This window comes from Dermatophilaceae bacterium Soc4.6 (assembly GCA_039889245.1).
In the GTDB taxonomy this organism is placed as follows: Bacteria; Actinomycetota; Actinomycetes; order Actinomycetales; family Dermatophilaceae; genus Lapillicoccus.
This window is the reverse complement of the sequence record JAZGVH010000002.1, coordinates 625827-739398: the sequence shown is the minus strand read 5'-3', so window position 1 is coordinate 739398 and position 113572 is coordinate 625827. Positions and strand designations below refer to the sequence as shown.

Here is a 113572-nt window from a genome sequence, read left to right as displayed (position 1 = left end):
GCCCCCCGGCATACGACAGGGGGCCGGTGGTGGTGGCGGGGTCGGGGTGCCCGGGCTGGAGCGTCGCGACGATGCTGTGGCCGTGGACGATGCGCTCGCCGCCGAGCTGGGCGAGCACCCGGGCCGCCGCGCGCTGCCCGCGTCGGCCGCTGAAGGCGTAGCGATCGGTGAGGTCGGCCCAGACGGCCCACACGTCGTCGACCCCGCCGGCGAGCGCGGCGGCGACGGCGGCGTTGACGTCGTCGACCGAGCCTCCCCAGGTGAGGTATCCCGTGGTGTCGGAGTGCAGGAGCAGCCAGCCGTCGACCACGGCGACGGCCGGCAGGGCGGCGATCCACGCGAGGTGGTCGTCGGTCAGGCGGTCCTGGTCGTGCGCCAGCCCGCCGTTGAGCACCCAGCTCGCGGCGAAGCTCGACCCGCTGTAGCGGCCGGCCGGCGTCTCGCCGAAGCGGTGGGTCCCGAGAGCCAGGACCTCGTGGTTGCCCAGCACCGCGCCGACGTGACCGCCGACCTCGGCGGCCTCGCGCTGCAGCCGCATGACCAGCTCGACCGCCCCGACGCCATCGGGCCCGCGGTCGAAGAAGTCACCCAGCACCCACAGCTGGTCGGTGCCGCCGGCCCAGCGCTCGTCGGCGTCGAGCAGCCACGCCTCTCGCAGGGCATGGGCGAGCTCGTCACGGTGACCGTGGGGGTCGCTGACGACGTGAAGAGCCATGGGACAGAGAGCTTGTCGCTCAGGCGAGCGCGCGCAGGCCGGGGAGCACCCGCTCGCCGAAGGTGCGCAGGAATCGCTCCTGGTCGTGCCCCGGGCCATGGAAGACGAGGTGGTCGAAGCCCCAGTCGACGTAGTCCTTGACCGCGGCGACGACCTCGTCGGGGTCGTCGGAGACGATCCAGCGGCTGGCCACCTGCTCATCGGACAGCTCGTCGCCGAGGCGCTCCATCTCGAGCGGGTCGCTCGTGCCGTGCTTCTGCTCCGCGGTCAGGGACAGGGCCGCCCAGAAGCGGCAGTTCTCCACCGCCTTCTCCTTGTCGGGGTCCCACGAGAGCTTGATCTCGATCATCTTGTCGATGTCGTCGCGGGTGCGGCCCGACTTCGTCAGGCCCTCGTCGACGGCCGGGAGGAGCTTGTCGGTGTAGAGCTCGGCGCCCTTGCCCGAGGTGCAGATGAAGCCGTCGCCGGCGCGACCGGCATACCGCGCCACCAGGGGCCCGCCGGCGGCGACGTAGACGGGCACCGGCTGCTCGGGCTTGTCGTAGACCGTCGCGTCCTTGGTCGAGTAGTAGTCGCCCTCGAAGGTGACTCGGTCCTGCGTCCACAGCTGCTTCATCAGCGCCACCGACTCGCGCAGCCGCGCGAACCGCTCCTTGAACTCCGGCCAGCCGTCCTCCTCGTCGACCGAGCCGACGACCACCTCGTTGAGCGCCTCGCCCGAGCCGACGCCGAGCATGACGCGCCCCGGGTAGAGCGACCCGAGGGTGCCGAAGGCCTGGGCGACGACGGCGGGGTTGTAGCGGAAGGTCGGGGTCATGACCGAGGTGCCGAGCTGCACCCGCTCGGTGCGCTCACCGACCGCCGCCAGCCAGGCGAGCGAGAACGGCGCGTGACCGCCGTGGTGGCGCCAGGGCTGGAAGTGGTCGGAGATCATCACGCTGTCGAGACCGACCTCCTCGGCGAGGACCGCGTAGTCGAGCAGCTGTCGGGGGGCGAACTGCTCCGCCGATGCCTTGTATCCGATCCTGAGCGCCATGGCGACGAGCCTATGCCTGCGGCCGTCCCGCCGGCGCACGCCCTTGACATTGGATAGTAAAACTATCCATTATTGGGGAGTTCCGCTATCCAGCAGTCAGGAGAAGGCCATGGTCCGCATCCAGGGCGGTCGCACGACCCACGACCACGACGGCGAGATCGCCGTCTTCCTCATCGGCGTGCGCGTCAACCGCCTCCACCGGGTCGACCAGTGGCTCCCGGTCTTCCTCGCGATGCCGCGGATGCTCACCGAGCTCTACCGGGCCAAGGCGACCGCAGCCAGCGGCGGGGGTGAGGACCTCGGCTTCCTCGAGGCGCGCACGCTCATCGGGGGCAAGGGCGTCACGACGGTGCAGTACTGGCGCAGCACCGCCGACATCTACGCGTACGCCGCGTCCACCAGCCACGCCCACCGCTCCGCCTGGACGGCCTTCAACACCCGCGCTCGTAGGGCGGCCGACGCCGTCGGCATCTGGCACGAGACGTATGCCGTGCCCGCCGGCGGGCACGAGAGCGTCTACGTCGGGATGCCGCTCACCGGGCTGGCCAGCGCCACGACCTCCGTGCCGATCGAGGGCAGCCGCCGGAAGCACGCCGCACTGACGCCCTAGCCCCGCCCCAGCCCCGCCCCTCCCGCAACAAGTGGGAGGGAAGCCGGTCGGTCAGGAGGACGGGGCGAGGGCGGGGGCAGCGCGGAAGGCACCGTCGGACAGGACGGGGACGGCGGTGCTCGTGCCGACCTCGACAGCCACCTCGACGTCGGCGGCGAACCCGGAGCTCATCAGCTCGACGCCGGACGCACAGCCGCGCACGGCCGCAGCCGGGTCCGCGGTCGCCTCGTGGAGACGACGGGCCGCCTCGGCTTCCGGCGAGGCGACCAGCCCTCGGGCCGCCGACAGCAGGGCCGAGATGACGGCACCAGCCCCGAGAAGGTCCTCGAGGGCCGGTCGCAGTGAGCCGTCGGGCCACCGCTCACCGGCGGCGACGACGCAGACGGGGCGAGGGTCGTGCGCCACGGCGCGGCCCAGCCATGCTCCGACGGCGGGCGCGTTGCGCAGCGAGGCGGCGACGACGGTGTCGATACCTGCCGCCGTCGCGGCGGCCGCGATGGTCGACCCGTTGGGCGACGGGAGGACCAGGCGGGTCACCGGCGGCGCGGCCCGCAGGCTCGCCGGGGAGAGGGACCACGGGTGCGCCCGGGAGACCGCGCGCCGACCGACAGCCAGCACCGCCTCCTCCCGAGCTGCCAGCTCACCCGCCAAGGCGTCCCGCCACGCGGCGGGGTACACGGCTGTGCCCCGCTCGACCGCCACCCCCACTGACGTCGTGAACGACAGCACGTCGACGACTACGAGGATCCCCCCGGGGACCGCCAGTCGCTGCGCCCCGGTCGGGCCCCAGTCGAAGCGCACCGACGCGCCGGACTGGCTCCATACGCTGGGCTCCACTGGCGTGCCCCTCGCGTGCCGCGGCTGCGTCAGCTGACGACCACGGTGTCGCCGACCTGCACGAGGTCGAAGAGGGTCGACAGACCGTTGTAGTCGCGCACGTTGACGCAGCCGTGGGAGGCGCCGGCATAGCCGCGGGCGGCGAAGTCGGACGAGTAGTGCACGGCCTCGCCCCCGCTGAAGAACATCGAGAAGGGCATCGAGCTGCCGTAGAGCGTGGAGGTCCACTCGCGGTTCTTGCGGAAGACGGAGAAGACGCCCTCACGGGTGGGGTTGTTCTCCGACCCGAAGCGCACGTCGAGCCGCAGCTGGGCCCTGCCGTCCACCACCCAGGTGAGCGAGCGCGAGGCCTTGCTGATGCACAGCACGCGTCCGGTCAGGCAGCGCGGGTCGAGGCCCACGGTGGTCCCGGTGGGCGGCTTCGGGACGTTGTTGGTGAGCTCGTCGCTCGTGGGGGTGCGGGTCATGCCGTGCAGCCGGTCGGCGGTGCACTGGTCGACCTCGCCGGTGACGGGGATGGCCCGCTTGGCCTGGAACTGACGGACCGCGTCGACGGTCTGCGGGCCGTAGGTGTCGGTCACTGCGCCCGACCACCAGCCGATCTGCTTGAGCCGTGACTGCAGGTCGCGGACGGCCGCTCCGGTCGCCCCCTGCTTCAGCAGCGCGGGCCCGGCCCGCAGCACGTTGTGCAGCTCGTCGGCGGTCGGGGTGCGGGTCCTGGCCACGAGCGCGGCCCACGTGGCCGGGTCGGTCGTCCCGGTGGCGGGCAGGGTCCGCTTGTCCTGGAAGCCGCGCACGGCGGCGACGGTGGTGGCGTCGTACGCACCCGTCGTGGGGCCGGTGAACCAGGCCAGCTGGACCAGGCGGGCCTGCAGCTCGCGCACCCGCTCACCACTGGCCCCGGAGGTGAGCGCCGCGGTGGTTGCCGTCGCGGTGGGGCGGGGCGGTGTCGTGGTTGGGGGCGTCGTCGAGGGTGTCGTCGAGGAGGCCGGGCTGGTCGGGGTCGACGACCCGGGCCCGCTCGAGCCGGTGGTCGGCGAGGTGGCCGAGGGGGTGGCCGCGGTGAGCGCTGCGGGGGCCGGCGCGCACGCTCCGAGCGCGAGGACGGCGACCGCCGTGACCGCGGACACGGCGAGCAGCATCGGTGTGCGGGGGCGGGACAGGGTCACGGGTCGTCTCCCTCGAGGGCGGGCGGAGCCGCTCGGTGGGCGGCCTCACCGAACACGACGCCATACTGCGCCCCGAGGTTGCCCCAGAGAGGTCGCGGAACACCGTGGTTACCGAATCGTGTCGTGCTTCGGCCCACCTGAGGTCAGCCGGGGAGGCCGCTGTGGGAGCGGCGCAGCACCTCGGTGAGCTTGTTGGCGCCGGCGACCACCGTGGCCGCGTGCAGTCGGCCGGGCTGGCGGGAGAGCCGCTCGATGGGACCGGAGATGGACACGGCGGCGACGACCCGGCCCGAGGGCCCGCGCACCGGCGCCGACACCGACGCGACGCCCGGCTCGCGCTCACCGACGCTCTGGGCCCACCCGCGGCGGCGCACGGCCGACAGGGCGGTCGCGTTGAACCGCGCGCCCTGCAGGCCGCGGTGCAGCCGGTCGGGCTCCTCCCAGGCGAGGAGCACCTGGGCGGCCGAGCCCGCCTGCATGGTCAGGCTCGCCCCGACCGGTATGGAGTCGCGTAGCCCGATGGGGCGCTCGGCCGCCGCGACGCAGATGCGCTGGTCACCCTGCCGGCGGAAGAGCTGGGCGCTCTCGTTGGTGTGGTCGCGCAGGGCGCCGAGCACCGGCCCGGCGGCGGCGAGCAGCCGGTCCTCGCCCGCCGCCGAGGCGAGCTCGCCGAGACGCGGTCCGAGCACGAAGCGGCCCTGCATGTCACGGGACACGAGGCGGTGGTGCTCGAGGGCCACGGCCAGCCGGTGGGCCGTCGGCCGGGCCAGGCCGGTGGCTCCGACGAGCTGGGCGAGGGTGGCAGGTCCGGCCTCGAGGGCTCCCAGGACGATGGCCGCCTTGTCGAGCACCCCGACCCCACTGGATGTGTCCATGCTCTGATACTGACGTCTCAGAGCCTGAGACGCAAGTTCCACGGCCAGCGAAGTGCGCCACCCTTGCTGGAGCAGTGCATCACCCCTCGAGGATGCCGCACGGGGCAGTGGGTGCCACCGAGGACCCGAGGGTCACTCGGAAAGGAGCACTCCAATGCCCGGAACGCTGGCCGAGAAGGTCTGGGACGCGCACGTCGTACGGCGCGCCGAGGGGGAGCCCGACCTCCTCTACATCGACCTCCACCTCCTGCACGAGGTGACGAGCCCGCAGGCCTTCGACGGCCTGCGGCTGGCGGGGCGCCCGGTGCGCCGGCCCGACCTCACCCTCGCGACGGAGGACCACAACGTCCCCACCACGCCGGGGCCGATCACCGACCTGGTCAGTCGCACGCAGGTCGAGACCCTGCGCCGCAACTGCGGCGAGTTCGGCGTGCGCCTCTACTCCATGGGCGACATCGAGCAGGGCATCGTGCACATCATCGGCCCGCAGCTGGGCCTGACCCAGCCGGGGATGACCATCGTCTGCGGCGACAGCCACACCTCCACTCACGGCGCCTTCGGGGCGCTGGCGTTCGGCATCGGCACCTCCGAGGTCGAGCACGTCCTCGCCACGCAGTCGCTCTCCCTCAAGCCCTTCCGCACCCTCGCGGTCAACGTCGATGGTCAGCTCCCCGCCGGGGTCACGGCCAAGGACATCGTCCTGGCCGTCATCGCCCAGATCGGCACCGGCGGTGGCCAGGGCTACGTCATCGAGTTCCGCGGCAGCGCGATCCGGGCGCTGTCGATGGAGGCCCGGATGACGGTGTGCAACATGTCGATCGAGGCCGGCGCCCGCGCCGGCATGATCGCCCCCGACGAGACGACCTTCGCCTATGTGCAGGGTCGGCCGCACGCGCCGACCGGGGCCGACTGGGACGCCGCCGTGGCCTCCTGGAGCCAGCTGCACTCCGACGACGACGCGGTCTTCGACGCCGAGGTCCACCTCGACGCCTCGGCGCTCACTCCGTTCGTGACGTGGGGGACGAACCCCGGCCAGGGTCTGCCGCTCAGCAGCTCGGTGCCCGACCCCGAGTCGTTCGCCGACGAGAGCGACAAGGTCGCCGCGCGCAACGCGCTGGAGTACATGGGTCTGGAGGCCGGCACGCCCCTGCGGGAGATCGCCGTCGACACCGTCTTCGTGGGGTCGTGCACCAACGGCCGCATCGAGGACCTGCGGGCGGCCGCCGAGGTCGTCAAGGGCCGCACGGTCGCCGACGGCGTGCGCATGCTCGTCGTGCCCGGCTCGGCCCGGGTGCGCCTCCAGGCCCAGGACGAGGGCCTCGACGCGGTCTTCACCGCCGCCGGCGCCGAGTGGCGCCTCGCCGGCTGCTCGATGTGCCTCGGCATGAACCCCGACCAGCTGGCGCCGGGGGAGCGCAGTGCCTCCACCTCGAACCGCAACTTCGAGGGCCGCCAGGGCAAGGGCGGTCGCACCCACCTCGTCAGCCCGCTCGTGGCCGCGGCCACGGCGGTGCGGGGCACGCTCTCGTCGCCGGCCGACCTGCCGCCGCTCCCCCCGGCCCCGGATGCGCCCGACGCGCCCGACCACTCCGATCTCGTGGAGGCCTGAGCCATGGAGAAGTTCACCACCCACACCGGCATCGGCGTGCCGTTGCGCCGGGGCAACGTCGACACCGATCAGATCATCCCGGCCGAGTACCTCAAGCGGGTCACCCGCGACGGCTTCGAGGACGGCCTGTTCGCGGCCTGGCGCAAGGACGAGTCGTTCGTCCTGAACAACCCCCGGTATGCCGGTGGCTCGGTGCTCGTCGCCGGCCCCGACTTCGGCACCGGCTCGAGCCGCGAGCACGCGGTCTGGGCGTTGATGAACTACGGCTTCGCGGCCGTGCTGTCGTCGCGGTTCGCCGACATCTTCCGTGGCAACAGCGGCAAGGCCGGCCTGCTCACGGCTGTCCTCGCCCAGGACGACATCGAGCTGATCTGGAAGTACCTCGACAACGACCCGGGCGCCCAGGTGACGGTCGACCTCGTCTCGCGCACGGTGACCGCCGGCGAGATCGTCGCGTCCTTCCAGGTCGACGAATACACGAGGTGGCGGCTGCTGGAGGGGCTCGACGACATCGGCCTGACCCTGCGCCACGAGGAGGACGTCACCGCGTTCGAGGCTGCGCGCCCGTCGTGGAAGCCGCTCGTCGGCTGACGGCCTGCTTCGACGACTCACCCCGAAACGCGAGATCCCCTGCGCGACACGCCGAGTCGGCGTGCTGTGCAGGGGATTTTTCTTGAGATCTTTGTCGGCCGTGGCCTCTCACGCTGTGACCGCCGCCGTCTGCGGCCGAGCGGGGGCAGCACCAGGAGTGGTGCGCGGTGCGCGATCTAGGGGGTGCCGCCCGAAAACGGTTGACCCACAACGGAAATCAGTCGCGTGAGGGGCATTCGTGCAGGTCAGCGTGCTCGGAGCAGGTGCCGGGCACAGGACCCCTCGGAGGGGCTCTGGGGGCTCGAGATCGTGCCGATGAGGGCCGAAACCTCTTGAGCGACAACGTCATCACCCCTTTCGGTGCTCGACTGGGGCGGCGAGTCGGCCTACGGTTTGTCGGAAGCCGGGTAACCGCCCGGGTCCACACCGTCGTCGGGCGCTCGCCCGGCGCCGCACCCGTCGGAGGATCCCCACCGTGAACAAGGCAGAGCTCATCACCGCCATCGAGGTCAAGCTCGGGAGCAAGAAGGCCGCGAGCGACGCTCTCGAAGCCGTCCTCGATGCCGTCATCCGCGAGGTTGCCAAGGGCGGGAAGGTCGGCATCACCGGCTTCGGCACCTTCCAGAAGGTCGTGCGCGAGGCCCGTACGGGCCGCAACCCCCGCACCGGGCAGACCGTGAAGATCAAGAAGACCACCGTGCCCCGCTTCCGCCCCGGCACCGGCTTCAAGGAGGTCGTCGCCGACCCGCGCAAGCTCCCCAAGGCCACCGCAGCCGGTGCGCGCGCCTCGGCGGGCACGGCCACGAAGGCCGCCCCGGCCAAGAAGGCCGTGGCCACCAAGGCTGCTCCCGCCAAGGCCGCCGCGACGAAGGCTGCGCCGGCCAGGAAGGCCGTGGCCACCAAGGCTGCTCCCGCCAAGGCCGCCGCGACGAAGGCTGCGCCGGCCAGGAAGGCCGTGGCCACCAAGGCTGCTCCGGCCAAGGCCGCTCCGGCAAAGGCTGCCGCGACGAAGGCCGCGGCCACGAAGGCTGCGCCGGCCAAGAAGGTCGTGGCCAGCAAGACCGCCACGAAGGCGGCTCCCGCCAAGAAGGTCGTCGCCAAGGCGGCACCGGTGAAGGCAACGGCCACGAAGGCGGCTCCCGCGAAGAAGGCCGTCGCCACCAAGGCCGCCCCGGTGAAGAAGGCTGTGGCCAAGAAGGCGGCGAGCCGCTGACCCCAGCTGCTCGACCGACTCACTGAAGGGCGTCACCCCACGACGGGCCGTTCACCTCACGGTGGCCGGCCCGTCGTCGTGCCGCTGGAGGGACGTACGAGGTCAGATCCCCGAACCCGAGGTCGGGACTGAGCTCACGAGCAGGGCGTCGACCTCCGACCGGGTCGGCGCCGTAGCCGGGCCCCTGCGCCTGACCTTGAGGGCGGCGGCGGCGTTGGCCCGCCTCGCTGCTGTGGTCAGGAGGGTGCCTCGAGCCAGCTCGGCCAGCAGGACGCCTGTGTGCGTGTCCCCGGCACCGTTGGTGTCGAGGGCCTTCTGCGGGAAGCCCGGGACGGCGAGCGTCCCCGTGCTGCTCTGCAGGTAGCAGCCCTCGGCCCCGTCACGCACCACCGCGACCGCCCCGGGGCGGAGCAGGGCGGTCAGGGCCGCGACCGACCGGGCCGGCTCGGGGCGACCGGTCAGGTCGGCGGCCTCCTGGGCGTTGCCGGTCCAGAGGTCCGTCCGGGCCAGCACCTGTGCCCGCAGCTGTGCCGGCAGCTCGGCGAAGGGCGCCCCGGGATCGAGGACGACCACGACGTCGTCGTCGAGCCCGTCGAGCAGGGCCAGGACCGGCTCGCACGTGGGCCCGACGAGGGAGTAGCCGCTCAGGCACAGCAGGTCGCCCGACGAGGGGACCGCCGAGGCCAGGCTCGCGGCGGTGACGTGGCGCTCGGCTCCCTGGGTCGTGACGAACGTGCGCTCACCGTCGGCGTCGATCATCACGAGGCACACACCGGTGTCGAGGCCGGATACCACGGGGCTGCTGATCGCGATCCCCTCGGCGCCGAGGGTGGTGCGCACGAGGTCGGCTTGCGGGCCGGTCCCGACCGAGCCCGAGTGCACCGCAACGGCGCCCGCGCGAGCGGCCGCGACGAGCACCGTGACGGCACCACCGGCATACCGACCGAAGCCGGTGGCCACGGCGTTGCCGCCGCGTGGGGGCAGCGCCTCGACGACCGCGATCTCGTCGACCAGGGCCTGGGCCGTGTGGATCACCCGGGGCTCGCTCACCGGGCGGCTCAGCCGATCGTCTCGCCCGGGCCGATGCCGACGACCCACAACCGGGTGACCGTCGAGGCGTCGCCGTCGATGCTCACTCGCTGCCCGGGGCGCAGGTGCCGCAGGGCGCTGCCGTCGAAGACCTCGGGGGAGAAGGCCCACTCGTGGCCGTCGTCGAGCAGCACGCTCCCTGCTCGGGTGGTCTCGTCGAAGCGGTGGACGGTGGCCTGCACGGGCACCACCCTAGGCACTCGGGGCAGGCCCGGGCACCACGAGGTGGGCCAGCAGGGTCGCCGTGTGGGTGCCGACGCCGAGGCACAGGGCCGCGCGCAGCGAGTCCTCGTCGTCGACGTCCCGACGCAGACGGGGCAGGTCGAGGTCGAGACGCCGGGCGCCCTGCCCCTCGTGGGCGTGTGCCGAGCCCCCGCCGAAACGCGGGCGCAGCCGGTGGCCCGCCGCCGACGTGAGCAGCACCGTGCCCACGCCGTCCGCATCAGGGACGAAGGCGGCCGCGTCGCCCTCGCACGCCACGAGGGCGGCCCTCAGGTCGTCGGCGTGGAGGCAGGGCAGATCGCCCAGCAGGGCCGCGACCCGGGCCGGCTCGGCCTGCGGGAGGGCTGCGGCGCGGGCACCTCCCGCCAGCACTGCCGCGTCGAGCCCGTCCCCGGGATCAGCCTGGGCGAGAGCCCCTAGCGACACGACGGCGGCAGCGATGCCGGGGTCGGAGGTGACGACGACGACGCGGGCAGGCCCCAGGGCGGCCACGGCCGCCGCCACGGTGTCGAGGGCCAGCGCCGTCGCGAGCCGGGCGTGGTCGACCCCGTCCGGGGCCCGGAGCCGGCTCTTGGCCAGCGGTCCACCCTTGACGGGGACCACGACGACCCAGCCCGGGTGGGCCTGCCCGGTGGGCTCGGAGGTGGGTTCGGGAGCGGAGAGGGACATCGGCCACCATTCTGCCGCCGCGCCGGTCGACGCGCCTGCTCGACACGACCGGGCCGGGGGGCGAGGATGGCGACACCATGCCGACCGGCGCCATCGGGGCGTCGTACGCCTCGGCGGTAGTGTACGGCCGAGAGACGAGGACGGGCACCGTGGAGCCAGCGCGTCGACGACAGCGTCTCAACGCCGGATACGTGGTCGCGCAGGCGATCGTGCGTCCTGTCATGTTCCTGTTCACCCGGAAGGTCTGGACGGGGTGGGAGCACCTGCCGCGCGAGGGCGGGTTCGTCGCCTCACCGAACCACCTGTCGAACTTCGACCCCTTCCCGGTGTCGTGGTACCTCTTCCACAGCGGCTGCGTGCCCTTCTTCCTGGGCAAGGAGTCGCTCTTCCGCCTGCCGCTGGTCGGGCGTCTGCTGCACGCAGCCGGGCAGGTGCCGGTCTACCGCCGCAGCAGCAAGGCCGGCGACGCCTACCGAGCGGCCGTGCAGGGTGTGCGCGACGGCAAGTGCATCGTCGTCTTCCCCGAGGGGACCCTCACCCGCGACCCGCAGCTGTGGCCGATGGTCGGCAAGTCGGGGGCCGCCCGCATCGCCCTCGAGACGCGGTGCCCGCTGGTGCCCATGGCGCACTGGGGGTCGCAGGACGTGATCCCGCACTACGGCAGGGGCCTGCACCTGCTGCCCCGCAAGACCCTGCGGGTCACGGCCGGCGCACCGGTCGACCTCAGCGACCTCTATGGTCGGGCGGTCGACGCCGCGACGCTGCGCGAGGCCACCGAGCGGTTGATGGCCGCGGTCGCCGACCTCGTCGGGGGCCTGCGCAACGAGACCCCACCGACCCGGCTGTGGGACCCGCGCGAGCACGGACAGAGCGACACCGGCAACTACCTCAAGGAGCAGGAGTGACACGCGCCGCCGTCATCGGCAGTGGCAGCTGGGGGACGGCGTTCGCAGCCACCATGGCTCACGCCGGCACCGAGGTCGTCATGTGGGCCCGCAGGGCCGAGCTCGCCGAGCAGATCACCCTCGGGCGCAACGACCAGTACCTCCCCGGCATCGACCTGCCCCCCGGCCTCCGCGCCACCAGCGACATCGCCGAGGCCATCGACCACGCCGACGTCGTCGTCTTCGCGGTGCCGTCGCAGACCCTGCGGGCGGGACTGGAGCAGTGGGCCGGCCTGCTGCCGGAGGACGCGGCGGTCGTCTCGTTGATGAAGGGGGTCGAGCTCGGCACGACCATGCGCATGAGTCAGGTCATCGCCGAGGTCGGGCGGGTCGAGGACGACCGCATCGTCGTCGTGTCGGGCCCGAACCTCGCCCGCGAGATCGCCTCGCGCCAGCCGGCGGCGAGCGTGGTCGCGTGCACCGACGAGCTGATGGCCGAGCGCGTCGCCGACGCGTGCGTCACCGCGTGGTTCCGGCCCTACACCAACGACGACGTGGTGGGCGTCGAGCTCGGCGGGGCGGTGAAGAACGTCGTGGCGCTCGCCGTCGGCATGGCCGAGGGGATGGGCCTGGGTGACAACACGAAGGCGTCGCTCATCACCCGCGGCCTCGCCGAGACCGCGCGGCTGGGCTCTGCGCTCGGTGCCGCTCCGACCACGCTCATGGGTCTCGCCGGGGTCGGCGACCTCATCGCCACCTGCATGTCACCCCTGTCGCGCAACCACACCTTCGGGGTGGAGCTGGCCCGGGGCCGCACGGTCGCCGAGGTCTCGGCGGGCCTGCAGCAGGTCGCCGAGGGCGTGAAGTCGTGCGAGTCCATCCTCCAGCTGGGCCACGACCACGGGGTCGAGCTGCCGATCGTGGGGGCCGTCGCCGCGGTCGTCCAGGGGCGGGTCACCCCGGGTGAGATGGTCGGGGCGCTGATGGGCCGCAGCCTGAAGTCCGAGGCCGACTGACCGCCAGACGTCACCTGGTTTCTCCGGATCGCCCCGTTGAGGCGCCTCCCGGGGCCAGAACGGGCACATCCCCAGCACCAAGCGGAGTGTGTCCGGGGCCGTGCTGCGGTCAGTCTCCGCGAGGGATGGCGGCGCGCAGGGCCCGGTCGAGGTCACGCCAGAGGTCGTCGACGTCCTCGATGCCGACCGAGAGGCGCAGCTGGTGCTCGGGCACGGTGGGAGCCTCGGCGGCGTACTTGCGGCGGCGCTCGATGAGCGACTCGACCCCACCGAGGCTGGTGGCGTTGAGCCACAGCTCGCAGCCGGCAGCGACCGCCTCGGCTGCGGCGGCGTCGCCGGTGACCTCGAAGGCGACCATGCCGCCGAAGCCGGGGTAGCGCACCTGCTCGACGCAGGGGTGGGCGGCGAGGCGGCTGGCCAGCTCGACCGCGTTGGCGCTGGACCGCTCGACGCGCACGTGCAGGGTGCGCAGGCCGCGCAGCGCGAGCCAGACCTCCATGGGGCCCGCGATCGCGCCGTGCAGGGTGCGGTGGCCGGTCAGGCGCTCGAGCAGCTCGGGGCCGCGACCGTCGGTCGCGGTCACGGTGGCCCCGAGCACGACGTCGGAGTGGCCGGACAGGTACTTCGTCACCGAGTGCACGACGACGTCGCCCCCGAGCTCGAGCGGGCGCTGGAGGATGGGGGTCGCCATCGTGTTGTCGCACACCGAGATCGCCCCCACGGCGCGGGCGGCGGCAAAGATCGCGGAGAGGTCGGCGACCTCCATCATGGGGTTGGACGGCGACTCGGTCCACACCATGTCGGCGCCGTCGAGAGCGGCCACGACCGCGCCGGTGTCGGTGAGGTCGACGGTGCGGATGTCGTAGCCCTCCTCGGCGTAGCTCGCGAAGAGCGACAGCGACAGGCTGTAGGCGTGCCGCGGCACCACGACCACCCCGCCGCGGGGCACCAGGGAGGCAGTAGCCGAGATCGCGGCCATCCCCGAGCCGAAGACGCGGGCGGTGCCCCCCTCGAGCGCCCCGAGGGCGTCCTCGAAGGCCGTCCACGTCGGGTTACCGTTGCGGCCGTAGCCGACTCCCGCCTCGGGGGCGGCATACGTCGAGGTGAGCTCGATGGGCGGGTTGACGCTGGCGCCGGGCACACGCTCGGGCCGACCGGCGGCGACGACGAGGCTGGCGGGGGAGAGGTCGTCGAGGTGGCTCACGCCGCTAGCGTAGGTCGTGCCGCCGCGCGGTGACGAGTTGCTTGTAGGGTCGGCGTCGATGAGCGAGCACCCCCACCCCAGTCCGTCTGCCCGTCCCCGGGTCGCCGTCGTCTTCGGCGGCCGGTCGTCGGAGCACGCGGTGTCGTGCGCCACCGCCGGTGGCGTGCTCCGAGCGATCGACCGCGAGAAGTGGGACGTCGTGCCGGTCGGCATCGCCAAGGACGGGCGGTGGGTGCTGGCCGCCGACGACCCCGAGCCCCTGCGCATCGCGCCCGGCCACCTGCCCGAGGTCGACGGCTCGGCCCCGGCGGTCGTGGTGCCGCTCGGCACGACTGACCATGCCCTCACCGTGCTCGAGCCCGGGGTCCCACCTCGCGCGCTGGGCGACGTCGATGTCGTGTTTCCGTTGCTGCACGGCCCTTTCGGGGAGGACGGCACGCTGCAGGGATACCTCGAGCTGTCCGACATCCGCTATGTCGGCTCCGGCGTCCTCGCCTCAGCGGCCGGCATGGACAAGCACTACATGAAGGTCGTCTTCGCCGCCGCAGGCATCCCCATCGGCCCGTATGCCGTGATCACCGACCGTGCCTGGGTCGCCGACCGCGAGGCGGCGATCGCGTCGGTCGCCGGGTTGGGGTACCCCCTCTTCGTCAAGCCGGCCCGTGCCGGGTCGAGCATGGGCATCACCCGGGTGACCGGCCCCGACGGGCTCGAGGCCGCGGTCGAGATCGCGCGCGAGCACGACCCGAAGGTCGTCGTCGAGCAGGGGATCCTGGGGCGCGAGATCGAGTGCGCCGTGCTCCAGGGCCACGGCACGGACGCCCCGCGCACCTCACAGGTGGGTGAGGTCGCGGTGCACGGCGAGCACGACTTCTACGACTTCGAGGCGAAGTACCTCGCCGAGGCCGACGTCGACCTGGCCTGCCCCGCCGACCTGCCCGACGCGCAGTCCGACGAGGTGCGCCGGCTGGCCGCAGCGGCTTTCGAGGCTCTCGGGTGCGAGGGTCTGGCCCGGGTCGACTGCTTCGTGACGCCTGACGGTCGTGTCCTGGTCAACGAGATCAACACGATGCCCGGCTTCACGCCGTTCTCGATGTATCCGCAGATGTGGGCGGCCAGTGGCCTGGCCTACCCGCAGCTGATCGACGAGCTGCTCAACCTGGCCCTCGAGCGCCGCACCGGACTGCGCTGAGCCAACGCTGTTTTCGCCAGAGCTCGGTGAACGAGCCCAGGCCCGCCAGCCGCAGGATCTCGGTGCGCACCTCGGGGCAGGCGGTGGCTGCAGCCGCCGAGACCGATCAGCACGACGGGGCTCGCCGCCGGCACCGGCACGAGGAGGAGGGCCGGGGCCTCGCCAGATACCGTCCGGCCGGGTGGTGGGCCAGGCCCTCGCCGGACACAGTGGGGTGATGACGACCCCGACGAGCCCGATGAGCCCGATGAGCCCGGCCCGGGCGGCCCACCTGCGGGCCGAGGACCCGACGTATGACGTCTCGCTCTCGCCCGATGACCCGGCACCGTGCGGTTTCACCGCCTTCGCCCGCAGCCGGGCCCTGCCGCCCGACGTCGACCTCGACACCGCCCGCAACCGGCTGCTGCACTGGCGCGTCCAGCGTGGAGCCGGGCTGCGGGTGACGGCGTCGAGCGAGCGGGTGACCGAGGGCGTGGTGGTCGACCTCCGCGTCGGGGTCGGCCCGCTGGCCGTCACGGCGCCGTGCCGCGTCGTGGACGTGGTCGACGAGCCGGACTGGTGCGGGTTCACCTACGTCACGCTGCCCGGTCATCCGGAGGCCGGCGTGGAGTCGTTCACCGTCACTCTCGACGCCCAGGGCCGGACCGTGCTGCGGGTCGCCGCCGTCTCTCGACCGGCCACGCTGGTCACGCGCGTCGGTGGCCCGCTGGGCCGTCTGGCCCAGCAGCTGATCACGGTCCGCTACCTGCGGGCGCTCGACCAGCCCGGCTGAGCGGGGGTGGCCTCAGCCGCTGCAGGCGCGTCCGGTGGCCGGCAGTGCTCGGGCCGCAGCGCTGAAGACGGGCAGGAGCGAGCCCTCGTTGCCCGGGGCCGCGTGCACGGAAGGCACCAGCACCTCCAGTGCGGGGGACCGGCCGAAGGTCACGAACCGCGCGCCGTCGCTGAGCTGCGTGACCACCCAGTCGACGTCGTCGACGGTCAGGCAGTCGGTCGAGGGGCCCGGCTCGGCGACGCCGCAGCGGGCGATGACGGACGGGTCACCCCAGGCGCGCACCGCGGGAGAGCTCGGAGAGGTCGTGACGACAGCGAGGCCCGAGACGTCGGACGGCCACTCGCGGGCTGCTGCCGCACAGGCTGCCGAGCCGGCCGCGGAGGGCACCGTGACGTCGACCGCGGAGCTGCAGCCAGCGAGGGCGCCCGTGACCGCGATGAGCCCGAGGACCCCCCTGATCATGAGGACCCCCCTGATCATGAGGACCCCCTGATCATGAGGACCCCGGCGTGCGACGTCTTCACCCGGCGAGGCTCAGACGTGGACGACCGTGCAGGTGAGGGTGCGGGTGATGCCGGGGACGTCCTGGATCCGGGCGATGACCAGCTTGCCCAGCTCGTCGACGGTGGTGGCCTCGACGCGGGCGATGCAGTCATAGGGGCCGGTGACGTCTTCGGCGACGACCACCCCGGGGATCGCGCCGACCGACTCGGCCACGGTCGCAGCCTTGCCGACCTCCGTCTGAATCAGGATGTAGGCCTGGACCACTGGGGGCTCCTCGTGACGTCAGTGCCGGTCGGGGCCGCCGGGGGGCGGCACCTCGTGGCCGGTGCGCGTCGTCGCGCAGGAGTGACGCTACCGTGCGGGGTGCCCGCTCGTGACTCGGGGGACAGAAGGAGACCGATCGTGCCGGACCCCGGCAATCCCGGCGCCACCCTGGCCGACGTGTCGGAGGAGCAGCTGCTGGCCCTCATCTTCCCGCTGGTGGCGCCCCTTGGCCCTGCAGCCGAGGCAGCCTCCTCAGCCGACCCGGCGGGCTTCGGGCCGATGGTGCTCGGGCCCGGCGACGACGCCGCCGTGCTGGCCACCGCCTCGGGCTCCGTCGTCGCGACCACCGACACCATGGTGCGCGACCGTGACTGGCGTGACGCGTGGTCGACGGGCGCCGACGTCGGGCACAAGGTGGTGGCCCAGAACCTCGCCGACGTCGCCGCGATGGGGGCGGTCCCGACCGGGCTGCTGCTCACGCTCGTGGCCGACCCGGCCACACCGGTGGCCTGGGTGCTCGACCTCGCCCGCGGCATCGGGGAGGCGGCCCGCGGCGCCGAGGTGGTGGTCCTCGGCGGCGACCTGTCGTCGGCGCCGGGCGGCACGCTCATGGTGTCGGTGACGGCGCTCGGCGACCTGCAGGGACGCGACCCCGTACGACGGTCCGGCGCCTGCCCCGGCGACCTCGTCGCCCTCGCCGGCAGCCTCGGGCTGGCGGGCGCGGGATGGCGGCTGCTCGAGGCCGGCTCGGTGGTCGAGTCGGGCGGCGCGTCACCGATGGGGGCCCCGCCCCCGGACACGGTGGCGACACGGGCCGTCGCGCGACAGCGGCGGCCGCAGCCACCGCTGCCGGCCGGCCCGCAGGCCTCCGACGCGGGCGCGACCTCGATGCTCGACCTGTCGGACGGCCTGCTGCGTGACGCCGGCCGCGTCGCCCGCGCGAGCGGTGTCGTGCTGGCGCTCGACGAGGCGGCCCTCGCGGCCGACATCGCGCTGCTCACGCCCGTGCTGGGCCAGGACCTGGCCCGCGAGTGCGTGCTCGGCGGCGGGGAGGAGCACTCACTGCTCGCGACCTTCCCACCCGGCACCCGCCTGCCGTCGGGCTGGCGCGTGCTCGGGCGGGTCGAGGCTCTCGGAGCCTCAGGGGCGGCAGGGGTGACCGTCGGCGGTCGGGTGGAGGCACCACTCGGCTGGGACCACTTCGCGGGCTAGGTGTGCGCTCGGTCGGGGCTGGGTGTGGGCTGGGTGTGGGCTACGTCAGGGTCCGGTCCTGGGGCGGGCACGAAGATGGCTCGTTCCACGAAAAACTTTTGTGGCGAAAACGCTTTGGTGCATCGCCCGGGTGCCGATGAGCAGGGTGTCGACGACGAACACAGCAGGTCCGTGGGGATCTGTGGCGCATGGGCTGTGAGGGCCCGAAGACGCCGCGTTGGGGTCGTCGTGGAGCGATAGTGGGTGGGACCCGGTCATGTGAGGTGACCACGGGTCCCACCCCTACGCCGCGCTCTCGCACTGGTGGTGCACCCGAACGAGGCCGGCGCCCCCAGTGGGGCGCCGGCCTCGTGTCAGGTCGGGTGACGGCCCGGCAGGGCCGACAGCTCAGCGAGTGACCTTGCCTGCCTTGAGGCAGGAGGTGCAGACGTTGAGGTGGGTCGGCGTCGACTTCACGATCGCCTTGACGCGCTGGATGTTGGGGTTCCAACGGCGCTTCGTCCGACGGTGCGAGTGCGAGATGTTGTGTCCGAAGGACGGTCGCTTGCCGCAGACGTCGCAGGTGGCAGCCACGGTGGATCTCCTGAAAATCGAGGTGAAGGGAATGGGCGGACTCGCCCGCCGAGCGCACACTCACGACCGGGGTCGCGGCGCAGTCAAGGCAACCGTGCAAGGGTAGCCGACGGGGGCGGGCGCACCAAAACCGGCGAGCCCGACGGGGTGGACCGAGCCGAGGTGCACCCGTGACGGGTAGCCTGCCACGCAAGCCGGTCGCCCGCCCGGTCACGCCGCCACCGAAGGAGCCGTGTGGGGACGCAGTCGGCCACCAGCGATGGGGCCCTCACGCTCCTCGACGCTGCCGCCGCGCGACGCTGGGTGCTCCTGGCCCGTAGTGACTTCGCGGCGCGACGGGCCGAGATCGACGACCTCAACGTCTACCCGGTCCCCGACGGTGACACGGGGACCAACCTCTTCCTGACGATCGACGGGGCCCTGGCTGCCGGGGCGGCGCCGGCCGCCAACCCCCGGCCCGACGAGCTGGCCCGCCGCTCCCGCGGCTTCGCGCGGGCCATGCTGCTCTCGGCGCGGGGCAACTCCGGGGTCATCCTGAGCCAGATCTTCTGCGGGCTGGCCGACGAGATCGAGAGCAGCGGGGCTACCGCCCTGGGGGGCGACGGGGTGGCGCGGGGTCTCGTGCGGGCCGACGAGCTGGCCTGGGCCAGCGTGGGGCGCCCGGTGGAGGGCACCATCCTCAGCGTCTCGCGGGCAGCCGCCCGGGCCGGGGCCCTCGCCGGTGACGACCTCGTGGTGGTCGTGCGGGCCGTCCTCGACGCCGCCCGCGAGGCGCTGGCACACACCCCCGAGCAGCTGCCGGCCCTGGCCCGTGCGGGCGTCGTCGACGCCGGGGGCACGGGGTACGTCCTGCTGCTCGAGGCGCTCGAGCGCGTCGTGGGGGCGGGCGCGGGCCCAGTCCCCGACCGGCCGGCGCGCCCGACCGTGCGGTGGGCACCCAGAGGCCGTCCGGTGCTCCGTGAGGAGTCGGCGGTCGAGCAGGAGGGCGAGGGGGCGCCCGCGCCGGCGTCAGCGGCCTACGAGGTGATGTACGTGCTCGACGACTCGGACGACGCGCGCGTCGGCGCCCTGCGGGGCCGGCTGGGCGACCTGGGCGACTCGGTCGTCGTGGTGGGGGAGGGCGGACGGTGGACGGTGCACGTGCACGTCGAGACCGCCTTCGCCGTGGGCGCGTCCATCGAGGCCGGGATCGAGGCCGGGCGGCCGCATCGCCTCGAGGTCACGCGCTTCGCCGACGACAGCGACGACACGCACCGTGGCAGCGGCGCCGCCCGACGGCCCCACGACGGCGAACCGGCCTCGTCGCGCACCGGGTCCGCCGTCGTCGCATGTGCCGCCGGCGAGGGGCTGGCCCGGCTCTTCGCGACCGCGGGGGCGCAGGTGGTGCCGAGTGCTCCGCGGCGGCGCGCCTCGGCCGGCCAGCTGCTCGACGCGGTGCGAGCGACCGGCGCCGCGCGGGTGCTGCTGCTGCCCAACGACGGCGACACCGTGCTGGCGGCCGACGCGGCCGCCCGCGTCGCGGCCGAGGAAGGGATCACGGTGCGGGTGGTCGCGCAGGCGCGGGCCGCCGTCCAGGGTCTTGCGGCGCTCGCGGTCTGGTTGCCCGAGGCCGGACTCGACGACAACGCCGCCACCATGGGTGCTGCGGCGTCGGCGACGAGACGAGGCTCGGTCACGGTCGCCAACCGGGAGGCTGACACCCCTGCCGGTCGCTGTCGGGTCGGTGACGTGCTCGGCCTCGTCGACGGCGAGGTCACCCTCGTGGGTCATGACCTGCCTACCATCGCCATCGCGCTCGTGTCGTCGCTCTTGGCGCACGGAGGCGAGCTCGTGACCCTCGTCGTCGGCGAGCAGGCGCCGGCCGGGCTGGCCGAGGTGGTGGAGACCGCGGCGCGGCGCGCCCTCCCCGGCGTCGACGTGACCCGGGTCTACGGCGGCCAGCCCGTCTTCGCGCTCTTCGTGGGGGTGGAGTGACGGTGGCGCTGACCGAGGACTCGTCCGTCATCGCCGTGGCGGGCAAGAAGGCGGGGGCGCTGCTCGAGAAGAACAAGGGGATCCGCACCGTCGGCGACCTCTTCGAGTTCGTGCCGCGGCGCTACCTGCACCCGGGCCGACTCAGTGACTTCACCACGCTCGTCGAGGGTGAGTGGGCGATCGTCGTCGCTCGCGTGGCCGAGGCCAGGACCCGGGCGATGGCGCGCAACCCCCGCCAGCAGATGCTGATGGCCGTCCTCACCGACGGGCAGCACCGGCTCGGGCTCACCTTCTTCAAGGCCTGGGGTCACACCGACCAGATCGTGCCCGGGCGGGTCGGTGTCTTCGCCGGGGCGGTGTCGCGCTACCGCGGGGAGTGGCAGCTGACGCATCCCGAGTACGAGATGCTCGAGGTGGCCGACCTCGACCCGCGCGACCCGTTCGAGCTCGTCGACCCCGACGGAACGCCGGACCCGGCCCTCGACGGCGCGCTGGCGCAGGAGTGGGCGCGTCACCAGGTGCCGGTCTACTCCACGACCGGCACGGTGACCTCGCTCAAGCTGCGGCGGATGGTCGTGACCGCGCTCGACTCCGTCAGCGAGGTGCGCGAGGCCCTGCCCGACGAGGTGCGGGCGCGGCGGGGGCTGGTCGGTCGCGAGGAGGCGCTGCGGCTGGTGCACCGGCCGCTGGTCGAGGACGACCCGGGGGTGGGCATCGACCGGCTGCGCTACGACGAGGCCTTCGTCCTGCAGACCATCCTCGCCCAGCGAAGGGCGGCGACGGAGGCCCTCGAGGGCACCAGCCGGGTCGCCCGGCCGGGCGGGGTGCTCGAGGCCTTCGAGGCCCGGCTGCCGTTCCAGCTCACCGGGGGTCAGCTCGAGATCGGCGCGCTGCTGACGCGTGAGCTCGCTGCCCAGCGGCCCATGCACCGACTGCTTCAGGGCGAGGTGGGCTCGGGCAAGACGATCGTGGCGCTGCGGGCGATGCTGGCCGTCGTCGACGCCGGGGGTCAGGCCGCGCTGCTGGCTCCCACCGAGGTGCTCGCGGTGCAGCACCACCGCTCCATCCGGGCCATGCTCGGCGACCTCGCCGAGGGCGGTCTGCTCGGCGGTTCGACCGTGGGGACCCGGGTCGCCCTGCTGACCGGTGGCCAGCCGGCCTCCGTGCGCCGATCCACCCTCAACGACATCGTCACCGGCGACGCCGGCATCGTGGTCGGCACCCACGCCCTGATCCAGAAGCACGTCGCCTTCCGCGACCTGGCGCTGGTGGTGGTCGACGAGCAGCACCGCTTCGGCGTCGAGCAGCGCGATGCCCTGCGCGAGAAGGGCAACACCCCGCCGCACCTGCTCGTGATGACGGCGACGCCGATCCCGCGCACGGTGGCCATGACCGTCTTCGGTGACATGGAGACCTCCACCCTGCGTGAGCTGCCGCGCGGGCGGTCACCCATCGTCACGCACGTCGTGCCGGCGGCGGTGCCCTCGTGGCTCCAGCGCACCTGGCAGCGGGTGGCCGAGGAGGTCGCCCGGGGTCAGCAGGCCTTCGTCGTCTGCCCGAAGATCGGTGACGACGAGGCGCCAGGGGCGCGGGCCGCGGGCGCAGGCGACGTCGACGGCAACGGCTGGGACGACGAGGACTGGGCGTTGCTCGATGCCGAGGAGCTCGAGCGTCAGGAGGGTCGCGAGGACGGCGAGGATCCCCCGGCTGAGGCGCCGCGCGAGCTCGTCGGCGTGATGCAGCTCGCCGAGCAGCTGCTGGCGGAGCCTGCGCTGCGGGGGCTGAGCATCGGGGTGCTCCACGGCCGCATGCCCACCGAGACCAAGGACGCCGTCATGAGCGCCTTCGCCGCCGGCGACCTCGACGTGCTGGTCGCGACGACCGTCATCGAGGTCGGGGTCGACGTGCCCAACGCGAGCGTGATGGTCGTGATGGACGCCGACCGCTTCGGCATCTCGCAGCTTCACCAGCTGCGGGGCCGCATCGGGCGCGGATCGGCGCCGGGGCTGTGCCTCCTGGTCACGCCGACACCCCCCGAGAGTCCCGCGGGTGAGCGGCTCGCAGCCGTGGCGTCCACGACCGACGGCTTCGAGCTGGCGCGCCGTGACCTGCAGCTGCGCCGCGAGGGCGACGTGCTCGGCGCCCGCCAGTCGGGGAGGTCGTCCTCGGTCCGCTTCCTGCGGATGGGCAACCGCGACGACGAGCAGGTGATCTCCGACGCCCGCGAGGACGCCACCGCCCTGGTCGCGGCCGACCCGACGCTCGCCGAGCACCCGGTGCTCGCGGCGCGGGTGGCGGCCCGGCTCGACGAGGAGCAGGCCGCTTACCTCGAGAGGGGATAGCCGCTGGAGCGTCCGCGGCAACGCTGCCTACAGCCCCCTTCGGCGCGGACGCAAGGGTGGGCTCGCCCTGCCGCTGGCCGTCCGCCACGATGGGGGCGTGACCCGGATCATCAGCGGCCTCGCCCGCGGGCACCGCCTGCGCACCCCCGCCGGGTCGGGCACCCGGCCGACCTCCGACCGGGTGCGCGAGGCCCTCTTTTCCCGGCTCGAGCACCTCGACGTGCTGCGCGGCGCCCGCGTGCTCGACCTGTATGCCGGGTCGGGTGCCCTCGGCCTCGAGTGCGCCTCCCGGGGTGCCACCGACGTCCTGCTCGTCGAGTCGGCGCGGGGGGCGGCGGCGGTGGCGCGCGCCAACGCCGCGGCGCTCGCCGACGTCCTGGCCCCCGCGCAGGTGCAGGTCCGGGCCGACACGGTCGAGCGGGTGCTGTCCGGCCGGCCGGTCGGCCGGGCTGCGGGGGTGGTGCTGCTCGACCCGCCCTACGACGTCTCGCAGGACCGCCTCGCCGCGGTGCTCGCCCAGCTCGTCGGGCGCGGCTGGCTGACGCCCGACGCCCTCGTCGTCGTCGAGCGCTCCGCCCGCAGCCCCGAGCCCGCGTGGCCGGCCGGCCTGGTGCTGGAGGACCAGCGGCGCCACGGCGAGACGACGGTGTGGACCGCCCAGGTGGCGCCCGAGCCCGACCCCGCCTGACCGCACACGGGTGCGGTCGGCGGTAGCGTGCGGCCATGACGACCTCGCCGCGCCGCTGTGTCTGCCCGGGGTCGTTCGACCCCGTGACCTTGGGTCACGTCGACGTCATCCGACGGGCCGCCAGCCTCTTCGACGAGGTCGTCGTCGCGCTCCTGCACAACCCGGCCAAGGCGGGCACCTTCGGCGTGCCTGAGCGGATGGAGCTGGTCCACGCCGGGCTGGCCGAGGGTGGCCCGGTCGACGGAGTGGTGCGCGTCGAGGCCTTCGCCGACCGCCTGCTGGTCGACGTCTGCCGCGAGGTCGGGGCCACGGCCATCGTCAAGGGCCTGCGCGGGAGCACCGACTTCGCCTACGAGCTGCCGATGGCGCTGATGAACAAGCACCTGACCGGCGTCGAGACGCTCTTCCTGCCGGGCGACCCCCGCTTCGAGCACGTGTCGAGCTCGCTGGTGAAGGAGGTGGTGCGCTACGGCGGCGACGTCGGGGGGCTCGTGCCCGAGGCCGTGCTGGGCGCGCTGCACCGCGAGCTGAGGGCGGGCCGGGCCTGATTTGGGGCACGGCGCGGCGCTCGGGTAACCTTCGGAGTCGGTCTACGTCCGTTCGTGATGTGGATCGAGCCTCTTCACCTCGACGTTGGACACCATGACTCGTCTCGACCCGCGCAGCCCCCTCGTGCTCGACACCAGGGAGCTCCAGCGTAGGCCGGGCACGATGACGGAGGTCCGCCGCCAGGTGGAGGCCCCGGAAGACCTCGGCACCGATGTCATCTCCGTCCCGACGGGCACGCCCGTCGAGCTGGACCTGCGTCTGGAGTCGGTCGTCGAAGGGGTCTTCGTGAGTGGCTCGGTGCGCGCCTCGGCGACCGGAGCCTGCGTGCGGTGCCTGGAGACCGCCACCTACCAGGTGGCAGCTCGTGTCCAGGAGCTGTTCGCCTACTCCGACCGGTCTGCGCACCACCACGAGGTGGACGCGGAGGCGGACGACGACGAGATGCGGGTGATCGAGGAGGACATGATCGACCTCGACCCCCTCATCAGGGACTCGGTGGTGCCCTCACTGCCGTTCCAGCCGGTGTGTCGGGCCGACTGCCCCGGGCTGTGCTCCGAGTGCGGAGCCCTGCTCGCGGAGGATCCCGACCACCACCATGATGTGCTCGACCCCCGATGGGCCGCTCTCGGCGGCCTCCTGGACTCCAGCGGGGACACACCCGAACCTGAGAGAAGGACCTGACGTGGCCGTCCCGAAGCGGAAGACCTCGCGCTCCAACACCCGGTCGCGCCGGGCCAACTGGAAGACGACTGCGGCCACGCTCACCACGTGCCCGCGCTGTGGGAACAACACCCTCCCGCACGTCGCCTGCCCCTCCTGCGGGACCTACAAGGGGCGCCACTACGCCACCGCGGAGCGCACCGAGCACCAGGGCTGAGCCCACGCCGTGACGACGCCGCCGTCGGCATCCCTGCCGCGGCCCGTCGGCGCGCTGATCGACTACCTCCTCGGGGTGGTCGATGAGCTCGTCGACGAGCCGCTGCTCGTGCGTTCCCTCACCCACCGCTCGTTCGCCTACGAGAACGGTGGCCTGCCCAACAACGAGCGCCAGGAGTTCCTCGGCGACTCGGTGCTCGGGCTGATCGTGACCGACTCGCTCTACCGCACGCACCCCGACCTGCCCGAGGGTCAGCTGGCCAAGCTGCGGGCGTCCGTCGTCAACATGCGCGCGCTCGCCGACGTCGCTCGCACGATCGACCTCGGTGACTTCATCTTCCTGGGTCGGGGCGAGGAGACGACCGGAGGTCGTGACAAGTCCTCGATCCTCGCCGACTCGATGGAGGCGTTGATCGGCACGATCTTCCTCTCGGTCGGTATGCCGGGGGCCGAGACGTTCGTGCACCACCTGTTCGACCCGCTGATGGCCCACTCGGCCTCGCTCGGTGCCGGTCTCGACTGGAAGACCAGCCTGCAGGAGATCGCGGCCTCGGAGGGGTCGGGCTCGCCCGAGTACCGCCTCACCGGCACCGGTCCCGACCACGCGAAGACCTTCAGCGCCTACGTCCTGATCGGTGACGAGGTGCTCGGCGAGGGCACCGGGCGCAGCAAGAAGGAAGCCGAGCAGCAGGCGGCCGAGCAGGCCTGGGTCGTGCTCAACGCCCGGCGCGCCGGCACCCCCGGCACGGCGGCCCAGGGCCGGGGCCACCTCGCCTCGGCCGCTGCGACCACGTCGGCCTCGTCGGCGGCCGCCGAGCACGACGACTCCGGCTCCTGACCCGGGCCGTTCCGCGTGCCTGAGCTGCCGGAGGTCGAGGTCGTGCGTCGCGGCCTGGCCGACCACGTCGTCGGCCGGCGGATCTCGTCGGCCGAGTTCCTCGGCGCCCGGGTGGCCCGCCGCCACGTCGCCGGTCCGGTCGACCTGGCGCGGCGGGTGACCGGGTGGACCGTCGCCGACGCCCGCCGCCGGGGGAAGTACCTGTGGCTGGTGCTCGAGGCGCCCGACCCGCAGGCGCAGGCTCGACAGGCCCAGGCCCTGCAGATGCACCTCGGGATGAGCGGGCAGCTGCTGGTGGAGCAGGCCGACGCCCCCGACGAGAAGCACCTGCACGCCCGCTTCCGCTTCGACGACGACGGGCCTCAGCTGCGGTTCGTCGACCAGCGCACCTTCGGGGGCATGGCGCTGGCCGAGATCGGTGAGGACGGCATCCCCGAGACCGTGGCCCACATCGCTCCCGACCCCCTCGAGGCCGCGTACGACGAGGCGGCCGTGGTGCGGCGGATGAAGACCCGTGACAGCGCGGTCAAGCGGCTGCTGCTCGACCAAGGACTGGTTTCGGGGATCGGCAACATCTACGCCGACGAGTCGCTGTGGCGAGCGCAGGTGCACGGTGGGCGACCGGCGTCGTCGCTGACCAAGCCGACCCTGCACCGGCTGCTGGGGCACGCTCGCGAGGTCATGCTCGAGGCGCTGGGGCAGGGCGGCACGAGCTTCGACGCGCTCTACGTCAACGTCAACGGCGCCTCGGGCTACTTCGACCGCTCGCTGGCGGCCTACGGCCAAGAGGGCCGTGCGTGCCGCCGGTGCGGGACCCCCATCCGCCGCGAGGCGTTCATGAACCGCTCGTCCTACTCGTGCCCGCGATGCCAGCCGCGCCCGAGGCAGAGGCCGGGCTAGGCTTCGCCGGTGACGAGTGCGCCCAGCCCCCTGTCCCTGCCCGCTGCCGACGACGCCGAGCGCTGGCTCGACCAGCGGTGTGCCACCGAGCTCGACCGGGCCCGCACCCTGGTCGCGGCCCTCAAGGCCGACCCGCCCGCCGAGGCCCTCGCCGTCGTCGAGCAGTGGAACGCCATCAGCATCGCCCTCGGCAACGTCGGCTCCGCCGCTTCTCTCTTCAGCGAGGTCCACCCGCTGGAGGCTGTGCGCACCCGCGCCGAGTCGGCGATGCAGGAGGTGCAGAGGCTCGGCACCGAGCTCAGCCTCGACGCCGACCTGTATGCCGTGCTGTCGGGGGTCGACCCCTCGGGTCTCGACCCGCTCGCTGCCCGGCTGCTGGAGAAGGAGCTGCTCGACTTCCACCGGGCCGGCGTCGACCGCGACGAGGCCACCCGTGAGCGGATCACCCAGCTCTCGCAGGAAGCCACCCTGGTCGGGCAGGAGTTCAGCAAGAACATCCGCGACGACGTGCGCACCATCACCGTGCGGCCCGAGCAGCTCGACGGCCTGCCGCAGGACTGGGTCGACGCGCACCCGGTCGGCGACGACGGGCTCGTCACGCTGACGACCGACTACCCCGACGTCATCCCCTTCGCGACCTTCGGGCGTGACGCGGCCACCCGGCGCGAGCTGCGGGTCGCTTTCCTCAACCGGGGCTGGCCGGCCAACGACGGGCTGCTGCACCGGCTGTTCGACATCCGCAAGGAGCACGCCGGCCTCCTGGGCTACGCCGACTGGGCCGCCTTCGACGCCGAGGTCAAGATGATCAAGCAGGGGCCGGCGATCCCCGTCTTCATCGACAAGATCGCCGACGCCGCGCTCGAGTCGGGGGAGCGCGACCGCGAGGTGCTGCTGGCCCGGATGCGTGAGGACGTGCCGGGGGCCGAGACGATCGACGCCGCCGACCAGGGCTACTACGCCGAGGCCGTGCGTCGGGAGCGCTTCGACGTCGACGCCCAGACGGTGCGCACCTACTTCGACTTCTCCCGGGTGCGCCAGGGACTGCTCGAGGTGACCGGCCGGCTCTTCGGGCTGACCTACCGCCCGGCGACCGACGCGGTCGTGTGGGACGAGGGGGTCGCGGCCTACGACGTCTTCCTCACCGACGACGAGGCAGCCGGCTCGCAGGGGCGCATCTACCTCGACCTGCACCCGCGCGACGGGAAGTACAAGCACGCGGCTCAGTTCGACCTCGCTCGCGGGGTGCGCGGGGCCGGCGACGTCGACCAGCTCGCCGAGGGCGTGCTGGTCTGCAACTTCCCGCGGGGCCTGATGGAGCACTCCGATGTCGTCACGCTCTTTCACGAGTTCGGTCACCTCGTGCACCACGTGCTCGCCGGGCAGGGCCGGTGGGCGCGCTTCTCGGGGGTCTCGACCGAGTGGGACTTCGTCGAGGCGCCGAGCCAGATGCTCGAGGAGTGGGCGTGGGACCCCGCCGTGCTGCGCACCTTCGCGCTCAACCCGGCCGGTGAGCAGATCCCCGCCGACCTCGTCGAGCGGATGCGCACGGCCGACGACTTCGGCAAGGGCTACTTCGCGCGCACGCAGATGTTCTACGCCGCGATGTCCTACTGGTTCCACGTCGACAACCCCGAGGACCTCACCGAGGCGACGAAGGTGCTGCAGGCGAAGTACTCGCTCTTCCCCTTCATCGAGGGCACGCACATGCCCGCCAGCTTCGGCCACCTCGAGGGCTACGGCTCGGGCTACTACACCTACATGTGGTCGCTCGTGATCGCCAAGGACATGTTCAGCGCATTCGATGCGGCCGACCTCTTCGCCCCCGAGGTGGCCCACCGCTACCGCGACCTGGTGCTCGCGCGAGGGGGGCAGCAGGACGCGGCCGACCTCGTCGCCGACTTCCTCGGACGGGAGTACACCTTCGACGCGTATGCCGCGTGGCTGGCACAGTGAGATAGACCCCGCCCTCGCGGGGTATGGGGCGAGGTGCGGAGGCCCGTTCCCGGCTGTCCTCCACCCCAGCGAGAGCGAGCGACATGACCCACCAGGTGGCGGACGCCGTCGTCATCGGCTCCGGCCCGAACGGGCTGGTCGCCGCGAACGCGCTGGTCGACGCCGGCTGGGACGTCGTCGTGGTCGAGGCCAACGAGAGCGTGGGGGGCGCCGTACGCAGTGCCGAGGTGACCCGTCCCGGCTTCGTCACCGACCTCTTCAGCGCCTTCTACCCCCTCGCAGCCGCCTCGCCGGTCATCCAGGGCTTGGAGCTGAGCCGTCACGGGCTGGTGTGGGAGCGCTCGCCCGACCCGCTCGCCCACGCGCTCGACGACGGCCGCACGGCCGTGCTGCACGCGTCGGCCGACGACACCGCGGCCGGGCTCGACGCCGAGGCGCCCGGTGACGGCGACGCCTGGCTCGAGATGTGCGCGCAGTGGCAGCGGCTGCGCGACCCGCTGCTCGACGCGCTCTTCACCCCCTTCCCGCCGGTGCGGCCGGTGACCCGGATCGGGCGTGCGGTCGGCACGGCTGGGATGCTCGACCTGGTCAGGCTCGCGCTGACGTCGGTCCGCCGGCTGGGTCAGGAGCGCTTCACCGGCGAGGGCGCGCCGCTGCTGCTGACCGGCAACGCCATGCACAGCGACCTGCCGGTCGACGGGGCGGGCAGCGGCCTCTTCGGCTGGCTGCTGGCCATGCTCGCGCAGGACGTCGGCTTCCCCGTGCCGCGTGGTGGGGCGGGCGAGCTCACGCAGTCGATGGCCCGGCGCGCGTCCTCGCTGGGGGCGCAGGTCGTGACCGGCGCGCGGGTCGAGTCCATCCAGGTGGAGGGTGGTCGCGCCCGGGGCGTCGTGCTCGCCGACGGCTCGGTGGTGCGCGCGCGGCGCGCCGTCGTCGCCGACGTCTCGGCCCCGGCCCTGTACGGCGAGCTGCTCGCCCCGCAGCACGTGCCCGCCGGCTTCCGCCGCGCGCTCGAGCGCTTCGAGTGGGACGCCGCGACGATCAAGGTCAACTGGGCCCTGTCGACCAAGGTGCCGTGGGCCTCGCCCGGGGCGGCGCAGGCCGGCACGGTGCACCTGGGGGTCGACCTCGACGGCTTCGTCGACCTGAGCGCCGACCTGTCGGTGGGGCGCGTGCCGCAGCGGCCGTTCCTGCTCTTCGGGCAGATGACGACGGCCGACGCGACGCGCTCGCCCGCGGGCACGGAGTCGACGTGGGCCTACACGCACGTGCCGCGCTCGCTCCCGTGGGACCGGGCTGCGGTCGACGAGCACGTCGGGCGGATGGAGGCAGCGGTGGAGCGGGTGGCCCCGGGCTTCGGGTCGGCCGTGCTCGACCGCACGGTGCAGTCGCCGGTCGACCTCGAGGACAGCGACGCGAACCTGTCCTTCGGCGCGATCAACGGCGGCACGTCGGGACTGCACCAGCAGCTGGTCTTCCGGCCGACGACCGGTCTGGGGCGGGCCGAGACGCCGATCCCGGGGCTGCTGCTGGCGAGCGCGTCGGCCCACCCGGGCGGGGGAGTGCACGGGGCCTGCGGGTGGAACGCCGCCCGCGCGGCCCTTGACGGGGCGGGGCCGACACGGCTCGTGCACCAGGCGCTGGTCAGGACGGCGTGGGGTCGGCTGCTGCCCAGGGGATGAGGGCACGAGCCCGTCGAGCTGACTGCTGGCCGCGACCTCGTGCGAGGACAGGTCGTGGCGTCGTGCGATCCGAGGCCGGTCAGAGACGGCCGTCCGGACCTGCGCGATGACCTCGTGTGCCTCCTCGGGGCCGAGGCGGAGGTAGTCCGCGACAGAGAGTGCGAGCGAGATGCTCGCCGTGTCGTCCGCCAGGTCGATGGCCGTGCTGAGGTGCCTGGGCCCCGGGTCCAGGTTGACGTCGAAGGCCGCTGCCGCCGCGGCGGCGGTGCGGGTACAGCGCTCCGGCGTGGATCTCGACGCCCCAGACGGACACCCAGACCTCGACGCTCACCGGCCGGCTCCACGGGCACGTACCCTGGTCGGGAGCTCCTCGTCGGCGCGAAGACGCCCCACGTCGGTGGCGTAGGGGTCGAGTGCCTTGGTCAGCAGGTCGAGCACACCCAGCGCGAGTGATGCGCACCCGGTTCTCGAGGGACACCCCCTGCCCGCTCTCGAGGCGCAGCACGGTGCTGCGGCTGACGCCGGCGCGGTCGGCGCCCTGCTCGTCTCAGAAATGACACCTGAGCGGTCAGCCCCGAGGAGGAGGTCAGCTGTCGGTCTCCTCGGAGGTCACGCTGTTCGAGCGGCCCTCGGCGATGAGGGCGAGCCGGTGCAGGGCCTCGCGGTTGCGCGCCGCGATCAGCGGCTGCCGCACGACGAGCGGGACGAGCAGGCCGGGCCCGCTGACCGCGTCCTCGAGCATGGAGACCTCGCACCGGTCGTCGCCGACCGGGGTCAGCTGCATCTCGACGACGGCCTCGCCCATCGGCCAGCCCTTGGCCTGCAGCACCAGCCGGCTCGGGGGCTCGGAGCGCAGCACCTGGGTGGAGTCGTCGATGACGGCCGGCCACACCCCGAAGCTGTGGTGGAGCCGGCTGCCCCGCCCCGGCCAGGTCTGGTCGACGTCGCGCAGTCGCGACGCCCCCACGACCCAGTTGGCGTAGAGCCAGCCGTCGGCGAGGACGCTCCATACGGCGTCAGGGGTGGTGTCGACCGTCCGCTTGACGATGAGCCGCCTTGCGGGAGAAGGAATCAGGGCGTGCTTGAGGTCGGTCAGGTGGCTCATCGGTCGGCTCCGGGATAGCGGGTCGTCAGGTGGGGGACCAGACGTCGTGCGGCCAACAGGGCTGCGCCACCAGCCGAGATGCCGGCTGCGGCCACCTGGGCGACGCGGGTGCCGAGGAAGCCCCCGGTCGTCGCCTCGCCCTGCGGCGTCGGTGCCAGCCAGGTCAGTGCCTTCATGGTTCTCCAGTCCGTCGGCGCCTCTCGCCCTCTAGAGGGCCACTACCCGCAATGCGCCGCCCCGATCCCCAGGGACCGGAGGGGGCACCGCACAGAGGTCAGCCGGAGCCGGTCGGGGTGAGCTCGGGACCTCGCATCGCCGTGCCGCCTGCGTGCGGGTTGGTCGTCTGCTCGAGGTCGTTGCTCCCCGTCACGACGTCGTCGCCGCGCACGAGCTGGGCGGTGAGGGGCCACACGAAGGCGGGTATGCCGCTCGCCGAGCCGATGGCGTCGTCGGCCTTCCCTACAGGCTGCCACTCGGAGGGGACGCTCAGCGCGACATCCAGCACCCCACCGGGCTCCAGCACCTCGGGAGCGGTGTCGCACGGCAGGGGGCCGCGCAGCACCGGGGCAACGTCCACGAAGGTGAGCTGCGTGGAGGCCACGAGGTCGGGGCACGCGTCGCTGCGCACCGAGCTCTGGGCGTCCTTGATGCGGACGGTGCTCCCGGTGTCGTTGACCAGGCGCAGGGTCCCCTGCACCTCACCGGTCCTGGACGAGCCGGCCCATCCCGTGGGCGGAGCCGGGTCGAGGTGCATGGTGGTGCCGATGACCGTGGCCGTGAGGGAGGCCAGGCTCCCCGGTCGTGCGACGGACGTCACCTGCCACGTGAGGTAACGCTGGACGCCGGCGGAGTCCCCGGCGCCCGGCTTCCCGCTGGGTAGGCCCGGACGCTCCACGCCGCTCACGTCGACGGCCAGAGGGGTGTGCACCGGGTCTTGCTCGGAGACGCCACCACCGCGCGGCGACACGGACGGCCCGTCGACCAGCAGCACCAGTCGGGCAGGAGCAGGCCCGATGCCGTCCGAGATCCACGGGAGCCGCAGGTGGACGAGGTCGCCCGGGGCGACGGCCACGCTCGATCGATACGGGCCCGAGCCAAGGGCGCCCAGAGGGAGCACCTGCCCGTCGCTGGTCACGCGGGCGGCCGGCGTAAGGGGGGACAGGGCACAGTCGGCGGCGGCCGACGACTGGACGACGAGGTCGGAGACGACATGGAGCGTGCCGTTGCCGGTCGACGGGCCGACGGTGTTCCGGCTCGCCACGACGTGGAGGTCGCCCTCCCCGCACGGGGCGGTGTGGCCGACACCCTCAGTCACCCGCGGGAGAGCCGTGTCGGCGAACCCGACCCGGGACGCCATCACGCTGGCGTCCCACGGCACCGTCGTGGTGCCGTTCGACTCCGCGATCTGCGTGCGGTGCCCCAGAGCGGCCCACCACCCGACACTGCCCAGCACGAGCGCCGCAGCGGCCGCCGCCGCGACGAGGGGCAGCCACCGTCGAGAGCCGGCGGCGGGTCGCTGACCGTCGGCCGTCGGAGTCCCCGGCGGGGGAGCGACCTCGCACGCCAGTGCCTCAGGTGACGTGACGGCATCCAGCAACCGGGCCTCGAGCCCTCCCGGGACGGGGGTGTCGGCCACGACGGCGCGCAGCACGGAGCGCAACCGGCGCTCGAGCTCGGCGACCTCGGTCTGGTCGGTGGGGTCGGTCATCAGGACACCTCAGGTCGGGTCGGGTCGAGAGCCGAGCGCAGAGCGCTCATCCCGCGGCTGACGAGGCTGCGCACGCTGACGGGGCGGCAGCCGAGAGCATCGGCGATCTCTGCGTCGGGCAGGTCGTCGTAGTAGCGCAGCACGATGGCGGCGCGCTGGCGTGAGGGGAGGGCGAGCAGCGCCGGCCACAGCACGCTGCGGTCGTGGACGGCCTCCAGGGGCTGGCGCCGGTCGGTCGACTCGCTCACGTGGGTCAGTGGCAGGTCGCGATGGTGACCTCGCCGTCGGTCGCTGATGAACAGGTTCGTGAGCGACCGCCGCACGTAGGCGACGGGTCGGTCGGCCTCCTCGACCCAGTGCCATCGGGGAAACAGTCGGACGAGCGTGTCCTGGAGCAGCTCCTCTGCGTCGACGGCGTCCCCCGTCAGGAGCAGGGCTGTGCGGAAGAGCGAGCCGTGGTGCTCGCGCAGGAACTGCGTGAGTGCGTGGTCCTGCTCCACGATCGCCTTCATACCCCTAGTGACGCGACAGCCGGGCGTTTCGTGGCAGCCCAGGCAGCCGGCTGCCCAGCAGACTCACCAGGAGGGCAGCTCCTTGAGCGTGACCTTGACACCGGTGTGGCGCTCGCTCAGCTGGGCGAGCGCGGCGCGGATGGTCTTGGCGAAGAGGTGGGCCCCGGTGATCGAGGGGTGGATGCCGTCGGACTGCAGCAGCTCGGGGTGGGCCGAGATCGCGCTGTGCCAGTCGGCGACGACGACGTTGTCGCGGCCGGTGGCGATCCGGCTGAGGCTGGCGTTGGCTGCGTCGATCCACGAGGCCCGGCCGTAGATGGTGACGAGCACGACCATGCGCTTCGTGCCGATGAGGTCGAGCACCCGTTTGGCCGCGGCCTCGTCGACGCCCGCGTTGGTGCCGAAGTCGACGACGACGGCCCGGCGCAGGTCGCCGGCGTGGGCGGTCACCTGGGTCAGCCCGTCGGACCACTGGCGGTTCGAGCGGGCGTCGGAGCGGATCCCCGGGAAGTAGTACTGCAGGGCGTTGATGCTGGCCACCACGATGCTGTCACCGAAGATGTCCATCTCCTGCCCCGACGGCATCGTGTAGGCCGCGAGCTCGGCCCGCGAGGGCGCGCCAGCGGTCGGGGTGGCTGCCGGGGCAGTCCCGCTCGGGTCAGGCGCCGCCGGAGTGCCGGCGGAGGCCGAGGGGGCGGGGGTCGCCGGGGTCGTCGGTCCACCCGCCCCTGCGGCGCCGAGGATCGAGGGCACGGTCAGCCCAGGTGCTGCCGGGATGCCCGGCGCCGACTCGGCCGCCTGCTGGTTGGCCTCGAGCATCCGCTGGGTCTCGGTGCGGTCGGGGGCGGTCAGGACGACCCCCACGGCCAGTGCCAGGACCACCGCGCTGGTGCCGACCACGACGCGGGGGACGCGGGTGAAGGGGGAGAAGAGGCCGCGCACCACGATGAGCGCGACCCCGCGGAAGCCCCACAGCCGCACGGGCGCCTCGAGGAAGCGGTAGGACAGGTCGGCCAGCGCGAGGGTGACGAGCACCGCCCAGGCCTTCGCGAGCAGGTGCGCCGACGTGCCGGGGGCCGTGGGCTGGTCGAGCCCGGTGATGACGATGACGGGCCAGTGCCAGAGGTAGATGCCGTAGGAGCGGCGCCCGACCCAGCGCAGGGCAGGGGAGTCCATCAGCAGCCGCCAGCGCGAGGCCCGCCCGACGTCGCCCACCGCCTCGGTGGGCAGCAGGCCAGCGAGCAGGACGGTCGTGGCGAGCGAGCCGAGGGCGATGCCTCCGCGGAAGGTCAGGGGGCTGTCCTCCCCGCCCCACCACAGCAGGGCGCCGAGGCCCGCCGCGGCGCCGACGAGCAGCGGTCTGCGCAGCGAGCACCAGCGGTCGGTGCCGAGGGCGCCGTGGCCGGGAGCGGCATACGTGAAGGCGAGGGCGGCGCCGAGCATGAGGCCGACGAGGTGGGTGTCGGTGCCGTAGTAGACGCGGGTGGCGTCGCCTCCGGGGCCCAGGCGGCTGACGAGCAGCGCCATCAGGGCGGTCGACGCGAAGCCGAGGCCGAGCGCCACGGCGGCGCGCGTCGACGGGCGTCGGACGGCGATCACGAGCCCCAGCACCGCGAGTGGCCAGACGAGGTAGAACTGCTCCTCGACCGCGAGAGACCACAGGTTCATGAAGAGCTGGGGGGCGGTCTGGTCGAAGTAGCTCGAGCCGGCGGTGATCTCGACCCAGTTGGTCGTGAAGGTGAGCGCGCCCACCACCTCGCGGCCGACGTTGACGAGCAGGTCGGGGTGCACGACGCGGGCGACCACGATGCTCACCGTGAGGCAGGCGAAGAGAGCAGGTAGCAGGCGTCGCGCGCGGTGGGTCGCGAAGCGGCGCAGGCGGATGCGTGCCGGCCCGTGGCTCGTCGACTGCTCGGCCTCGCGCACCAGCAGCGTCGTGATCAGGAAGCCCGAGACGACGAAGAAGACGTCGACCCCGAGGAAGCCGCCGGGCAGCCACGTCGGGTCGAGGTGGAAGAGCACGACCGCGCCGATGGCCAGCGCCCGCAGGCCGTCGAGGCCCGCAAGGTGCGCGTGACCTCCGGGGCGGCCGGGATCGGCGCTGGTGGCCCGGGCGCTCGAGCGGGCCCCGCTGGCTGCCCGCGGGGTCACGAACGGGACGGTCCGCTCGTACGTCGACACCCGACACCCCTTTCCCTCGGCTCCAGACGACGATAGGCGGGCACAGCGGGCCACTCGGGGAGGCTCGCGGGCGGCGCGCCGAGCGCCTAGGGTCGGACGGTATGGAGCGCGTCACCGTCTTCGTCCGAGGCGACGTCCAGGGGGTGGGCTTCCGCTGGTGGACCCGCTCCAGGGCGCTGGAGCTCGGGCTCGTCGGCCACGCCCGCAACCTGCCTGACGGGCGCGTCGAGGTCGTGGCCCAGGGCCCGGGCGACGCGCTCGACGCCCTGCTGGCGCTGCTCGACCGGGAGCCCGTGCCCCAGGGTCGGCCGGGGACGGTGACCGGGGCGGTGGCGCAGTGGGGGAGCGCCCGACCGGGGGTGTCGGGGTTCGTCGAGAAGTGAGTTCGGCGGCAAAGGTGGCGATGATCGCGACGACGACATGTGCGGCGAGTGCGCCTCCCGGTTCGAGCACGACGAGTGGAAGACTCCAGCACCTGGACGCAGGTTGACCTGCCCCCCGGTCGACGCGAGTTGACCCGCGCTGCTCGCGGCGGTGGGGGACGGCCGCCCGCCACAGTGGGGTGATATCCGGCTGCTGAGCGCGTCGGATCACCCCGCTGGTGCTCCCGCTCCCGAGCCCGGGCAGGTCGGGTGGGCCTCGGCGCTCCGGGAGTGAACGCGACCTTACGGCGCGCCGACGATCCGACTCCGCAGGCCGATCGGGGTTGGCGATGTCGGTGTCATGGGTAAGGCTGGGCTCAGCACCACAGATCGACGGCCCCACGCAGCGCCCCGGCGCCGCTGACGGTCGGCTACGAGGACGGTCACGCACGGCCGCCCCCACGAAGACCCGCGGTCGCCACGGCGACCGGTCCGGACCTGGAAGGGGCCTTGGCCATGACCGCTCACACCGACGTCGTGCTCGACCCGCGTGATCCGCACGACGCCCTCGGCCCCGACCCGGTGGCGACTGCTCGCGAGCGGATCAGGGCCGCGGCCCTGCGTGACGGCGCGCTGGGTCAGGTGGGCCTCGAGCTCGAGCTGCACCTGGTCGACCTCGTCTCGCCGGCCGTCCGCCCGTCGTGGAGCCGGGTGCTGGAGCTCGTCGCGTCGGTGGAGGCGGGAGCCGCGCTTCCCGGTGGCAGCAGCGTCACGCTCGAGCCCGGCGGCCAGGTCGAGCTCTCGACCCCGCCGCGGGTCGACGTGACCGCGGCGGTCGGGTCGCTCCTGAGGGACGAGCGGGTGCTGCGCGCCCATGCCGCCGAGCTCGGTCTCGGCCTGGCCGCGCTGGGCGCCGACCCGGCCCGCCCACCGCAGCGAGTCAACCCCGGGGCGCGCTACGCCGCGATGGAGGAGCACTTCCGGCACCTCAGCACGGGTGGTTCGGGGCTGGCCATGATGACCTCCACGGCGGCGCTGCAGGTCAACCTCGACGCCGGGCCGGCAGCCGGCTGGCACGACCGCCTGGAGCTGGCCCGGTCGCTCGTGCCGGTGCTCGTCGCGCTCACCTCGACCTCGCCCTGGCTCGGGGGGCGCACCTCCGGCTGGCACTCGATGCGGCAGGGCACGTGGGACGGCATCGACCACGGTCGCACCGACCCCGTGGCCACAGGCGACCCGGACGACCCGGTGCGGGAGTGGGTCGACTACGCGATGCGGGCTCCGCTGCTGCTCGTGGCGGCCGCCCACGAGGGCGAGAGGATGACCCCGCTCACCCGACGGGTCAGCCTGCAGGAGTGGCTCGAGGGTGCCGCGGGGCTGCCCCGGCCAGCGACGGCCCGCGACGTGGACTACCACCTCACCACGCTCTTCCCGCCCGTGCGCCCGCGCGGGTACCTCGAGCTGCGTTGCCTCGACGCGATGCCGGCCCGGTGGTGGCCGTCCGCGGCCGCCGTCGCGGCCGTCCTGCTCGACGACCCGCAGGCCGCCGCAGTCGCGCGCGAGGCCTGCGCCCCGGTCGCCGACCGCTGGGAGGCCGCCGCCCGACTGGGGCCGGCCGACCCGGCCGTCCGGCGAGCCCTCGAGACCTGTCTCGACGTCGCCGCCCGCCGGGTGCCGGCAGCGCTCGCCTCCCCGGTGGGCCACCTGGCCGAGCTCGTCGCCTCGGGCCGCAGCCCCAGCAGCCTGCTGCGGGAGCAGATCGAGCGGTCCGGCCCGCTCACGGTCCTGCTCGAGCACGCCCGGCCAGATGACGACGACGACCTGGCGGCGGGGGCTGCGCACCGATGACCTCCCTGCCACCCACCGATACCGCCCGGGTCGCCGGGGTCGCTGCAGGTCTCGAGGCGGCACGACGGCGTACGACCTGGCTCACCGACCTCGACGAGCCCGAGCTCACCACCCAGCACCACGTGCTGATGAGCCCGCTGGTCTGGGACCTCGCGCACATCGGCCAGCAGGAGGACCTCTGGCTGCTCCGCGGTGGCGACGCCAGCGCCCAGGGGCTGCTCGCGGCGAGCGTCGAGCGGCTCTACGACGCCTTCGAGCAGCCGCGAGCCGTGCGGTCCACCCTGCCCCTGATGACCCCGCGCGAGTCGCGGGCCTACCTGCGTGATGTGCGCTCGCGGGTCCTCGACGCGCTCGCCCGGGGCCATGAGGACGACGACCTCTTCGCCTACGTCATGGTCGAGCAGCACGAGCAGCAGCACGTCGAGACCATGCTCGCCACGCACCAGCTGCGCTCCGGCGCACCGGTGCTCGCGGCCCGCACCGTGCTGCCCGCCGGTCGGCCGATGCCCTCGGGAGCGACCCGTGAGGGGGCCGTGCTGGTGCCGGGCGGTCGCTTCGTCCTCGGGGTCGGTGCCGCCGACGAGCCGTGGTCGCTCGACAACGAGCGGCCGGCGCACCCGGTGCACGTGCCGGCGTTCCGACTCGGGCGGGTGCCGGTGACCAACGCCGACTGGCGGCATTTCGTCGACGCCGGCGGCTACGACGAGCCGCGGTGGTGGTCGGCGCGCGGGTGGGCCCACCGCGTCGAGGCGGGCCTCACCGGCCCGCTGTTCTGGCTGGGTGACGGCTCGCGCCGCCGCTTCGGCGTGCTCGAGGAGCTGGTCCCCGACGAGCCGGTGCAGCACGTCGACTACTTCGAGGCGGAGGCGTTCGCCGCGTGGGCCGGAGGGCGCCTGCCGACCGAGCAGGAGTGGGAGAAGGCCTGCGTCTGGGACCCGGCTCTCGGCCGCCGCCGCCGCTGGCCCTGGGGCGACAGCGAGTGGACCCCCGCCCTGGCCAACCTCGGCGGCGAGGCCCTGCGCCCCGCCCCCGTCGGCGCCTACCCGGCCGGTGCCTCCGCCTATGGCGTCGAGCAGCTGGTCGGCGACGTCTGGGAGTGGACCTCGTCCGGCTTCGAGCCCTGGCCCGGCTTCACCCCCATGCTGTATGCCGCCTATTCGGCTCCCTTCTTCGGCGGCGACTTCCGCGTGCTGCGGGGTGGGTCGTGGGCGGTCGGGGGAGCGAGCATCCGCCCGTCGTTCCGCAACTGGGACCTGCCGATCCGACGGCAGATCTTCACCGGCCTGCGGCTGGCCTGGGACGAGCCCGACGCAGCATCGACACCGGGCGAGGGCTGAGCCGTGTGCCGCCACCTCGCCTGGCTGGGCGCCCCGCGGTCGCTGGCGCAGCTCGTGCTCGAGCCGGAGCACGGGCTGCTGCGCCAGTCCTACGCGCCCCGGCGGCAGAGCCGAGGGCTGGTCAATGCCGACGGCTGGGGGGTGGGCTTCTACCCGCCCGACGCCGCCGACCCGACCGGGCCGGTGCGGTGGCGCTCGGCCAAGCCGATCTGGGGTGACCCGTCCTTCGCGTCGGTGGCTCCCGTGCTGCGCTCGGGCGCCGTGCTGGCTGCCGTCCGCTCGGCCACCGTGGGGATGCCGCTCGACGAGAGCGCGGCCGCCCCCTTCACCGACGGGCGCTGGCTGCTCTCGCACAACGGGCGGGTCGACCGCACCGTGCTGCCGCCACGGCACGACGTCGAGTCGGCGGTCGACTCTGCGCTGCTCGCCGCCCACGTGCTGGCCCTCGGGCCCGACCGGGTCGCGCAGACCGTGCGTGAGGTCGCGGCGCTCGACCCCGCGGCCTACCTGTCGCTGCTGCTGACCGACGGGGAGCGTGTGCTCGGCGTCACGTGGGGTGACGGCCTGAGCTATCTCGTGCTCGACGACGGCGTCGCGCTCGCGAGCGAGCCCTGGGACGACGACCCGCGCTGGGTCGACGTGCCCGACCACCACCTCGTCGAGGTGACCCCGAACGGGGTCGTCGTGAATGCCCTGGAGGCCTGAGTCATGAGCAACGTCAACGTATTTGCCCCGAGTGGCAGTGCCGGTGACCTCGACGGCACGAGCGACGCCGAGCTCGAGCTGGCGGTGCACCTCGACCCCGACGAGCTGTCCCAGCAGATGGCCGTCGACGTGCGCGCCGGTCTGCAGCGCACCCCCAAGGTGCTGCCGCCGAAGTACTTCTACGACGGTCGTGGCAGCGAGCTCTTCGACGAGATCACCCGGCTGGAGGAGTACTACCCGACGCGGGCCGAGCGGGCGATCCTGGTGGAGCGCGCCGGCGAGGTCGCGACCATCACCCGCGCGCAGTGCCTGGTCGAGCTGGGCAGCGGCACCTCCGAGAAGACGCAGCTGCTGCTGCGGGCCCTGCGTGAGGCCGGCACCCTGACCCGCTTCGTGCCCTTCGACGTCGACCCGGTCGTGCTGCGGGAGGCGGCGCCCGTCATCGCGGCACAGTTCCCCGGGCTCGAGGTCGCCCCCGAGGTGGGCGACTTCGAGCGGCACCTGGGGGACGTGCCACGCCGGCCGCGACAGCTCGTCGCCTTCCTCGGCTCGACGATCGGCAACCTCGACCCCGCCGCTCGAGCGACCTTCCTCGCCGACGTGCGTGACCTGTTGGGCGACGACGGCCACCTCCTGCTCGGCACCGACCTGGTCAAGCCGGTCGACCGGCTGGTCGCAGCCTACGACGACGCCCGCGGGGTCACGGCGGCCTTCAACCGCAACGTGCTTCGCGTCATCAACCGCAGCCTCGGGGCCGACTTCGACGCGCAGGCCTTTGCCCACCGGGCGGTCTGGGACATCGAGCACGAGTGGATCGAGATGCGCCTCGAGTCCGTGCGCGACCAGCGGGTGCACGTGCGCGACCTCGACCTCGAGGTGTCGTTCGCCCGGGGTGAGGCGATGCGCACCGAGATCTCGACCAAGTTCCGCCGCGAGGGCGTGCGGGCCGAGCTGGCCACCGCCGGCCTCGAGCTCAGCCACTGGTGGACCGACCCGGCCGGTGACTTCGCGCTCTCGTTGTCCCGGCCCGCCTAAGGTGGAGCGGTGTCGACTCCTCACTCCGACCTGACCGACGTGCCGCCCGAGCTGTCGGCCCTGCGCCGCAGCATCGACAACATCGACGCGGCCCTGATCCACCTGCTCGCCGAGCGCTTCAAGGCGACCCAGAAGGTCGGCATCCTCAAGGCGCACGAGCACCTGCCGCCGGCCGACCCCGGCCGCGAGGAGGAGCAGATCCAGCGGCTGCGGTTGCTGGCCGAGGACGCCGGCCTCGACCCCGTCTTCGCTGAGAAGTTCCTCGCTTTCGTGGTCGAGGAGGTCATCCGCCACCACACCGCGATCGCCGACGCCACGCGCCAGTAGCGGGGTCCTCCGCCGGGGCTGGCCGGCATACGCCTTCACATGAAGTCGGATGCCGGCCATCTGGCCCGGAGGCCCGCACGCGCCTTCACGTGAAGCCGTATGCGAGCCAAGCCGCCTCAGGGGGCGGGGGTCACCACCCCGGCAGCGCCGCCACCACGGCGCACCGGCTCGGCTGCCGCGGTGAACGTGCCGTCCGGCCCCAGAGCGATCGCCGTGGCGGCGCCGATCTCGGGCACGGAGGCCAGCTGGTGGCCGAGGGCCTGCAGGCCCGCACCCGCCGGGCTGCCCAGCAGCGCGGGCTCAGCCAGTTCGGTGCCGTTACGCGACGAGAGTCGAGGAGCGGCGATGGCGTCGACCAGCGAGAGTCCCCGGTCGACGTAGCCGGTGAGCACCTGCGCCACGGTGGTGATGATGGTGGCGCCGCCGGGGGAGCCGAGGGCCAGCACGGGCACTCCCGCCTTCGTGACGATCGTCGGGCTCATCGACGAGCGGGGCCGCTTGCCCGGGCCGGGCAGGTTGGGGTCCGGCACGCCGGGGGTCACCGGCACGAAGTTGAAGTCGGTCAGCTCGTTGTTGAGCAGGAAGCCATATCCCGGGACAGTGATGCCCGAGCCGCCGGTCTGCTCGATCGTGAGGGTGTACGACGCGACATTGCCCCAGCGATCCGCCACGGTCAGGTGGGACGTGCCGTGGTCGTCACGGGGCAGGCCGATCACCCCGGCCGCCGCGTCGCAGGAGTAGGACCCGTCGGGCTGGCCAAAGGGGAGCGGCCTCGGCTGCGCCTTGGTCGGGTCGAACAGCGTGCACGCCCGCTCGTCGGCGAAGGACTGCGACAGCAGCCGCCCCACCGGCACGTTCGGCACGGAACCGATCCAGCGGTTGCGGTCGGCGAAGGCCGTGGCGCTGGCCTCGGAGAAGCGGTGCAGGTACTGCACCTGGTCGACGGCGGCCAGCCGGTCACCGCTCTGACGGTCGTAGGACTGCAGCAGGTTGAGGGTCTCGCCGACGGTGATCCCGCCGGACGACGGCACGGGCATCCCGTAGACGTCCATCTGCCGGTAGGTCGAGCGGGTCGGCTCGAGCACTCGCGCGTCGTAGGCGCGCAGGTCACCCACAGTGATCTGGCCGGGATAGACCGTGCGTCCGTCGGTGGTGACGGGCCGGCGGGCGGCCTGCACGATCGCGGCACCGAGGGCGCCGCCGTAGATCGAGCGCACCCCCTGCGTGCGCAGCTCCTGGTAGGCGCGGGCCATCTGCGGGTTGCGGAAGACCGACCCGACCGCGGGCGCCGTGCCGCCGGGGAGGAAGACCTTCGCCGTGGCGGGGAAGCCGGCGAATCGGGCGGCGTTGTCCAGCGTCTGCTGGTGGTACGTGTCGTCGACGACGAACCCGGTGCGCGCGAGCTGCTCCGCGGGGCGCAGCAGGTCGGAGAGCGGCTGGGTGCCGAGCTTCCTCGCCGCGACGTCCCACAGGGCCGGGGTCCCGGGCACACCGACGGACAGGCCGGACGAGACGGTGGTGGTGAAGTCGAGCGGGGAGCCGTCGGCCTTGGTGAAGGTCGAGGAGGTGAAGGTCGCCGGGGCCGCCTCGCGCCCGTCGATCGTGCTCACCCGCTTCGTCCTGGCGTCGTAGTAGACGAGGAAGCCGCCGCCGCCGATGCCCGACGAGAAGGGCTCGGTGACCCCGAGGGCCGCCGCTGTGGCCACGGCGGCGTCGGCGGCGTTGCCCCCTGCCCGGAGCACCTCGAGACCGATGGCGGTGGCGTCGACGTCGACGCTGGCCACCGCGCCCCCGGTGCCGACCGCCACCGGCGTCTTGGGGGCCGATCCGGGTGGAGCGGTGGCCCGCGCACCGGCTGGCGCGGCGAGGGCCGCGGGGGCGGCGAGGGCTGCGGCGAGGGCTGCGGCGACGGCGCCGGCGACGAGAGTGGTGCGCACCATGTGGGGAACCTCCGATTCGACTTCGCCGAACGTAACCCTCCGCCCCCGCAGCCGCCATCCGGAGCCGGGCATTCCGGACCTTCGGGTCCCAGAGCGGTCCCGGCTGCCTCTGGCGGGCGCCCGCCCGGCCCGCCGGTAGGGTGGCCACACTCCTGCGGCAGCCGCCCGCCCCCCGTTCGCCCGCTTTGTCCCGACGCCGGAAGGTCACCCCGCTCGTGTACGTCAAGAGCCTGACGCTGAAGGGTTTCAAGTCCTTCGCCTCGGCGACGACGATGCGGCTGGAGCCCGGCATCACCTGCATCGTCGGCCCCAACGGCTCGGGCAAGTCGAACGTCGTGGACGCGCTCGCCTGGGTGATGGGTGAGCAGGGGGCGAAGACGCTGCGCGGCGGCAAGATGGAGGACGTCATCTTCGCCGGCACCACGGGCAAGGCGCCGCTGGGGCGCGCCGAGGTCACGCTGACGATCGACAACACCGACGGCGCCCTGCCGATCGACTACAGCGAGGTCACGATCTCGCGCACGATGTTCCGCAACGGCGGTTCGGAGTATGCGATCAACGGCACGGGCTGCCGGCTGCTCGATGTGCAGGAGCTGCTCTCCGACAGCGGCATCGGCCGCGAGATGCACGTGATCGTCGGTCAGGGACAGCTCGACACCGTGCTGCGGGCCACCCCCGAGGAGCGGCGCGGCTTCATCGAGGAGGCCGCTGGCGTCCTCAAGCACCGCAAGCGCAAGGAGCGCGCGCTGCGCAAGCTGGAGTCGATGGAGGCCAACCTCCTGCGCGTGGGCGACCTCACGTCGGAGATCCGACGCCAGCTCGGCCCTCTCGGTCGTCAGGCCGAGACCGCCCGCCGCGCCGCGGTCGTGCAGGCCGACGCTCGCGACGCCCGCCTGCGCCTGCTCGCCGACGACCTCGTGCAGCTGACCTCCACGGTCGAGCAGGAGGTGGCCGACGAGACCTCCCTGCTCGCCCGCCGCACCGAGGTCGAGGCCGCGCTCGCCGACCTCGCCGGCCGTCTGGCCCAGCTCGAGGGCGACGCCGACGCCGCACGACCCGAGCTGTCACGCGCGCAGGACCGCTTCTACTCCCTCTCGCGCCTGACCGAGCGCCTGGCGGCCACCCGCACCGTGGCGACCGACCGGGTGCGGCTGCTCTCGCAGGACGACGCCGACGACGGGGGGGCCTCGACCCGCGACCCCGAGCTGCTGCGGGCGCAGGCCGCCGACCTGCAGACGCAGCACGCGACCCTCGTCGGCGAGATCACCGCCGCTGGGGCGGCCCTCGAGGCCGCCGTCGTCGCCCGCGGAGAGGCCGAGCAGCGGTATGCCGCCGAGCAGCAGCGGCTGGCCCGGGTCACCCGGGCGGTGGCCGACCGCCGCGAGGGTCTGGCGCGGCTGCAGGGCCAGGTCGGCGCGAAGGCCTCGCGCATCGAGGCCGGCCAGTCCGAGATCGACCGGCTCCGAGCCGGGGTCGAGGCGTCCACCACCCGAGCCGCCGACGCCGAGCGCGAGTTCGCCGCCCTCGAGGCGTCGATCGCCGTCGAGGAGGAGGGCGAGGAGGGGCTCGACGCGGTCTACGAGGCGGCCGCCGCCGAGCACGAACGCCTCGAGGTCGAGGTCGAGGAGCTGCGCGAGAAGGAGCGCACCGCCGAGCGCGACCGCCAGTCGGGGGCGGCCCGCATCGACGCCCTGGAGATGAGCCTGCGCCGCAAGGACGGTGCAGCGGCCCTGCTGGCCGCGCACGAGGGCCGGCACACCGTCGCCGGCTCGGTCGCCGCCCTCGTCCAGGTCGACGCCGGTCACGAGGCTGCCGTGGCGGCCGCCCTCGGCTGGGCCGCCGATGCCCTCGTGCTCGGCACGATCGACGGAGCCGTCGAGGCCCTCGCCACCCTGCGGCGTGACGACCTCGGCCGAGCCGCGATGCTCGTCGGCGCGACCGCCCCGCCGTCCGACCCCTCGTCGTGGCCCTCGCTGCCGTCGCTGCCGGCCGGGCTGCGCTGGGCCCACGAGGTCGTCACCTGCCCGGACGACCTGCGTCCGGCCCTGGAGCACCTGCTCGACCGGGTCGCTCTGGCCCCCGACACCGCGTCGGCGGCCGACCTCGTCCGCCGGGGTGACGGCGTCACGGCGGTCACGCCCGACGGTGACGTGCTCGCGCCCGGGTGGGTGCGCGGCGGCAGCGCTGCGGCGCCCAGCCTGCTCGAGATCCAGGCGGCGCTCGACGCTGCCCGCGAGGAGGTCACCGAGGCGACCCACCGCGGTGAGCAGGCCCGCTTCGCTCTCGCGATGGCGCAGCGTGGGGCCACCGAGGCGGCCCAGGCCGTCGAGGGTGCCCTCGAGCGGCTCCACGACTCCGACGCCCGGATGTCGGCGGTCGCCGAGAAGCTCGGCGCGCTCGGGGTCGCTGCGCGCAGTGCCCGCAACGAGGCCGAGCGCACCTCGGCCGCGATCGCGACGGCGGAGCAGACCCTGGCGACCAACGTCGCCGAGCACGACGCGCTGACCGCTCGCCTCCAGGCGGCGGCCCACGTCGGCGACTCCGACGAGGACGTCGACACGGGCGAGCGTGACCGGCTCGACAGGGCGGCGACCACGGCCCGCACCCACGAGATGGAGGTCCGGCTGGGCCTGCGCACCCGCGAGGAGCGAGCCCGCGCCCTCAAGGATCGTGGTGACGCCCTCGAGGCGTCGGCGGTCGCTGAGCTCGCGGCCCGCGAGAAGCAGGCGGCCCGCCGTGAGCGGCGCCGACGCGAGGCGCAGGTGGCCGAGGCGGTGAGGGTCGGTGCGACCTATGCGGCGAAGCAGCTGGGGGTCGCGGCGGAACGCGCCGACACGCACCGCCGGCGGGCCGAGGCGGCCCGCACGCAACGCGAGGCGGACCTGGCGGTGGTGCGGCGAGAGATGGCCGTGCTGGCGGAGGAGCTGCGCCAGCTCACCGACTCGGTCCACCGCGACGAGGTCGCCCGGGCCCAGCAGCGGCTGCGCATCGAGCAGCTCGAGATGCGCGCCGTCGAGGAGCTCGGCACTGATCCTGAGGTGCTCATCGAGGAGTACGGCCCCCATACGCTGGTGCCAGTGGTCGTCGACCCGACGGCCTCCGGCGAGGACCGTGCGGCGATGGAGGCGGCAGAGCCGGTGCCCTTCGTGCGTGCCGAGCAGGAGAAGCGGCTGCGCTCGGCCGAGCGCAAGCTCGGTGCCCTGGGGCGGATCAACCCGCTGGCGCTGGAGGAGTATGCCGCCCTCGAGGAGCGGCACACGTTCCTCACCACCCAGCTCGAGGACCTCAAGGCCAGCAAGCGCGACCTGCTCGACATCGTGCGCGAGGTCGACGAGCGGGTCGAGAAGGTCTTCGCCGAGGCGTTCGCTGACACGGCGGTGCAGTTCGAACGGGTCTTTGCCCGGCTCTTCCCCGGCGGCGAGGGCAAGCTGCTGCTCACCGACCCCGACAACATGCTGACCACCGGGCTCGAGGTCGAGGCCCGCCCGCCGGGCAAGAAGATCAAGCGCCTGTCGCTGCTGTCGGGTGGTGAGCGCTCGCTCGTGGCGGTGGCCCTGCTCGTGGCCATCTTCAAGGCCCGGCCGTCGCCGTTCTACATCATGGACGAGGTCGAGGCGGCGCTCGACGACGCCAACCTCGGTCGCCTGATCACCCTCTTCGAGGAGCTGCGCGACTCGAGCCAGCTGATCGTCATCACCCACCAGAAGAAGACGATGGAGATCGCCGACGCGCTCTACGGCGTGACCATGCGCGGCGACGGCGTGACCACCGTCGTGTCGCAGCGGATGCGCGACGTCGTCCCGGAGCCTGCCGCGGAGCACCGGCCCGTGTGAAGGGCTGTCGACGACGAGGCTCGGCGGCGCGAGAATCCTTCAGGTGACCGGCGGGGACGCCGATGCTGCGGGAGCAAGAGCGTCCGTCCTACTCCAAGGTTGTCTGCCCCGTGCGCCGTCTCCTGTCCGACCTGCCCATCGGCCGCCGTCTGGGTGCGGCCTTCGCCGTGCTCTGCCTGCTCCTGGCCGTCATCGCGGCCACGGGAGTGGTCGGCTCGTCGCATCAGAGCTCCGTCGCCCAGGAGACCGCCCAGCTGCACCACCTGCGCGACGACGTCGTGCAGATGCGCTACCTCGACGCCGACGTGAGCGGGTGGCAGGGCTACATCTACGCCCAGGCCGTCGTCGAGGGGGAGGCCAAGGCGGTGGCGCCCGACGCCTACAACCTCGTCGGGCTCAACAAGTCGCGCGCGGCCGGCTTCACCCTGCTCGACCAGATCGCAGCCCGGTCCCTCAGCCCCAAGGAGCAGGGCGTGCTGGCCGCCGTCCGGGGCCAGTGGAGTGCCTACTTCAGCGTCACCGACCGCATGCTGACGCTCATCCGGGAGGCGACACCGGCCTCGATGTCGCAGGCCTACGACCTGCTCAACGGCGCCCTGGACACCGCCTGGAGCGCCCTGCTCGACTCCACCTCCGCTCTCCAGCGGCAGGTCGAGTCGCGGATCGCGCGCCTGGACGGCGACGCTGCGAACGCCGCCTCGAACGCGCGCCTGACGGTCCTGGTGGTCAGCGCGCTGGCGGTCGCCCTGGCCGTCGTGCTCGGGCTGCTCGTCACGCGTTCGGTCGTGCGTCCGCTGCGCCGGTGCGTCGCGGCTCTCACGGCGATGGCTGCGGGCGACCTGACCGTCGTCGCCGAGGTCACGAGCCGCGACGAGGCCGGCCAGCTCGCCAGCGCCCTGGCCACCGCCCAGACGTCACTGCGAGAGACCCTCTCGGTGGTCCTGGGGACCGCCGACACCGTCGCCCGGGCCGCACAGGACCTGGCGGCCGCGACGGTGGAGGTGTCGGCGGCCTCGCAGGCGACCAGCACCCGGGCGGAGGGGGTTGCCGCGTCGGCCGAGCAAGTGAGCGGCAACGTGCAGACGGTGGCGGCCGGCGCCGAGCAGTGGGCCGCCTCGATCGAGGCGATCGCGCTCAACGTCGATAAGGCGACCCGGGTGGCCGGACGGGCCGCCGGCGTGGCCGCGACCACCAACGAGCGGGTGACGAGGCTGGGGGTGAGCTCGGCGGAGATCGGCAACGTCGTCAAGGTCATCACCTCGATCGCCGAGCAGACCAACCTGCTGGCCCTCAACGCCACGATCGAGGCGGCCCGGGCCGGCGAGGTCGGCAAGGGCTTCGCCGTCGTGGCCAGCGAGGTCAAGGAGCTCGCGCAGGAGACGGCCCGGGCCACCGAGGACATCGCCCGCCGGGTCCAGGCCATCCAGGGCGACACCTCGGGAGCCGTCGAGGCGATCGGCGAGATCTCGGCGATCATCGCCACCTTCAACGACAGCCAGGCCACCATCGCGGCCGCCGTCGAGCAGCAGACGGCGACCGGGGCCGCGATGTCGCGCGGCGTGCGCGAGGTCGCCACGGGGTCCACCGAGATCGCCCGAACGATCACGGGCGTCGCCGAGTCGGTCGACACCAGCACGCGGGTGCTGGGCGAGATGGGCGTCTCGGTGTCGGAGCTGGCCCGGCTGTCCACCGACCTGCGGGCGACGGTGGCGACCTTTACCTTCTGACGCCCGTCCGCAGCGTGCCGTGTCGGACTTGTCCGGCCTGGTGTGCGAGCCTAGAGGCATGCTCGTTCTCGTCATCTCCCTCGTCCTCTGCGTCGCGCTGGGTTCGGCCGTGGTCGCCGTCGTCGCCATGCCCGCCCGTCGCGAGGGCCGCGACATCCTCTCGCCCCGTGGTGGGGAGGTCTTCGACAAGGTCAGGGACGCCGCCGTGGCGACGAAGGACCGCACGAGCGGCGTGCTCTCGCGCAAGGACGACGACACCGTCTGACGCGCTCCGGGGGGTCGTCGGGCCGTGACAGGATGATCGACGTGCTGGATCAACTCTGGGAAGTCATCACCCTCGTCGTCGTCATCGCGGCGGTGGCTGTCACCGCTGTCGTCGGCTTCGTCCGTGGCCGGGCCGGCCGCACGACGGAGCTGCCGCCGACCACCCCGGCCTCCTCGTCCGTCGAGCAGCGGCCACCCGCTGCCGACGTCACCGACCGGGCCGACGAGGGTTCCGTCCTCACCGCCCCGGGGTCTGGGACCACCCCCGACCCGGATGACGACACGCTGGTCGAGCCTGAGCCCGCCCCGGCCATCGAGCGGCCCGAGTCGGCCCGCGGGCGCCTCGCTCGGCTGCGCGCCCGCCTGGCCCGCAGCAACTCCGCCATCGGCAACGTCCTGCTCGGCCTGCTCTCGCGCGGCACCCTCGACGAGGCCGCCTGGGAAGAGGTCGAGGACACCCTCATCGGCGCTGACCTCGGTGTGGAGGCGGCGACCGAGCTGGTCGACCGTCTCCGCACCAAGCTCAAGGTCGACGGCAGTGGCTCCACCGACGAGGAGACCGTCAAGGCCTGGCTGCGGGCCGACCTGCTCGAGCTCGTCGGCCCCGACATGGACCGGCGTATCGCCTCCTCGCGGGTCGACGACCGGCCCGCCGTCGTGCTCGTCGTCGGCGTCAACGGCACGGGCAAGACCACCACGGTCGGCAAGCTGGCCCGGGTGCTGGTCGCCGAGGACCGTGACGTCGTGCTCGGCGCGGCCGACACCTTCCGCGCCGCTGCCGCCGACCAGCTCGAGACCTGGGGGGGCCGGGTCGGCGTGCCCACCATCCGCTCCGACCGCGAGGGTGCCGACCCCGCGGCGGTCGCGTTCGACGCCGTGCGGGCGGCCACCGAGCTCGAGGCCGACGTCGTCATCATCGACACCGCCGGTCGACTGCACAACAAGGTCGGGCTGATGGACGAGCTCGGCAAGATCAAGCGCGTCATCGAGAAGCTCCAGCCAATCGACGAGGTGCTTCTTGTGCTCGACGCGACGACCGGGCAGAACGGCATGCGCCAGGCCGAGGTCTTCAGCCAGGCGGTGCAGGTCACCGGCATCGTGCTCACCAAGCTCGACGGCACCGCCAAGGGCGGCATCGTCGTGGCCGTGCAACGCGCCCTCGGGGTGCCGGTCAAGCTCGTCGGCCTCGGCGAGGGCCCCGACGACCTCGCGCCCTTCGACCCCAAGGCGTTCGTCGACGCCATCGTCGGCTGAGTGGGCCAGCCCGCACTCACCGTACGACGCGCCGCACCGGCTGACGCACGGGCCTGGGTCGCGTGCTACCTCGACGCCCTCGAGGCGGCGTACGCCGTCCTGATGCCAGCGGAGTTCGGCCCGCTGCAGCGGGGGCGTGAGTCCGAGCTGGTGGACGACAAGCGGGCGAGCTTCGACCCCGACCCCGAGGCCCCCACCCGCGGGTGGGTCGCCGAGGCCGACGGTCTCGTCGTGGCGGTGGCCCAGGTGAGCACCGCCCCGACGCGGTGGGAGGGCGAGCGCGGCCTCCCACCACCGAGCACGTCGCTCCAGCTGGAGAAGCTCTACTCCCGACCGTCGGCCCTCGGGAGCGGCGTGGGGCAGGCGCTGCTCGACACCGCCGTCGGTGACCGCGCGGCGTACCTGTGGCTGGTCGACGGCAACGCGCGAGCGGCGTCCTTCTACCGCCGCAACGGGTTCGGCCCCGACGGCGTGGAGACGACCGGTGGCCCGAGCTGGTTCGGCCGACGGATGGTGCGCCTGCACCGGGGGTGAGGGCGCGCCCGTGGGGGCGAAGGGCCCGGTCGACCCGGATGTCGCGGGGAGGAGTCAGAAGGCGTTGGGGTCGGTCTCCCCGGGGAAGAGGTCGGCGGCCGCACCGACGATCTGGCTGTCGGGCACCCCGACCAGGTCGACGTCCTTGCCGGGGTAGTCGAAGCGGGCGAGCACGTGCCGCATGGCCTCGAGCCGGGCCCGCTTCTTGTCGTTGCTCTTGACCACCGTCCACGGGGAGCGAGACGTGTCGGTGCGGCGGAACATCTTCTCCTTCGCCTCGGTGTACTGGTCCCACTTGTCGAGCGACTGCAGGTCCATCGGCGAGAGCTTCCACTGCCGCACCGGGTCGACCAGCCGGATCGTGAAGCGGGTCATCTGCTCGGACCGGGAGACGGAGAACCAGAACTTCACGACGTCGACGCCGTCGGCGACGAGCAGCTTCTCGAAGGCCGGTGCCTGCTTGTAGAAGTCGGCGCACTGCTGCGGGGTGGCGAAGCCCATGACCCGCTCGACCCCGGCCCGCGTGTACCACGACCGGTCGAAGAGCACGATCTCACCGGCGGTGGGCAGGTGCGCGACGTAGCGCTGGAAGTACCACTGCCTGCGCTCGCGCTCACTCGGCTTGTCGAGGGCGACGACCCGGGCCCCGCGGGGGTTGAGGTGCTCGGTGAAGCGCTTGATCGTGCCACCCTTGCCGGCGGCGTCGCGGCCCTCGAACAGGAGCACGATGCGCCGGCCCTCGTCCTTGACCCACGTCTGGAGCTTGAGCATCTCGATCTGCAGGCGCCGCTTCTCGTGGTCGTAGACCTCGCGGTCGAGCCGCTCGTCGTAGGGGTAGCCCTCGCGCCAGGTCTCGACCGGCTGCCCGTCGGGTCCGAGGAGGATCGGGTCGTCGTCGTCGTCGTCGATGACGGTGAAGCCTTCGGGCACCCGGCCCGCCGCGAGCGAGTGGACGTCGAGGTGGAGACTGGCGTGGCCCTCCGCGGTCGTCATGACCCGACCCTAGAGGTGGCGGGTGGCCACGAGGTAAACATCGTCGTGCGGGGTGTCCCCCGAGCGTCCGCGAGGGCTCAGCTCGCGGCGACGCGGGGGTTGCCCGGGCCGGTCAGGGCCCAGCGGATCGTGTCGACCCCGAGCCCCGCCACGTGGTGGGTGACCAGGCGCTCGGTGATCGGCAGGGCGGGCAGGCGCAGCATCGCCTTGGCCCACACCGGCAGCAGGGCGACCGCGCCGGCCGCGAGCACGCCGTAGCCGACGCGGCTGACACCGGAGACGGGCGGCTGCAGGAGAAGGAAGCGGGCGGTCTCGTGCGCCTCGGGTGACGCCACGAGCTCACGGCGGTAGGCCGCGAGCTGGACCTCCAGCTCGGCCACCGTGTGCGGGGCGTTCCGCACCCCCAGGGCGGTGGCCGAGCGGGCCGACTGGGCGACGTAAAGGTCGGCGTCCCGGGCGTTCAGCGGCAACGCGCCGTGCCGCTGGTGCGAGGCCAGGAAGCTCTCGACCTCGGCGGCGTGCACCCACGCCAGCAGGTGGGGGTCGGAGGCGGCATACGGACGGCCGTCGGCGGCCTTGCCCCGCACCCGCTCGTGGATGCCGCGGACCTTGTCGATGGCGCCCTGGGCGACCTCGACCGTGCCGAACGTGGTCGCCGCGATGTACTCCGACGTGCGCTGGAGCCGGCCCCACGGGTCGGACTTGTATCCGGAGTGCCCCGCGACGCCGGCCATGGCCAGGGGGTGGAGCGACTGGAGCAGCAGCGCCCGGATGCCGCCGACGAACATCGCGGCATCCTCGTGCACCCGCCAGATCGGGTCGTCCGAGCTGAACCAGCGCTCACCCTCGGCCAGCCAGATGGCCGCTGCCCGCGCGTCACGGTCGGTCGTCTCGTCGCCGGCGACCCTGTCGCGCAGCGTCTCGGCGAGACGGGTGCGGGCGGGACGGGTGACGGTGTCGAAGGTCGGCAGGGCGATGCTCACCCTTCAATCATCAGTCAGCGCACCGGCACCCGTCCCGCGGGATGGGTGCCGGTGCTCTCACAACCGGGCCGGGCGCGGTGTCGGGCACCTCACGACCCCTCGGGCTCGCCCCGCAGGATGCGCTCGATCGCCGGGACGAGATCCTCGGCCAGCCGCGTCTTGTCGATGAACCCGGCCGCCCCGGCGTCCATCGCCTGCTGACGCAGCTGGCTCGCGGGGAAGGCGCTGACCATGATGACCGTGGTCTGCGGCGCGTCGCGCCGAATGGCGGGCAGGGCGCTGAGCCCGTCCATCACCGGCATCGAGACGTCGAGCAGGACGAGGTCGGGTGAGAGAGCCGCAGCCTGCTCGATGGCCTCCTGGCCGTTGACCGCCATCCCCGTCACGACCCAGCCCGGTGGGTCGTCAGTCAGCAGGATCTCGAGGATGGTGCGCAGCTCGTGTGAGTCGTCGGCGATCAGCACGGTCGTGCCCGGCCCCCCCGCTGGCTGGGGCGACCGGGGAGCGGGCTGGGCGGTGGGGCTCTGGGCGGGCTCCCGGTCGAGCCGCTCGAGCTGCCGCCCCAACCAGGCCCGACCGGCATCCGCCGAGCGCATCACGTGCAGCCGGACCATGTCCATGTCTCCCATGCTGAGCGCCGTCTCGGCAGCCACGAGATCCTGCACCACCGCGGTGTCGAGATCCGTCAGCTGTGTCCGCTCGTGCTCCATCAGCTGACGTTCGAGCGTGCGATCGAGGATCACCACCATGATGAGCCCCGGCTGGACCCTGACGGCAGACAGCTCGACGTGCAGATCGTGCTCGACGCTGGTGGTGGCGAGGAAGCGCCTGGTCATGCCGATCGGGCCGAGCTCGTGACCGCCGTCGACGAGGCTCGCGTAGAGGTCGGGGCACAGGTCGGCGAGGACCGGGTAGAGGTCATGCAGGTCCGCGTCGCCCAGAGCCGGGGCGAGGAGACGAGCCGCGGCGGCGTTGACCAGCCCCACGCGTCCGTCCTCGTCGCACTGGATGACGCCGACCGGCATCAGGTAGAGGAACTGCAGGAGGTCCTCGTCCGTCAGCGGAGCGGGGAGCCTGTCGTCGGCGGTCACGTCGGGTGGCTCAGCCGGCGAGGCAGGTCCCCACTGGGTGCGTCGGCTCTCGGCACCCTCACTCGGGGCGACCCGAGTGCTGCTCGTCCCAGTCGGACCGCACGAGGTCGAGACCATCCGACGGGACGTGCCCACCGAGCAGCTCCAGCTGCCGTCCGAGCCAGGCGCGACCGGCGTCGGCCGACCGCGAGACGTGGTGGCGCGCCCGCTCGATGTCTCCGAGCCCCAGGGCGGTCTCGGCCGCGACGAGACCCTGCACCACGGCGTGGTTGAGATCGGTCATCTGGGCTCGTTCGTGCTCGATGAACTGGCCCTCGAGGGTCACGTCGAGCACCACCAGCATGAGTCGGCCGGCACTGACCCTGACGGCCACGAACTCGACGTGGAGGTCGCGCGTCGCGCTCGTGATCGCCAGGTAGCGCTGGGTGCCGCCGATCGGCCCGACCGTGAAGGGTGGCGTGGTCAGGTCACGCCACAGGGCAGGACACAGCCGCGAGAGCAGCGGGAAGACCGCCATCAGGTCGTTCTGCTCCATCGCCGGCGCGAGCAGGCGGGTCGCCGCGGGGTTGATCAGCTCGACGAGCCCCGACTCGTCGCACTGGATCATGCCGACGGGCACGACGTAGAGAAACTGGAGCAGGTCCTCGTAGGTAGGGCCGCTGATGCTCTCCGACGCACTGGTGCTCACGCCGGGCGCACCAGCATGTACCGCAGCGGGTGACCCCGGCGGGCCACCAGCCTCAGCCTGACGGGGGTGGGCCGCATCCGCAGGGTGAAGACGTAGTCGAGCTGCTCGTCGAGGTCGGGCTCGTCGACGAAGCGCTGGGCGACGAGGAAGTTGTTGGTGCAGGGAGCGACCTCGATGAAGATGTTGCGCCCGAGGACGCGGTCGGGGCCGATCCCGGCGCGGGTCGACTCGTAGGCGTTGTAGACCACGACGAGGTCCTCGGAGTCGAAGCCGATCACGCCGAACGACAGGTGGTCGAGCGCTGGTCCACCCAGCTGCACCAGCCGCTCCACCAGGTCAGGGTCGTCGAACTCCGGCACCGCAGAGGGGGCCGTCGCTGGGCCGGTCTCGCTCGTCATACCTCACGGTAGCGCGGTGGTCTGCTGCTCGTCCCACCTCGGGTCGCTCAGGCCAGCCCCTCACCGGCCCGGGAAGACCAAGGACGTCACCGCCCGACCTGCCGATGGGGTGTCGCCCCAGGTGCGCACCCAGTGCGCTCCGAGCGGGTCCCGGTCGTCCGGCAGCCCGGTGCTGAGGACGAGTGCGTCGGGTCGTGCGCCGAGCACGCGTGCGAGGCGGTGCGCTGCTCCGGGTGAGCGGTGGAGACTGCCGACCAGCACGACGACGTCGGCGTCGCTCGCTGACGCGAGCGCCGCACTGACCGCGTGCAGGGGCTCAGGGCTGGCGCCGACCGGGTGGAGGTGCAGCCGCGGGCGGGCCCGGGTCAGCTCGGAGAGCACCCAGGACGGCCGTGGTCCGGACGCCGGAGCCGGGGCGTCGCGCAGGTCGACCACGTGCACCTCACGGGTCAGGGGCAGCACCTGGTGCGAGACCAGCGCGGCCCGGGCCACGTGCTCAGCGGCTCGGTGGGCGTCGGCGGCGCTCGGGCCGGCGTCGACCGCGAGGGCCGCTGCGCGGCTCTCACCGACCCACCAGGCCAGCTCGGCCACTCGGCGGGCTGCCTCCTCGAGCCGGTCGACCCGCAGGGCACCGGAGTCCACGGCGGCGAGGACCGCGCCGTGCACCTCGTGGAAGGCGGCCTCGTCGTCGTCGGGCGTCGGGTGGTGCGGGTGGCTGACGCCCACGAGGTCGACGCCAGCGGCCAGGGCCGCCGCGGCACCCGGGCCGCGTCCGAGCAGGCTCGCGCTCGCCGGCAGGTCGACGGCGTCGCAGACCACCAGGCCGCTGAAGCCGAGGTCGCCGCGCAGGACCTCCAGGACCTCGGGGCTGAGGGTCGCCATCCCGTGCTCCCCCTCGCCGACGCCGGCCTGAGTGGCCAGGACGGCGCGCACGCCGGCGCTGATCACGGCGTCGAGGGGGTCGAGGTCGTGGTCCGTCGTCTCGGGGGAGGAGTCGGCGGGCGAGCCACCGTGGCCGCGGAAGTGCCTGGCGCACGCGGCGACTCCCAGCCCCTGCATGCCCGCGACGAACGCGACGGCGTGGCGGGCGACGAGGGCGGGGTCGGCGCCGAAGGAGCGCAGCCCGGTGACCGGGTTGTCGGCGTCGGAGACCAGGTCGACGTCCGGGGCCAGCGCCAGGTCGATGCCCTGGTCACGGCACCGGCGACCGATGCCGGCGGCGACGGCGCCGGTGGCCACGACGTCGTCCACCCGACCGAGGGCGCCGTGGGTCGGCCAGGCCGACCCGCGCGCGGCGTCGAGCAGGGTGACCTCGCCGCCCTCCTCGTCGCTGGAGACCACCAGGTCGGGCCGGATGCCGTGCAGGTCCCAGGTGAGGGCCGCCACGTCGGTGCCGACGTTGTCGGCGACGAGGCGCACGCCGCCCAGCCCGCGGTCGACCTCCCGGCGCAGCCAGTCGGGCGCCGTCAGGCCGACGAACCCCGGCATCAGGACGGCGCGGGCGAGACGACGGACGTGAGGGTCCGAGGACGACGGGGCACCGGGCGGCATACGGCGATGGTGTCAGCCCGTGGGTGCCCGTTCGTGCAGGGAGGCGGGCGCGTCGACGGTGAGGTGGCGGAAACGCCTCCGAGGCCGATCGGCAACGTGATCGTCACACGCGGCGCGAACTGCTTACACGTCCGTAACCGGACGGGCGACGATGCGAAACCCGTCAACGAGAAAGTTACGGCCCATGAGCGCACTATTCCTGGCGGCCGACGAGCCGTTCACCGACAGCGGGAACACGGCCTGGGTGCTTGCAGCAGCTGCCCTGGTCCTGTTCATGACTCCTGGGCTCGCCCTCTTCTACGGGGGCATGGTCCGCACCAAGAGCGTGCTGAACATGATGATGATGTCCTTCATCAGCATGGGCACGGTCGGCGTCACCTGGATCCTCTGGGGCTACAGCGAGACCTTCGGGTCCGACGTGGGCGGCGGACTCCTCGGCAATCCCTTCGACTACTTCGGTCTGAAGGACACCTACGGCAAGATCCTCGGCTTCGTCCCAGCCGACGCAGCAGCAGGCACGCCGGCGGCGGGCGGCCTCCCGGCGGCGGCGTTCGTCGCCTTCCAGGTGGTCTTCGCGATCATCGCCGTGGCCCTGATCAGCGGTGCGATCGCCGACCGGGCCAAGTTCAGCGCCTGGATCGTCTTCACCATCGCCTGGTCCACCCTCGTCTACTACCCGGCCGCGCACTGGGTCTTCGCCTTCAACGGGTACGCCTCTGACGGCAACGGTGGCTTCATCGCCAACGCCGACTCGGCCGACGGGGCGGGCAGCCTCCTCTTCGGGGGCGTCGGGGCCTACGACTTCGCCGGTGGCACGGCCATCCACATCAACGCCGGCATCGCCGGGCTCGCCCTCGCGCTGGTCCTGGGCAGGCGCATCGGCTTCAAGAAGGACCCGATGCGGCCGCACAACCTGACGCTGGTCATGATCGGCGCCGGGATCCTGTGGTTCGGCTGGTTCGGCTTCAACGCCGGCTCAGCCCTGAGTGCCGGCTCGCTCGCCGCCGGGGTCTGGGTCAACACCCTCGGCGCCACGGCCGCAGCCATGCTCGGCTGGCTCATCACGGAGAAGATCCGCGACGGGCACGCCACCTCACTCGGTGCGGCGTCGGGCGTCGTCGCCGGGCTGGTCGCCATCACCCCGGCCTGTGCCACCGTCGACCCGATCGGTGCCCTGATCGTCGGGCTCGTCGCGGGTGTCGTCTGTGCCCTCGCGGTCGGGCTGAAGTTCCGCTTCAACTACGACGACAGCCTCGACGTCGTCGGTGTCCACCTGGTCGGCGGTCTCGTCGGCACCCTGCTGATCGGTCTCTTCTCCACCACGGGGAGCCCGACCGGCGACGCCACCAACCCCGGCCTCTTCTACGGCGGAGGCCTCAGCCAGCTCTGGGCCCAGACCCAGGGGGCGCTGTTCGTCCTCGTCTACTCCTTCGTCATCACCTTCGTCATCGGCTTCGTGATCCACAAGACGATGGGCTTCCGCATCAGCGAGGAGGACGAGGTCAGTGGCATCGACCTCGGCGAGCACGCGGAGACCGGCTACGACCTGGCCAGCTTCGCCGGGACCCGCACCGGCCCCTTCACCGGCGGTACGCACGCCCCACCGGCTGGCCTGCCCGTCACCGACAAGCAAGGAGCCCAGGCATGAAGCTCATCACGGCCATCATCAAGCCCCACCAGCTCGACGAGGTGAAGGAGGCCCTCGAGGCCTACGGCATCTCGGGCATGACCGTCAGCGAGGCCAGTGGCTACGGCCGGCAGCGCGGACACAGCGAGGTCTACCGCGGCGCCGAGTACACCGTCGACTTCGTCCCGAAGGTGCGCGTCGAGGTCCTGGTTGACGACCTCGACGCCGGCAGTGTCATCGACGTCGTCCTCAAGGCCGCCCAGACCGGGCGCATCGGCGATGGCAAGATCTGGTCCACCCCGGTCGACGACGTCGTGCGGGTGCGCACCGGAGAGCGTGGGCACGACGCTCTCTGATCGCAGCCCGACGGCCACGCACCATCACCACCCACTGCCGAGACGAGTCCCGACAGGGGACGGAGGACGCATGATGACCGACGTCACCGCTCGACGGCTCGACCTCGCCGGCACCCGGAGCTTTGCTGCTCCGGGCGCCGGCGAGGTGCGGCGGGTAGCCCTGGCCGACTTCGGCCACACCTGGCTGACCGAGCTGTGGGGCCACGCCACCGACGGGCGCGTCGCCCCCGGGGTCGCCCTCGCCGCCGTGGGCTCCCTGGCCCGCCGCGACGGTGGGCCCCTCAGCGACTACGACCTGGTGCTCCTGCACCAGACGCGGGCGCTCAGCGGCCAGGACCTCAACGCCCTCGCCGATCGCCTGTGGTACCCCATCTGGGACCAGGGGGTGAAGCTCGACCACAGCGTGCGCACGGTCAACCAGTGCCGCACCGTCGCCGGCGCCGACCTGTCGGCCGCCGTCGGCCTGCTCGACATCACCTACGTCGCTGGTGACCAGGACGTCGTCAACGCCGCCCGGTCGACCGTCGGTCACGACTGGCGCGCCAACGCCCGCACCCGGCTGCCCCAGCTGCAGGAGAGCATCGTCGCGCGGCACGCGCGCCAGGGCGACCTGGCGCACCTGATCGAGCCCGACCTCAAGGAGGCGCGCGGGGGTCTGCGCGACATGGCCCTCCTGCGGGCTCTGACGGCCGCCTGGCTGGCCGACCGGCCCCACGGAGCCGTCGACACCGCCTATGCCCAGCTGCTCGACGTGCGCGACGCCATCCACGTCGTCACCGGCCGCGGCCGCGACCGGCTGGGTCGTGAGGACCACGACGCCGCGGCGGCCCTGCTCGGCTACAGCGACGCGGATCTGCTGCTGACCGACGTCTCGTCGTCGGCCCGCACCATCGCCTACGCCCTCGACGGCACCCTGCGTCGGGCCTCGCAGTCGCAGCGGGCCCGCACCCTGCGGGTCGGCCCCAGGCGCCCGAAGCTGGTGCCGCTGGGCTACGGCCTCTACCTGCACGACGGGGAGGCCGTGCTCGGCGCGGGCGTCGACCCGTCGACCGACCCGCTGCTGGTGCTGCGCGCGGCCCTGGTCGCCGCCCGCAACGGCGTCACCATCGCCCCGACCACCCTGGCCAACCTCGCGAGCAGCTGCCCGCCGCTGCCCGACCCCTGGCCCGATCAGGCGCTCGCGATCCTCGGTGACCTGCTGGCGACCGGCCCCGGGCTCGTCTCGGTCTGGGAGGGCCTCGACCTCGCCGGAGTCGTGGAGCGCTGGATCCCGCAGTGGCGTGCCGTCCGCAGCCGTCCGCAGCGCAACGCCGTGCACCGGCACACGGTCGACCGGCACCTGATCGAGACCGTGGTGCGGGCCAGCGGGCTGCTGCGCGAGGTGGCTCGGCCCGACCTGCTGATGCTGGCCGCGCTGCTGCACGACATCGGCAAGATCGCCGGGTCGCGCGACCACTCCGAGACCGGGGCGCCGATCGCCGACACGGTGCTGCGGCGCTTCGGGGTGCCTGACGCCGACCGCGAGCTGGTCGTCTCGCTGGTGCGCGAGCACCTGACCCTCATCGACCTCGCCACCCGGCGCGACTGCGAGGACCCCCAGACCCTGGCGGCGGTCTCGGACGCCTGCGGCGGTTCGGTCGACACCCTCGACCTGCTGCGCGCACTCACCGAGGCCGACGCGAGCGCCGCCGGACCTGCGGCGTGGACCGACTGGCGGGCCAGCCTGCTCGACAAGCTCGTCACCACGGCCCGCGCGGCCATGGAGCTCGGAGCGGCACCGGTCGAGGGCCACCGCGACGCCGAGCCCGTCTCGGAGGAGATCCAGAACAAGATCGTCATCGGGCAGCCGCACGTGGTGGTCACCCCGCTCGGGGGAGCGCACCGCATCGAGGTGCACGACCGCGACCGGCTCGGGCTCTTCGCCGACACCGCGGGTCTGCTCGCCGCGCAGGGGCACATCGTGCGCTCGGCCCTGGTGCGCACCGTCGACGGCGTCGCGGCCAACGAGTGGCACGTCGAGACCCCCGGCGGCGACACCCCGGACGAGGGCGCGATCGTGCGGGGTCTGATGCGCCTGTCCGAGGGTGATCGCGAGCCACTGGCCGTGCTCACCCGCCGTCGCGGGTCGTCGGCGTCCGACAGCTCGCGCGCGTCCTCCGGCTCCCCGGGACAGACCCGCGCCATGGTCATCTCGCACGCGTCCGACAGCGCGACGGTGATCGAGGTGCGGGCCACCGACCGCCCGGGGCTGCTCCACGAGATCGGGATGACCCTCGCCCGGGCCAGCCTCACCGTGCGCAGCGCCCACATCGCGACGTATGCCGGGCAGGCCCTCGACACGTTCTACGTGACCGAGTTCGGCGGGCGCTCGCTGCCCCCGGCCCGGGTCGCCCAGGCGGTGTCGATGATCATCGACACCTGCGACGGCGCAACCTGACCCGTCCACCCTCCATCCCGACCCCCACCCGCCCCGGCCCCACCCCACCCGCTCCGCCCCGACTTGTTGCGGGAGCGCCGGATATTTCGGCGTTTCGGGGCCCCATACGCGGCGCTCACCGCAACGAGTAGGGGCTGGGATGGGGCCGTGGGTGGCTCCGTCCCGGGCGCCCTCACGGGGGAACGTTAGGATTCGCAGGTGTTCAACTCACTGTCCGACCGGCTGACCGAGACCTTCAAGGGCCTGCGCGGCAAGGGCAAGCTCAGCGAGTCCGACGTCAACAAGGCGCTGCGCGACATCCGGCTCGCCCTGCTCGACGCCGACGTCGCGCTGCCCGTGGTGCGCGCCTTCGTCGGCGCGGTGCGCGACCGCGCCCTCGGCGAGGAGGTCAGCGGTGCGCTGAACCCCGCCCAGCAGGTCGTCAAGATCGTCAACGAGGAGCTCGTCGCCATCCTGGGCGGTGAGACCCGCACGCTGCGCTTCGCGAAGAACCCGCCGACCGTGATCATGCTCGCCGGGCTCCAGGGGTCGGGCAAGACGACCTTCGCCGGCAAGCTCGGCGCCTGGCTCAAGGAGCGCGGGCACACGCCGCTCCTCGTCGCCGCCGACCTGCAGCGCCCGAGCGCGGTCACCCAGCTGGAGGTCACCGGCCAGCGCGCCGGGGTCCCGGTCTTCGCTCCCGAGCGCGGCAACGTCGGTGGTCACGACGCCGTGCTGGGCACCGGCGAGGGCACCCGGTCGTACGGCGACCCGGTGGCGGTCTCGCGGGCCGGCATCGCCGAGGCCCGGGCCCGCCAGCACGACGTCGTGATCGTCGACACCGCCGGCCGGCTCGCCGTCGACGCCGACCTCATGAAGCAGGCCGGCGACATCCGCGAGGCGATCTCGCCCGACGAGGTCCTCTTCGTCATCGACGCCATGATCGGCCAGGCCGCGGTCGACACGGCCCTGGCCTTCCAGGAGGGCGTCGACTTCACCGGTGTCGTGCTCTCGAAGCTCGACGGCGACGCCCGCGGTGGTGCCGCTCTCTCGGTGGCCACGGTCACCGGCCGCCCCATCATGTTCTCCTCCATCGGCGAGGGCACGAAGGACATCGAGGTCTTCCACCCCGACCGCATGGCCGGGCGCATCCTCGACATGGGAGACGTCCTCACCCTCATCGAGCAGGCCGAGAAGGCGTTCGACCGCGAGCAGGCCGACGAGATGGCCCGCAAGTTCCTCGCCGCCGAGGACTTCACATTCGACGACTTCCTCCAGCAGATGTCGGCCATCAAGAAGATGGGCTCGCTCAAGGCGATGCTCAAGATGATGCCGGGCATGCAGCAGATGCGCGAGCAGCTCGACTCGCTCGACGAGCGCGAGTTCGACCGGGTCGAGGCGATGGTGCGCTCGATGACCCCGTACGAGCGCAGCCACCCCAAGCAGATCGACGGCTCGCGTCGGGCCCGCATCGCGCGGGGCTCGGGCGTCACCGTGTCGGAGGTGAACAGCCTCCTCGAGCGCTTCCGCGAGGCGCAGAAGATGATGAAGAGCCTGGCCCGAGGTGGCGGTGGGGGCCTCCCGGGCATGCCCGGCATCCCCGGCACCGGGCGCAAGGGCGGCAAGCAGCTCCCGCAGGGGCGCAAGAAGTCCAAGAGCGGCAACCCGGCCAAGCGCGCGGCCGACGAGAAGGCTGCGGCCGACAAGGCCTCCGGGGCCAGCACCGCGGCCCGGCAGAACGCCTTCGGCCTCGGGGCCGGGGGCGGCGAGATGCCCGACCTCGACCCGGCCAACCTGCCGGCCGGCTTCGAGAAGTTCCTCGGGCGCTGAGGAAGTCCGGAGGCATGTGGCTGAGCAGCAGCGGCTGGTCACCAAGCCGGGCGAGAACGTCACCAGGGTCGCCCCGGACCACCGAGCGGCTCAACCCGGGCTGCCGTGGCGGGTCATCGACGGGATGCGCAACCGCCTGACGCACGACGACGACGGCACCGACCACGCTGGGCGACGGTCGCGGTCGACGTCCCCCAGGTCGACGACGCCGTGCGGCGCCTCCTCGGTCGGTGACGGCAGCCGGAGCCCACCCGAGCAACCCTCCGCTCGCCCCCACTAGGGTCGCAGGCATGGCGTACGACGTGCTGCACCTCGAGGGCCCGGTGCTCGCCGGGCCGCACGACGAGCGGTCGCAGGCCTGGGTGGTGGAGGGCCGGATCACCTACGAGCGCCCCCCTGGTGCCGCTGACGCGACGACGATCCGCGGCTGGGTCCTCCCCGGGCTCGTCGACGCCCACTGCCACATCGGGCTCGACGCCCACGGCCAGGTCGACCTGGTCACGACGGAGCGCCAGGCCGTGACCGACCGCGACGCCGGAGCCCTGCTCATCCGTGACGCCGGGTCACCGGCCGACACCCGCTGGGTCGACGACCGCGACGACCTGCCCCGCCTGATCCGGGCCGGGCGCCACATCGCCCGGCCGAAGCGCTACATCCGGGGCTTCGCGGTCGAGGTCGACCCGGAGGACGTCGTCGCCCAGGTGCGCGAGCAGGCCCGACGCGGCGACGGCTGGGTCAAGCTCGTCGGCGACTGGATCGACCGGGAGACGGGCGACCTCAGCCCCAGCTTCCCGCGCGAGACCGTGGCCGCCGCGGTGGCCGCAGCGCACGAGGAGGGTGCCCGCATCACGGCGCACTGCTTCGGTGAGGAGTCGCTGCACGACCTCGCCGCGACCGGCATCGACTGCATCGAGCACGCCACTGGTCTCGATCCCGAGACCATCGCGGCGTTCGCGGCCCGGGGGACGGCGATCGTGCCGACCCTGGTCAACATCGCGACCTTCCCGGCCATCGCCGAGCCGGCCCGCGAGAAGTTCCCCCGCTACCACGCCCACATGCTCGACCTCCACGCCCGCCGGTACGAGACCGTGGCGGCGGCGCACGAGGCCGGCCTGCCGGTCTACGTCGGCACCGATGCCGGGGGCAGCCTCGCGCACGGGCTCGTCGCACAGGAGGTGCTCGAGCTCACGGCGGCCGGGCTCACCCCTCTCGAGGCGCTCAGTGCCGCGACCTGGAGCGCCCGCGAGTGGCTCGGCCGGCCCGGTCTGGAGGAGGGGGCGCCCGCCGATCTCGTGGTCTACCAAGCCGATCCACGCCTCGACGTCACGGTGCTGGCGTCGCCTCACGCCATCGTGCTGCGCGGCACCCGCGTGGCATGACGACCCCTCCGCCTCCGCTGCGGCGCGATGGCGACCGGGTGTGGGTCGCGAGCGTCGACGCGTCCTACGACGCCGCCTACCGCCGGGCGGTCGAGGGATCACGAGCCCGGCTCGAGCAGTGGAACCCCGTCGAGCCCCACGTCCTGCCCACCGTCGCGGCCAACCAGTCGCACGGCTACCGCTCGTTCCTCGTGCACGCCCGCGACCCCGAGGGGTCCCACGGCCTCGTCGGCAAGGTCAACATCAACTCGATCGTGCGCGGCCGCCTCCTCGGGGGCACGCTCGGCTACGACGCCTTCGACCCGTATGCCGGCCGAGGCCTCTTCACCCAGGGCCTGCGCCTGGTCGTCGACCTCGCCTTCACCCCCGAGGCCGAGGGCGGGCTCGGGCTGCACCGGCTCGAGGCCAACGTGCAGCCCGGCAACACCCGCTCGGCCGTGGTCCTGCGGCGCCTCGGCTTCACCCGCGAGGGGTTCTCGCCCGGCTACCTCTGGCTCTCCGACACCACGGGGGAGGCCCGCTGGCGCGACCACGACCGCTACGCCGTCCTCGCCGGCGAGTGGCCGTCGCGCCCCTTCCTGCAGCGACGACCGCGCAGACTGGGCGTGGTCGTCACCGGTGGTGCCGAGCGGGCGCATGTGGCTGCCGACCTGGCGGTCGAGCTGGGCCTGCCCTTCTACGACGACCAGGTGGTGCCTCACCCGGCGCTGCTGTGGAGGCTGCTCCGCGCGTCGGTGACCGGCGGTGTCGTCAGCTGTGCGCCCGACACGGCGCCCGACTGGGTGGCGGCCGGTTTCGACGAGCCGGGCTGCGTGGTCCGCTGCGCAGACGAGCCGTACGACGCCGCAGCGGTCACCCGCCTCGCGCTCGAGGCGCGGTCTCCTCGCGCCTGACCCGAGCGCAGGGGTGCCCGACATCTGGGACGGCGGGTCGCAGTGTGCGCGATCTGTCCCTGTACTCCTGTATCTCCTGCTAGAAATATGGGGATAGCCAGGAACACCCACAGGAGCGTCGATGAGCAACCCCTTCCGCCGAGCCCGACCCTGCGTGGTCGCCCTCGCTGCCGCTACCTGCACCACCCTCCTCGCCGCGTGCAGCGGTGGGGGAGCCAGTGACACCGTCGGGGGCGCCGCGACCAGCGGCGCCGCTGACGGGTCGGGCGGCACCCTCAACCTCTACGCCTTCTCCGTGCCCAAGGTCGGCTTCGACGCCGTCATCCCCGGGTTCAACGACACGCCGGAAGGCGCGGGGGTGGCGTTCCAGCAGTCCTACGGCCCCTCCGGCGACCAGTCGCGCAAGGTGGCCGCCGGCGCCGCCGCCGACGTCGTCAGCTTCTCCGTCGAGCCCGACATGACCCGGCTCGTCACGGCCGGTCTGGTGTCCGCCGACTGGGACGATGCCGCCCACCACCACGGGGTCGCCTTCGGCTCGGTCGTGGCCATGGTCGTGCGCAAGGGCAACCCGAAGGGCATCAGGACCTGGGACGACCTGCTCAAGCCCGGTATCGAGGTCGTCACGCCCAACCCCTTCAGCTCCGGCTCCGCGAAGTGGAACCTGCTGGCCCCGTATGCCGCCGAGAGCGACGGCGGGACGAACCCGGCGGCCGGCCTCGACTACGTCGGCAAGCTCGTCGGTGACCACGTGAAGACCCAGCCGAAGTCGGGCCGCGAGGCCAGCGACGCCTTCCTCCAGGGGCAGGGTGACGTGCTGCTCAGCTACGAGAACGAGGCCCTCTTCCTCGAGCGCGCCGGCGACCCCGTCGAGCACATCGTGCCCGAGCAGACCTTCCGCATCGACAACCCGGTCGCCTCCACCACCAAGGGTGCCAACGTGGCCAGGGCCGAGGCGTTCGTCAGCTACCTCTTCACGGCCCCGGCGCAGACGATCCTGGCCCAGAAGGGCTTCCGGGTCACCGACCCGGCGGTCGCCCAGCAGTTCGCCTCGAGCTTCCCGACCCCCACCAAGCTCTACACGATCGACGACCTCGGCGGCTGGAAGAAGGTCGACTCGACCCTCTTCCTCAAGGACGTCGGCTCGATCGCCACGATCTACGACGCGGCGTCGAAGTAGCCGGCGCCATGACCGCTGACGTCCTCACCCGCCCGCCCGTCGCCCCGCCGCCCCCGCGCGCCCCGACCCGGCGCCTGCGCACCGTCACGGGCGGCGTGGGCCCGGTGGCGCTCGGGATCGCCACCCTGTGGCTGAGCATCATCGTGCTGCTGCCCCTGGCCGCACTCACCGTCGCGTCGTTCCGCGGCGGTGTGGGCGGCTTCTGGGATGCCGTGACGGCGCCGTCGGCCATCGGCTCCCTCGCGGTGACCATCGGTGTGTCGGTCGTGGTCGCCCTGATCAACGTCGTCATGGGCACCCTCGTCGCCTGGGTGCTCGTGCGCGACGACTTCCGCGGCAAGGGCCTGGTCAACGCCCTGATCGACCTGCCCTTCGCCCTGCCGACGATCGTCGCCTCGATCGTGCTGCTGGGGCTCTACGGCCCGAGCAGCCCGGTCCACCTCGACCTCAGCTCGACCAGGCCGGGGCTGATCATCGCCCTGACCTTCGTGACGCTGCCGTTCGTGGTGCGCTCGGTGCAGCCGGTGCTCATCGAGGTCGACACGGAGGTCGAGCAGGCGGCTGCCTCGCTCGGCGCCAGTAACCTGACGATCTTCCGCCGGATCGTCCTGCCGACCCTGCGCCCGGCGATCCTCGGCGGGGGAGGGCTGGCCTTCGCGCGAGCCATCGGCGAGTACGGCTCGGTCGTGCTCATCGGGGGCAACATCCCCAAGGACACGCAGATGGCCTCGCAGTACATCCAGCAGCAGATCGAGATCGACCGGCAGGCCAACGCCGCGGCGGTCTCGGTGGCGCTGCTCGTCATCTCGTTCCTCACCCTCTTCGTCCTGCGCGTCCTCGCGGCCCGCAGCCTGCGGCTCGAGGAGAAGTCCGTATGAAGGTCTCCACCCGCGCCCGCATCGGGCTGCGCACGGTCGCCCTGGCCTACGTCGTCGTGCTGCTGCTCGTGCCGATCGGGGTGATCGCCTACCGCACGTTCGGCAGCGGGCTCGGGGCCTTCATCCAGTCGATCAGCACGCCCGCCGCGATCTCTGCCCTCAACCTCTCGCTGCTCATCGTCGCGATCGTCGTGCCGCTGAACGTCGTCTTCGGAGTCGGCGTGGCTCTGGCCCTCGTCCGGGGTCGTTTCCCAGGACGCGGCCTGTTGCAGGCGGTCGTCGACCTGCCCTTCGCGCTGTCGCCCGTCGTCGTGGGCGTCTCGCTCATCCTGCTGTGGGGGGTGGGGGGCTGGTTCGGCTTCCTCGACGACTACGGGATCAAGGTCATCTTCGGGCTGCCGGGGATGGTGCTCGCCACCATCTTCGTGACCCTGCCCTTCATCGTGCGCGAGGTCGAGCCGGTGCTGCACGAGATCGGCGACGAGCAGGAGCAGGCGGCGTCCACCCTCGGCGCCAACGGGTGGCAGACGTTCTGGCGCATCACCCTCCCGGCGATCCGCTGGGGTCTGACCTACGGGGTCGTGCTCACCATCGCCCGGTCCCTCGGCGAGTTCGGCGCGGTGATCATGGTCTCGTCGGGCTTCCCCGGCGTCTCCCAGACCCTGACCCTGCTCGTCCACGCCCGCTACGTCGACGACCACAACACCTTCGGCGCCTACTCGGCGGCCACCCTGCTCATGCTCGTCGCCCTGCTCACCCTCGTTGCCATGACCGTTCTCGACCGTCTCAGGAGGACCCGATGAACACCCCGATGATCTCGGTCGCCCACGCCCACCGCCGCTTCGGCGACTTCGCCGCCCTCGACGACGTCTCCCTCGACATCCCCGCCGGCACGCTGACGGCTCTGCTCGGTCCCAGCGGGTCGGGCAAGTCGACCCTGCTGCGCGCCATCAGCGGCCTCGACGACCTCGACAGCGGGGTGATCACCATCGGCGGCCGCGACGTCACGGGGGTGGCCCCACAGAAGCGGGGCATCGGCTTCGTCTTCCAGCACTACGCGGCGTTCAAGCACATGACCGTGCGCGACAACGTGGCCTTCGGCCCCAGCATCCGCAAGCGGCCCAAGGCCGAGATCGCCACGAAGGTCGACGACCTGCTCGAGATCGTCGGGCTCGCAGGGTTCCAGCACCGCTACCCGGCCCAGCTCTCCGGCGGTCAGCGCCAGCGCATGGCGCTGGCGCGGGCCCTCGCGGTCGACCCCGAGGTGCTCCTGCTCGACGAGCCCTTCGGCGCCCTCGACGCACAGGTCCGGGCCGAGCTGCGCCTGTGGCTGAGGCGCCTGCACGACGAGGTGCACGTCACGACGGTGCTGGTCACTCACGACCAGGAGGAGGCGCTCGACATCTCCGACCGCATCGCCGTGCTCAACCGTGGCCGCATCGAGCAGGTCGGCACGCCCGAGGAGCTCTACGACCACCCGGCCAACACCTTCGTCATGTCGTTCCTCGGTCAGGTGTCCACCGTCGGTGGGCACCTGGTCCGACCGCACGACATCGTGCTCACCCGCCTGGCCGAGGACGAGCCCGCCCCCGCGGCGAACGACCTCGCCACCGTCGGCCGGGTGCGGCGCGTCGCGCGGCTCGGCTTCGAGGTGCGCGTCGAGCTCGTCGACGACACCACCGGCGGTGAGGTCGTCGCCCAGATCACCCGTGGCGAGCTCGACCACCTGCACCTGCTCGAGGGTGACCGGGTGCACGCCCGGGCCACCCGGGTGCCGGACGTGGTGCCCGCGGTGGCGCCGCCGGTCGCGGCAGCCGCGTCGGCCCCGGAGGCGGCCCGCTCCCGCAGCGCGGACGCCGCGCTGGTCTGAGGGGTCGGGGCGCCGCACGGGATCCTGCACGACCTCGGGTGCGCGCGGGTGACAATGGCCGCGTGGACATCTCCGCCAAGACCGACTACGCCATCAGGGCGCTGCTCAGCGTGGCCGCGCACGCGGGTGACGGCCACCCCGTGTCCGTCGAGGCCCTCGTGCAGGAGCAGGGGCTGCCGCGCAAGTTCCTCGAGTCGATCCTCGGTGACCTGCGCCGCGGCGGGCTGGTGACCAGCCAGCGCGGACCCGCCGGTGGCTACACCCTCGCGCGCCCCGCGACCGAGATCGGCATCGCGGACATCTTCCGCGTCGTCGACGGGCCGCTCGCCGAGGTGCGCGGGCGGCGCCCGCACGAGACGTCCTACGACGGGGTGGCGCAGCACCTGCCCACCCTGTGGGTGGCGGTGCGCGCGAGCCTGCGCCGGGTGCTCGACGACACCACGCTCGCCGACCTGCTCAGCGGAGACCTCCCGAGCCACGTCACTGAGCTGGCTGCCGCCCCGGACGCGTGGCGCAGCCGCTGAGCGGCCGCATCTGCGTCGCTGGTCGGTGAGGCGCTCGTGGTCTGGCAGAATGAGGCTGCGTACCCGTCTGACCACGCGGCCATCGTCCGCGGGCTGACGCCTACGCCCGAGTCTCGGCTCCCCGGCTGTCCCAGCCGGTCTCGCCGTGCTCACGACACAGAAGAGGGAGACCACCCACGTGGCCGTCAAGATCCGCCTGAAGCGCATGGGCAAGATCCGTGCACCGTTCTACCGCGTCGTCGTCATGGACTCGCGCGCCAAGCGCGATGGCCGGGCCATCGAGGAGATCGGCAAGTACCACCCCACCGAGGACCCCTCGGTCATCATCATCGAGTCCGCCCGGGCCCAGCACTGGCTCGCCCAGGGCGCGCAGCCCACCGAGGCGGTCGAGGCCCTGCTGAAGATCACCGGTGACTGGCAGAAGTTCAAGGGCCTCGAGGGCACCGAGGGCACGCTGCGCTTCGCGGCCCCGAAGCGCTCCAAGCGTGAGCTGTACGACGCGGCGATCGCCGCCGCCGGTGGCTCCACGCTCGACGCCACCGAGGGTGGGGCCACCACCCCGCGCAAGAAGGCGGCCAAGAAGGCCGAGCCCAAGGCCGACGAGAAGGCCCCCGAGAAGGCCGAGAAGGCTGCTGAGAAGCCGGCCGACCAGCCCGCCGAGGCTGCTGTCGAGGCGCCTGCCGCCGAGGCTCCGGTCGAGGCTGCGACCGCCGAGACCGCCGGAGCCTGACGGTGTTGGAGGAAGCCCTCGAGCACCTGGTCAAGGGCATCGTCGACCACACGGACGACGTCGTCGTCAAGCGCAAGGAGCTGCGTCGTGGCGACCTCCTCGAGGTGCGGGTGCACCCCGAGGACCTCGGCCGCGTGATCGGGCGCTCCGGGCGCACCGCCAGCGCCCTGCGCACGGTGGTGTCCGCCCTGGCCGGTGGCGGTCAGGTGCGGGTCGACATCGTCGACACCGACCAGCGCTGACGCCGGCAGCACCCCGTACGAGGCCCCGCCTGTCCCCCGGGACGGCGGGGCCTTCGTCGTCCGAGTCCCTGCACGCGCCGCTGTCCGCGGGGCAGTGGTGACGGTGGGCGCCTCGTAGATGGGAGGATTCCCGCATGGACCTCGTCGTGGCCCGGATCGGCAAGCCCCACAGCCTCAAGGGTGAGGTGACGGTGCAGCTGCACACGGACGACCCCCGGGCGCGCTTCGCGCCGGGCGTGACCTTCGAGACCCGGGCGGCCCCCGGCACGGGGGTTCCGCGCGCCCTGACCCTGCGCTCGGCCCGCCTGCACAACGGCACCTGGCTGCTGGCGTTCGACGAGATCCCCGACCGCACGGGGGCCGAGTCGCTGCGCGGCACCCAGCTGGTCGCCGACGTCGCCGGCACGGGTGAGCACGGTGACGCCGCCTCGGCGTCGGACGACGACGAGGCCTACTACGAGGACCAGCTCGTCGGTCTCGAGGTCGTCCTGACCGACGGCACCCGCGTGGGCACGGTGAGCGCGCTCGAGCTCGGTGTCGCCCAGGACCTGCTCGTCCTCGACCTCGACGCCGGCCACACCGGCTACGTCCCCTTCGTCGAGGCGATCGTCCCGACCGTCGACCTCGCCGGTGGCCGGATCGTCATCGACCCGCCGCTGGGGCTGCTGGACCTCAACGCATGACCGGCCCCGCGATGCGCATCGACGTGGTCTCGATCTTCCCCGACTACCTCGCCCCCATCGACCTGTCGCTCATCGGCAAGGCCCGCGCCCAGGGTCTGCTCGACGTGCGGGTGCACGACCTGCGCGAGCACGCCCACGACCGGCACCGCAGCACGGACGACACTCCATACGGTGGGGGAGCGGGGATGGTCATGCGCGCCGAGCCCTGGGGTGAGGCGCTCGACGCCGTCGTCGCCTCGGGCGAGGGTGTGCCCCGGCTGCTGGTGCCCGCCCCCTCGGGGGTGCGCTTCACGCAGGCCCTGGCGCGTGAGCTGGCCCAGGAGCCGTGGCTGGCCTTCGCCTGCGGCCGCTACGAAGGCATCGACGAGCGGGTGGTCGAGGAGGCCGCGTCGCGGATGCCGGTCACCCTCGTCTCGCTCGGGGACTACGTGCTCAACGGCGGCGAGGTCGCGGTCCTCGCGATCGTCGAGGCCGTCGCGCGGCTGGTGCCCGGCGTCATCGGCAACGCCGAGTCACTCGTCGAGGAGTCGCACGAGGACGGGCTGCTGGAGTACCCCGTCTACACCAAGCCCGCCCTGTGGCGCGAGCGCACGGTGCCCGAGGTGCTGCTGTCGGGCAACCACGCGGCGATCGCCGACTGGCGCCACCAGCAACGGCTGGAGCGCACGGCGAGCCGTCGGCCCGACCTGCTGCACGGCTCGCAGGTGGTGGCTGCGGACGGCTCGGCCCTCGGCGAGGTCCCTGGGCTCGCGGTCTCCGTGGCGACCCCCGGCGACGCCGCCGAGCTGCTGGTGCTGGGTCGGGCCTGCTGGGTGCCCGAGGGGCGGGCGGCGGGTAGCTGGGAGATCCCGCCCCTGCGCGAGTCGCTCGACGACCTGACCGCGTCCTTCGGCGACTGGACCACGTGGGTCGTGCGGGCAGCGGGACGTCTGGTCGGGTCGGTGCGGGGGCGGGTCGCGCCCGGCGACGAGCACACCTGGGAGACGGGCCGGCTCATGGTCGCCCCCGACCTGCAGGGTCGTGGCCTCGGGCGAGCGCTCCTGGCGCACAGCGAGGCCGCGGCTCCTGGCACCGTGCGCACCTGGTGGATCAACACCGGCGTCGCCTCCGAGCGCAACCAGCGCACCTACAAGAAGGCCGGCTACCGGATCGTGCCGGGCCCCGGGCGCCACGAGGGCACCGTCGACCTCATCAAGCGCCGCCGCTGACGACGGAGGGCTCCGGCACCCCGTCCCACGCACGATTTCCCGGTGGGGCCTCCACTCTGGCAGAATCGGGGACTGCGTCCGGCAACAGACGAGTGCCCCTGCCACAGGGGGAGGGCGAGCAGCGTTCACGTCGCTGCCTCGCACGAGGCCGACCGGACGGCAGACGACATCGAGGGGCCAGACGGTCCCACAACCCGCGGTGGCCTGTGGCGCCGCAAGGAAGCGAATCTCCCATGCACAAGCTCGACGCCGTCGACCAGGCCTCCCTGCGCGACGACATCCCGGCCTTCCGCGCCGGCGACACCCTCAAGGTGCACGTCAAGGTCGTCGAGGGCACCCGCTCGCGCGTCCAGGTGTTCCAGGGCGTCGTCATCCGCATCCACGGTGGAGGAATCGGCGAGACCTTCACGGTCCGCAAGGTCTCCTTCGGTGTCGGGGTGGAGCGCACCTTCCCGCTGCACACGCCGATCATCGACAAGATCGAGGTCGTCACCCGCGGTGACGTGCGTCGCGCCAAGCTGTACTACCTGCGCGACCTGCGCGGCAAGGCGGCCAAGATCAAGGAGAAGCGCGACAACATCCCGGTCAAGGGTGCCAAGGCCAAGGTCTCCAAGTAGGACCCATCGACCCGACGCCGACCGGCCACGACGACCTCGTGGGCGCGTCGGCGTCCGGCGTCTCCGGGTTTGCTGCCGGCCGGTCCGGCAGGGGCAGGCGTCGGCGGTCCCTGTGGCTCGTGGGCGTGGCCGCGGTGGTGGTCGTCGTGCTCGTGCGCAGCCTGCTGGTGCAGTCGTTCGCCGTGCCCACGGGCTCCATGCAGCCGACCATCGAGCCCGGTGAGCGGGTGCTCGTCAACCGCCTCGTGCACGGCGCCGACCTCCACCGCGGCGACATCGTCGTCTTCGACGGCCGACACGCCTTCCTCGGGGAGGGTGACGGCGGGCAGCTGGCCCGCCTGGCCCGCTCGGTGGTGGGCGCCCTGAGCCTCGACTCGGGCACCGACTACGTCAAGCGGGTCGTCGGCCTGCCGGGCGACCGGGTGACCTGCTGCTCTGCAGGCAAGCTGGTGGTCAACGGTGTGCCGGTCGACGAGCCCTACGTCTTCGGTGGAGACGCCCCGAGCAGCGTCACCTTCGACGTGATCGTGCCCGCCGGGGCGATCTGGGTGATGGGCGACCACCGCAGCACCTCCAGCGACTCACGGTCCTACCTCGGGCTCCCCGGAGGCGGCATGGTCGACCTCGGTGACGTGATCGGTCAGGTGTCGGTGCGATACTGGCCGCTCGGTCGGCTGGGCAGTCTCGGCGGGCCCGGTCCCCTGTCCACCATCCCTGCGCCCGGAGCTGGTCCCTGACGATGCCGCACGAGACCCACGAACCCGACGCCCGCGACCCGGAGGGCCGGCGGCTCGCCACGACCCTCGGGGTGGACGAGCCGCAGGGCACCGAGCTGGACGGTCCGCAGGGCTACGACGACGACGATCTGGACGAGTCCGACCTCGACGACCCCGGCCGCGAGGGCGGCGGTTTCGCCGGTCTCATCGACAACATCCTCGGTGGGCTGCGCGAGATCCTCATCATCGCGGTGATGGCCGTCGTCCTGTCGTTCGTGGTCAAGACGTGGCTGATCCAGGCGTTCTACATCCCGTCGGCCTCGATGGAGAACACCCTCGTCAAGGACGACCGGGTGATCGTCAGCAAGCTCACCCCCGGGCCGGTCGACCTGCAGCGCGGTGACATCGTCGTCTTCCAGGACCCCGACCACTGGCTGCCCGCCGTGCCGACCGTCGACCAGCCGGGGCTGCGCGGTACCGTCCACCGTGGGCTGCAGTTCATCGGCCTGCTGCCCGACGAGTCCGACGACCACCTCATCAAGCGCGTCATCGGACTGCCCGGTGACCACATCGTGGGTCCCGCCGGTGGCGGCAGGATCACGGTCAACGGGGCGCCCATCACCGAGACCTACGTCAAGACCGGCGACGTGCCGAACGGCAACTTCACGCCCTTCGACATCACCGTGCCAGCGGGCCGGGTGTGGGTGATGGGCGACCACCGCGGTGACTCCGCCGACAGCCGCTTCCACGACGACGGCACGGGAGCGAAGGGCTCGGTGCCGATCGCCGACATCACCGGCCGCGCCGTGACCATCGTCTGGCCCATCGACCACGTGCGGTGGTTGTCGGTCCCGTCGGGCATCTACGCCAAGATCCCCAACCTGTCGCCGAGCAGCACCCCCAAGCCCTCGGTGTCGTCGGCGCCGTGAGCGCGGGTCGGCGACCGTCGCTGCGGGTGGAGCGGTCGTTCCAGCGCTCGGGTCACCGCGTGCTCGCCGGGGTGGACGAGGTCGGGCGTGGTGCGCTCGCCGGGCCGGTCAGCGTCGGGGTCGTCGTCGTCGACGAGACCTGCCGGTCGGCCCCCCCAGGGGTCAAGGACTCCAAGCTGCTCACCCCGGCCCGCCGAGTCTCCATGGTGGCGCCCCTGCGTCGCTGGGCCCTGGCCTACGCCGTCGGTCATGCGTCGCCGACCGAGATCGACGAGCGAGGCATCATGGGTGGCCTGCGCCTGGCCGGGCTGCGGGCCCTCGAGGCGATCGCCGCGACGGGGGTCGTGCCCGACCTCGTGATCCTCGACGGCAACCACGACTGGCTCACCCCGCCGGGCGGGGTCGGTCTCTTCGCCTTCACCGACGACGACGGTCCCCGCGTGCCGCCCGTGACCACGATCGTCAAGGCCGATCTGACCTGCTCGTCGGTGGCGGCGGCGTCGGTGCTGGCGAAGGTCGAACGCGATGCCCTGATGGTGGGCCACCACCGCGACCACCCGTCCTACGGCTGGGAGGTCAACAAGGGGTATGCCGCGCCCGACCACATGGCGGCGCTGCGCGAGCACGGTCCGAGTGCCCACCACCGGCTGTCGTGGCGCCTGCCGGAGCGAGCAGCCACCCAGGTGGTAGAACTTGGTGACGGCCTCCCGGGGCTGCCCCCCGCACCTTCCCCGGTGGCCACCGTCGAGCAGGCGAGTGGGCCACGCCACAGTCGACACGAAGAGGTCAAGAGCCGGTCATGAGTAGCGAGGACCTCGAGAAGTACGAGACCGAGATGGAGCTGCAGCTCTATCGCGAGTACCGCGACGTCGTGGGGCTGTTCACCCACGTCGTCGAGACCGAGCGGCGCTTCTACCTGTGCAACTCGGTCGAGATGAAGGTGCGCTCCGACGGCGGGGAGGTCTTCTTCGACGTGACCATGAGTGATGCCTGGGTGTGGGACATCTACCGACCGGCCCGGTTCGTCAAGAACGTGCGCGTCGTGACCTTCAAGGACGTCAACATCGAGGAGCTGCCCAAGAGCGACCTCGAGCTGCCCTCCTGAACCTGACCTTCCGCCGCCGGCCGGGCTGGTCGGTCCCCAACCCCCGGGGGTCCTGAGCTCGTCCACAGGGTCCACGAGAGGGTCTGTCGTGGCGGCGGCCCGGGCGCGAGGGTTGCGCCCATGACCACCACCACCCCTGCCAACCCGTCGACCGCCACGCCGCCATCTGCTCGCGCGACCCTCGCTCGCTACGGCGAGCGTCTGGCCGAGCGCTACCTGCGCGAGCACGGCTTCACCGTGCTCGCCCGCAACTGGCGCTGCCGGGCGGGTGAGGTCGACATCGTCGCGCTCGATGGTGACTGCCTCGTGGTCTGCGAGGTCAAGACCCGTCGGGGGACCACGTTCGGCTCGCCCGTGGAGGCGGTGACCGTGGCCAAGCTCGCCCGGCTCCGGCGACTGGCTGCGGCCTGGCTGGCACAGCAGGACACCCACGTCGGCGACGTGCGGATCGACGTCATCGGGATCCTGCGTCCGCGCCGAGGGGTCTGCACCGTCGAGCACCTGGTGGGGGTGGGGGCGTGACCCTCGGGCGCACGCGCGCCGTGGGCCTGCTGGGCCTGCGCGGTTTCCTCGTCGACGTCGAGGTCGACGTGTCCAGCGGGCTGCCCGCGTTCCAGGTCAGTGGCAACCCCGACCGCGCCTGCGCCCAGTCGTCGGACCGCGTGCGGGCCGCCGCGACCAACAGCGAGCACCCCCTCGCGCAGCGACGCGTCACGGTCAACCTGTCGCCGGCCTCGGTGCCCAAGTGCGGCTCGGGCTTCGACCTGGCCATCTGCGTCGCGGCACTCGTCGCGTCGGGCACCGTCGACCAGCAGGTGGTGGCCGAGGTCGTTCACATCGGCGAGCTGGGCCTCGACGGCAGCGTGCGACCCGTGAGGGGCGTGATGCCGCTGGTGCTCGAGGCGGCCAGGGCCGGGGTGCGCCACGTCGTCGTGCCGGTCGCCAACGCGGCCGAGGCCCGCCTGGTCACCGGGGTGGCCGTCCACCCGGTGGCGCACCTGTCAGAGCTGGTCCACCGCTATGAGGTCCTGAAGGTCGGCGGGCGACCGCGACCCGTTGACGAGCCTCTGGGGGCGGTCCAGCACGAGGTCGTCGCACCGGACCTCGTCGACGTCACCGGCCAGCTCGAGGGTCGGCACGCACTCGAGGTCGCTGCCGCGGGGGGTCATCACCTCTACCTCGTGGGCCCGCCGGGCGCGGGCAAGACGATGCTGGCCGAGCGACTGCCCGGGCTGCTCCCGCTGCTCGACGACGAGCAGGCGATGGAGGTCACGGCGGTGGCGTCCGTGCTCGGTACGCTCGGGGCCCCGACGCGGCTGCAGCGCCGGCCGCCGTTCGTGGCGCCGCACCACGGGGCCTCGATGACCTCTCTCGTCGGCGGAGGCAGCCGCGCTCAGATCATCCCCGGGGCCGTGACCTCCGCCCATCACGGGGTGCTCTTCATGGACGAGGCGCCGGAGTTCCGCCGTGACGTCCTGCAGTCGCTGCGGCAGCCGCTGGAGTCGGGCACCGTCACCGTGACCCGGTTGGGTGGTCTGCACCGCTTCCCCTGCCGCTTCCAGCTGGTGCTCGCTGCGAACCCCTGCCCGTGCGGCATGGGCTCGGGCAAGGGCGAGCGCTGCCGGTGCTCGCCGATCAGCCGGGTCAGCTACGGCAGCCGGCTCAGGGGCCCACTGCTCGACCGCATCGACATCTCCGTCCACGTGCCGGCGGTCTCGCGGGCGGCCCTGGCCCTCGAGCCGGGGGAGTCCACCGCCGTGGTCGCCGCCCGGGTCGCGGGGGCGAGGGCGGTGGCTGCCGGTCGGTGGACGGGCACCGGGGCCCGGCTCAACGCCCACGTCCCTGCTCCGGTGCTGCGCGAGCGCCGCTTCCGGCTCACCGCGCACGTCACCCGCGACCTCGACCGGGCGCTCGATCGCGGCACCTTCACCATGCGTGCCTATGACCGGTGCCTGCGGCTGGCCTGGACGATCGCCGACCTGCGAGGGGCCGACGTGCCCGGGGCCGACGACGTCGGTCAGGCGATCGGGATGAAGAACGACGACCGCGAGGTCGCAGCATGAGTGCGGTGACGACGGTGCCCGCCGAGGCGACCGACGCCGAGCGGTGGGCGCGCGCGGCGTGGAGCCGGTGGGCCGAGTCCGACGACCTGCGGGTGCGCAAGCTGGTCGAGACCCTGGGCCCGGTCGACGCGGCCGAGCTCGTGCGGGCCGGCGACCCGAGCGTGCCCGAGACCGTGAGGGCCCGGGCCGAGCGCGCTGACGTCGACCACGACCTCGCCGCCGCCGCCCGGGCCGGGACCCGGGTGGTCTGCCCGGGTGACGTCGACTGGCCGGGGGGTCTCGACGACCTGGCGCTCATCCCCTACTGCCTCTGGGTCCGCGGCCCTCTCGACCTGGCAGGGGTGGCCCGGCGGTCGGTGTCGCTGGTGGGCGCCAGGGCCAGCACCCGCTACGGCGAGACGCTGGCCTCTGACCTCGGGGCGGGCCTGGCCGGGCACGGTTTCACGGTCGTCTCGGGCGCGGCCTACGGCATCGACGGTGCAGCCCACCGCGGCGCGCTCGCGGTCGACGGACCCACCGTGGCGGTCCTCGCCGGCGGCCTCGACCGGCCCTACCCCGTCGCCCACTCACGCCTGATCGGCGCCATCGCCGAGAGCGGTGCGCTGGTGGCCGAGGTGCCGGCGGGTGCGGCTCCGACCCGCCCGCGCTTCCTGTTGCGCAACCGGATCATCGCGGCGATCAGCACCGGGACCGTGGTGGTCGAGGCCGGCCTGCGGTCGGGCTCGCTGCACACGGCGGGCATCGCCGAGAGCCTCGGGCGTCCGGTGGGGGTGGTGCCGGGCCCGGTGACCTCGATGGTCTCGGCTGGCTGCCACCAGGCCGCTCGAGAGGGCAAGGCCGTGATCGTGACCGACGTCGAAGAGGTGGTCGACCTGGTGGGGGAGTACGGCCTCGACGCGGCCACCCGCAAGCGTGGTCCCGTCCAGCCCCACGACGACCTCGGCCCCGTCGAGACCCAGGTCTACGCGCTGGTGCCGGTGCGCCGCGCCGCGTCTGCGGCCGACATCGCTGTCGCCGCCGGTCTGGCCCCCTCCGCGGTCCTGGCCGCCCTGCCGCGTCTCGAGCTGCGGGGGCTGGTGCGACGCGCCGACGGGGCGTGGCAGAAGGTGCCTGCACCACGGCGACGGTGAGGACTGCCGAGGGCGCTGAGGACTGATGAGGGTGCTGAGGACTGCTGATGACCAATCAGGTCGTGACGCGGGGATCGGATGGGCGGGGTGCGCCGGCGGACGAGATCGGCGCCGATCCGCGGCGGTGCTTGCCTGCGGCCTCCCCGTTTGCGACGGTGTCGGCGTGACCGAACACGCTGACGTCCCGACCGCCGCCGGCGTTGACGTCGGCGTTGGCATCGGGCCGCAGGAGGGCCCTCACCTGTCCGGGGGGACCGCGCAGCTCGTGGCCGACTTCGAGCGACACCTGCGGGCCGAGCGCGGACGCTCGGTGCACACCTGCCGGGCCTACGTCGGCGACGTGCGTCACCTGCTGGCCTGGGCGGCTGACCACCGTGGCAGGCAGGAGGTCTCCGACCTCGATCTGGGCGACCTGAGAGCCTGGCTCGCGTCGCTGTCGCGGGAGGGCGGCGCCCGCTCGAGCGTGGCCCGCCGGGCGGCCTCGGTCCGCAGCTTCCTGCGGTGGGCCGCGCGCACGGAGAGGATCCCCACCGACCCCTCGCTGCGGCTGCTCGCCCCGCGACGGTCGGCCACCCTGCCCGGTGTGCTCCAGGCGGCTGAGGCCCGCGACCTGCTCGAGGTAGCCGCGATGGCGGCGGACGACGACGACCCGGTGCACGTGCGCAACCGGGCGATGCTCGAGCTGCTCTACGCGAGCGGCATCCGGGTCGGAGAGCTGGTCTCGCTCGACGTCGACGACCTCGACCTGGGCTCCGACCTCGTACGCGTCATGGGCAAGGGGAGCAAGGAGCGCACCGTGCCCTTCGGCATCCCGGCGCGCACGGCGCTCGCGGGCTGGCTGGCCCGCCGGGGTGAGCTGGCCTCAGCGACCAGCGGTCCGGCGCTCTTCCTCGGACGCCGCGGTCGGCGGGTCGACCCGCGGCAGGTGCGGGAGGTCGTGCACCTCCTGCTGGCGCACGTGCCGTCGGCACCCGACCTCGGCCCGCACGGTCTGCGCCACAGCGCCGCCACCCACCTGCTCGAGGGGGGCGCCGATCTGCGGATGGTGCAGGAGCTGCTCGGGCACGCCAGCCTCGCGACCACCCAGATCTACACCCACGTGTCGGTCGAGCGACTGCGTCGGTCCTACGCCCAGGCCCACCCCCGTGCGTGACCGCACGTCGCGGTCGGTGCGGACGGACGACACACCGTCTCCGACGGGTGCGTCCCGAGTCGCGGCGGTGCGCCCCAGAATGGTGAGAGAGCACCGACCCGGGGCACGAGCACCCGGCGGTGATTTCCGACCGTGCGGAGACCAGCCCCGATGAGCGGCATCCAGAGCGAGCCGAGGCCCGCACCCGGTCGGTCCGGTGCCGGTCGACGGGCGGCGATGGTGCGACGCCAGCAGGTGCGCCGCCGGCGGTCTGCCCTGCTGGCGGTGGGCGTCCTGCTCGTCGGCACCGTGCTGGCCCGGGCCCTCGAGAGCCCCACCGACGTCACCGCGCTCACCGCTGACCGGTTGGGGGGGCAACAGCCCGGCAGCCACTGGGGCCGACCTGGCCGCTCGGGTGGGTGCGCGCGCACCCGGGTCCATCCCAGCGACGGCGCCGACCACCGGTCGCGGCCCCGGTCCGACCGCCAGTGCGGGCCCGTCACCGACGACGGCAGCGACACCCCCGCCCCCGACACCACGCGCCTGTCAGTCCCCAACGCGGGCACGGGAAGGCTCGGGACACTGGCGATCCCCAGCGGCCCCGTGGCGAGCACGGTCCGCACCGTGCGCTACTCGGTCGAGGTCGAGGGTGGGCTGCCGGTGTCGTCCCCCGAGTTCGCCCGCACGGTGATGACCGTGCTCACCGACCGGCGGGGATGGCAGACCGAGGACGGTGTGCGCCTCGTGCCGGTCAGCCCGCAGCAGCTGGCCTCCGGGGTCGCCGTCGACGTGCGGGTCACCCTCGCGAGCCCCAGCCCGACCGCGAGGCTGTGCGCCCCGCTCAACGTCACGATCCAGCAGGTCTCGTGCTGGAACGGCTCGCGGTCGGTGCTCAACCTCACGCGCTGGATGCACGGCTCCGAGACCTTTGGTCGCGACCTCGCCGACTACCGCACCTACCTCATCAGCCACGAGGTCGGCCACGGTCTGGGCCACGGGCACGTCTCGTGCCCCGCCCGGGGCAGGCCGGCCCCCGTCATGGTCCAGCAGACGAAGTCGCTCGAGGGCTGCACGGCGTCGCCGTGGCCCACCGGCGCCTGACCGAGCCTCCCACACCGTGAGGTCGGTCAGGGCCGGTCAGGGCGTGAGCGGCAGCAGGATCACCCGCGATGACCTGACGAACTGGAGGGGGTCGAGGTAGGTCGCCCCGCGCAGGACCCCCCAGTGCACGCAGGTGGCGGGGGAGCAGTGACCCGCTCCGGCGTCGACCGTGCCCACGTCGCCCCCCTGCTCGACCACGGTGCCCACCGGCACCGTGCCCGAGACCGGCTCGAACGTGCTGCGCAGTCCACCCGGGTGGCTGACCACCAGCACGTGGCGTCCGGCGACCACCCCGGAGAAGCTGACCGTGCCACCCGTCGGGGCGTGGACGACCGACCCCACCGCGGAGGTGAGGTCGACGCCGCGGTGCCCGGCGGCATACGGGCCCGAGGGGGCGGAGAAGCGCGCGACGACACGCGGTCGGGGCGCGAGCGGGTAGAGCCAGTGGGCGCTGGCCCGCCCAGGCAGTCCCGACGGTGAGGCCACCGCGCCGCGCGAGAGGGCGGCCGGCTGGCTCTGGCTCACCGAGGCGGTGACAGGCGACGGGGCGAGCGTGACCGGGGTGGGCGGTGCGCTGAGCCCCGACGCGACGGAGACGGCGGAGACGAGGAGAGGCAGGAGGGGCCAGGTGGTCATGGCCGACAGGCTCGCGGGCCGCACCCCCCGGGGGACAGCCCGCGCGCTGTCGCCTGTGGAGGACGGCACGACGGGCAGGGGATGGGGACGACGGTCGTGCAGGGTCGGTCGGCCTACGGGCGACGCAGGTTCGCGAGCCGGGTGGCGGCCTCGGTCAGCACCTCGTCGCGCTTGCAGAAGGCGAACCGCACCAGCGTGCGCGCCGCGTCCACGTCGTCGTGGAACACCGACACCGGCACCCCGACGACCCCGCACCGGGCGGGGAGCTCGCGGCAGAACGTCAGGGCGTCGGTGGCCCCGAGCGGGGCGGCGTCCGCGATGACGAAGTAGGTGCCGGCGGGGCGCGAGACGGTCAGGCCGGCCGCTTCCAGCCCCTGCGTGAGCAGGTCCCGGCCGTGCTGCAAGCGCGACGCGAGCCCGGCGTAGACCTCGTCGCCGAGCCCGAGCGCCGTCGCCACGGCCGGCTGGAAGGGGCCTGAGGCGACGTAGGTGAGGAACTGCTTGACCGTGCGCGCCGCCGCTACCGCCGCCGCTGGGCCGGTCACCCAGCCGACCTTCCACCCCGTCGCCGAGAAGGTCTTGCCGGCCGACGAGATCGTGATGGTGCGCTCGCGCATCCCCGGCAGCGTCGCCACCGGCACGTGCTCGACCCCGTCGAAGACGAGGTGCTCGTAGACCTCGTCGGTCACCACCCAGGCGTCGTGCTCGCGGGCGAGCCGGCACACCAGCTCGAGCTCGGCCCGGGTGAAGACCTTGCCCGTCGGGTTGTGCGGGGTGTTGAGCAGCACCAGCCGCGTCCGGCTGGAGAAGGCGGCCCGCAGCGAGGCCTCGTCGACGCCGAAGTCGGGAAACCGCAGCACCGAGGTCCGACGCGTCGCCCCGGCCAGAGCGATCGTCGCGGCATACGAGTCGTAGTAGGGCTCGAAGGTGACGACCTCGTCACCGGGCTCGCACAGGGCCAGGACGACCGCGGCGATGCCCTCGGTCGCTCCCGCCGTCACCAGCACCTCGCGCCTCGGGTCGAGGTCGAGACCGTAGAACCGGCGCTGGTGCTCGGCGATCGCCTCGAGCAGCTCCGGCACCCCGGGCCCCGGGGGGTACTGGTTGCGCCCTCCCTCGATCGCCGCCACCGCAGCGGCCAGCAGCTGCGGGGGGCCGTCGGTGTCGGGGAACCCCTGCCCGAGGTTGATCGCCCCGGTCTCGACCGCCAGCGCCGACATCTCGGCGAAGATGGTCGTGCCGAAGGACCGCATCCGGTCGACCAGCGGCTCGGGGTCGAAGACGGGTGAGGAGGGCGCGAGGGACATGGTCGTCACCCTAGAGTGAGGGATGTGGGGCTGGTTGATGTCGGGTGGTTCGCGGTCCTGCTCGGGTGCGGGGTCGCGTACGCCGTCGTGTCGCTGAGGCGGCGAGCGCCGAGCCCGTCCGGGGCAGACGCTGCCCCCCGTATGCCGCCGCGCCGGGTGGCCGGCCGGCCGGTCCTCGGCGAGGTGCTCGACCCCCGGGCCAACGGCCTCAACACGGTGCGCCTGGTGCTCGCTGCGGCCGTGCTGCTCTGGCACTCCTACCCCCTGACCGGCCGGGACTTCCGGGCGGGCCCGGTCACCCACCAGCTCGCCCACCTGCTGGCCGACGGCCCCGTCGACGGGTTCTTCGCCGTCTCGGGCTTCCTGATCGCGGGCAGCTGGGTGCGTCGTCCCGACCTCGTCGCGTTCCTGCGCTCGCGGGGGCTGCGGATCATGCCGGCCTACCTCGTGTGCCTGACCGTCACGGCAGCGGTCATCGCCCCGCTGGGCCTGCTTTTCGGTCACCAGCACGTGGGCCTCGCCGCCTACCTGCGCTCCGCGACGACCTACGTCGCCTCGAGCACGGGCCTGGCGCTCGTGCAGTTCGACATCGCCGGCACTCCGTCGTCGGTCCCCTACCCGGGGGCGTGGAACGGCTCGATCTGGACCTTGCAGTGGGAGGTCGGGTGCTACCTCGGGGTCCTGCTGCTGGGTGTCCTCGGCCTGATGCGACACCGCTCGACCTCCGTGGTCGTCTTCCTCGTGGCCAGCGGCTGGTCGGGCCTGGTCGCCCTCGGTCTGGTGCACGGGTCGGCGCCGACCGAGCTCGGCCGGCTGACGATGATGTTCGCCGCCGGGATGGTGCTGCACGCGATGCGTGACCGCCTGCCAGTCACCCCCGGGCTCGTCGCCGGCGCCTCTTCGGCCTTCGTCGCCTGCCTGTGGCTGCCCGACTACCGGCTGCCCGGAGCCCTGCTGCTCGCCTACGCGGTCATCGGTCTGGGGGCGCACCTGCGGGCCCCCCGGTGGCGGATGCCCGACGACCTCTCCTACGGCGTCTACATCTACGCCTTCCCGGTGCAGCAGCTGCTGGCCCTGACGGCGCTCGTCCGGGCGCCGCTGCCGGTCTTCGTGCTGGCTGCGGCCGTCGTCACGCTGCCGCTGGCGTTCGCCAGCTGGTTCCTCGTCGAGAAGCCGTTGCTGCGGCGTCGCCACCAGCCTCCACCCGAGCCCGCGGGAGTCGGTCAGCCGGCCGCGGTCGGGTCGCCGCCGAAGCCGCAGGCGTCAATCCGCCAGAGGCGGTAGCGGCCCTCCTCCGCCACGAGGGTGAAGCCGGGCGTGGTCGAGCTGATCGAGCTGATCCCGAGGGTACGGTCGTCGAGGCTGAGCCAGTACCGCACGCTGGCGGTCACGGCGTACTGCACCCGCAGTCGCCTCGCGGCGTCGCAGACGTCGGGCCGGGTGGTGACCTCGGAGAGGTGCTCGGCCACGACCTGCCGGTTCTTGTCGGGATCGAGCAGCAGCGAGGTGTAGAGCACCTCGCGCCCGGTGAGCGCATAGAGCAGGCCCGATCCGTTGGCCGGCACGTCTGCCGTCACGACGCCTGCGGGGATGCTGCGCGCGAGCGCGGTCAGCTCACCCGCCTCGATGGGCGTGAGCAGGGTCTGCGGTGTGGCGGGCGGGTGGTAGTAGCGGGAGACGATGCCCGTCGTGTCGGCGTGGGCGAGCCCGACCGTCCCACCGAGGAGCAGCGCGAGGGTGGCGCCCGTGGCGACGGACCGCCGGGTCCGTGCGGCGGCGACGTCGGTCGACGCCCTGCCGACGTGGGCGAGGCCACGTGCGCCCAGCCGGGTGAACACGGCCAGCCCCGCCGTCACGAGCAGCAGGATCGGCACGGCCGCCAGCGAGGCCAGGCGCACCTTGTCGTTGTACCAGTAACCCGTGAGCAGGACGCCGACCGGTGATCGGCTCGTGGCGGCGAGGACGAAGAGCAGCACGCAGAAGGCCCAGGTCGACACCATCCACCGCAGGCGTCGGCGACGAGCGCAGGTCACGAGACCGACGAGACCGAGCAGTGCCAGGACGGGTTGGGCGTGCAGCTGCAGGCCCAGGAGCCCGACCTCGTGCAGCGCCTGCGTGAGGGGGACCCCCCCTGCCCAGTCGTAGCTGGCGGTGTCGGCGACCTGCTGCGACAGGCGGGGGACGGCGAGCAGCCCGGCGAAACCGACGGCCAGCAGCAGCAGCCCCAGGCCGGCGGCCCGTCGGCGGGCTCGACCGGTCGTCGTGGTGGCCCGGACGGCGTAGGTGGTGAGGGCGCCGACGACGACGAGCATGCCGAGCGAGACGAGCGCATTGGGGTGGGCCAGCGTCAGCCCCGGGAGCGCGAGCAGCGTCGCGGCCGCGAGGGTGCTGCGCTGGGCCGTGACGGCCCCCGTGCCGGGACCGTCGATCGTGCGCGTGGCGATGAGGGCGGGACCCAGCACGCCGGGCAGCAGGGCGGTGCCCAGCAGGTTGGGCCACAGCACCCCCCAGCCGAGGAGCAGGTAGGGGAACAGGCTGAGGCCGGCGCTGACCAGACCTGCGCCGAGCAGGACGACCGGCCGCCGACCGAGGGCCTGGCGGGCGAGCGCCACCGCCCCGAGGGGCCAGAAGATGCTCGCGGCGACGACGGCGGTGAGGTTGGCGGCCGTGGTGAGCCCGAGCCCGGGCACCGCCAGCACCGCCGTGCCGGCGAGGTCGTGGAAGCCGCTGGGATAGGTGCTCGGCGGCCCGATCGACGAGAAGGAGCCGCTGTCGACGAAGGCCCGCAGCCGGTTGAGGTGGGCGACGACGTCGGTGCTGTCGACGAGCTCACCCGGGTCGCTGATGCCGGGGAGCACCGCCGAGAGGGTCGCGGCCGCGCCGAGCAGCACCCCGAGCAGGGCCAGACCCAGCGTGGCGGGGGAGTCGAGTCGGGCCTTGGGGGGTCGCGCACGTCGAGCTGCCTGCCAGCCCAGGCGCAGACACAGCCCGACGAACAAGGCGAGCGCGACGAAGGTCACGGCGCCCGTGGCCCACGCCCCCACCGACCACGGCACCGACAGCAGCCGGGCGGCGATGGGGCTGACCGCGAGCACGGTCAGGCCCAGGGTGGGAGCGAGCCCCCACCCGACCAGTCCACGCAGCCCGATGGCGTAGGACATGGCGAGACCGGGCACCAGCACCAGCCCGGCCAGGATGAGCAGGGCCGGGGTGACCGACCACCACGTATCCATGCCCCTGACCCTAAGCGATTACCGGTGGCGCGCCCCGACGCCGTAGCATGGGCGGCACGGCACCCGTCTGCTCGCAGCCGGGGCCGAATTCGCGCGTCAAGTCCGTCTGACGAGATCGCTCCCGTCCGGGAGCACCCTCCGAAGCGGCGCGCACCACGGTTGGTCCGGTATGCCGGGTGGTCCTCACCCAGCTCGCCGGCGAGGTGCGTCGTGACGCCAGGACGGGTAGGTCGCCGCAGGCGCCTCCCGAGGACAACCACCACCTCTACGGAAGGGACCACGGCATGGCCGTCGTCACCATGCGCCAGCTCCTCGAGAGCGGCGTCCACTTCGGGCACCAGACCCGTCGCTGGAACCCCAAGATGAAGCGCTTCATCATGACCGAGCGCAACGGCATCTACATCATCGACCTGCAGCAGTCGTTGACCTACATCAACAACGCCTTCGAGTTCGTCAAGGAGACGGTCGCCCACGGTGGCACCATCCTCTTCGTCGGCACGAAGAAGCAGGCCCAGGAGCCCATCGCCGACCAGGCGACGCGGGTCGGGATGCCCTACGTCAACCACCGCTGGCTCGGTGGCATGCTCACCAACTTCAACACGATCTCCAAGCGCCTGACGCGCCTCAAGGAGCTCGAGGAGATCAACTCCGACGAGGTCGCGGCCGCCGGTCGCACCAAGAAGGAGCTGCTGATCCTCAGCCGCGAGCGCATCAAGCTCGAGCGCACCCTCGGCGGCATCCGCAACATGAGCAAGATCCCCTCCGCGGTGTGGATCGTCGACACCAAGAAGGAGCACCTCGCGGTCGACGAGGCGCGCAAGCTCGGGCTGCCGGTCATCGCGATCCTCGACACCAACTGCGACCCCGACGAGGTCGACTACAAGATCCCCGGCAACGACGACGCGATCCGCTCGGTCAGCCTGCTGACCCGCGTCATCGCCGACGCCGTCGCCGAGGGCCTCGTGGCCCGCGCCGGTGGCAACAGCAGTGGTGAGGCCACCGCGGCCGAGCCGCTGGCCGAGTGGGAGCGCGAGCTCTACGCCGAGGCCGACGCCGCTGCGGCGCCTGTCGCCGAGGCCGCTCCGGTCGAGGCGCCCGTCGCCGAGGCTGCTGTCGAGGCCCCGGTCGAGGCTGCTGTCGAGGCCCCCGCGGCCGAGGCTGCTGTCGAGGCCCCCGCTGAGGCTGCTGTCGAGGCCCCCGCCGAGGCCGCTGCGGTCGACTCCACCGAGACGGTCGCCGAGCCCGCCGCGGAGACCACCAACGCCTGACCCAGACCCCCTGTCGGGCGCCGGTCAACCGGCGCTCGACGGGGGTCTGTTCATGCCCCCTGTCATCCACCACTTTTGTCCAGCGAGAAGAGCGAGAACTAGCTATGGCGAACTACACCGCCGCTGACATCAAGGCGCTGCGCGAGCAGACCGGCGCCGGCATGCTCGACGTCAAGAAGGCCCTCGACGAGGCCGACGGCGACCGGGCCAAGGCCATCGAGATCCTCCGGATCAAGGGCCAGAAGGGCGTGAGCAAGCGCGAGGGTCGCACGACGTCCAACGGCGTCGTCGTCGCGCAGGCCGGCGACGGTGTCGGCACCCTCGTCGAGATCCTCTGCGAGACCGACTTCGTGGCCAAGAGCGCGCCGTTCGTCGCGCTCGCCGACGAGGTCCTCGCGCAGGCCGTCGCGGTCAACGCCACCTCGGCCGAGTCGCTGCTCGCCAGCGAGCTGGAGGCCGGTCGCACCGTCCAGGTGCGCATCGACGAGGCCAACGCGGCCATCGGCGAGAAGATCGAGATCAAGCGCGTCGTGCGCCTCGAGGCGCCCAACGTCGTGTCCTACCTGCACAAGACCAGCCCCGACCTGCCCGCGCAGATCGGCGTGCTCGTCGCTACCGAGGGTGGCGACCACCAGGTCGCGCGCGACGTCGCCATGCACGTCGCTGCCTTCTCTCCGACGGTCCTGCACCGCGACGACGTGCCCGCCGAGACGGTGGAGAACGAGCGTCGCGTCGCCGAGGCCACCGCCAAGGAGGAGGGCAAGCCCGAGGCTGCCCTCGCGCGCATCGTCGAGGGTCGGGTCAACGGCTTCTTCAAGGAGAACGTCCTCACCGAGCAGTCGTTCGCCAAGGACCCGAAGAAGACCGTCGCCCAGGTGCTCAAGGAGGCCGGGGCCACGGCCACCGGCTTCGCTCGGTTCCGCGTCGGGGGCTGACCCTCCCGGTCGCACGCCGACCACGCACGGCCCGTATGCCGCCCACCCCACCCGGGGTGGGCGGCATACGGCGTGGAGGGGGTGACCCGCGCGGTCGCCGGCCCGGCGTGACAGGCTGCGACGGTGGACGACGAGGTAGACCGGCGCAGGGCCGAGCGGGCGGCGCAGGCCGACTACCACATCGAGACGCAGCGGCGGCGCGCGGAGCAGGAGTCTGCGCGGGCGCAGGTGCTGATCGACCGCTTCGTCGAGCAGGCGGGGCAGGCTGGGCTGGTGACGCAGGAGCTGACGGCTCGGCCGTGGTCGGGCGGCGGTCGGTACCGCACGGGTGTGACGGGGTGGTTCCTGCGCCGCGACCTCGCCCTCGGGGTCGACGTCGCGGGTCGCTACTACCAGCTCGTCGTCGCGCCGGTCCGGTTCGGTCGCTGGCGCACCGTCACCCTCGAGCCGACGCCACCGCCGCTGCAGACCGGTCGCGGAGGGCGCGACGGTGACTCCGTGGCCCTCGATGTGCTCCTGGCCAAGCGGCTGGAGTGGCCCGAGCCCTGATCGCGGGGGGTGGCAGGCTCAGGCGTCGAGCACGATGTCGAGGGCGGGCACGCCGTCGGCGGTGACCGGTGGCAGGGTGCTCCACGGGAAGTTGATCCACTTGTCGGTGCGGCGCCACACGTAGTCGCAGCGCACGACCGAGTGCGGCTTCTCGTAGATCACGGCGGTGCGCACTTCGCCGACCTTGCCGGCGACGAACTCCTGCACAGAGCGCAGGGTGTGGCCGGTGTCGGCGACGTCGTCGGCCACGAGCACCCGGGCGTCGCCGAGGTCGACGAAGTCGGGAGCCGGCGGCAGGATGCGCGGCACCTCGAGGCGCTCGTCGACGCCGGTGTAGAACTCGACGTTCATCGTGTAGGTGTTCTTGATCCCCAGGGCGTAGCCGAGGGCGCCGCCGATGAGCAGCCCGCCCCGGGCGATCGAGAGGATCATGTCGGGCGCCCAGTCGTCGACCACCTGCTGGGCGAGGTCACGGGTCGCCTCCCCGAAGAGGGCCCAGGTGAGGATCTCGCGCTCGTCCGCCATGGGCAGCACCCTAGCGTCCCGGCCAGCTGTCCCTCACCCGCGCTCGACACCGGGAGGGGGGACACGGGTCACCGAGGTGCCTCCTGGATTTTGCCTTCCCGTCACCGGTCTCGCAGCCTCCTCGCACGTGCGGGCGATGGGATGGGGCCGTCCGCGTCACCCCTCGAAAGGCTCGTCATGCGCCCCCCCAGCCGCCACACCCTCACCGCTCTCGGTGTCCTGACCACCGCCTCGGCGCTCGCGCTCCCGCCCGTCGCGGCGCAGGCCACGACCGGCCACGACACGCCCACGACCGCGGCCCGGCACGTCCTGCTGCTCTCGGTCGACGGGCTCCACCAGAACGACCTCGCCTCGTACGCCGCGGCGCACCCGACCTCGGCTCTCGCGGCCCTGCTGCGCGGTGGCGTCGACTACACCTCCGCGACGACGCCCGTGCCCTCCGACTCCTTCCCGGGCCTGGTCGGACAGGTGACCGGTGGCAACCCGCGCACGACCGGGGTCTACTACGACGTCTCCTACGACCGGGCGCTGCTGCCAGCGGGCACGACGAGCTGCGCGGGCGTGGCCCCCGGCACCGGCGTGGCCTACGACGAGTCCCTCGACCGCGACCCGACGCGGCTCGACGCCGGCCAGGGCCTCACCGGTCTGCCCGGCTCGATCCTGTCCATGACGGGCAGGCCCCAGCGACTGATCGACCGCGCGGCCCTCCCGGTGGACCCGGCGACCTGCAAGCCCGTCATGCCGCACTCGTACCTGAAGGTCAACACGATCTTCGATGTCGTCCACCGCTCAGGCCTCCGCACGGCGTGGTCGGACAAGCACCCGGCCTACGACATCCTCAACGGCCCCTCGGGCCAGGACGTCGACGACCTCTTCACGCCGGAGATCAACTCGGACGCGCCCTCGGGTGGCGACTGGACGAGCATCAACTCCTCCACACAGGCGTACGACGCCGTCAAGGTCCGGGCCGTCCTCAACGAGATCGACGGGCTCGACCACTCGGGCACCAGCCACGTCGGTGTACCCGCGATCTTCGGCATGAACTTCCAGTCGGTCTCAACGGCCCAGAAGCTGCCGGTGTCGGACGGTCTGGCCGGTGGCTACCTGCCGGGTGGCACCGTGCCCGGGCCGGTGCTCAGCTCGGCCCTCGGCTTCGTCGACGCGTCGGTCGGCGCCATGGTGGCGCAGCTGCGCCAGGACGGTCTCGCCTCGTCCACGAGCATCATCCTGTCGGCCAAGCACGGGCAGTCGCCCACCGACCCGACCACCCTGACCCGGGTCGACGACGGGGCGGTGATCGAGGGGCTCGACGCCGACTGGAAGGTGGGCCACCCGGCCGCGGCCGATCTCGTCGCGTGGTCGGCCGACGACGACAGCCTGCTGCTGTGGTTGAGCGACCGGTCACCGGCCGCCACGCGCTTCGTGCGACAGTGGCTGCTCTCGCACGCTGCCACGGGAACCACGGCCACCTCGGCGTCCCGCACGGTCACCGGGTCCGGGCTGAGCAGGGTCTACGCGGGCGACGCGGCCGCGGCCTTCTACGGCGTCTCGCCGGACGAGGCCCGTCACCCGGACGTCGTGGGGGTCGCGCAGCCCGGTGTCGTCTACACCGGGGGCACGAAGAAGATCGCCGAGCACGGGGGGATGAACCCCGCGGACCGTCACGTACCCGTCGTGGTGGCCACCGTCTCGCACATCGGCATCGGCTCGACCCGTGGCTCCGTCGTCAGCACGCCGGTGGAGACGACCCAGATCGCACCGACGGTGCTCTCGCTGCTGGGTCTCGACCCGCGGTCGCTCCAGGCCGTGCGCATCGAGGGCACCCCTGTGCTCCCCACCCCCTGACGCCGCCCGAATCATGGCGGCGAGCGCTGCGCACCTGGTCCTCGGACAGGACGCTGGACCCCAGGCCGGCGAAGCGCAGCGTTCACCGCCCCGGGTAGGTGGGTGGGGGTGGTCAGCCGGTCTCGCCGGCCCGGTGGGGGAAGCCGCGCAGGGCCGGGCGCAGGGCGCGCAGCGAGCGGCCGCGCCAGGCGCCGAGCCAGACCCCCGCTCCGTAGCCGAGGTCGTCGAGCCGCCGGGCCAGGACGTAGCGCACCGGGTCGAGGTCGGTCTGCGACCGGTGGTGGTCGACCAGGCCGTCGACCACCGCGGCCACCAGGAGGGCGGTGCGGACGCGACGGCTGACGAGGGCGCCGACGACGGCCAGCGGCCAGTAGTGGCGCGTGAGGGCCGCCGAGGTCTGCCAGAGGGCGGCCACTGCGCCGACGGCGGTCAGGGACGACGCCGTGACGAGCGGGCGGCGGCTGCGGGTGAGCCGCCGCGACAGCTGCCACGTCGCCGCTCCGTAGACACCGGCCGCGACGGGCAGCGACCAGCGGCGCTGGGCGAGCAGGGCCACCACGAAGGCGCCCGTCCACGGCGTGAGCACCATCGGCGCCACGGCGTCACCGTGTCGCGCGGCCAGCAGGTCGGCACTGGTGCCGTAGAAGGCCTTGCGGCGCAGCCAGCTCGACACGTCGGTGCGGTGCTCGTGGCGCACCACGGCGGCCGGCTCGTAGCGCAGCCGCCAGCCCGCCTCGTAGGTGCGCCAGACGAGGTCGACGTCCTCACCCACCTGGAGCGACTCGTCGAAACCGCTGCCCCAGGCGGCCAGCCGCACGAGCATCGCGGCGCTCGGCAGGTAGGCCACCTGGCCGTGCGGGTGCACCCCCGCCGGCCGGGGGCCGAGGTCCAGCGAGGAGCGCACCGCCTCATACCGGTGCAGCCAGCCCTCGCCGCCGGTCGGCCCTGGCAGCCCGAGCACGCGGGGAGCCACCAGCGCGACGCGCGGGTCGGCGAGGTGACGGTGCAGGGTCGCGAGCCAGCCCGCCTCGGGCACGACGTCGGAGTCGAGGAAGGCGACGTAAGGAGTGCTGCACGCGGCCGCTCCCGCGTTGCGGGCACCGGCCGGCCCGCGGCCCGGGTCCAGCCTGACGACCTGCGCGCCGCGCTCGACCGCCACCGCGGCGGTGGCCGGGTCGCGCGAGCCGTCGTCGACCACGACCACGCGCAGGGCCGGGGGGAGCGACTGCAGGAGGCGGGCGAGCTGCGCCGGGCGGTCGCGCACCGGCACGACCACGGTGACGTCGGTGACGGCGTCGACGGTGGGTGACGCGATGACGGGGTCACGCCACCACGGGTCGGCGAGGTCGCGGTCGATCAGCACCGCCGCCAGCGCGGCGGTGGCGGCGTCGGAGACCGTCACCACGCGATCGACGAGCAGATGGGTTGCCGCCGGCTTCAGGCGCACCAGACGGCCCGTCGTGGCGCTGAGCAGGGCCTCGCCACCGTCGCTGAGCCTGGTCGCCTCGGCCAGCCTCACGGTGAAGCCGTCGGGCAGGCGCGCGGCCGTCACCGGCCGAAGCCACCGGTTGCCGACAGGATCGCCCCGTGGACGACCTGCCCTGCGGTGCAGGCGAACTCGACGACCGAGGCCACCTCGTCAGGGTCGAGGGCCCGGCCGATGGACTGCTCGGCGACGAGTGCGGAGACGTCGTCCAGGTCATAGAGCCGGGCGGTCTCACGCAGCATGTCGGTCGACGTGGAGCCGGGTGACACCCCGGCCACGGTCACGGGGTGACCGGCCACGTCGGCGGCCAGCGCCCGCACCAGTCCGACGACCGCGTGCTTGGCCATGCAGTAGGCCGACAGGTGGTAGAGCCCGTGCTCGCCGGCGGCCGAGGTGATGGCCACGAACGTCGGCCGCGCGTCGGCCGGCTGCGCGAGCAGCAGCGGCATCGTGGCCTTCGCGGTGTTCCACACGCTGACGGCGTCAGACCTCCACACGGCGTCGAGCAGGGCGTCGTCGGTCTCCCACAGGGCGTCACCGCCGGCGATGATCGCCGCCCCGGCGACGACCACGCTCAGTCCACCGTGCTCGGACCGCACCTGCTCGACCACCGCTGCGAGCGCGCCGGGTTCGCGCACGTCGGCGACCACCCCGGTCACCTGCCCGGGGTGCGCCGCGACGACACCGTCGAGGTCCGCCCGGGTCGCCAGCCCGTAGGCCGCTCCGTCTGCCCCTGCACACCCGTCCACCGCCATGACGTGGAAGCCGCGGCCGACGAGCCGGTGCGTCACGGCGGCGCCGATGCCGCGGGCGGCCCCGGTGACGAGGGCGGTGGGCGTCTTCACGCGTCGGCGTCCGCGCGGACCGCGTGGTCGGCCGCTCGCGCGAGCCGACCCGTGCCCGCGACGTCGAGGGTGCGCAGCTCGTCGAGCAGGTTGCGCACGAGCGTCTGGGTGAGCGCGTGTCCCTCCTCCCTCGTCGCGAGCGTGGGGTCCCCGAGGACGCCGTTGGCCGACACGGCTCTGACCCCGTCCCGGCGCAGGCGGGGGAGCAGCTGTTCGAGGGGGAGGGTGCACCCCACCTCGACGGCGTCGGTGTGCACGGCGTGCGGGGTGAGCTCGAGCAGCAGCGAGGTCTCGGTGCGACCGGCATGTGCGTCGGCCCCCGGCAGGTCGCACGAGGTCCAGGCCACGGGCCGACCCTCGTAGCGCAGCACGTCGACGGCGGCGCGCAGCGTGGCGACGTTGCCTCCGTGGCCGTTGACGAAGATCAGGCCCTGCGCCCACCGGCAGGCCGACCGACCGAACTCGACGAGCAGCAGGTGCAGGGCCTCGTGACCGATCGAGATGGTGCCGGGGAAACCTTCGTGCTCACCGCTGTTGCCGTAGGCGAGGGTCGGCGCGACCAGCACCCGCCTCCCCTCCCCGACGAGCACCTCGGCGGCGGCCCTGGCCACGGAGGCCGCGACGACCGAGTCCGTGGACAGCGGCAGGTGCGGGCCGTGCTGCTCCATCGACCCGAGCGGCACCAGCAGCAGCACCTCGTCCGTGCCGACCTCGGGCGAGCGTTGCAGCCCGAGGTCGAGCAGCGGCCAGGACGTCGGCACGGAGGAGAACACCGACGGGCCCTAGCGGCTGTGGGCGCCGAGCCCCGTGAGCGGGCTCTCGTCGCACGAGCGCTCGGGACGCCGGGTGACCAGGGTCAGCGGCACCGGCTGGTTGCGCACCGGCCCGGTGTGCGAGTGGTCCTGGCTGGTGCCCGGCCGGGCACCCGGGTCGAGGGCCGCGAGCGAGGCGTCGGCGTTGCCCTTGACGCACTCGGGATCCGGTCCGTCGAGCGGGAGCCCGGTGAAGAACTTGGCCGCCATGCACCCACCCCGGCACGAGTCGTAGGCCGAGCACCTCGTGCAGGCGCCACCGGTCTGCGGCGAGCGCAGGTCGAGGAAGAGCGGTGACGTCTTCCACACGGTGTCGAAGCCGCCCTCGCTGCGCACGTTGCCGGCCAGGAAGGTGTCGTGGATGGCGAACGGGCAGGCGTAGACGTCACCCACCGGGTCGACGAGGCAGACGACCCGCCCGGCGCCGCAGAGGTTGAGCCCCGGGAGGGCGTCGCCGAAGGCCGACAGGTGGAAGAACGAGTCGCCCGTGAGCACCCCCTCGCCGTGCGCCACGAGCCAGTCGTAGAGCTCGCGCTGCTGCTCGGGGAGCGGGTGCAGCTCCTCCCAGACGTCGGCCCCGCGGCCCGAGGGGCGCAGGCGGGTCAGTCGCAGCTGGGCGCCGTAGGTGTCGGCGATCGCCTTGAACTCGTCGAGCTGGCCGATGTTGTGCCGCGTGCACACGACCGAGATCTTGAAGTCCTTCATGCCCGCAGCCTGCAGGTTGGCCAGAGCGCGCATCGCCGCGTCGTAGGTGCCCTGTCCGCGCACGGCGTCGTTGACCTCCGCCGTCGCCCCGTCGAGGGAGATCTGCACGTCGACGTAGTCCGTGGCGGCGAGGATGGCCGCGCGCTGTGGGGTGATGCGGAAGCCGTTGGTCGAGAACTTCACGCCGACGTGGTGGGCGACCGCATAGTCGAGCAGCTCCCAGAAGTCGGGCCGCACCGTCGGCTCGCCGCCGCCGATGTTGACGTAGAAGATCTGCATCCGCTCGAACTCGTCGATGAGCGCCTTGGCCTCAGCAGTGGTGAGCTCGCGCGGGTCACGACGGCCGGACGAGCTGAGGCAGTGCACGCACGCGAGGTTGCACGCGTAGGTCAGCTCCCAGGTGAGGCAGATCGGGGCGTCCAGGCCGTACTCGAACTGGTCGACCAGCCGCCCGCCGACCGGTCGCTCGCTGGTGCGGTCGAGGATGGCGGTCATACGAGGATCTCCTCGGGCTGGGTCGTGCGCGGGGTGAGGATGCCGCTGTCGGCGAGGGTGCGCAGTGCGCGTGCGTATGACGCGTGCTCGGAGGCGTCGACGCCGGCGCCCACCAGGGCGTCGGCGACGCAGGGGCTCTCGCCCAGCAGGCGCACGACCTCGACCAGCGCCGGCGTCTTGAGGAAGCTGAGCCGCCGGGTGCGGAAGTCGTAGGCCAGCGCCCCGAAGGGCTCCGGTCGCAACGACACCGACTCGCTCAGGCACCACGCCTGCCCGAGCATGTCGGGCATCAGTAGACGCCGCACATGCCGTCGATGGAGATCTCCTCGACCAGCTGGTCCTCGGCGAGCACCTCGTCGGTCGTGTCGGTGATCTCGGTGGTCGTGTCGAGGGGGGCGTCGGTCGCCAGGGGGGTGAGCGTGTCGGACATGAGGCACCTTCCGGTCGGGTTTGTCTGACCCCGACGCTATGAGGCACAGACCGGGCCGACGCCCCCCGTCCGGGCAGAGTTACCTAGCCTGACGGAGAGGGCGCCGCTCCGCAGGGTCAGTCTTTGCCGTCACGTCTGGCCGCGGGTGGGGCGAGGCTCCTAGCGTCCGGAGCGTCACCCGGGCGAGCGACCCGAGACGTCGAGGAGGTCGTCATGCCGATCGACCCGCTGCGTCCGACCTCCGTCCCCGGCCGCTACGAGGACGAGGTCGTCGTCGTCCAGCGCTGGTCGGGCCCGTGGCCCCGGCGGGCCCGTGGCGCCGTGCAGACGGCGCACTTCGATGTCTCGCGGATCGCGGGGCGGGTGCTCGTCACGCACTGCCTCTCGCCCGAGCAGGTCGACGACGACCTCGCGAGCGTGATCGTCGACGAGCTCTTCGGGCCCGGCTGGCTGCGCGGCGCCGAGGCCTTCGAGCGGATCTTCACCGGCATCGTGCGCTCGATGGAGCCGGATGCACTCGACAGCTGGGAGCGGTTCTACCGCAACACGATCGCGCGCCCCGCGCCGATCTACGACCGGGCGGCCGAGCTGGTCCTCCCCGGCCCGGTGCTCGAGCTCGGATGCTGCTTCGGCTTCCTGTCCCTGCGTCTCGCCTCACGGGGGCACGACGTCACGGCCTCGGACGTCTCGGCCGGGACGGTGCGGCTGCTGCACACCCTGGCGCCGCGGCTCGGGTTGCGCCTGACCACCCTGCTCGCCGACGCTGCGCGGGTGCCACTCGAGGACGGCTGCGCCGACACGGTCCTGGTCATCCACCTCATGGAGCGCCTTGACCAGGAGCACGGGGTCGCGGTCATCCACGAGGCGCTGCGCTGCGCCCGCCGGCGAGTCGTCGCCGCCGTCTCGCTGGAGCGGGAGGTCGACGAGTCCTACGGTCACGTGCGGACGGTCACCCTCGAGGACCTCGCGGTCTGGGGCCGGGCCAGCGGCGCGCCGTACGCCGTGTCGGAGCACCACGGCGGCTGGCTGGTGCTCGACAAGCCGTGACGGTGGGTTGTCGTCGATCGCCTTTCGTCCCTCTTGTTCGTAAAGCCGCATTTAAGTACTCTCAGCGAGTGCTCAGCTCAAGCGTCAGTGGTGCCCGGGCCAACGCCGGTGCCCCACCCACCGTGGACGAGGTCCGTGACGACCTGCTCGCCAACCACGACCAGCTGGACGCCGAGAGCGTCTGGCGCGAGATCTGCGAGCGGGCCTCCCTCCCGCCGACGGCGTCCTTCCTCTCGGAGCGGGAGTTCGACGCGCTGGTGGACCAGATCGCCGTCCACGACCCGCTGTGCAACCTGCTTGCTCGATCCGTGCGGATCCGCCGCACGGCTGCCCGTCGGCTCGCGGAGCTCGGACGATGAGTGTCATTGCCGCGAGGAGCGACCCCATGAAGCACCCGACAGCGACCGACCCCACCCCGGATCCTGTCACCGATGTGGCCCGGTTGACGGAGGTCGGACGCTACGACTTCGACGCACCGGCGTTGAAGTCGGCGCTGGCCAAGCTCGCCCGAGAGGCCGCCGAGATGGTGGACCTCCCCATCGGGCTCGTGAGCATCGTCCTGGGGCGGGCGCAGTTCTTCGCCGGCAGCTTCGGTCTGGACGGCACCTGGATGGGGGATGCCGGGGGCAGCGCCGTCGAGTGGTCGTTCTGTGCCAACGCCGTGCGCAGTGGCGAGCCGTATGTCGTCGAGGACGCCGCAGCGGATCCGCTCCAGCACGACAACCCCCTGGTGCTGCTCGACGGTGTGCGCAGCTATCTGGGGGCGCCGTTGATCTCGCCCTCGGGGCAGGTGCTCGGCACGTGCTGCACCATCGGCCACACGAGGCGCGAGTTCACCGCTTCCGAGGTCGCGGCCCTCCAGGAGCTGTCCGCACGGATCGTCGACGAGCTGCAGGACCACGTGATCGGCTAGACCAGCGGGAAGTGGCACGCAGCCAGGCGCCCGGGTGCCACCGCGCGCAGCGGAGGACGCTCGATCGCGCACTTGTCCTGCGCGTGCGGGCACCGGGGGTGGAAGGGGCATCCGCTCGGCTTGTTCACCGGGTTGGGCACGTCACCGACGAGCACGATCCGCTCGGGCGCCAGCTCGGTGACCCCATCGTCGATCTCGGGTGCCGCGGACAGGAGCGCCTCTGTATAGGGGTGCGCGGGTGCGTCGTAGAGCGCATCGGCGTCGGCCACCTCGACCACCTCGCCGAGGTACATCACGGCGATCCGGTCCGACACGTGCCGCACCACGCCGAGGTCGTGGGCGATGAAGACGTAGGTCAGACCCAGCTCGTCCTGCAGGTCGGCGAAGAGGTTGAGCACCTGGGCCTGGATGGAGACGTCGAGGGCCGAGACCGGCTCGTCGGCCACGATGACCGACGGGTCGACGGCAAGCGCCCGGGCGATGCCGACCCGCTGGCGCTGACCCCCGGAGAACTCGTGCGGGTAGCGGTCGACGTGGTCGGCCGACAGCCCCACCAGCTCGAAGAGCTCGGCCACCCGTGCGGCGACCTCCCGCCGTGACCGGGTCCCGGCGACCTCCATGCCCTCGGCCACCATCTCCCCGACCCGACGACGCGGGTTCAGCGACGAGTAGGGGTCCTGGAAGACGAGCTGGATGTCGCGCCGCACCGGCCGCAGCCGTCGCCGCGACAGGGAGGTGATGTCCACCCCGCCGAGCTCGACCCTCCCGGAGGTGAGGTCGGTCAGGCGCACGAGGCAGCGGCCTAGGGTGGACTTGCCGCACCCGGACTCCCCGACGATGCCCAGGGTCTCGCCCCGACGCACCTCGAGCGACACGCCGTCGACGGCGTGCACGACCTCCCGGGCCCCGCGCCACGACGACCCGCTGACCGGGAAGTGCTTGACGACGTCGGTGGCCTTCAGCAGCACCTCGCCACGCTCGATCACTCGAAATCCTCCTCCTCGGGCACGTCGACCGACGTCTGACCCGGGTCACCGGCCGCGGTCGCGGCCTCGTCGAGCGAGTGCCGCAGCTCGTGGCGGGTGTCGCGGGGTAGCCAGCACGCGTCGAGGTGACCCGTCCCCATCAGGGACGGCCGCTCGGTGCAGTGGTCGTGGGCCAGCCGGCACCGCGGGGCGAAGGCGCACCCCGACGGCACCGCCAGCGCCGAGGCCGGTGACCCGGGGATGGCCGGCAACCGCCGCACCCGCGGCGCCCGAGCCCGGGGCACCGAGCCCAGGAGCCCCCAGGTGTAGGGGTGGCGGGGGTGGTGGAAGACCTCCTGCCGCGGGCCGGCCTCGGCGGCCCGGCCGGCATACATGACCAGGACGCGGTCGGCGAGCTGCGACACCACGCCCATGTCGTGGGTGATGAGGATGATCGACGAGCCGTGGTCGCGCCGCAGCCGCCGCAAGAGGTCGAGCACCTGCGCCTGCGTGGTCACGTCGAGCGCGGTGGTCGGCTCGTCGGCGATGAGCAGGGAGGGGTTGTTGGCCAGACCCATCGCGATGACGGCCCGCTGGCGCATGCCGCCGGAGAACTGGTGGGGGTAGTCGTCGACCCGCCGCGCGGGGTCGGGGATGCCCACCTCGGCGAGCAGCTCGATGGCCCGGGTCCGGGCCGTGGCCTTCGACACCGACTGGTGCGCCCGGATCTGCTCCGCGATGTGCCAGCCCACGGTGTAGACCGGCGTCAGCGCGGTCATGGGGTCCTGGAAGATCATCGCGATGTCACGGCCGCGCAGCACCCGCAGGTCCTGGTCGGCCATCGTCACGAGGTCCTTTCCTCGGAATCGAGCGCTCCCCTCGACGGTGCAGTTGGGGTCGCGCACGAGGCCGAGCAGGCTCATCATTGACACGCTCTTGCCCGACCCCGACTCGCCGACCACGCCCAGCACCTCGCCGGGCTCGACCGAGAAGGAGAGCCCGTCGACGGCGACGGCGGTGCCGCGTCGGCTGCGAAAGCTGACCCGCAGGTCCTCCACCTGCAGCAGCGGCCCGACGAACGGTGGCTCAGACATGGCGCACCCGCGGGTCGAGGCCGGCGTAGACGAGGTCGACGAGGGCGTTGGAGAGCACGACGAAGAAGGCCGCGTAGAGGACGGCGCCGAGGATGACCGGCAGGTCGAGGTTCTGCAGGGCGGTGTAGGTCAGCCGCCCCACCCCGGGCAGCCCGAAGACGACCTCGGTCAGCAGCGCCGACCCGCCGACGAGGGCGCCGAAGTCGAGGCCGAAGAGCGAGACGACGGGGATGAGCGAGCAGCGCAGGGCGTGCCGGATGAGGATCCGGCGCTCGGACACGCCCTTGGCCCGGGCGGTCCGCACGTAGTCCTCGTCGAGCGCGCTCATCATCTCCGAGCGCAGCACCCGGGCGTAGATGCCGGCGTACAGCACGGCGAGGGTCAGCCAGGGGAAGAGCAGGTGCAGCGCCCACTGGAGCGGGTCCTGCGTGAGCGGGACGTAGCCGAGCGGCGGCACCCAGGCGAACACGCCGTCGTGCAGGCGGCTCTGGGTGACGAGGTTGACCACCTCGCCGAGCCAGTAGACGGGGATCGAGACCCCGACCACGCCGACCAGCACGATCACCGGGTCGGCGGCGCGGCCTCGCCACGCCGCGGCCAGGGTGCCCATGGCCACCCCCATGACCATCCAGATGACCGCCGCCCCCAGCACCAGCGACAGGGTGACGGGCACCGCCTGCACGATCTGCGGGATGACCTCCACCCCCCGGTTGACGTAGGAGGTCAGGTCACGGTCGACGAAGAGGTGCTTCATCATCAGCGCGTAGCGCACGGGCAGCGGCTGGTCGAGGCCGAACTCGGCCTGCACCTGCGCCAGGGTGGCCTGGTCGGCGTTGCGTCCCGCGATCCGCGCTGCCGGGTCCACCCCCGGGGTGGCGAAGAAGATGAGGAAGACGAGGATCGAGATGGACAGGAGGACGAAGATCGCCGCACCGAACCGGCTGATCGCGAAGCGCACCATCAGGCGGCCCCCCGCAGCTTGGCCCGGGGATCGAGCGCCTCGCGGATGCCGTCCCCGAAGAGGTTGAGCACCACGGCGGTGAGGGCGATCGCGACACCGGGGGCGACGGTGACGGCGGGCCGGGTGTAGAGCAGGTCGAGACCGTCGTTGACGATCGTGCCCCAGCTGGCCTGGGGCGGCTGCACCCCGACGGACAGGAACGACAGCGCCGACTCGGTGAGCATGGCCAGCGCGGTCATCAGGGGCAGGAAGACCACGACCGTGGGGGCGACGTTGGGGACGACGTCGCGGCGCATGATCCGCAGGTCGGTGGACCCGACCCCGATCGCGGCGGCCACGAACTCCTTCTCCTTCAGCGCCAGCACCTGACCCCGGATGGGGCGAGCGACGTACGGCACGTAGACGACGCCGATGATGAGCACCGGCAGCCACAGGCTGCCCGCCCCGATGACGACCGGCCCGAGGCGCAGACCGCTGGTCAGCAGCACCACCGACAGGCTGATGGCCAGCAGGTAGACCGGGAAGGCCCACACCACGTCGAGCAGCCGCGACAGCACCCCGTCGACGACGCCGCCGAAGTAGCCGGCGAGGATGCCGATGAGGGCGGCGAGCCCGCAGCAGAGCAGGGCGGCGGAGAAGCCGATGAGCAGGCTGTTGCGACCGCCGTAGAGCAGCCGGGCCATGACGTCGCGGCCCTGGCCGTCGGCGCCGAGGAAGTAGTGCGCCGGGTCCCAGGTCGGGCCGATCGGGGTCACGCCGAGACCGAGGCCGGTGGTGCTCGGCTCGAGCACGGGCACGGTCTGCCCGCCGATCACCGTCGTGCCGGCCACGTTCGACGCGAAGGGGTCGGTGTGAGCGATGCTGCCCGCGTAGACCGGAGCCAGCAGGGTGACGACCACGACGAGGAAGAACACCGCGAGCGAGGCCATCGCCGCCCGGTTGCGGCGCAGCTGCCCCAGGGCAGTGCGCCACGGCCCGTACGACGTGACGACGGGTGCCGTCACCGGCCGCTCACTTCGTCCACAGCTGGCTGACCTGCATGTAGAACTGCTTGCTGAACTGGTAGTTGCCGACCCGCTTGGACACGAAGTCGATGAGCTTGGGCGTGAACATCGGCGCCACCACCGCGTCAGACATCGTCTGCTTGTCGACGGCACCCCACTGGGCGTTGGCCGCTGTCTCATCGGTGCGTGAGGTGACCAGGGCCTGCTGCATCGCCGCGTCGTGGGCCTTGTCGCAGTAGCCCGCGATGTTGATCGACGAGTCGCTTCCCGGGGTGAACGAGGCGCACGACGTGAGGACGTTGAGGAAGTCGGACGCCGCCGGGTAGTCCTGGTACCACTGCGACAGGCTGATCTGCACCTTGTTCTTGTTGTTCTGGATGTAGGTGAACTGGATGTTGGCGGAGATCGGCTTGAGGGTCGCCTTCCAGCCGAGCTCTGTGAACAGGCTCTGGAGGTACTGCCCGATCGACTTGTTGACCTCGTCGTCCTGCGTGACGATCCCGACCTCCATCCCCGCTGTGCCCGACTCCTGCACCAGCTGCTTGGCCTTGGCCAGGTCGGGGGCGCTCCAGGTGGTCCCGCCGCCGGCGGTGTACTGGCAGTCGTCCACGTGGCCGGGGAACGCGGGGGGCAGGAACGTGCACACCGGCTGGGCGAGCTTGTCCCCGCCGTAGAGCTTGACGACGGCGGCGCGGTCGACCGCCCAGTTGACCGCCTGGCGGGCCTTGACGTTGTCGAACGGCGCGAGGTTGACGTTCATCGGGAGGTACCACATCGCGGTGAGCGTGTTGACGTGCGCCTGGGCGGTGTACTTCGTGCCGATCTCGTTGAGCCGGTCGGCTGGGGGCGGGTCGAAGACCCAGTCCGCCTGACCGTTCTCCACCGCGGTCACCGCCGCCTCGACGGTCAGGCCGAAGCTCTCGGTGACCGTGTCGGAGTACGCCTGGGGCTGCGCCTCGTGCGACCACTCGGTGAAGCTCGGGTTGCGCACGAGCTTGAGCGAGGTGTTGGGGTCGTAGGACGCGATCATGTAGGGCCCGGTGGTCGGGATCGGCGTGTTACCAGCGTCCTTTGGCGGTGAGCTCGCGGGCAGGATCGACGCGTGCGGCACCGCGAGCTTGTACTTCAGCTCGGGGTCGGGCTCGACGAGGTTGATGACGACCGTGCCCGCGCCCTGGTCGACGACGACGCCCTTGCTCAGGTCGCAGCTCGCGGGCGCCTTCAGGCAGGCCGCGGCCCCGACGATGCCGTTGTAGAAGGAGCCGGCGGTCGGGCTCGAGACGGTGAAGATCCGCTTGAAGGACGCGGCGACGTCGGCGACGGTCACGTCCTTCCCGTCGGAGAACTTGACTCCCTTGCGCAGGGTGAAGGTGTAGGTCTTGCCGTCGTTGCTGACCTCCGGCAGGGCCTGCGCCAGGTCGGGCACCACGGTGAACGAGTCCTGGCCACCCACCTTCTTGAAGGCCAGCAGTCCGTCGTACAGCGTCTGGTAGAGCTGCCAGTACTGCAGCGTGTAGTTGACCTGGGGGTCGAGGGTCCCGCCGGCGGCCTTGGCCAGCAGCTTGAGGTCGCCGCCCTTGTGCTGGGACTGGAAGGTCGCCGGAGCGGCCGTGTCCGCGCCTCCCCCCGCCCCGCCCCCGGTCGCGGTCGGCCCGGGGGACGACGAGCTGCAGGCCGTGACGGTCAGCGCGATCGCTGTGCCGACGACGACGGCACTGTGCAGACGACGTGAGCTCATGAGGTTCCTCCGGGTCGGGATGCGGTCTGGGGCTGGTCGTGCTCGGCGAGAAAACTGCTGACCACCTCGAGGTAGCGGGCCTCCTCCTCGACCTGCGGCAGGTGGCTCGACTCGGCGAACCTCTCCCACCGCACGTCGGGTATCGCGTCGGCGAACGGCTGCATGCAGGCATCGGTGGCCTCGTCGTAGGCACCGTTGATGAGCAGGGTCGGGGCCGTGATCCGGTGGGCGCGGTCGACGATGCTCCACCCCTTGAGGGTGCCGATGACGTGGAACTCGCTGGGCCCGTTCATGGTGTGGTAGACGGTCGGGTCCTCGGCGAGCTTCGCGAAGCTCGCCACCACCTCTGGCGGGTTGGGCACGACGCGGCACACGTGCCGGTCGTAGAAGACCTCTTCCGCCGCCGCGTACTCCGGCGAGTCGGTGGTGCCCGCCTGCTCGTGGGCCAGCAGGGTGGCCTGCGTCTGCGGCGGGAGCTCACCGCGCAACCGGTTGGCCTCGGCGAGCCAGAGCTCCATGGAGGCAGGCGAGTTCGCGATGACCAGCGCCCTCAGCCCCTTCGGCGCCCGCGCAGCGTGCTCGGCCCCGAGCATCCCGCCCCACGACTGACCGAGCACGCAGTAGTCGTCGGCGATGCCGAGCGCGCCGAGCAGGTTGTCGAGCTCGTCCAGGAAGAGCTCGACGGTCCAGAAGTCGGCGCCCCGGTCGCGCAGGTGGGTCGAGTTGCCGCAGCCGAGCTGGTCGTAGTGGATGACGGCGCGACCCGTGGTGGCGACACCGGCGATCCGCAGGGTGTAGTCGTGCGGCACGCCGGGCCCGCCGTGGAGGACGACGAGCGGGCTCAGCCCCGAGCGGAGGTCTCCGGTGATGCGGTACCAGGTCTCGAAACCGCGGAAGTCGACCGTTCCCTCTCGACTCGGTGTCGCGATGCCGTGCGGGGTGATGGTCACCGGGGCCCTCCTGTCGATACGGCACGACGCCGTGCGCCGTCGTGGACCACACGCTCGCACTGTAATGGTCTGCCAGGAAGACCTTTTGTGTTAAGGCTGTGTCACGTTTCGCCTCCGACCCCGACGGACGGGCACAGATCGGGGAAGGTGGTGCGCAGCAGGGACTTTACGAGGGGAACCATGGTGCTGACGGGCTTGTCCAGCGCGGTGGTCTCCATGTCCCCGTTGACCGTGCAGACGGTCGGCGACGAGGTCGTCGACCGTCTGCTGGCCGCGATCGCACTGGGTGAGTTCGTCCCCGGAGAACGCCTCCCGGCGGAGCGGGAGATGGCTCGGCTGCTGGGGGTCAGCAGGACCACGGTGCGGGTCGCGCTGGCCCGGCTCCGGGAGGCCGGGGTCGTCGACGTCAGGCGTGGCCGGGCCGGTGGCGCCTTCGTCACGCAGAGCTGGCAGCCCGCGTCCGCCGCGGCGGTGGGCCGCACCCTCGTGCCTCGGCGGGCCGAGATCGAGGAGCTCGGCGACCTGCGCTGTCGCTATGAGGAGATGGTGGCCCGCACCGCCGCAGAGGTCCGGACCCGGGCCGGTGCCGAGGAGCTGCGCTCCCTGCTCGAGGCCTTCGTGCGCGCGCGGACCCCGCAGGACCAGCACCGGACCGACATGGCCATCCACGAGGGGGTGCTGCGTGCGACGGGCAACCCGCAGATGGCGGCCATCAGCCGCGATCTGCTGACCCGCACGTCGCTGGGGCTGGCCATCGAGCCCTACGACCCCGACTTCTACGGGCAGGCGGTGATCGAGCACTCCGCGCTCGTGTCGGCGGTCGTCGAGGGCAGGGTCGACGATGCCGGCGTCATCGCGCGTGAGCACTTCACCATGTCGGCCCGCACCCTCCGCAGGGTGATCTCCCGCAGCGCAGGTATCCACCCGGAGCTCACGCTGCCCTGAGGACGGTGGCCCGGCGAGCGACTCCCCAGCTCAGATCACGCCCATCTTCGAGGCCGCGTAGACCGCCTCGGCCCGCCGCCTGACCCCGAGCTTGCGCAGGATGTTGCCGACGTGGAACTTCGCGGTGGTCTCGGAGATGTAGAGCCGCCCTCCGATGTCGCGATTCGACAGCCCCCGGGCCAGCAGGGCGAGCACCTCCGACTCGCGAGCGGTCAGCTGCGAGGCCGAGTGGGTCTGCGGGCTGTGCAGCCCGCGCACCATCGCCGAGGCGCTGCGCGCGTCGAACGCGCTCTCGCCGCGGCTGACGTCGCGGATCGCTCGCACGAGCCCGGACGTGTCGACGTCCTTGACGACGTAGCCCCGGGCACCGGCCCGCACCGCCTGCAGGACCAGGTGCTCGTCGAGGAAGGTCGTGAAGACCAGGACCGCCGCCGTCGGGTGGGCGCCGGCCAGCGTCGAGCACAGGGCCAGGCCCTCGGTGTCGGACGAGGTCGAGAGCTTGAGGTCGAGGACGACGACCTGCGGCCGGGTGCGCCCGACGACGGCCATCGCCTCGGCGGAGGAGCACGCCTCCCCGACCACCCGCAGGTCCTCCTCCCGCTCGAGGATCGAGCGCAGGCCCTGCCGCACGATGGCGTGGTCGTCGACGAGCACGATGTCGACCCCCGTGCGCAGGCCCTCGGGTGGGGTGGGGGAGCGGTGCGGGGCCGGGACGAGGGTGGCCATCAGGTCTCCTGGGGCGAACGGGTGGGTGGGCCGACGAGTCCGTCGATGATCCCGGGTCGGGTGGGCGGCAGCGGTAGCGGGATGCGCATCTCGACGCGCACCCCACCGAGCCGGGCCCGGCGGAAGGCGATCGTGCCCCCCAGCTCGGCGATCCGGCTCTCGATGTTGACCAGGCCGCGGTGCCGGCCGTCGGTGGGGGCGGATCGGGCGATGCGCAGCCTGCGGCTGAGGTCGGTGGGGTCACCCACACCGTCGTCGGCCACGGCCACGCGCAGCTCGTGCGGCCGGTAGCGCAGCCGCACGATCACCCGCGAGGCACTCGCGTGCGTCGCGACGTTGAAGAGCGCCTCGCCCACGGCGCGGGCGATCTCGTGGTGCGCCGAGCCGGGCAGCGGCACGGCTCCGCCCTCCACCCGCAGGGCGACGTCGAGGCTGCGGTCGTGGTGTCGGCTCACCTCGTGGATGAGCTCGGGCAGCGTCGAGATGGTGTCGCGGTGCGGCTGGTGCAGGGCGTAGATGGCCCGCCGCAGCTGCTCGACCGCCTGCTGGGACAGGTTGCGGGCGGTGAGCAGCTGGTCGTGGATGGTGGCGGCGACCGGCCCGAGCAGCTCGGCCTCTCCCCGGGCCACCTCGACGGCCAGCCCCGACGACAGGACGTACTGGGTGACGCTGTCGTGCAGCTCACGGGCGATGCGGTGGCGCTCGCCGTCGACCAGCTCGCGCTCGGTCGCCACGTGCAGCTGCTGCTCGGCCCGCCGCAGCTCGGCCGTGCGGCGGGCGAGGTCCTGGGCCTGGGCCGTCGCCTCGTCGTAGAGCTGCTGCGCGCGCCGGTGCAACGTGAGCCCCGCCTGGTACTGCTGCGAGGTGTGCAGCGAGACCGCTGCCTGGTTGGCGAGGATGCGCAGCACCGACACATCGCTCGGCTCCGGCTCCTCGGGCAGGCCGTGCAGGACGCTCAGCGTGCCGACCGTCTCGCCCTCCAGGGTCATCGGCACCCTGACCCAGCCCGATGGCGCGACGGTCCGGGCCAGGCCGGCGCGGACGGCGCCCAGCTCGCGGCGCACGTGGGGAGGGAGGTTGCCCTCGTCGCTCTCGACCTCACCCGTGGGGGTGACCACGATGAACCGGGGACGCGCCCCCGGTAGGTGAGCGTCGGCGAGGCCGAGCAGGCACCAGGACGCGTCGAGGTGGGTCCCGGCCGCCCGCGCCACCTGCTCGAGGATGCCGCGCGGCCCCTCGAGGGTGCGCACGAGGGCGCGGGAGATGGAGTCCATGGCCCGCAACGCGTGCTGCAGTCGCTCGTCCGAGCGCAGGTAGGCGCGGTAGAAGGACCCCTTCCCGCTGCGCACCCCCGTGAGCGCGGCAAGATCGGGGCGCTCGTCGCCCGCGGTCGTCGGGCTCACAGCGCCTGGCGGAAGAGAGCCACCAGCTCCTCGCCGTTGGCCGACCGGGGGTTGGTCGTCAGGCACGCGTCGTCGAGGGTGCTGGCGGCCAGGCGCGCCAGGACCGACTCGTCGACCCCGAGCTCGCGCAGGCCACGCGGCACGCCGACGTCGTCGGCCAGGGACCGCACGTGCTCGGCCAGCAGGTCGGCGGCCTCGACTCCGGGCATGCCGTCGACGGCCAGCCCGGCGGCACGCGCCAGCGCGATGAACCGGTCGGGGGTCGCGCGGGCGTTGTAGCGGATGACGTGGGGAAGGAGCACCCCGTTGACGACTCCGTGAGGGGCGTCGAGCAGCCCGCCCACCTGGTGGCTCATCGCGTGGGTCGCGCCGAGGATCGCGTTGGTGAAGGCCAGCCCCGCGTTGAGGCTGGCCTGGGCCATGCCCTCCCGGGCCGTCTCGTCACCGGGTCGCAGGATGGTCGTGTGCAGGTTGCGCGTGACCAGGCCCACCGCACTGAGGGCGTGGATGTCGGCCAAGGGGTTGTGGGCGAGGCTGACGTAGGCCTCGATGCCGTGGGTCAGCGCGTCGAGACCCGTGGCAGCGGTCAGCCACGGCGGCATGCTCATCAGCAGCCGGGGGTCGATGATCGACAGGTCGGGCACCAGGGCCCGACCCATGATGGTGACCTTGACGCAGCGCATCGTGTCGGTGACGACGCAGAACTGCGACACGTCGGCGCCGGTGCCCGAGGTGCTCGGGATCATCAGCAGGGGTGGGATCGGTCTCGTGACGCGGTCGACACCGGCGTAGTCGAGCACGTGGCCACCATTGGTCGAGAGGATCGCGATCCCCTTCGCCGCGTCGATGCACGACCCGCCTCCGATGGCGAGGATGACGTCGGCACCCTGCTCGAGGTAGAGGTCGTGGCCCGCAGCGATCTCGCGGTCCTTGGGGTTGGGCGTGAGGCCGTGCCAGACGACCGGTTCCAGCCGCGCCTCGCGCAGGTGAGCCAGCAGCTCGTCGACCCACCCGGCCGCGATGATGCCGGGGTCGGTGACCACCAGCGGGCGCCGGGCCCCCAGGCGACGTGCGGCGTAGCCCGCCTCGGCGAGCGAGCCGGGCCCGAAGACGACCTCGGGGGCGTGGAACGTCACCAGTCGTGACCCGGACGCCCGGGCAGGCACCCCGACGACGTCGACCGACCCCGTCGTGCCTGACATCGGCTCCACGCTCGCGTGCACCGTACCTCCGGTCGGCGTACGACCTAGCTGTCTGCCGGGCGCAGCAACCCTGGACGCCACCGCGAGACTACCCCGGACCGGATGGGCGGACGAGAGCGCGCCCTCCCGCCGATGTGGAAGGATCGGGCGTCCGCCGTGCCCTGAGCACCACTCTCTCCCGGAGGCCCACCCATGACCACCGACAGCTACGAGACCGCCGGCGCACCGGCCACGACCGAGGCACCCCGGGTGCTGCTGAAGCTCTCCGGCGAGGTCTTCGGTGGCGGCGAGGTGGGGGTCGACCCCCTCATGGTCCGCCAGATCGCCGAGCAGATCGCCGTGGCGGTGCGCTCGGGGGTGCAGGTCGCCATCGTCATCGGTGGCGGCAACTTCTTCCGCGGCGCCGAGCTGCAGCAGAAGGGCATGGACCGGGCCCGGGCCGACTACATGGGCATGCTGGGCACGGTGATGAACTGCCTCGCCCTGCAGGACTTCCTCGAGAAGGCCGGGGTCGAGACCCGGGTGCAGACGGCCATCACCATGGGGCAGGTCGCCGAGCCCTACATCCCGCGGCGCGCGATCCGCCACCTCGAGAAGGGGCGCGTGGTGATCTTCGGCGCCGGAGCCGGTATGCCGTTCTTCTCCACCGACACCGTCAGCGCCCAGCGGGCGCTCGAGACCAAGTGCCACCGCCTGCTCGTGGCCAAGAGCGGCGTCGACGGCGTCTACTCCGCCGACCCGAAGAAGGACCCAGGCGCGGTGAAGTACGACACCCTGACCTTCCGCGAGGCCATGAAGGCGGGCCTGCGCATCCTCGACACCGCGGCCTTCAGCCTCTGCGAGGAGAACGACCTCGAGATGCTGGTCTTCGGCATGGAGGGCGAGGGCAACATCACCTCAGCCCTGCAGGGTGAGAAGATCGGCACGGTCGTCACCACGGGCTGACCGCGGTCTTCCCACCTGGTGGCACGCGCGACCCAGCACGACCCCGCTCCGGCCAGACCGGTCGGAGCCACACGACAGACGTCAAGGACGGCGCATCACCGATGATCGACGAGACCCTGTTCGAGGCCGAGGAGAAGATGGAGAAGGCCGTCGAGGTCGCCAAGGAGGACTTCGGCGCGATCCGCACCGGCCGGGCCACCCCCGGCATGTTCAACAAGCTGGTCGTCAGCTACTACGGCGCCCCGACGCCGCTGCAGCAGCTCGCGTCCTTCCAGACGCCCGAGGCCCGCACGATCCTCGTCTCGCCCTTCGACAAGAGCGCGATGTCCGAGATCGAGAAGACGCTGCGCGACTCCGACCTCGGGGTGAACCCCAGCAACGACGGCAACGTCATCCGCTGCGTGCTGCCCGTGCTGACGCAGGAGCGCCGCCGCGACTACGTCAAGCTGGCCAACACCAAGGCCGAGGACGCCAAGGTCTCCATCCGCAACATCCGCCGCAAGGCCAAGACCGACATCGACAAGCTGGTCAAGGACGGCGACGTCGGTGAGGACGACGGCTCGCGCGGTGAGAAGGACCTCGACGCGATGACCAAGAAGTTCGTCGACTCGATCGACACCCTGCTCAAGGGCAAGGAGACCGAGCTCACCGAGGTGTGAGCCCGGTGGTGAGCCCTGAGGTGGCCGACCGACTCGTGACGACGGACCCCGAGATCCCGGAGCCAGTGACCCCGGACCCCGCACCCGTCTCGCGGGCCGGGCGCAACCTGCCCGCCGCCATCACGGTGGGCCTGAGCCTGGGGGCGCTGGTCGTCGCTAGCCTCTTCGTGCGCCGTGAGATCTTCGTCCCGCTCGCCACCGCGTCGGTCTGCATCGGGGTCTGGGAGATCTCGCGGGCGCTGCGTCGCGGCGGGGTCGTGGTGCCCGTCGTGCCGGCCCTCGTCGGCACGGTCGGCATGAACGTCGCGGCCTTCGTGGGGGGTGGGCAGGCGCTCGCCGTCACCTTCGGTCTGACCTGCGTGGCCATCCTGCTGTGGCGCTTCGCCGACGGCGTGGCCGGGGCCGCCCGCGACACGGCCGGTGGCATCCTCGTGGTCGCCTATCCGGCCCTGCTGGCCTCGTTCTACGCGCTGATGCTCGCGCCCGGCGACGGTGACTGGCGCATCTTCACCTACGTCGCGGTCACCGTCTCGAGCGACATCGGCGGGTATGCCGTGGGGGTCACCCGGGGGCGGCACCCCATCGCGCCGAGCATCAGCCCGAAGAAGTCGTGGGAGGGCTTCGCCGGGTCGGTGCTCGCCTGCGTCGGCGTGGGCATCGCCAGCGTCGTCCTCACCCTGCACGGCCAGTGGTGGGTGGGGCTGCTGCTGGGCGTGCTCGCCGCCGTCGTCGGCACGGTCGGCGACTTCGTGGAGTCCACCGTCAAGCGCGACCTCGGCGTCAAGGACATGTCCAACATCCTCCCCGGCCACGGCGGCGTGATGGACCGGCTCGACTCCCTCGTGATGGTCGCCCCGGTGGCCTGGGCGGTGCTCGCCATCTTCGTGCCGGTCAGCTGACCGAGGCCGCGGGCCCGGCTCAGGCGCGCGGCCCGCCCATCTTGTCGATCAGCTCTCTCAGCCCCAGCACCACCCTGGGGTCCGAGATGCCGTCGTGCTCCCACTCGTTGGTGACCCAGGTCTGGGTCGCGCCGAGGTGGGCGGCGGTCTCGATCTGCAGCTCGGCGTCGACGTACATGTCCTCGTAGTAGATCGCCGCCGCGAGCGGCACCTCGTTGGCCGCGAGGGCGTCGAGGTCGTAGAGCGGCTCCCAGTCGGTGCGGGCGGCGAGCAGGTCGGCCGCCTCGCGGAAGGGGCGCAGCAGCCGGATCTCGTCCATCATCCAGGGGAACATCGTCTCGCCCGTGAAGAGCAGCGGCCGCGCCGACTCGGCGAACTCCGGCCGCCGGTCGCGCTCGGCCTGAGCCGCCCAGCCCGTCGGCGCGCTCGCGGGGTCGCCGTAGATCGGCTCCTGCAGCACGACGAAGAGCGGGTTGGTCGCGAACGACGTCTGGGTCAGCACCTGCTCGAGGAAGGCCGCGGTGGGCTCGCCGTCGACGTCGAGGGCCTCGTCGAGCAGCCAGTGCAGGCTGTCGCCGCCGTGCTTCATCCCCAGTCGTTGCCCGAGCAGCTGGAGGCGGCGCACGGTGAGCAGGTCGCCGTCGGGCAGGCGCACGTCGCCGACGCTGACGCGGTCGGCGACGGCGGCCGCGTGGTCGACGGCGTGGGGGTAGCGCTCCCGCCAGGCCTCGTTCTTGGCTGCGATGCGCGGGAAGGTGCGTCGGTAGACGTCGGCCGCGTCGGGTCGCACGCTGGGCAGCCCGCCGGTGACGTAGCAGGCCGACAGACCCTGCGGCGCACGGGAGAGGTAGGTGAGGGTGACGAACCCGCCGTAGCTCTGGCCCAGCGTCTCCCACCGCCGGCCGCCGAAGAGGGCGTGCCGCGCGTGCTCGGCGTCGCGCACGATCGAGTCACCCCGGAAGAGCCCCAGGTAGGTCGCCTGGTCGGCTGGCGTGCCCCGCTCGGCCAGACGTCGGCCCTCGACCCGGCTGCTGCGGCCGGTGCCGCGCTGGTCGAGCAGGAAGACGCGGCGGGTGCGCAGCAGCTCGCCGATCCAGCCCGTGGCCGAGAGCGGTCGCGGTGAGGCCCCGCCGGGGCCCCCCTGGAGGAAGACGACGGCCGGGAGGTCGTCGTGGCGACGGGCCGGGTCGACGACCTCGCGCACGAAGACCTCGATGGTCTCGGTGGGCTCGCCGCGGTCGGCGGCCGCCCAGTCGAGCGGCACCGGCAGCACGTGATCGGTGACCGCGAGCCCCGGGAGCACGTAGTGGACAGGGGCGGTGGTCGCGGGGGGCACTCGTGCAGCGTAGGCGGCGCAGGCCCGGCGCTGGGCGGCGGTGGCGCACGGAGGTGGCGCACGGAGGTGGCGCACGGAGGTGGGACACTGGAGACGAGATGAGCGAGCCCCAGCCCCTGCCCGAGCCCACCACGCGACCCGTCCCCGGCGCCCTGACCTTCACCGCGCCCCGCCGCGGCAAGGCGCCGCGCCACCTCGCCGACCTCAGCCCGGCCGAGCGCAAGGAGGCGGTCGTCGCCCTCGGCCATCCCGGCTTCCGGGCCAAGCAGCTGTCGACGCACTACTTCGAGCGGCTGGTCGAGCGGCCCGACGAGATGACCGACCTGCCGAAGGCGGTGCGCGACGACCTCGTGCGCGACCTGCTCCCGACGCTGCTCACCCCGACGGTGCAGCGCACCGCCGACGACGGCATGACGCTCAAGACCGCGTGGCGCCTGCACGACGGCGCGATCGTCGAGTCGGTGCTCATGCGCTACCCCGGCCGGGTCACGATCTGCATCTCGAGCCAGGCCGGGTGCGGCATGAACTGTCCCTTCTGCGCCACGGGCCAGGCCGGCCTCACGCGCAACCTCTCGGCCGCCGAGATCGTCGAGCAGGTCGTGTACGCCGCGCGCCAGCTGCGGCGCGGCGAGCTCGCCGGTGGCGACGAGGTCGAGGGCGAGCAGGGGAGCGAG

Annotated in this window: 113 protein-coding genes (2 of these 113 only partly in view); 69 read left to right on the top strand and 44 right to left on the bottom strand. The window is 72.8% G+C overall.

The genetic code is table 11. The annotated features are described in order from the left end of the window. Both V3N99_03545 and fgd read right to left on the bottom strand, forming a co-directional pair. Window positions 1–715, bottom strand: partial view of a metallophosphoesterase gene (locus V3N99_03545; protein MEO3935815.1) — the 5' portion only. It extends 71 nt beyond the left edge of the window; 715 of the gene's 786 nt are visible here — the first part of the coding sequence; its start codon is at window positions 713–715; its stop codon lies beyond the left edge, outside the window. 19 nt (window positions 716–734) lie between these two features. Continuing rightward, complete coding sequence (fgd, locus tag V3N99_03540) at window positions 735–1751, bottom strand: glucose-6-phosphate dehydrogenase (coenzyme-F420) (GenBank protein MEO3935814.1); 1017 nt, start codon at window positions 1749–1751, stop codon at window positions 735–737. Between the two features lie 109 nt (window positions 1752–1860). Between fgd and V3N99_03535 the strand changes: the two genes are divergently transcribed. Beyond that, complete coding sequence (locus tag V3N99_03535; protein ID MEO3935813.1) at window positions 1861–2361, top strand: DUF4188 domain-containing protein; 501 nt, start codon at window positions 1861–1863, stop codon at window positions 2359–2361. 51 nt (window positions 2362–2412) lie between these two features. On the opposite strand, the gene V3N99_03530 is transcribed toward V3N99_03535, so the two are convergent. From V3N99_03530 to V3N99_03520, 3 genes are all read right to left on the bottom strand, one after another. Next, the gene (locus tag V3N99_03530; protein MEO3935812.1) at window positions 2413–3198 is read right to left on the bottom strand and encodes a 2-phosphosulfolactate phosphatase; all 786 of its coding nucleotides are present in this window, start codon (window positions 3196–3198) and stop codon (window positions 2413–2415) included. Window positions 3199–3227: 29 nt separating this feature from the next. Beyond that, window positions 3228–4367 (bottom strand): peptidoglycan-binding protein, encoded by a 1140-nt coding sequence (locus tag V3N99_03525; protein ID MEO3935811.1) that lies wholly within the window; start codon window positions 4365–4367, stop codon window positions 3228–3230. Window positions 4368–4510: 143 nt separating this feature from the next. After that, window positions 4511–5242, bottom strand: a complete 732-nt coding sequence (locus V3N99_03520; GenBank protein MEO3935810.1) for an IclR family transcriptional regulator — start codon at window positions 5240–5242, stop codon at window positions 4511–4513. Window positions 5243–5396: 154 nt separating this feature from the next. On the opposite strand from V3N99_03520, the gene leuC reads away from it, so the two are divergent. The 3 genes from leuC to V3N99_03505 all read left to right on the top strand — a co-directional run bounded on the left by leuC (window position 5397) and on the right by V3N99_03505 (window position 8655). Further along, window positions 5397–6851, top strand: coding sequence for a 3-isopropylmalate dehydratase large subunit (gene leuC, locus V3N99_03515; protein ID MEO3935809.1), 1455 nt, complete (start codon window positions 5397–5399; stop codon window positions 6849–6851). Window positions 6852–6854: 3 nt separating this feature from the next. Beyond that, window positions 6855–7442, top strand: coding sequence for a 3-isopropylmalate dehydratase small subunit (gene leuD / locus V3N99_03510; GenBank protein MEO3935808.1), 588 nt, complete (start codon window positions 6855–6857; stop codon window positions 7440–7442). 475 nt (window positions 7443–7917) lie between these two features. Continuing rightward, a complete protein-coding gene (locus tag V3N99_03505) occupies window positions 7918–8655 on the top strand; it encodes an HU family DNA-binding protein (GenBank protein MEO3935807.1) in 738 nt (245 codons plus the stop codon). A gap of 102 nt (window positions 8656–8757) precedes the next feature. Here V3N99_03505 and V3N99_03500 read toward each other — a convergent pair whose 3' ends face one another. Genes V3N99_03500 through cofC form a run of 3 tightly spaced genes read right to left on the bottom strand, consistent with a single transcriptional unit; the run spans window position 8758 to window position 10635 of the window. Next, window positions 8758–9705, bottom strand: coding sequence for a PfkB family carbohydrate kinase (locus V3N99_03500; GenBank protein MEO3935806.1), 948 nt, complete (start codon window positions 9703–9705; stop codon window positions 8758–8760). An 8-nt stretch (window positions 9706–9713) separates the two neighbouring features. Beyond that, the gene (locus tag V3N99_03495) at window positions 9714–9926 is read right to left on the bottom strand and encodes a hypothetical protein (GenBank protein ID MEO3935805.1); all 213 of its coding nucleotides are present in this window, start codon (window positions 9924–9926) and stop codon (window positions 9714–9716) included. A 10-nt stretch (window positions 9927–9936) separates the two neighbouring features. After that, the gene (cofC, locus tag V3N99_03490; protein MEO3935804.1) at window positions 9937–10635 is read right to left on the bottom strand and encodes a 2-phospho-L-lactate guanylyltransferase; all 699 of its coding nucleotides are present in this window, start codon (window positions 10633–10635) and stop codon (window positions 9937–9939) included. Window positions 10636–10712: 77 nt separating this feature from the next. Between cofC and V3N99_03485 the strand changes: the two genes are divergently transcribed. Beyond that, window positions 10713–11540, top strand: a complete 828-nt coding sequence (locus V3N99_03485; protein ID MEO3935803.1) for a lysophospholipid acyltransferase family protein — start codon at window positions 10713–10715, stop codon at window positions 11538–11540. Then, a complete protein-coding gene (locus V3N99_03480) occupies window positions 11537–12535 on the top strand; it encodes an NAD(P)H-dependent glycerol-3-phosphate dehydrogenase (GenBank protein MEO3935802.1) in 999 nt (332 codons plus the stop codon). Before V3N99_03485 ends, V3N99_03480 begins: the two co-directional genes overlap by 4 nt. Before the next feature lie 109 nt (window positions 12536–12644). On the opposite strand, the gene V3N99_03475 is transcribed toward V3N99_03480, so the two are convergent. Continuing rightward, on the bottom strand, window positions 12645–13739 hold the full coding sequence (locus V3N99_03475; GenBank protein ID MEO3935801.1) for a PLP-dependent transferase: 1095 nt from the start codon (window positions 13737–13739) through the stop codon (window positions 12645–12647). Window positions 13740–13797: 58 nt separating this feature from the next. Between V3N99_03475 and V3N99_03470 the strand changes: the two genes are divergently transcribed. Together V3N99_03470 and V3N99_03465 are read left to right on the top strand one after the other, a co-directional pair. Further along, window positions 13798–14931: a D-alanine--D-alanine ligase family protein gene (locus V3N99_03470; protein ID MEO3935800.1), complete on the top strand. Its 1134-nt coding sequence runs from the start codon at window positions 13798–13800 to the stop codon at window positions 14929–14931. Window positions 14932–15148: 217 nt separating this feature from the next. After that, on the top strand, window positions 15149–15703 hold the full coding sequence (locus V3N99_03465) for a DUF1990 domain-containing protein (GenBank protein MEO3935799.1): 555 nt from the start codon (window positions 15149–15151) through the stop codon (window positions 15701–15703). 12 nt (window positions 15704–15715) lie between these two features. Here the strand turns inward: V3N99_03465 and V3N99_03460 are convergent, their stop codons facing one another. Together V3N99_03460 and V3N99_03455 are read right to left on the bottom strand one after the other, a co-directional pair. Further along, window positions 15716–16183, bottom strand: coding sequence for a DUF3515 family protein (locus V3N99_03460; GenBank protein MEO3935798.1), 468 nt, complete (start codon window positions 16181–16183; stop codon window positions 15716–15718). A 54-nt stretch (window positions 16184–16237) separates the two neighbouring features. After that, a complete protein-coding gene (locus tag V3N99_03455; GenBank protein MEO3935797.1) occupies window positions 16238–16471 on the bottom strand; it encodes an Lrp/AsnC ligand binding domain-containing protein in 234 nt (77 codons plus the stop codon). 138 nt (window positions 16472–16609) lie between these two features. On the opposite strand from V3N99_03455, the gene thiL reads away from it, so the two are divergent. After that, window positions 16610–17683, top strand: a complete 1074-nt coding sequence (gene thiL, locus V3N99_03450; GenBank protein ID MEO3935796.1) for a thiamine-phosphate kinase — start codon at window positions 16610–16612, stop codon at window positions 17681–17683. Between the two features lie 387 nt (window positions 17684–18070). Here the strand turns inward: thiL and rpmB are convergent, their stop codons facing one another. Then, entirely contained in the window at window positions 18071–18256 is a 186-nt protein-coding gene (gene rpmB / locus V3N99_03445) for a 50S ribosomal protein L28 (GenBank protein ID MEO3935795.1), read from the bottom strand. 234 nt (window positions 18257–18490) lie between these two features. On the opposite strand from rpmB, the gene V3N99_03440 reads away from it, so the two are divergent. The 10 genes from V3N99_03440 (at window position 18491) to V3N99_03395 (ending at window position 30058) form a co-directional block, all read left to right on the top strand. Further along, a complete protein-coding gene (locus V3N99_03440) occupies window positions 18491–20230 on the top strand; it encodes a DAK2 domain-containing protein (GenBank protein MEO3935794.1) in 1740 nt (579 codons plus the stop codon). 2 nt (window positions 20231–20232) lie between these two features. Beyond that, window positions 20233–22572, top strand: a complete 2340-nt coding sequence (locus tag V3N99_03435) for an ATP-dependent DNA helicase RecG (GenBank protein ID MEO3935793.1) — start codon at window positions 20233–20235, stop codon at window positions 22570–22572. Window positions 22573–22669: 97 nt separating this feature from the next. Next, window positions 22670–23260: a 16S rRNA (guanine(966)-N(2))-methyltransferase RsmD gene (rsmD, locus tag V3N99_03430; protein ID MEO3935792.1), complete on the top strand. Its 591-nt coding sequence runs from the start codon at window positions 22670–22672 to the stop codon at window positions 23258–23260. Between the two features lie 35 nt (window positions 23261–23295). Next, window positions 23296–23808, top strand: a complete 513-nt coding sequence (gene coaD / locus V3N99_03425) for a pantetheine-phosphate adenylyltransferase (protein ID MEO3935791.1) — start codon at window positions 23296–23298, stop codon at window positions 23806–23808. 94 nt (window positions 23809–23902) lie between these two features. Then, window positions 23903–24490, top strand: coding sequence for a YceD family protein (locus V3N99_03420; protein ID MEO3935790.1), 588 nt, complete (start codon window positions 23903–23905; stop codon window positions 24488–24490). A 1-nt stretch (window position 24491) separates the two neighbouring features. Continuing rightward, window positions 24492–24686, top strand: a complete 195-nt coding sequence (rpmF, locus tag V3N99_03415) for a 50S ribosomal protein L32 (protein ID MEO3935789.1) — start codon at window positions 24492–24494, stop codon at window positions 24684–24686. A 9-nt stretch (window positions 24687–24695) separates the two neighbouring features. Further along, a complete protein-coding gene (rnc, locus tag V3N99_03410) occupies window positions 24696–25523 on the top strand; it encodes a ribonuclease III (GenBank protein MEO3935788.1) in 828 nt (275 codons plus the stop codon). A gap of 15 nt (window positions 25524–25538) precedes the next feature. After that, a complete protein-coding gene (gene mutM, locus V3N99_03405; protein ID MEO3935787.1) occupies window positions 25539–26423 on the top strand; it encodes a bifunctional DNA-formamidopyrimidine glycosylase/DNA-(apurinic or apyrimidinic site) lyase in 885 nt (294 codons plus the stop codon). Between the two features lie 9 nt (window positions 26424–26432). Next, window positions 26433–28376, top strand: a complete 1944-nt coding sequence (locus V3N99_03400) for a M3 family metallopeptidase (protein ID MEO3935786.1) — start codon at window positions 26433–26435, stop codon at window positions 28374–28376. An 83-nt stretch (window positions 28377–28459) separates the two neighbouring features. Next, window positions 28460–30058 (top strand): NAD(P)/FAD-dependent oxidoreductase, encoded by a 1599-nt coding sequence (locus V3N99_03395; protein MEO3935785.1) that lies wholly within the window; start codon window positions 28460–28462, stop codon window positions 30056–30058. A gap of 586 nt (window positions 30059–30644) precedes the next feature. Here V3N99_03395 and V3N99_03390 read toward each other — a convergent pair. The 5 genes from V3N99_03390 to V3N99_03370 form a co-directional block, all read right to left on the bottom strand. Continuing rightward, window positions 30645–31163 (bottom strand): SRPBCC family protein, encoded by a 519-nt coding sequence (locus V3N99_03390; protein MEO3935784.1) that lies wholly within the window; start codon window positions 31161–31163, stop codon window positions 30645–30647. Next, the gene (locus tag V3N99_03385) at window positions 31160–31339 is read right to left on the bottom strand and encodes a hypothetical protein (protein MEO3935783.1); all 180 of its coding nucleotides are present in this window, start codon (window positions 31337–31339) and stop codon (window positions 31160–31162) included. The genes V3N99_03390 and V3N99_03385 overlap by 4 nt, the downstream gene beginning before the upstream one ends. 98 nt (window positions 31340–31437) lie before the next feature. Beyond that, complete coding sequence (locus V3N99_03380) at window positions 31438–32871, bottom strand: hypothetical protein (GenBank protein MEO3935782.1); 1434 nt, start codon at window positions 32869–32871, stop codon at window positions 31438–31440. After that, the gene (locus V3N99_03375; protein MEO3935781.1) at window positions 32871–33383 is read right to left on the bottom strand and encodes a SigE family RNA polymerase sigma factor; all 513 of its coding nucleotides are present in this window, start codon (window positions 33381–33383) and stop codon (window positions 32871–32873) included. Before V3N99_03375 ends, V3N99_03380 begins: the two co-directional genes overlap by 1 nt. Window positions 33384–33446: 63 nt before the next feature. Beyond that, window positions 33447–35564, bottom strand: a complete 2118-nt coding sequence (locus V3N99_03370; protein MEO3935780.1) for an acyltransferase family protein — start codon at window positions 35562–35564, stop codon at window positions 33447–33449. 101 nt (window positions 35565–35665) lie between these two features. On the opposite strand from V3N99_03370, the gene V3N99_03365 reads away from it, so the two are divergent. From V3N99_03365 to V3N99_03340, 6 genes are all read left to right on the top strand, one after another. Continuing rightward, complete coding sequence (locus V3N99_03365) at window positions 35666–35947, top strand: acylphosphatase (protein MEO3935779.1); 282 nt, start codon at window positions 35666–35668, stop codon at window positions 35945–35947. A 495-nt stretch (window positions 35948–36442) separates the two neighbouring features. After that, window positions 36443–37774, top strand: coding sequence for an ergothioneine biosynthesis glutamate--cysteine ligase EgtA (gene egtA / locus V3N99_03360; GenBank protein ID MEO3935778.1), 1332 nt, complete (start codon window positions 36443–36445; stop codon window positions 37772–37774). Next, window positions 37771–39111 (top strand): ergothioneine biosynthesis protein EgtB, encoded by a 1341-nt coding sequence (egtB, locus tag V3N99_03355; GenBank protein MEO3935777.1) that lies wholly within the window; start codon window positions 37771–37773, stop codon window positions 39109–39111. Before egtA ends, egtB begins: the two co-directional genes overlap by 4 nt. A 3-nt stretch (window positions 39112–39114) precedes the next feature. Next, a complete protein-coding gene (gene egtC, locus V3N99_03350; protein MEO3935776.1) occupies window positions 39115–39816 on the top strand; it encodes an ergothioneine biosynthesis protein EgtC in 702 nt (233 codons plus the stop codon). Between the two features lie 3 nt (window positions 39817–39819). Next, on the top strand, window positions 39820–40851 hold the full coding sequence (gene egtD, locus V3N99_03345; GenBank protein MEO3935775.1) for an L-histidine N(alpha)-methyltransferase: 1032 nt from the start codon (window positions 39820–39822) through the stop codon (window positions 40849–40851). A gap of 9 nt (window positions 40852–40860) precedes the next feature. After that, window positions 40861–41178: a chorismate mutase gene (locus V3N99_03340; GenBank protein ID MEO3935774.1), complete on the top strand. Its 318-nt coding sequence runs from the start codon at window positions 40861–40863 to the stop codon at window positions 41176–41178. A 116-nt stretch (window positions 41179–41294) separates the two neighbouring features. Here the strand turns inward: V3N99_03340 and ggt are convergent, their stop codons facing one another. Continuing rightward, entirely contained in the window at window positions 41295–43118 is a 1824-nt protein-coding gene (gene ggt, locus V3N99_03335; GenBank protein ID MEO3935773.1) for a gamma-glutamyltransferase, read from the bottom strand. Window positions 43119–43333: 215 nt separating this feature from the next. Here ggt and smc point away from each other — a divergent pair, with 215 nt between their 5' ends. The 5 genes from smc (at window position 43334) to V3N99_03310 (ending at window position 50730) form a co-directional block, all read left to right on the top strand. Further along, window positions 43334–46951 carry a chromosome segregation protein SMC gene (smc, locus tag V3N99_03330; GenBank protein ID MEO3935772.1) on the top strand — a complete coding sequence of 1206 codons (3618 nt, stop codon included), beginning with the start codon at window positions 43334–43336 and terminating at the stop codon, window positions 46949–46951. 110 nt (window positions 46952–47061) lie between these two features. Next, window positions 47062–48678, top strand: coding sequence for a methyl-accepting chemotaxis protein (locus tag V3N99_03325; protein MEO3935771.1), 1617 nt, complete (start codon window positions 47062–47064; stop codon window positions 48676–48678). A 58-nt stretch (window positions 48679–48736) separates the two neighbouring features. Then, entirely contained in the window at window positions 48737–48943 is a 207-nt protein-coding gene (locus tag V3N99_03320; GenBank protein ID MEO3935770.1) for a hypothetical protein, read from the top strand. Between the two features lie 32 nt (window positions 48944–48975). Next, window positions 48976–50196 (top strand): signal recognition particle-docking protein FtsY, encoded by a 1221-nt coding sequence (gene ftsY / locus V3N99_03315; GenBank protein MEO3935769.1) that lies wholly within the window; start codon window positions 48976–48978, stop codon window positions 50194–50196. After that, complete coding sequence (locus V3N99_03310; protein MEO3935768.1) at window positions 50197–50730, top strand: GNAT family N-acetyltransferase; 534 nt, start codon at window positions 50197–50199, stop codon at window positions 50728–50730. A gap of 54 nt (window positions 50731–50784) precedes the next feature. Here V3N99_03310 and ppk2 read toward each other — a convergent pair whose 3' ends face one another. From ppk2 to V3N99_03280, 6 genes are all read right to left on the bottom strand, one after another. Next, the gene (ppk2, locus tag V3N99_03305; protein ID MEO3935767.1) at window positions 50785–51723 is read right to left on the bottom strand and encodes a polyphosphate kinase 2; all 939 of its coding nucleotides are present in this window, start codon (window positions 51721–51723) and stop codon (window positions 50785–50787) included. Between the two features lie 77 nt (window positions 51724–51800). Next, the gene (locus V3N99_03300; GenBank protein MEO3935766.1) at window positions 51801–52706 is read right to left on the bottom strand and encodes an oxygenase MpaB family protein; all 906 of its coding nucleotides are present in this window, start codon (window positions 52704–52706) and stop codon (window positions 51801–51803) included. A gap of 89 nt (window positions 52707–52795) precedes the next feature. Beyond that, entirely contained in the window at window positions 52796–53797 is a 1002-nt protein-coding gene (locus V3N99_03295) for a response regulator transcription factor (GenBank protein ID MEO3935765.1), read from the bottom strand. 58 nt (window positions 53798–53855) lie between these two features. Beyond that, window positions 53856–54485, bottom strand: coding sequence for a hypothetical protein (locus tag V3N99_03290; GenBank protein MEO3935764.1), 630 nt, complete (start codon window positions 54483–54485; stop codon window positions 53856–53858). After that, window positions 54482–54883: a hypothetical protein gene (locus V3N99_03285; GenBank protein ID MEO3935763.1), complete on the bottom strand. Its 402-nt coding sequence runs from the start codon at window positions 54881–54883 to the stop codon at window positions 54482–54484. Before V3N99_03285 ends, V3N99_03290 begins: the two co-directional genes overlap by 4 nt. 60 nt (window positions 54884–54943) lie before the next feature. Continuing rightward, on the bottom strand, window positions 54944–56434 hold the full coding sequence (locus tag V3N99_03280; GenBank protein ID MEO3935762.1) for a glycoside hydrolase family 3 N-terminal domain-containing protein: 1491 nt from the start codon (window positions 56432–56434) through the stop codon (window positions 54944–54946). Window positions 56435–56618: 184 nt separating this feature from the next. Between V3N99_03280 and V3N99_03275 the strand changes: the two genes are divergently transcribed. The 26 genes from V3N99_03275 to V3N99_03150 all read left to right on the top strand — a co-directional run bounded on the left by V3N99_03275 (window position 56619) and on the right by V3N99_03150 (window position 81040). Continuing rightward, the gene (locus V3N99_03275) at window positions 56619–58082 is read left to right on the top strand and encodes an ammonium transporter (protein ID MEO3935761.1); all 1464 of its coding nucleotides are present in this window, start codon (window positions 56619–56621) and stop codon (window positions 58080–58082) included. Further along, window positions 58079–58417 (top strand): P-II family nitrogen regulator, encoded by a 339-nt coding sequence (locus tag V3N99_03270; protein ID MEO3935760.1) that lies wholly within the window; start codon window positions 58079–58081, stop codon window positions 58415–58417. The genes V3N99_03275 and V3N99_03270 overlap by 4 nt, the downstream gene beginning before the upstream one ends. A gap of 70 nt (window positions 58418–58487) precedes the next feature. Next, window positions 58488–60854, top strand: a complete 2367-nt coding sequence (locus tag V3N99_03265; protein ID MEO3935759.1) for a [protein-PII] uridylyltransferase — start codon at window positions 58488–58490, stop codon at window positions 60852–60854. Between the two features lie 198 nt (window positions 60855–61052). Then, window positions 61053–62663 (top strand): signal recognition particle protein, encoded by a 1611-nt coding sequence (gene ffh, locus V3N99_03260; GenBank protein ID MEO3935758.1) that lies wholly within the window; start codon window positions 61053–61055, stop codon window positions 62661–62663. Window positions 62664–62679: 16 nt separating this feature from the next. Beyond that, complete coding sequence (locus V3N99_03255) at window positions 62680–62943, top strand: hypothetical protein (GenBank protein MEO3935757.1); 264 nt, start codon at window positions 62680–62682, stop codon at window positions 62941–62943. A gap of 10 nt (window positions 62944–62953) precedes the next feature. After that, the gene (locus V3N99_03250; protein MEO3935756.1) at window positions 62954–64042 is read left to right on the top strand and encodes an amidohydrolase family protein; all 1089 of its coding nucleotides are present in this window, start codon (window positions 62954–62956) and stop codon (window positions 64040–64042) included. Further along, window positions 64039–64935, top strand: coding sequence for a GNAT family protein (locus V3N99_03245; protein MEO3935755.1), 897 nt, complete (start codon window positions 64039–64041; stop codon window positions 64933–64935). Before V3N99_03250 ends, V3N99_03245 begins: the two co-directional genes overlap by 4 nt. 121 nt (window positions 64936–65056) lie before the next feature. Continuing rightward, window positions 65057–66112 carry a sulfate ABC transporter substrate-binding protein gene (locus V3N99_03240; GenBank protein MEO3935754.1) on the top strand — a complete coding sequence of 352 codons (1056 nt, stop codon included), beginning with the start codon at window positions 65057–65059 and terminating at the stop codon, window positions 66110–66112. Window positions 66113–66120: 8 nt separating this feature from the next. Next, the gene (gene cysT, locus V3N99_03235) at window positions 66121–66990 is read left to right on the top strand and encodes a sulfate ABC transporter permease subunit CysT (protein MEO3935753.1); all 870 of its coding nucleotides are present in this window, start codon (window positions 66121–66123) and stop codon (window positions 66988–66990) included. Further along, on the top strand, window positions 66987–67793 hold the full coding sequence (gene cysW / locus V3N99_03230) for a sulfate ABC transporter permease subunit CysW (GenBank protein MEO3935752.1): 807 nt from the start codon (window positions 66987–66989) through the stop codon (window positions 67791–67793). Before cysT ends, cysW begins: the two co-directional genes overlap by 4 nt. Next, window positions 67790–68860, top strand: coding sequence for a TOBE-like domain-containing protein (locus tag V3N99_03225; GenBank protein MEO3935751.1), 1071 nt, complete (start codon window positions 67790–67792; stop codon window positions 68858–68860). The genes cysW and V3N99_03225 overlap by 4 nt, the downstream gene beginning before the upstream one ends. A 62-nt stretch (window positions 68861–68922) precedes the next feature. Beyond that, complete coding sequence (locus V3N99_03220) at window positions 68923–69384, top strand: Rrf2 family transcriptional regulator (GenBank protein ID MEO3935750.1); 462 nt, start codon at window positions 68923–68925, stop codon at window positions 69382–69384. A 178-nt stretch (window positions 69385–69562) separates the two neighbouring features. Further along, on the top strand, window positions 69563–70114 hold the full coding sequence (gene rpsP / locus V3N99_03215; protein MEO3935749.1) for a 30S ribosomal protein S16: 552 nt from the start codon (window positions 69563–69565) through the stop codon (window positions 70112–70114). 2 nt (window positions 70115–70116) lie between these two features. Further along, window positions 70117–70356: an RNA-binding protein gene (locus tag V3N99_03210; protein ID MEO3935748.1), complete on the top strand. Its 240-nt coding sequence runs from the start codon at window positions 70117–70119 to the stop codon at window positions 70354–70356. 134 nt (window positions 70357–70490) lie between these two features. After that, window positions 70491–71039, top strand: a complete 549-nt coding sequence (rimM, locus tag V3N99_03205) for a ribosome maturation factor RimM (protein ID MEO3935747.1) — start codon at window positions 70491–70493, stop codon at window positions 71037–71039. A gap of 11 nt (window positions 71040–71050) precedes the next feature. Further along, entirely contained in the window at window positions 71051–72247 is a 1197-nt protein-coding gene (gene trmD, locus V3N99_03200) for a tRNA (guanosine(37)-N1)-methyltransferase TrmD (protein MEO3935746.1), read from the top strand. A gap of 233 nt (window positions 72248–72480) precedes the next feature. Further along, window positions 72481–72864: a 50S ribosomal protein L19 gene (gene rplS, locus V3N99_03195; GenBank protein ID MEO3935745.1), complete on the top strand. Its 384-nt coding sequence runs from the start codon at window positions 72481–72483 to the stop codon at window positions 72862–72864. Between the two features lie 119 nt (window positions 72865–72983). Further along, window positions 72984–73601: a signal peptidase I gene (gene lepB / locus V3N99_03190; protein ID MEO3935744.1), complete on the top strand. Its 618-nt coding sequence runs from the start codon at window positions 72984–72986 to the stop codon at window positions 73599–73601. Between the two features lie 2 nt (window positions 73602–73603). Then, window positions 73604–74509, top strand: a complete 906-nt coding sequence (lepB, locus tag V3N99_03185; GenBank protein MEO3935743.1) for a signal peptidase I — start codon at window positions 73604–73606, stop codon at window positions 74507–74509. Continuing rightward, window positions 74506–75312 carry a ribonuclease HII gene (locus V3N99_03180; protein ID MEO3935742.1) on the top strand — a complete coding sequence of 269 codons (807 nt, stop codon included), beginning with the start codon at window positions 74506–74508 and terminating at the stop codon, window positions 75310–75312. The genes lepB (V3N99_03185) and V3N99_03180 overlap by 4 nt, the downstream gene beginning before the upstream one ends. After that, a complete protein-coding gene (locus V3N99_03175) occupies window positions 75309–75614 on the top strand; it encodes a DUF2469 domain-containing protein (GenBank protein MEO3935741.1) in 306 nt (101 codons plus the stop codon). Before V3N99_03180 ends, V3N99_03175 begins: the two co-directional genes overlap by 4 nt. Before the next feature lie 120 nt (window positions 75615–75734). After that, on the top strand, window positions 75735–76136 hold the full coding sequence (locus tag V3N99_03170) for a YraN family protein (protein MEO3935740.1): 402 nt from the start codon (window positions 75735–75737) through the stop codon (window positions 76134–76136). Further along, entirely contained in the window at window positions 76133–77677 is a 1545-nt protein-coding gene (locus V3N99_03165; GenBank protein ID MEO3935739.1) for a YifB family Mg chelatase-like AAA ATPase, read from the top strand. The genes V3N99_03170 and V3N99_03165 overlap by 4 nt, the downstream gene beginning before the upstream one ends. Before the next feature lie 5 nt (window positions 77678–77682). Further along, window positions 77683–78807, top strand: coding sequence for a DNA-processing protein DprA (gene dprA / locus V3N99_03160; GenBank protein MEO3935738.1), 1125 nt, complete (start codon window positions 77683–77685; stop codon window positions 78805–78807). A gap of 241 nt (window positions 78808–79048) precedes the next feature. Beyond that, entirely contained in the window at window positions 79049–79960 is a 912-nt protein-coding gene (locus V3N99_03155) for a tyrosine recombinase XerC (protein ID MEO3935737.1), read from the top strand. 150 nt (window positions 79961–80110) lie between these two features. Further along, entirely contained in the window at window positions 80111–81040 is a 930-nt protein-coding gene (locus V3N99_03150; GenBank protein MEO3935736.1) for a DUF3152 domain-containing protein, read from the top strand. 36 nt (window positions 81041–81076) lie between these two features. Here V3N99_03150 and V3N99_03145 read toward each other — a convergent pair whose 3' ends face one another. Together V3N99_03145 and V3N99_03140 are read right to left on the bottom strand one after the other, a co-directional pair. After that, the gene (locus V3N99_03145) at window positions 81077–81676 is read right to left on the bottom strand and encodes a peptidoglycan DD-metalloendopeptidase family protein (GenBank protein MEO3935735.1); all 600 of its coding nucleotides are present in this window, start codon (window positions 81674–81676) and stop codon (window positions 81077–81079) included. 113 nt (window positions 81677–81789) lie between these two features. After that, the gene (locus V3N99_03140; protein MEO3935734.1) at window positions 81790–82929 is read right to left on the bottom strand and encodes a pyridoxal phosphate-dependent aminotransferase; all 1140 of its coding nucleotides are present in this window, start codon (window positions 82927–82929) and stop codon (window positions 81790–81792) included. Between the two features lie 78 nt (window positions 82930–83007). Between V3N99_03140 and V3N99_03135 the strand changes: the two genes are divergently transcribed. Then, complete coding sequence (locus tag V3N99_03135; protein ID MEO3935733.1) at window positions 83008–84267, top strand: acyltransferase; 1260 nt, start codon at window positions 83008–83010, stop codon at window positions 84265–84267. Here V3N99_03135 and V3N99_03130 read toward each other — a convergent pair. Further along, a complete protein-coding gene (locus V3N99_03130) occupies window positions 84207–86216 on the bottom strand; it encodes a DUF6541 family protein (GenBank protein MEO3935732.1) in 2010 nt (669 codons plus the stop codon). The two genes, V3N99_03135 and V3N99_03130, sit on opposite strands and share 61 nt — an antisense overlap. Window positions 86217–86500: 284 nt before the next feature. Here V3N99_03130 and rpsB point away from each other — a divergent pair, with 284 nt between their 5' ends. The 3 genes from rpsB to V3N99_03115 all read left to right on the top strand — a co-directional run bounded on the left by rpsB (window position 86501) and on the right by V3N99_03115 (window position 88968). Continuing rightward, complete coding sequence (gene rpsB / locus V3N99_03125; protein ID MEO3935731.1) at window positions 86501–87484, top strand: 30S ribosomal protein S2; 984 nt, start codon at window positions 86501–86503, stop codon at window positions 87482–87484. 104 nt (window positions 87485–87588) lie between these two features. Next, window positions 87589–88419: a translation elongation factor Ts gene (tsf, locus tag V3N99_03120; protein MEO3935730.1), complete on the top strand. Its 831-nt coding sequence runs from the start codon at window positions 87589–87591 to the stop codon at window positions 88417–88419. A gap of 123 nt (window positions 88420–88542) precedes the next feature. Next, window positions 88543–88968, top strand: a complete 426-nt coding sequence (locus tag V3N99_03115; GenBank protein ID MEO3935729.1) for a hypothetical protein — start codon at window positions 88543–88545, stop codon at window positions 88966–88968. A gap of 18 nt (window positions 88969–88986) precedes the next feature. On the opposite strand, the gene V3N99_03110 is transcribed toward V3N99_03115, so the two are convergent. After that, a complete protein-coding gene (locus V3N99_03110) occupies window positions 88987–89493 on the bottom strand; it encodes a phosphoribosyltransferase family protein (protein MEO3935728.1) in 507 nt (168 codons plus the stop codon). A 177-nt stretch (window positions 89494–89670) separates the two neighbouring features. Between V3N99_03110 and V3N99_03105 the strand changes: the two genes are divergently transcribed. After that, window positions 89671–91338: an alkaline phosphatase family protein gene (locus V3N99_03105; GenBank protein MEO3935727.1), complete on the top strand. Its 1668-nt coding sequence runs from the start codon at window positions 89671–89673 to the stop codon at window positions 91336–91338. A gap of 112 nt (window positions 91339–91450) precedes the next feature. On the opposite strand, the gene mftF is transcribed toward V3N99_03105, so the two are convergent. Genes mftF through mftA form a run of 6 tightly spaced genes read right to left on the bottom strand, consistent with a single transcriptional unit; the run spans window position 91451 to window position 96111 of the window. Continuing rightward, window positions 91451–92890 carry a mycofactocin biosynthesis glycosyltransferase MftF gene (gene mftF, locus V3N99_03100; protein MEO3935726.1) on the bottom strand — a complete coding sequence of 480 codons (1440 nt, stop codon included), beginning with the start codon at window positions 92888–92890 and terminating at the stop codon, window positions 91451–91453. Continuing rightward, complete coding sequence (locus tag V3N99_03095; protein MEO3935725.1) at window positions 92887–93669, bottom strand: mycofactocin-coupled SDR family oxidoreductase; 783 nt, start codon at window positions 93667–93669, stop codon at window positions 92887–92889. The genes mftF and V3N99_03095 overlap by 4 nt, the downstream gene beginning before the upstream one ends. Continuing rightward, window positions 93666–94442: a mycofactocin biosynthesis peptidyl-dipeptidase MftE gene (gene mftE / locus V3N99_03090; protein ID MEO3935724.1), complete on the bottom strand. Its 777-nt coding sequence runs from the start codon at window positions 94440–94442 to the stop codon at window positions 93666–93668. The genes V3N99_03095 and mftE overlap by 4 nt, the downstream gene beginning before the upstream one ends. Before the next feature lie 9 nt (window positions 94443–94451). Next, complete coding sequence (mftC, locus tag V3N99_03085; GenBank protein MEO3935723.1) at window positions 94452–95681, bottom strand: mycofactocin radical SAM maturase; 1230 nt, start codon at window positions 95679–95681, stop codon at window positions 94452–94454. Continuing rightward, the gene (gene mftB / locus V3N99_03080) at window positions 95678–95971 is read right to left on the bottom strand and encodes a mycofactocin biosynthesis chaperone MftB (GenBank protein MEO3935722.1); all 294 of its coding nucleotides are present in this window, start codon (window positions 95969–95971) and stop codon (window positions 95678–95680) included. The genes mftC and mftB overlap by 4 nt, the downstream gene beginning before the upstream one ends. Further along, entirely contained in the window at window positions 95971–96111 is a 141-nt protein-coding gene (gene mftA / locus V3N99_03075) for a mycofactocin precursor MftA (GenBank protein ID MEO3935721.1), read from the bottom strand. The genes mftB and mftA overlap by 1 nt, the downstream gene beginning before the upstream one ends. A 213-nt stretch (window positions 96112–96324) precedes the next feature. Between mftA and mftM the strand changes: the two genes are divergently transcribed. The 3 genes from mftM to V3N99_03060 all read left to right on the top strand — a co-directional run bounded on the left by mftM (window position 96325) and on the right by V3N99_03060 (window position 98071). Further along, on the top strand, window positions 96325–97158 hold the full coding sequence (gene mftM, locus V3N99_03070) for a mycofactocin oligosaccharide methyltransferase MftM (GenBank protein ID MEO3935720.1): 834 nt from the start codon (window positions 96325–96327) through the stop codon (window positions 97156–97158). Window positions 97159–97226: 68 nt separating this feature from the next. Further along, the gene (locus tag V3N99_03065) at window positions 97227–97517 is read left to right on the top strand and encodes a hypothetical protein (protein ID MEO3935719.1); all 291 of its coding nucleotides are present in this window, start codon (window positions 97227–97229) and stop codon (window positions 97515–97517) included. A gap of 26 nt (window positions 97518–97543) precedes the next feature. After that, window positions 97544–98071 (top strand): GAF domain-containing protein, encoded by a 528-nt coding sequence (locus V3N99_03060; protein ID MEO3935718.1) that lies wholly within the window; start codon window positions 97544–97546, stop codon window positions 98069–98071. Here the strand turns inward: V3N99_03060 and V3N99_03055 are convergent. The 6 genes from V3N99_03055 to V3N99_03030 are packed head-to-tail and all read right to left on the bottom strand — an operon-like array spanning window position 98068 to window position 104783. Next, window positions 98068–99057, bottom strand: coding sequence for a dipeptide ABC transporter ATP-binding protein (locus V3N99_03055; GenBank protein MEO3935717.1), 990 nt, complete (start codon window positions 99055–99057; stop codon window positions 98068–98070). The genes V3N99_03060 and V3N99_03055 overlap by 4 nt on opposite strands. Further along, window positions 99054–100130, bottom strand: a complete 1077-nt coding sequence (locus V3N99_03050) for an ABC transporter ATP-binding protein (protein ID MEO3935716.1) — start codon at window positions 100128–100130, stop codon at window positions 99054–99056. The genes V3N99_03055 and V3N99_03050 overlap by 4 nt, the downstream gene beginning before the upstream one ends. Continuing rightward, the gene (locus V3N99_03045; protein ID MEO3935715.1) at window positions 100123–101091 is read right to left on the bottom strand and encodes an ABC transporter permease; all 969 of its coding nucleotides are present in this window, start codon (window positions 101089–101091) and stop codon (window positions 100123–100125) included. The genes V3N99_03050 and V3N99_03045 overlap by 8 nt, the downstream gene beginning before the upstream one ends. Continuing rightward, on the bottom strand, window positions 101091–102095 hold the full coding sequence (locus tag V3N99_03040; GenBank protein ID MEO3935714.1) for an ABC transporter permease: 1005 nt from the start codon (window positions 102093–102095) through the stop codon (window positions 101091–101093). The genes V3N99_03045 and V3N99_03040 overlap by 1 nt, the downstream gene beginning before the upstream one ends. A gap of 7 nt (window positions 102096–102102) precedes the next feature. Beyond that, a complete protein-coding gene (locus V3N99_03035) occupies window positions 102103–103833 on the bottom strand; it encodes an ABC transporter substrate-binding protein (GenBank protein ID MEO3935713.1) in 1731 nt (576 codons plus the stop codon). Next, window positions 103830–104783, bottom strand: a complete 954-nt coding sequence (locus V3N99_03030) for a proline iminopeptidase-family hydrolase (protein MEO3935712.1) — start codon at window positions 104781–104783, stop codon at window positions 103830–103832. The genes V3N99_03035 and V3N99_03030 overlap by 4 nt, the downstream gene beginning before the upstream one ends. A gap of 216 nt (window positions 104784–104999) precedes the next feature. On the opposite strand from V3N99_03030, the gene V3N99_03025 reads away from it, so the two are divergent. Next, window positions 105000–105728 (top strand): GntR family transcriptional regulator, encoded by a 729-nt coding sequence (locus V3N99_03025; protein ID MEO3935711.1) that lies wholly within the window; start codon window positions 105000–105002, stop codon window positions 105726–105728. A 30-nt stretch (window positions 105729–105758) separates the two neighbouring features. On the opposite strand, the gene V3N99_03020 is transcribed toward V3N99_03025, so the two are convergent. The 3 genes from V3N99_03020 to V3N99_03010 are packed head-to-tail and all read right to left on the bottom strand — an operon-like array spanning window position 105759 to window position 109059. After that, a complete protein-coding gene (locus V3N99_03020; GenBank protein ID MEO3935710.1) occupies window positions 105759–106454 on the bottom strand; it encodes a response regulator transcription factor in 696 nt (231 codons plus the stop codon). After that, window positions 106454–107857 carry a histidine kinase gene (locus tag V3N99_03015; protein MEO3935709.1) on the bottom strand — a complete coding sequence of 468 codons (1404 nt, stop codon included), beginning with the start codon at window positions 107855–107857 and terminating at the stop codon, window positions 106454–106456. The genes V3N99_03020 and V3N99_03015 overlap by 1 nt, the downstream gene beginning before the upstream one ends. After that, window positions 107854–109059 (bottom strand): iron-containing alcohol dehydrogenase, encoded by a 1206-nt coding sequence (locus V3N99_03010; GenBank protein MEO3935708.1) that lies wholly within the window; start codon window positions 109057–109059, stop codon window positions 107854–107856. Before V3N99_03010 ends, V3N99_03015 begins: the two co-directional genes overlap by 4 nt. 192 nt (window positions 109060–109251) lie before the next feature. On the opposite strand from V3N99_03010, the gene pyrH reads away from it, so the two are divergent. From pyrH to V3N99_02995, 3 genes are all read left to right on the top strand, one after another. After that, window positions 109252–110004, top strand: a complete 753-nt coding sequence (gene pyrH, locus V3N99_03005; GenBank protein ID MEO3935707.1) for a UMP kinase — start codon at window positions 109252–109254, stop codon at window positions 110002–110004. Between the two features lie 101 nt (window positions 110005–110105). Next, window positions 110106–110663 (top strand): ribosome recycling factor, encoded by a 558-nt coding sequence (frr, locus tag V3N99_03000; GenBank protein ID MEO3935706.1) that lies wholly within the window; start codon window positions 110106–110108, stop codon window positions 110661–110663. 8 nt (window positions 110664–110671) lie between these two features. Further along, a complete protein-coding gene (locus V3N99_02995; GenBank protein ID MEO3935705.1) occupies window positions 110672–111562 on the top strand; it encodes a phosphatidate cytidylyltransferase in 891 nt (296 codons plus the stop codon). A 19-nt stretch (window positions 111563–111581) separates the two neighbouring features. On the opposite strand, the gene V3N99_02990 is transcribed toward V3N99_02995, so the two are convergent. Beyond that, window positions 111582–112898: an alpha/beta fold hydrolase gene (locus tag V3N99_02990; protein MEO3935704.1), complete on the bottom strand. Its 1317-nt coding sequence runs from the start codon at window positions 112896–112898 to the stop codon at window positions 111582–111584. Window positions 112899–112996: 98 nt separating this feature from the next. On the opposite strand from V3N99_02990, the gene rlmN reads away from it, so the two are divergent. Further along, on the top strand, window positions 112997–113572 hold the 5' end (the start) of the coding sequence (rlmN, locus tag V3N99_02985; protein ID MEO3935703.1) for a 23S rRNA (adenine(2503)-C(2))-methyltransferase RlmN. It continues 621 nt past the right edge of the window; the window shows 576 of its 1197 coding nt (coding positions 1–576); it begins with the start codon at window positions 112997–112999; its stop codon lies off the right edge, out of view.

Coding starts and splice junctions, on each gene's coding strand:
- lepB (MEO3935743.1), top strand. CDS start 73,604: ATGCCGCACGAGACCCACGAACCCGACGCCCGCGACCCGGAGGGCCGG.
- V3N99_03385 (MEO3935783.1), bottom strand. CDS start 31,339: ATGAAGGCACTGACCTGGCTGGCACCGACGCCGCAGGGCGAGGCGACG.
- V3N99_03240 (MEO3935754.1), top strand. CDS start 65,057: ATGAGCAACCCCTTCCGCCGAGCCCGACCCTGCGTGGTCGCCCTCGCT.
- V3N99_03110 (MEO3935728.1), bottom strand. CDS start 89,493: ATGGCGGACGAGCGCGAGATCCTCACCTGGGCCCTCTTCGGGGAGGCG.
- mftM (MEO3935720.1), top strand. CDS start 96,325: ATGCCGATCGACCCGCTGCGTCCGACCTCCGTCCCCGGCCGCTACGAG.
- V3N99_03020 (MEO3935710.1), bottom strand. CDS start 106,454: ATGGCCACCCTCGTCCCGGCCCCGCACCGCTCCCCCACCCCACCCGAG.
- V3N99_03460 (MEO3935798.1), bottom strand. CDS start 16,183: ATGATCAGGGGGGTCCTCATGATCAGGGGGGTCCTCGGGCTCATCGCG.
- V3N99_03270 (MEO3935760.1), top strand. CDS start 58,079: ATGAAGCTCATCACGGCCATCATCAAGCCCCACCAGCTCGACGAGGTG.
- mftA (MEO3935721.1), bottom strand. CDS start 96,111: ATGTCCGACACGCTCACCCCCCTGGCGACCGACGCCCCCCTCGACACG.
- V3N99_03470 (MEO3935800.1), top strand. CDS start 13,798: ATGAGCGAGCACCCCCACCCCAGTCCGTCTGCCCGTCCCCGGGTCGCC.
- ppk2 (MEO3935767.1), bottom strand. CDS start 51,723: ATGACGACCGCGGAGGGCCACGCCAGTCTCCACCTCGACGTCCACTCG.
- V3N99_03105 (MEO3935727.1), top strand. CDS start 89,671: ATGCGCCCCCCCAGCCGCCACACCCTCACCGCTCTCGGTGTCCTGACC.
- V3N99_03390 (MEO3935784.1), bottom strand. CDS start 31,163: ATGAGCCACCTGACCGACCTCAAGCACGCCCTGATTCCTTCTCCCGCA.
- frr (MEO3935706.1), top strand. CDS start 110,106: ATGATCGACGAGACCCTGTTCGAGGCCGAGGAGAAGATGGAGAAGGCC.
- V3N99_03245 (MEO3935755.1), top strand. CDS start 64,039: ATGACGACCCCTCCGCCTCCGCTGCGGCGCGATGGCGACCGGGTGTGG.
- V3N99_03375 (MEO3935781.1), bottom strand. CDS start 33,383: ATGAAGGCGATCGTGGAGCAGGACCACGCACTCACGCAGTTCCTGCGC.
- egtD (MEO3935775.1), top strand. CDS start 39,820: ATGAGCAACGTCAACGTATTTGCCCCGAGTGGCAGTGCCGGTGACCTC.
- V3N99_03025 (MEO3935711.1), top strand. CDS start 105,000: ATGTCCCCGTTGACCGTGCAGACGGTCGGCGACGAGGTCGTCGACCGT.
- V3N99_03265 (MEO3935759.1), top strand. CDS start 58,488: ATGATGACCGACGTCACCGCTCGACGGCTCGACCTCGCCGGCACCCGG.
- V3N99_03175 (MEO3935741.1), top strand. CDS start 75,309: ATGAGTAGCGAGGACCTCGAGAAGTACGAGACCGAGATGGAGCTGCAG.
- V3N99_03275 (MEO3935761.1), top strand. CDS start 56,619: ATGAGCGCACTATTCCTGGCGGCCGACGAGCCGTTCACCGACAGCGGG.
- egtB (MEO3935777.1), top strand. CDS start 37,771: ATGACCTCCCTGCCACCCACCGATACCGCCCGGGTCGCCGGGGTCGCT.
- V3N99_03320 (MEO3935770.1), top strand. CDS start 48,737: ATGCTCGTTCTCGTCATCTCCCTCGTCCTCTGCGTCGCGCTGGGTTCG.
- leuC (MEO3935809.1), top strand. CDS start 5,397: ATGCCCGGAACGCTGGCCGAGAAGGTCTGGGACGCGCACGTCGTACGG.
- V3N99_03365 (MEO3935779.1), top strand. CDS start 35,666: ATGGAGCGCGTCACCGTCTTCGTCCGAGGCGACGTCCAGGGGGTGGGC.
- V3N99_03035 (MEO3935713.1), bottom strand. CDS start 103,833: ATGAGCTCACGTCGTCTGCACAGTGCCGTCGTCGTCGGCACAGCGATC.
- fgd (MEO3935814.1), bottom strand. CDS start 1,751: ATGGCGCTCAGGATCGGATACAAGGCATCGGCGGAGCAGTTCGCCCCC.
- V3N99_03250 (MEO3935756.1), top strand. CDS start 62,954: ATGGCGTACGACGTGCTGCACCTCGAGGGCCCGGTGCTCGCCGGGCCG.
- trmD (MEO3935746.1), top strand. CDS start 71,051: ATGCGCATCGACGTGGTCTCGATCTTCCCCGACTACCTCGCCCCCATC.
- mftC (MEO3935723.1), bottom strand. CDS start 95,681: ATGACCGCCATCCTCGACCGCACCAGCGAGCGACCGGTCGGCGGGCGG.
- V3N99_03285 (MEO3935763.1), bottom strand. CDS start 54,883: ATGACGAGCGAGACCGGCCCAGCGACGGCCCCCTCTGCGGTGCCGGAG.
- V3N99_03170 (MEO3935740.1), top strand. CDS start 75,735: ATGACCACCACCACCCCTGCCAACCCGTCGACCGCCACGCCGCCATCT.
- V3N99_03535 (MEO3935813.1), top strand. CDS start 1,861: ATGGTCCGCATCCAGGGCGGTCGCACGACCCACGACCACGACGGCGAG.
- mftB (MEO3935722.1), bottom strand. CDS start 95,971: ATGCCCGACATGCTCGGGCAGGCGTGGTGCCTGAGCGAGTCGGTGTCG.
- V3N99_03280 (MEO3935762.1), bottom strand. CDS start 56,434: ATGCCGCCCGGTGCCCCGTCGTCCTCGGACCCTCACGTCCGTCGTCTC.
- cysW (MEO3935752.1), top strand. CDS start 66,987: ATGAAGGTCTCCACCCGCGCCCGCATCGGGCTGCGCACGGTCGCCCTG.
- tsf (MEO3935730.1), top strand. CDS start 87,589: ATGGCGAACTACACCGCCGCTGACATCAAGGCGCTGCGCGAGCAGACC.
- coaD (MEO3935791.1), top strand. CDS start 23,296: ATGACGACCTCGCCGCGCCGCTGTGTCTGCCCGGGGTCGTTCGACCCC.
- leuD (MEO3935808.1), top strand. CDS start 6,855: ATGGAGAAGTTCACCACCCACACCGGCATCGGCGTGCCGTTGCGCCGG.
- pyrH (MEO3935707.1), top strand. CDS start 109,252: ATGACCACCGACAGCTACGAGACCGCCGGCGCACCGGCCACGACCGAG.
- V3N99_03225 (MEO3935751.1), top strand. CDS start 67,790: ATGAACACCCCGATGATCTCGGTCGCCCACGCCCACCGCCGCTTCGGC.
- ggt (MEO3935773.1), bottom strand. CDS start 43,118: ATGGTGCGCACCACTCTCGTCGCCGGCGCCGTCGCCGCAGCCCTCGCC.
- cysT (MEO3935753.1), top strand. CDS start 66,121: ATGACCGCTGACGTCCTCACCCGCCCGCCCGTCGCCCCGCCGCCCCCG.
- V3N99_03520 (MEO3935810.1), bottom strand. CDS start 5,242: ATGGACACATCCAGTGGGGTCGGGGTGCTCGACAAGGCGGCCATCGTC.
- rpsB (MEO3935731.1), top strand. CDS start 86,501: ATGGCCGTCGTCACCATGCGCCAGCTCCTCGAGAGCGGCGTCCACTTC.
- rimM (MEO3935747.1), top strand. CDS start 70,491: ATGGACCTCGTCGTGGCCCGGATCGGCAAGCCCCACAGCCTCAAGGGT.
- egtA (MEO3935778.1), top strand. CDS start 36,443: ATGACCGCTCACACCGACGTCGTGCTCGACCCGCGTGATCCGCACGAC.
- V3N99_03045 (MEO3935715.1), bottom strand. CDS start 101,091: ATGGTGCGCTTCGCGATCAGCCGGTTCGGTGCGGCGATCTTCGTCCTC.
- ftsY (MEO3935769.1), top strand. CDS start 48,976: ATGATCGACGTGCTGGATCAACTCTGGGAAGTCATCACCCTCGTCGTC.
- V3N99_03395 (MEO3935785.1), top strand. CDS start 28,460: ATGACCCACCAGGTGGCGGACGCCGTCGTCATCGGCTCCGGCCCGAAC.
- V3N99_03465 (MEO3935799.1), top strand. CDS start 15,149: ATGACGACCCCGACGAGCCCGATGAGCCCGATGAGCCCGGCCCGGGCG.
- rplS (MEO3935745.1), top strand. CDS start 72,481: ATGCACAAGCTCGACGCCGTCGACCAGGCCTCCCTGCGCGACGACATC.
- V3N99_03420 (MEO3935790.1), top strand. CDS start 23,903: ATGACTCGTCTCGACCCGCGCAGCCCCCTCGTGCTCGACACCAGGGAG.
- V3N99_03380 (MEO3935782.1), bottom strand. CDS start 32,871: ATGACCGACCCCACCGACCAGACCGAGGTCGCCGAGCTCGAGCGCCGG.
- V3N99_03010 (MEO3935708.1), bottom strand. CDS start 109,059: ATGTCAGGCACGACGGGGTCGGTCGACGTCGTCGGGGTGCCTGCCCGG.
- V3N99_03485 (MEO3935803.1), top strand. CDS start 10,713: ATGCCGACCGGCGCCATCGGGGCGTCGTACGCCTCGGCGGTAGTGTAC.
- V3N99_03130 (MEO3935732.1), bottom strand. CDS start 86,216: ATGGATACGTGGTGGTCGGTCACCCCGGCCCTGCTCATCCTGGCCGGG.
- V3N99_03145 (MEO3935735.1), bottom strand. CDS start 81,676: ATGACCACCTGGCCCCTCCTGCCTCTCCTCGTCTCCGCCGTCTCCGTC.
- V3N99_03050 (MEO3935716.1), bottom strand. CDS start 100,130: ATGTCTGAGCCACCGTTCGTCGGGCCGCTGCTGCAGGTGGAGGACCTG.
- V3N99_03060 (MEO3935718.1), top strand. CDS start 97,544: ATGAAGCACCCGACAGCGACCGACCCCACCCCGGATCCTGTCACCGAT.
- V3N99_03150 (MEO3935736.1), top strand. CDS start 80,111: ATGAGCGGCATCCAGAGCGAGCCGAGGCCCGCACCCGGTCGGTCCGGT.
- cofC (MEO3935804.1), bottom strand. CDS start 10,635: ATGTCCCTCTCCGCTCCCGAACCCACCTCCGAGCCCACCGGGCAGGCC.
- V3N99_03140 (MEO3935734.1), bottom strand. CDS start 82,929: ATGCGGTCCTTCGGCACGACCATCTTCGCCGAGATGTCGGCGCTGGCG.